We start from the raw sequence: 83,059 nt of genomic DNA, 5'->3' as shown, positions 1-83,059 counted from the left end.
CTCCTTCCCCGTCTTCTACGAGTGGATGGCTCGCTCGGTCGAGTCCATCGACGCGCTCGACGTCACCGACGAGGAGAAAGCGCTCATGAAGGGCGGCAACGCTGCTCGCATCTTTAACCTGTAAGCATAAAAGGCACTATTTTTTCTATTGATTAGAGGGGATCGGGTCTCGATACGGCGTGCCACCCTCCACTCGCCCGAGGCCCGACCGTTCGCTGCGCGACGAATATCGTGCAACTGAAAGAGGGGAAATAATGAGCAATCCCAATGCCGCGGCAAGCGCACAAGAGAAGACTCCGAGCTACGCGTGGATCGCGCTCGTCGTCTCACTGCTCGCCGCAATCTCGATCGTTTACGCATGGATGTGGCTGCCAGCCATCACCTTCCCGGTGTTCAAGGGCTGGCTCGGCGCTAACTGCGCATCCGTGCAGGCCGACCCCTCGCAGTTCGGCCTTTTGTCCAACGTCATGGGACTTGTGCCTATCGCAGCCCTCATCATGGCGTTCCCGGCCTCCTTCGTAGTCCGCAAGTTCGGCCCGAAGGTCGGCACGCTCGTCGGTCTTGGCCTGGCAGTGATTGGTTCCGCGGTGTGCGCCATCACGATCACCTCGAGCTTCACGGCGTTCCTCGTGGGCCGCTTCATCCTGGGCCTCGGTCTTGCGCAGACGATTGTCGCAGGCCCGACGTGCGTGTCTATCTGGTTCCCCAACACGACCCGTGGCCGCGCTATGGCTATCTGGTCGATTTGGGCACCGGTCGGCATCTTCACGGTGAACGTGTTCGGTGACGGCATCTACCATGCCGTCGGCCAGAACCTCGTCACCCTGCTGTGGGTGTGGACCATCGTCATCGTGATCATCGGCATCCTGTTCGCCGTCGTGTTCCGCAAGCCCCGTGCCGATGAGGCCTCCGAGGTTTCCGCTGAGACGAAGTCCTTCCGCGAGGTGCTCCCGTTCTTCAAGAAGCGTCAGCTTTGGTGCCTCATCTTCATGTTCGCGATCTTCAACTACATGAACTACGCCTTCAGCCAGTACCTTAAGACCTGGTTGCAGCTCGACCCCACTGCCGGCGGCCTTGGCTGGGATCCCGCGATGGCAGGCCTTATCGGTGGCGCGCTGACCGCATGCGGCATCCTCGCCCCCATCGGCGGCTTCATCTTGGACAAGCTGCCGCGCAACCTGAAGTACATCGCGGTCGTCTCCGGCATCACCGGCCTGACCGTGTGCTCCGCACTTGCCTTCCAGAACAACATGGTCGTGTTCGTCTTCTACGCCATCTTCTTCTGCATCGGCAACATGTTCCTGAACGGCTGCTGCCGTCCGATGATTCCGACCTACGTGTTCAAGGGCGGCGCAACCGCAGTTGCTCTGGGACTTTCGTTCCTCACGTTCGGCCAGTACCTCGGCCAGACGATCACTTCCTACGCGCTTGAGCCGTTCAACGCGTCCATGTCCGCAGGCGCTTGCGACCCGATGCTCGCCTTCTGGGCATTGGTGCCGATCGGCGTCGTGGGCATCATCGCCTCGCTGCTTATGAAGCCCTCCAAGCAGGACCTCGCAGGCGGCAAGCCGCAGGGGAAGCCGGCTGAAAACACGCAAGCTAAGTAAGCGCACATCAGGCTCGGTTTCCGCATCATTCGGCACCCGTGTCGCCAAAAAAGGCGCGCGGGTGCCTTTCGTTATCCAGGGACACACCATGAAAGACGGCATCGTTACGCTCACGTACGGCAAAATCGCCCACCTCGACGCCACAACCGGGCCGACGGATTGGGCGGGCCGCTCGATAGCGCTCGAAAGGAAGATGGGAATGGAAGGCCACGCCCCCGCACCGCCAAGCGAATCGAGACGCCCCGGACAGATTGAGGCGAGATGCGGGATAGACGCGACGACGAGCGCTACCGTGGACGCTACGACAGGCGCGACCCCCTCGATCAATCGCGACAGCATTCGGGAAAGCGCCGCAGAAGCCCACGATGATACGCTCAAGGAAGAAGATCGCGAAGCGGAAACTGTCGACGCGACGACAGGCGCAACACCTGGCGTATCCGCCGCATGCAAGGAGCTCGGAATGGCGAGCCTGTCCGACGTAATCGCCGATATGGGGATCAAACCGCCAGGACAAGCCTAGGGCGCAAGCTCCCGTCAGTGACGAGCTTGGAAGCACTCCTGCCGTGTTTCCAGAGAAGCAAAATCATGTATCGGAGGGGAAAAGCTTTATACTGAACACTAGGGATTTTGGGGCGCACCGTGCGAAATACCGCTTTGCGTCGTGGTCAGTTTCTCTTGTGTATCGGTATCTTATTCAAGGGGGAAAGATGGCGAAAGAGAAGCAGCGCAGCGGCGCTGACGGTGCAATGGAATTGTTAGGGGTTGGCGGCTTCGCCCTTTTTTTCGGGTGGATGCTCATCACCTTCTACTGGCTGTTTGCGATTTTCTTGCAGGGTCTTCCCACCGGCGAGCGCGACATGATCCAGCTGTTCATCTTCGTCGGCATCGCGCTTGGGGAGCTAATTTGCCACTTCCTCGGCAAACGAGCGTCCTACACACCGTTTAAGACACCAGTCCTTGTGGCCGAGGCGTTATTTGCCGCAATCGTACCCCTCATCAGTTTCGGCCTGCTTGCACACGCCCCGATACCCGCCCCCCTGCTCTGCACCGCCAACCTCCTCGCCGGCATTGGAGGCGGCTTCCTTACTGTGAGCTGGCTCGATGTGTGCGGCAGGTCCAAATCGCGTGCCTATGCCCGATTCTGCTCTGAAGCGCTTTTAGGCGGAGGCGCCCTCTTCGCGCTTGCAGCGCTTATGCCGACCGAGTTCCAGCCCGTCTTCTGTCTCGTTTATCTCGCGTTGTCGGTGGGATTGCTGAAGTACACGAGCGAGAATTCAGACAATTCACAGGCCGCGCCGGTAAACGCCATCGACCACAAGCCGTGGAAATTCGCGCGTGAAGTCGAGCCATCCTTTGTTGCCTTCGGCATCGTTTTCGGAATGACTTTTGTCTTCCTGTTCAACTACGGTTCTCATTATGTCTTCATCGGCCTTCTTGCAACGATTCCCGGTGCTCTTGTCTTAGTTGCGCTCTCCCTGAAGAAGATCTTCCTGAACATCACCGTTCTGCAGAGAATCCTGCTGTTCATGACGGTGCTCGCTTGCATCTGCATCCCCTTCTCAACTGGGTACGTCCAGATTGTCTGCGCGTTTCTTGTCATCGCATCGTGGGCGCTGTTCCTGCCAACGACCTATGCACATCTCGTGCGTAAGAGCGTCGAGCTCGGGGAAGCGGCGGTATTTCGTCAGGTTCCTCGTCGCCTTTTAGCAAGTGCGCTGGGATTTCTCATCGGATGGGCCGTCGCAAGCGCGACGACCGTCGTCTTCGGTGCCCACTCCGACGCTTTCACGGTCATTCGCCTGTGCACCGCATGTCTCGTCGTCCTCGCTGTCACCGTGTTCTTCCCGCAATCGGAGCATCATGATGAAAACGCCGATCGCGCGCCTGCCCCAAGTGAGGCTGTTGCAACCCCCGCACAGTCGGCGCCTGCTGGCATGAGCGAGCATGAGGTGTTCGAAGCGCGCTGCAACGCCGTTGCCGAGATGTATCAGCTCTCCCCTCGCGAGACCGATGTGTTGCGCTACCTCGCCAAGGGCCGCAACGCCGCCTATATCCAAAACAAGCTGACCATCTCTCCGCACACCGTTAAAAGCCATATCTACAGCATTTACCGCAAGACGGATATCCACTCCCAGCAATCGCTCATGGACTTCGTTGAGGATTATCCCGTTTCCGTTCCGCAACAATCTCCGAAAAAGAAATAGGCTTCCCTTTTGATTGCGTGACGAGGCTCTCCTGTCTTGTCATTTAGCAAATTCGCAGCTCACCGCCTCATACCATCATACCAATTTACGTTATTACATACCTATCACACGATAGGGTCAGCATCGCTTCGTGGTGAGCTGTTGCCATCGTACAAGGGGAATGCACGCCCAGGGGAAATTGAATGCACGGGCGCATAACGTGGAGCTATGAAAATCGCCCTGGGAGAGCTTGCCACACTCGTATGAAACGCCGCTCAAGAGCCGAAGTCGGCAGAACTAAAGAGGGACATTATGAAAACCAAGGGGCTCGGGTTCATGCAGCTCACCATTGTCGTGGGATTCTGCCTGTATTACGGCTACTACCTGATCGCCTTCTTCGGGGCCTTCGCAGAGCTCCCGCCCAGCATAGATTTTACCAAAGCCCATCTGGGACAATTCGTGTTCTTCATCGGAAGCATCATCGGCACGGAGGGCTTGCTGCTCTGGTTCAGGCACCGCGACAGCGTAGCACTTTGCCACAAGAAGCTCTTCTTCCTCGCAAGCCTTCTGCCCGGATCGCTCTCCCCCCTGATTATGGCGCTCGACGCTCTCGGGGCAACGCCTCCGCTCCCCCTCATGTACACATGCCTCCTATTCGCAGGTTTCTCAATCGCCATGGGATTCATGCTATGGGACGATTTCATGGTCCATGGCGGTCTGTGCCACAACCAATTCGCCCATGCGGCGGTCTTCTGCACCGGCGGGCTGCTCTTCCTTTTCTGCACCGCGCTGCTTCCCAAGCTTGCTCTCGGCGTCGTCTGCTGGCTCATGCTGCTCGCAAGTATGCTGCTCGTCATGTTCATAAACCCCCGCCGCCGCCCCCAACCCGACAGGTCCGTCAAGCCCGTTGCGGAGTTCTTCAAGGGAACCCGCCATCTCGACATCGTGAGCGCCACTCTCAACGTGGCCTTCGGCTATGCCTTCATCTTGCTTTTCCGCACCGGAACCGCAAACGTGCTGATCGCAGGCGCGGGGGCAATCCTCGTTGACGCCATCATCTCCTCGGCGATGGGAAACCGTCGCTCGATGCTCTACTCGGGCGCGCTTCGCCTCTTCTGTGCCATCGTTTCGTGCGCGCTGCTTCTCTATCTCGCGCCCGGCGGCGCGCTCGCCATCGTAGCCCTCGGTGTGATGGTGGTATGTTGGTTTCTCTTCCGCACCGTTCACTGTGGCTGCCTGGCGGTTCTGGCCGCAACGAAAGAATTCCCCGTCCTCTACACCTCCACCCGTGGAAAGCTTGCCGCAAACTGCGGATTCGCCGCAGGCCTGCTCATCGGCACGCTCACCGTGGCAAGCGAGGCGCACGACGCATGCCTTGTCGTCACCTTGGCCATCGTCGCGTCCTTCATCTTGGCATCCCTGTTCTTTTTGCCCTTCGACGAGGAATCCTCCTCCCCTGGCTATCGCACCATCACCTTTGTCGACATGCCAATGACAGCCGCGCAGGACAGCTCGCTTGAAAAGCGCTGTGCGCGCCTAGTAAAGCGTTGCAAGCTTTCCCCACGCGAAGCGGAAGTCCTCACATGGGCCGCACAAGGGCGCAACGCGAAGGCCATCGCCGAGAAGCTCTTCATTTCCGAGAGCACCACCAAAACCCATATGTCGAACATCTATCGCAAGGCGGGCGTCCACTCGCAACAAGAACTCATCGCGCTTCTGGACCAAGAGCGATAACGATACCGGTCCAAACGAGCGCACCCTCTGGACCGAAATTTTGAAGAAAACGAATTTCTCCAGCTCAACACCTCATACGCAACGTACCGTCCCTCATCAAGCGAGTTCCGATCTCGCTTTTGGAACTCCTGCGGTCAAGCCATCCTCGATTTTGCGCTCTAACGTGTGGGCCACCGAAAAGGTAGAAGCGGAGGGCGTTTAAGAAGGAGGACTTACCACTCTCGACTTCTATCACGGCGAGTGAGCCATTAGTGGAAAGCTCTAGGAGAGGGAGAGTGACTCAAATGACAATGAGAATCGACATTCCCCACGACAGCGACGAGTCGAAGGGGATGCGCCCCACGTTCTTCAACGAACCGCCTGTCATGTACACCGGCGGAGACGTGCCTTGGCAGTGGGAAGAGGACGGCATGATCTGCACCAGGTCGGCCGCCTGGTCTGCGCCGGGCTGCCATGACGGCTGCGGCGTCATCGTCTACACCGACAAGGAGACCGGCAAGTTCATCAAAGTCGAAGGCGACGAGGAGAACCCGTACTACCAGGGGCGTCTCTGCATGCGCTGCCTTGACGTGGCCGAGGCGATCTACCATCCCGACCGACTGCTCCACCCGATGAAGCGCGACCCGAAGTTCCGCGGCAAGGCGGACAAGTGGGAGCGGATCACGTGGGAAGAAGCCTACGACATGATCGACGAGAAGTTCACCAAGATCCGCGACGAGTACGGCGGAAAGGCGATCATCTTCGCGTCCGGCACCGGCCGCGTCACGCCGCCGATCAACGCGCGCTTGGGCTATGCGCTCGGCTCGATCCAGTACTCGTACTTCCATTCTGGCAACGCGTGCTACGTTCCCCGCGTGGCAGCCGCGAACACCATCCAGGGCTGCTACACCTGCCCCGACTTCTCGATGCAGTTCCCCGACCGCTACGACAATCCCGAATGGGTCGCCCCGAAGAACATCTTCGTCTGGGGCAACAACCCGCTTATCGCCAATGCCGACGGCAACCTCGGACACTGGGTCGTCGACTGCATGAAGCGCGGTTCGAAACTCATCGTCGTTGACCCGCGTTTGACCTGGCTCGCGGCGAAGGCCGACCTCTGGTTGCAGATCCGCCCGGGCACCGACTCCATGCTCGCCTTGTCCATGGGCAAATACCTCATGGAAAACGACCTCTACGATCACGAGTTCGTCGAGAAATGGTGCTACGGCTTCGAGGAGTACGAGAAGGCTTGCGAGCCCTACAATCTCGACTGGGCCTCTGAGGTCACCTGGCTTGACAAGGAAGACATCATCGCGGCTGCGAAATATATGTCCGAGAAGCCGACGGCCGTGCAGTGGGGCCTGGCCATCGACATGAACCTGCAGTGCGTCACCGCTTCCCAAGCGCTGTGCAACCTGTGGTGCATCACCGGCCAGATCGATATCCCTGGCGGCATGATCACCGTGCACGACCCGTACAACACCGAGGTTTGGCTGCCGCCCGATCCCCGCGAGGTCTTCACCCCCGAGCAGGAGAAGGAACGCATCGGCTCCAACTACGAGATGATCACCAACTCCGGCATGGTCCAGTGCCAGGCGGACTCCATGATCGACCAGCTGGTCACCGGCCGCCCGTTCAAGATCCGCGCGGCGTGGATCCAGTCGACCAACCCTCTCGCCTGCTGCGCACAGGACCCCGAGCCCCGCGTTGAGAAGGGTCTTAAGAACTGCGAGTTCGTCGTGGGCGTCGACTGCTTCATGACGCCGACCCTCATGGCAAACTGCGACGTCGTGCTGCCGCTGTGCTTCTACCCTGAGCGCGAGGGCCTGCGCTCGGTGTGGTACTACATCCAGAACACCAACAAGGCCTGCGAGCCGATGGGCGAGTCGAAAGACGACTTCCAGATCAACTGGGAGCTCGGCCGTCGCTGGAACAAGGACCTCTGGCCAGGTGAAACGCTTGAGGAGTACTTCTCCTACCTCATCAAGGAGGCGGGAATCACCTACGACAAGTCCCGCAAGCTCAACTGGATCTACCCCGAGTTCCACTACCGCAAATTCGAGAAGGGCGAGCAGCGCCCCGACGGCAAGGTGGGATTCAACACGCCGACCGGTCGCATCGAGCTGTGGTCGACGCTGCTGGCATCCTGGGGGCAGAAGCCGCTGCCCTACTTCGAGGAGCCGCCGATGAGCCCCTACAGCCAGCCGGAGCTCTACAAGGAGTACCCGCTGGTGCTCACCACCGGCGCACGCCACTACGAGTCCTTCCACTCCGAGCATAGGCAGATGAGTCGCCTGCGCTCGAGACTCCCCCAGCCGCTGTTCGAGATCCATCCCGACAAGGCGGCGGAGCTCGGCATCGAAGACGGAGACTGGTGCTGGATCGAAAGCCCCATCGGCCGCTGCCGCGAGGTGGCGAAGGTGACCACTATCGTCGACCCGCGCGTGGTGCAGGCCGATCACGGCTGGTGGTTCCCTGAAGCCGACCCGGAGGACCAGGGTGAAGGCTGCTTCGCAACCTACGCCCGCAACATCAACGTGTGCCTGCCGTCGGAATGCGGCGACACCGGGTTCGGCAACCAGAGCAAGTGCTACCTGTGCAAGGTCTACAAGTGCACGCCGGAGGAAATCCCCCTGCCCGAACCGGCACAGCCCAAGGACCGCTTCGCCGAGGGCAGTTTCCGCAACTCCACCCTCGAAGCAGAAATGGAGGACTAGCCATGGCTGAGAAGGCATACGGACTGCTCATCAACTACGAGTTCTGCACCGGCTGCGGCACCTGCGAGATGGCCTGTTCCGTCGAGCACGACATCCCCATCGGACGTTACGGGATCCAGATGGCCACCATCGGCCCCTGGCAGATCGACAAGAAGAACTGGCAGCTCGACACGGTGCCCATTCCCACCGACGAGTGCGACCTGTGCGCCAAGCGCGTTGAGAAGGGCAAGAAGCCAACGTGCGTGAAGCACTGCCAGTCGCTGTGCATGGAATATGGGCCTGTCGACGAGCTGGCGGCGAAGCTGGCTAGCGCCACGACGAAGCACGTGCTCTTCGTACCCAAGGCGGGCACGACAGCAAAGCAGTAGGCGTTTAACCCCCGGCGCTGAGTAGGTAATTCGGAAGATTCCGTGAATAGACCGCTCAGCGCCGGGCCAAAGTGCGAAGAGGAAAGGGGCGGGGCCTGTGTGCGGTGGATACACGCGCGTATGCGTACGTTGCGGCTTATGCGGCAAGGTCGACCCACGCCCGCTCAACACTGCAGGCACCTGTCCGATGTGCGGGCAGGTCGCCGAGCCGGGAGCGCAGCATTGCAGCGCCTGCGGCGCCAGAATCCCCCGGGCGCCCGGCGAAGAGGCACACCTAAGCGATGCTCGACCCGGCACAATGGGAATCAACGGTAAACAGGCCGAAGAGGCCGGAAGGGAGAAGCGATGATCGCAATGGAAGACGTCAAGCCGGTTGAAGTGGAAGCATCGATCCCGGCCGAGCAGGCGACGGCCCCAAGCAACTCCCTCAAACGCAAGAGGCCAAAAGGCGAAGGCGCAGTCGAGATCTACTGCACCAAGTGCGGCGAGTCGGCGACCGACGGACGCTTCAGCCCCTATGGCCCGAGCATGGAGTGGTGGTACACCATCACCGGAACCCTCGACGAGATCCAGTGGGTCTATCAGACGGACAAGAACTACTGGGCGAAGGTGGTCGAGCCGACCGTTCGATGCGGATGCGGCAGCGGGCGCGAGTGCAACCCTATGCTGTGGTCCGTGCGGCAGATTCCCGCAAGCTAGGCGCAGGGCGCTTCGTTAAGATGCCGGCGGCTTATGCCTGCACGCCGCTGGCAACCGAGCGCCTTCGGCCTGCAAACCATCCCGTCCTTTGCGAGGACGGCGCTCCTCTGCACGCTGTATCTGGATTCGAATCTAGAGAAGGTGAGAACAATGGAGAAAGACAGCGCTGCTCTCAAGCAGCCAAGACCGTACGCTGAATCGGATATCAACCGCTATGAGGAAAAGACCCCGCGCTATGCCTGGGTCATTTGGATCGTCACCTTCCTCGTGAGCTTTGCGGCCCCATTAGGCCAGTTCAAGCTGGTGAACATCCCCTTGTATTTCATCTATGTCCCCAACGTCAGCCCCGCTGGCGGCTTCATGCTCGACGGAGCGGGATTCGGCATGCTCATGACCTGCGTTTCGCTCATCGGCATCGTGCTCGCGTTCCCCGCCGCCTTCATCTGCCGCAAGCTCGGCCTAAGGTGGACTATCACCATCGCCACGCTCGGCGTTATCGTAGGCGGCCTCATCCCCGCCTTGGCGGGCACCAACATCACGGCGCTCTACATCGGGCGCTTCATCGAGGGTCTGGGGATCGGGCTTGTTGGCGTGTCCGCACCGACGCTCATCACCCTGTGGTTTCCCGATAAGACCCGCGGCGTCATGCTCGGCCTGTGGTGCTGCTGGGTTCCCCTCTCCATCACGCTCGACGCGCTCGTCACGCCCAGCATCGCCGCCGCAAGCGGCTGGCAGGGCGTTTTCTGGTTCGTCATCATATTTGCCACGGTGGCGCTCATCCTGTTCAACATCTTCTACAAGGTGCCGGGTGGCGAAGGAGCAAGCTACAACGTCGAGAGCAACTTCAAGGAGTGCGTCGTGCTCCTGAAGAACAAGGATATCTGGCTGCTCTTCATCGTCTTCGCCGTGTTCATCGCAGGACAGACCGGCATCGTCAACACCTATCTGCCGACGTTTCTGCAGACGTCGGTCGAGACGGGCGGATGGGGCTTCACCGAGCAGGCAGCTGCGATGGGTCTTTCCGTCGTCACCACGATCGGCTTGGTCGCGAACCCCGCCGGCGGCGCCATCACCAACAGGCTGCCGTTAAAGCTCAAGAGGATCATGCCCGTGCTCGTTGCGGTAATCTACCTCTTCTGCTTCTACATGATGTTCCAAACCGAGAACATCACGCTCGTGTGGGTCGGCATCGTGCTGATGGGCCTGTGCGCCGGCATCGGAGGCGGCGGCTTGCGCCCGCTCGCACCGACGATCATGAACAAGTCGGCCATGGCGGCGACGATGGGCATGGCTGTCCTGCAGTTCGCGCAGTGCATCGGCAACTGTTTCAGCCCCATTTACGGCGGCATGATCGACGCGGGCTACACGTATTGGGACGCTTGTTTGTTCACCATCATCCCGCTTTCCGTCGTGATGCTCATCGCCGCGATATTCATCAACCCGAAGCCGAAGGGCAAGCCGTTAAGCAATGAGCCCGAGAACCACCGGTAACTTAGGTCCTCTCATCGCCCAGATGATGACCAATTTGCGAAATTCCAGGTAAACGTCTCATACCAACGTACTGATTTAGCAATACTGCATACCTTTCACGCGATAGTGTCAGCATCGATTCATGGTCAACTCTCAGTACCCGTTAGGGGGCGGGATTCTCGGGGCGGACACCCGTTTTCATGTCCCGCCGGGCCGACGCAGGGAAGATACCTGCACCCTTTTAGGCCCTACGAGAGGAGGATCGATGGCTGACACTATCGAGAAAGTCGAGACCAATATCGAGGGGCGCGACCGCGACGATATTGGCAACTCCAAAGAGGAGAATCAGTTCAACTTCGGTGCCGGCGTGCACCAAGAAGTTGACCCTCGCTGGAAGCATCCCGGCGAGTGGCAGTACGAGGAAGACGGCATGATCGTCACGCGTACGTCCGTCTGGTCGGCACCTGGCTGCCACGAGGGCTGCGGCGTGCTCGTGTACTCCGACAAGGAGACCGGCCGCTTCATCAAGTGCGAAGGCGACCCGGACGATCCGTACAACCGCGGCGCCCTCTGCCCGCGCTGCCTCGCTTTCAAGCAGGTCGAGTTCCATCCCGACCGCATTCTCTACCCGATGAAGCGCGCTGGCGAGCGTGGCGAGAACAAGTGGGAGCGCATCTCGTGGGACGAAGCGCTTGAAACCTGCTACAAGGAGTTCCGCCGCATCTCGATGACCTACGGTGGCGACTCCATCCACTGCCTGCGCGGCACCGCTCGCGACAACCAGTGGCAGGTCGGCCGTATGGCGAACACGTTCGGAAGCCCGAACGAGTACGGCTTCCTTTCCGGCACCGCGTGCTACCTCCCCCGCCTGTCGCTCATGATCATGACCTACGGCGGCATGCTCATCGCCGACTTCTCGCAGTTCTCCGCACTGCGTTACGACGATCCCGAGTGGACGTGCCCTGAGTGCACCATCGTCTGGGGCTGCAACCCCACCATCTCCAACCCCGACTTCTTCATGGGCCATTGGGTGACCGACGCCATGAAGCTCGGCTGCAAGCTCATCTCCGTCGAGCCGCGCGTCACCTGGCTTGCCGCGCACGCCGACATCCACCTGCAGCTGCGCCCCGGCACCGACACCGCTCTCGCCCTCGCGATGATCAAGGTCATCGTTGACGAGGACCTCTACGACCACGACTTCGTCGAGCGCTGGACCTACGGCTTCGACGAGCTGGCCGAGCGCGCCCGCGAGCTCTCCCTCGACGAGGTTGAGAAGATGACCTGGGTTCCCAAGGAGAAGATCGTCGCTGCTGCTCGCATGTTCGCGAACGCTCATCCGGCAAACGTCGTTTGGGGCCTTGCTGTCGACATGCAGTCTCAGGGCACCCCGTGCGCTGCCGCTATTGCTGCGCTGTGGACGATCACCGGCAACCTCGATATCCCCGGCGGCATGTGCTACACCGCATCCCCGATGGGCGTCGACCAGCCTTCCGCAGGCGCGTGGGGCATCTACGACCTCATCAACGAGGAGATGCAGAAGAAGCGCGTCGGCTGGAAAGAGTTCCCGATGTACCGCTACGGCCTTACCCAGGCAATGCCTGACATGTGCCTGGAGTACTGCGAGGCCGGCAAGGTGAAGGGCATCTGGATCCAGACGTCCAACGGCATCGCCTGCATGAGCTGCGAGACCGAGCGCTGGTACGAGGCCATGAAGAAGGTCGAGTTCGTCGCTGCGTGCGATATCTTCATGACGCCGACGATCCAGGGGTACGCCGACATCGTCCTCCCTGTTCAGACGTGGGCTGAGAAGCACTCTGTGCGCGCTCACTACTACTTCCTCTCCGCTATCACGGGCGGCTGCGCCACCGAGGGCGAAGCGAAGTCCGACTGCGAGATCAACCGCGAGCTCGCCCAGTACTTCGACAACGACGACGAGTTCAACCGCGTGATCGAGCGCCCCGAGGGCAAGCAGAAGACGTGGCCGTGGAAGACCGAGGACGAGGTCTACGATGAAATCGTGAAGCCTTCCGGATTCACCTTCCGCGAGCTCATGGAACATGGCCCCGCTTACCAGAAGTACGTCTACAAGAAGTACGAGAAGGGCCTCATGCGCCCCGACGGCCAGCCCGGCTTCAACACGCCGACCGGCCGCATCGAGTTCTGGTCGACGCTGTTCCAGAAGTTCGGCTACGATCCGCTGCCCTACATCGAGGAGCCGGGCATCGGTCCTGTGACCACGCCCGACCTCTACGAGGAGTACCCGATGATCATGATCACGGGCGCCCGCACCACCTCGTTCTTCCACTCCGAGCATCGCCAGATTCCTTATCTGCGCCAGCTCACGCCTGATCCGTGGGTCCAGATTCACCCGCGCGACGCCGAGCGCCTGCACATCTGCGAAGGCGACTGGGTGTGGCTTGAGAACCATCGCGGCCGCGCTCGCCAGCGCGCTCGCGTCACCTACGAGGTGCACGAGGGCACCATCGCCGCACAGCACGGCTGGTGGTTCCCCGAGCAGGATGGCGCTGAGCCGAACCTGTACGGCTTCCGCCAGTCCAACATCAACCAGCTGCTTGCCAACAAACCTGGTACGACCGGCTTCGGCGCTGACCTCAAGTGCACGCTTGCCAAGGTGTATCGCTGCAAAGAGGAGGAACTGTAATGGCTAAGAACGGAATTCTTGTCGACTACCAGTACTGCACCGGCTGCTATTCGTGCGAAGTGGCCTGCCAATCCGAGCTCGACCTGCCGCTTGGCCAGTGGGGCGTGAAGGTCATGCAGAACGGCCCGTGGCCTATCAAGGACAAAGAAGGCAACGAGACCGACCAGTACGTGTATGATTTCATTCCGGCATTCACGAAGCTGTGCGATCTGTGCGCCGAGCGCCAGGAAAAGGGCAAGCTGCCTTCCTGCGTCTTCCACTGCCAGGCAAAATGCATGGAGTACGGCCCCGTCGACGAGCTCGTGAAGAAGCTCGACGAGAAGCCTCAGCAGTATCTCTGGGTGCCGCCGTGCGCATAGGGCGCTAACAAGCTGAAGCCGTAACAACAAGTGGGGCTGCCTGCGCAAACAGTGCTGCGGGCAGCCCCTTACAACATCGAAACGCGTTTCAAGGGGAATGCGATATTTCGTATACGAGGGGATAAGACTATGACAGAACCAACTGCGAGCGACATCGCCCAACAAACCAAAGTGAGCGGCAAGGCATGGGGTATGCTTGCCGTCACGTATTTCGCCAGCATCTGTGCACCGCTTTGCCAATTCAAGATCCCACCTTTGGCGTCATGGCTTTTCCCCGCATTCCATGGGGCATTGGACTCCGTGACGTTCGGCACGCTTATGAGCGCAATCGCCCTGATCGGCGTCGTGCTCGCCTTCCCCGCCGCCTTCATCGCCCGACGCATGGGACTGAAAAACGTCATCTTGCTCTCGGTGGCCTGCTTAGGTGTCGGCAGCGCGCTTGGCGGCGTGGACGCGAATCTCACGTTGCTCCTGGTGAGCCGCCTTCTCGAAGGCGTTGGCATCGGGCTTATCGGCGTTGCGGCACCGTCGTGCGTGACCATCTGGTTCCCCGAGCGCAAGCGCGGGCTCGCACTCGGCCTTTGGGCGACATGGGTACCCGTCGGATCGGTTCTCGCGTTCAACACCGTGCCGATGATCGCAGGAGCGTTCGGGTATCAAACCGTCTTCTTCTCGCTTGCAGGCGTCTGCCTGGTGGCGTTCGTGCTGTTCTGCGCCGTGTACCGCATGCCCGAGGGCGCGACCGGCGACATGGGCATCGAGGGTACGTTCATCGAGTCGCTCAAGTACTGCAAGAATCGCCGCATCTGGATCCTCGGCGCTGTGTTCTTCCTGTTCTCGATGACGACGATCGGCATCATGAACACCTACTACAACACGTTCCTCGAAACGCAGCTCGGCTTCGATGCGCAGACGGCCTCGTCGCTTTCCTCGATCATCATGTTCATCTCGCTGTTCGTAGCTCCGCTGACCGGGCTTGTGTCCGACAAGCTGCCGCTTGGGCGCAAGTACCTCGTCGGCATCGTGATGATGGTTCTCCTCATCCCCACCGGCTTCTTTATGTTCTACGTCGGAGACGGCGCGACGGCAGTGATGTGGGCGACCATCATCCTGCAAGGCATCGGCGGCGGCATGTGCGGCGGCTCGCTTCGCCCGATGGCCCCCATGCTCATGCGCAACACCGCGATGGGAGCCACCATGGCGATGGCCATTATGCAATTCTGCCAAAACCTTGGGTCCGCAATCGGCTCTCCGCTGTTCGGAGCTGTGATGAGCACGCAAGGCTGGGAGACCGCGAGCTTCATGCTGCAGCTTCCGGCATATGTGCTCGCGCTCGTGCTGTGCTTCTTCATCCTGCCGAGAGGGAAAAACGTCACCTCGCTTGACGATGTCCCAGCCGACAAGGCATGGCCGAAGGGCTTCTAGCTCGCAATCGCTCCTCGCATTTTAGAAAGGGACCTCATGAAAGCACAAGACATGATCGCCGAGATCAAGAAAGCACCGCTGACCTCGGCACTTGAACTCGACCGGCTGCGCCTGGCGACGACGATCGGAGATGCCGTATTGCCCGAGTTCGAACAATACCTCGACGGAGCCGAAAGCTATCGCGAGTTCTTCGACGCCATTTACGCAGATGACGACAAGAAGAACACGAGCGTTTGGGCCGCCTGGGCCAAGCAGTCGAGAAAGCCCTGGATCGATCGTTTTGACGCAAAGCTCGCGCTCACTGGCCTTCGCATCAAGAGCGACGGACTGCCCCTGGAGTTCGGTACGGGCATCGTGCTCGCGCCGACGGGAAGCCGCGACCGCATCTGCAACCTGTACGTGTTCCCGTCGAACGGGTTCAACACCGAGGCAGCCGATTTCTCGACCTCTGTGGGCGGATCGTTCACGGTAGCGGGATACGACTTCAAGGGCGTCTACGGCGTCTACCGCTACCACAGCAGCGTCATCTTCGAGGAGTGGGAAGTCGAGGGCGACCCCGTTCCCCATAAAGGTTAGAGCCCTCTGCTTTCTTCAACTTACAACTTACCACATTCAGGCAATTCTCCCCGTTTCATACGCGTGACAACCTGTATCCGCATGCACTTCGCATAAGAGAAAGGTACGACGATGGATGAGAAAGATAGGTCCGTCGAGAGCAACCGAGGGCCACGACCCCTCGCTGAATCGGAAATCACGATCAAGGAAGAGAAGACGCCCCGCTACGCGTGGGTGATTTGGATCATCACGTTTCTGATAAGCTTTGCCGCGCCCATGGCGCAATTCAAGATCGTCTCGATTCCGCTTTATTTCATCTACGTGCCGGGGGTCAGTCCCGACGGCTGCTTCGGCCTCGATGCAAGCGGCTTCGGCATGCTGATGACGATGGTGTCGCTTATCGGCATCGTGCTCGCCTTCCCCGCCGCCTTCATCTGCCGCAAGCTGGGGCTGAAGCAAACGATCGCGCTTTCGGCCATCGGCGTGATTATCGGAGGGCTCGTCGAGATCATCGGCGGCGACAACATCGCGACCATGATGGTCGGGCGTTTCCTCGAGGGCACCGGCATCGGCCTTGCAGGAGTGTCGGCCCCGACGCTGATCACGCTGTGGTTCCCCGACAAGACGCGCGGGCTTGCATTGGGCCTGTGGTGCTGCTGGGTTCCCCTGTCGATCACGCTCGATTCGATCATCTGCCCGATGATTGCAAGCTCGATGGGTTGGCAGGGCGTCTTCGGCGTCGTCGTCGCTTTTGCGGTCGTCGCGCTCGTTCTGTTCTTGGTGTTCTACCGCGTTCCCGAGGGCAGCGTGGCCGGGTACAGCGCCGAAGGCAGCTTCATCGAGTGCGTAAAACTGCTGAACAACCCTCAGATTTGGCTTCTTGGCCTCGTGTTCTTCATCTTCATCATCGGGCAGACCGGCATTGTGAACACGTATCTGTCCACGTTCCTCCAAAGCGCTCCCCCGGTCGGCTGGGGCTGGAGCGAGGCGGCGGCGGGCATGGGCCTTGCCGTCGTCACGGGCATCAGCATTATCGCCAACCCGCTCGGTGGCTCGGTAACCGCGAAACTGCCCCATCGCCTGAAGCGCATCGTGCCTGTCGGCGTGGCCGTTTCCTACCTCATTTGCTTCTACCTGCTGTTCCAGAACTCAAATGAGTCGCTCATCTGGATCGGCATCGTCTTGATGGGCATCTGCGGCGGATTCGGCGGAGGCGGCCTTCGCCCGTTCGCTCCGACGATCATGAACCAGTCCGCGATGGCGGCGACGATGGGCATGGCCGTTATGCAGTTCGCGCAATGCCTCGGCAACTGCTTCAGCCCGGTGTACGGGGCGATTATCGATGGCGGTGCCACGTATTGGGAGGCATGCATGACCACGATCATCCCGCTTAGCGTGGTGATGCTCATCGCGGCCTTCTTCATTCGCCCTGGAAAAGATTCACCCGTCCGCTGCAAGTAGCGAGGACGAGCGTCCCACCACCGAACACCGCGCGCCGCTGTCGGGATGCTCCTGATGCTGCCTCCATGCTCCCGACGCTGCCCCTCGGGAGCATGGAGGCAAGTTCATGGTCAACTGGACGAGTTGTGCGACGTTTTATCGCCCGATTCTCCCCTTCATGAGGGCTTGGGGCGTCCTTCGAAAGAAAAGCCCCAGGTCAGCTTAAGGTAAGTTGGATTATTCTGAGAAATGACAGTGCACAACTCTCCCAACTGACCACGAAGTAAGGCTCCGCTCCACAGCAACCCCAAACCTCCTCCTCAGAATGAACTCGTCGTGGACAAATTGGGGCGATTTCCCAGGGCCGCTCCAGCTACTTCCTGCGGACGATAAAGCACTTGTGAATGCGCGGGTTGCGCTCGAAATCGTGCGGGATGGTTTGCGCTGTGATGTCCTCGATTTCCACGCCGTACTTCTCAAGCGATTCGAAGTCGGGCTTGAAGGTGCGCAAATTGCACGAGAAGACGGCCCGCCCGCCCTCGCGGAGAAGGCGGCTCACGCCGATGAGAAGCTCCACGTGATCGCGCTGTACATCCCACGTGCGCCGTCCCATCGACTTCGAGTTCGAGAACGTCGGCGGGTCGACGAACACCAGGTCGAACAGACGACGATCGCGCCGCGCCTCGGTGATCCACTGCATTACATCGGCGCGCTCGAAGCGGTGGGCCCGCCCCGAGAAACCGTTGTTCGCCATGTTGCGGCGCGCCCAATCAAGATACGTCGCCGACATGTCCACCGTGCACGTCGTGCGCGCACCGCACGCGGCGGCATGCACCGTCGCCGTGCCCGTGTACGCGAACAAGTTCAGGAAATCCCCGCCGGCCGCCATCTCGCCGACCATGTGACGCGTATCGCGATGGTCAAGGAAGATGCCAGTGTCCACGTACCCCGCGAGGTCGACCTCGAACAGAGAGCCATCCTCCTCGACGGTCGCCACGAACGAGCGGTCGCCCGCATCACGATACTGGCTTCCCCCGCGGTCACGACGGCGTGTCTTGGAGAACACGTGCTCGGGAGGCACGCCGAGCACAATAGGGGTAATCGCTAGAATATCGCTCATGCGATGGCGGGCTTTGACCTCGTCGATCGACGAGGGGGCGGCGTATTCTGCTACATGGACGAAGGTTTTTCCCTCGTCCTCGCCCGCGCCTGCGTACATATCGATCGCAGCCGCGTATCCAGGCAAGTCGGCATCGTAGACGCGGTAGCAGCTGACCCCCTCGCGGCGCGCCCACTTGCGACGCTCCTTGAACACCTTGCGCAAACGGGAAGCGAACTGGGAAGACGTCTCGTCGTGCACGTCGACGACATGCTCGGCCCCACCGAACATGTCGGGAACGACGATCGTCACAGGGGCAGCCGGGGGCGTATCGAAAAGGCGGACCTTGATGCTCACGCGCCCCCGTCCGAGCTCCTCACAAAGCGAAGGTTCGACACCGAAGCGTTCTGCCGCGCCCTCGCCTCCTATGCAGGCGAAAACGGAGCGAGCAGGGGTGTCGGCGGCTGCGCGCACAAAGGCTGCGTCCCCCGCCGCAGAGACCGCATTGTCGTTCGCCGGGTCGATCAACACCGCGGCAACGAGCTGCGGCGCGGAAGCATCGATGGGGCGCAGCGACTCCTGGGCACGCTCGGCACGCTCGTCGGCTTCATCGAGTAGCGTGTTCCACGTCTCCTCGTCGAAGCGCCCCCACGAGGAGAAGCCCCATCGGGAACGCGCCGCGCCGGGCGCCTCGTCTAAAACGATCGCCTTCGCCTCGCGCTCGAGCACGCTCAAGCCCCGCGACTTCTCGTCTTCGCTGCGAGACTCCGCGAGCGCGTCGACGAAGCGGAAGCCCTCCCCCGCTCGCGCGCCCCATTTCGCATACGCGAGAAGTGCCGCCGCATACGAGCACAGAAGCGGCATCGTATCCGGCGCGTTGCGACCGAAGTAGGCACGGTCGTTCAGAGGCGTGCCGGAAAGATCGACCGACACCGTCGCCTTCCCCTCGTGAATGCGCACGTCGATAGCGATATCGGGATGCGCAATGTTCACGTCGGGTCGCTCGCCGCGAACCTCGCGCAAACGATCGCAGATCGCGTCCTTCACGCGCATGCCCGTGAACTTCGTGTTGCGAAGCCCCTCGTTCGTCCCGCGGGCGCGCACAGCAATGCTCTTGCCAGAAAGCAGGATTTCCTCCCAAGGCAGCGCATATACCCCCTGGTAGAGCGCATCCGAGTTCGCAGCGCCAACACGCCCCTCGACGCAGAGCACGCGCGACGCCAGCCGCGACCAAAGACATGCGCGCAAGGCGGCCTTCGGGGCACCGAAAAACGCCACGCCGCCGCCAAGGGGGCGCGTGCGGCGGACTCCGAGCGCATGCAGCTCATCGGCGAGCAGGCCTTCCAACCCGGGAAGGCAGCTTGCGAAGAACTCGAGATCTTCGGAGGTATGGTCGGGCATGTGGGTTCCTTTCCCGTGGGCTGGGTAAGCGTTTCGACAAGAAAGCCCCTCGTCGCGCCGGCGTCGCGCAAGACTCCCGAAGCGCTCAACGCGCAGGGGGCAGCCTCAAAGCGATCGGGTCGGTGACGAGGGGCTCTCGCAGCATCGCATCAATCGACGTTTAGCCTGAGCAGCGAGGACTAATCTTCCAAGTAATCCTTCAACTTGCTCGAGCGGCTCGGGTGGCGCAGCTTCGCGAGCGTCTTGCTCTCGATCTGGCGGATGCGCTCGCGCGTGACGCCGAACTCGCGTCCGACCTCCTCAAGCGTGCGCGGATGGCCGTCTTCCAAACCGAAGCGCAGGCTGATGACCTTCCGCTCGCGCTCCGCGAGGCCGTCGAGCACCTTGCCGAGCTGCTCTTGGAGCATGCTGAAGCTCGCGGCGTCGGGAGGCACCACGGCGGCGTCGTCCTCGATGAAGTCGCCGAGCTGGGAATCCTCTTCCTCGCCGATCGGCGTCTCGAGGCTCACCGGCTCCTGTGATATCTTCTGGATCTCGCGGACGCGCTCCTCAGGCAACCCCATCACGTCGCCAATTTCCTTCGGAGTTGGTTCGCGACCGAGCTCCTGGAGAAGCTGGCGCTGGATGCGCACGAGCTTGTTGATCGTCTCGACCATGTGCACCGGAATGCGGATGGTGCGCGCCTGGTCGGCGATGGCGCGCGTGATGGCCTGGCGAATCCACCAGGTGGCATACGTGGAGAACTTGAATCCCTTGCGGTAATCGAACTTTTCGACCGCACGGATGAGGCCCAGGTTGCCCTCCTGGATAAGGTCGAGGAAGAGCATGCCGCGGCCCACGTAGCGCTTCGCGATGGACACGACGAGGCGCAGGTTTGCCTCGATGAGCTGCTGCTTCGCGTCGAAACCGACTTCTTCGATGCGGGTCAGGCGGCGAAGGTCGCGCCTTTCAAGCTCGATTTCGCCGGCGTCGGCCTTCTCGAGCTGCTCGCCCGCAGCGACGCCCGCCTCGATCTTCATGGCGAGGTCGATTTCCTCGGCAGCGGTGAGCAGCGGCACCTTGCCGATTTCCTTCAGATACATGCGAACCGGGTCGCCCGTGAGCATGGTCACGCCGCCGTCGTTTGCGCGCTTGCGGGTCGCACGGCGCTTGCTGCGGGCCGTCGTCACCTTCGGCAGCTGCACATCGGTGGTTGCTTTAAGTTCTTCTTCGGGAATGCCCTCGAGCAGGTCTTCCTCCTCGTCGATGCCAGCCTCGATCTTGTCTTCGTCGAGCGTGGTGTCGGAGGCTTCGGAAACCTCGCTTACAGGGGGCTCTCCCTCTTCGGGATCCTCATCGAGCTCGTCCTCCTCGAGGATCTCATCGGGTTTGGAAAGGTCTTTCGGTTCTTCGGCAGTCTTCTTCGATAATTTCTGGGAATCCTTTGCCACGTGATAGTCCTTTCTGGATAAGAACGCCCGGGGCTAAACCGCAACCGGGCGCAAATACACAGCGATAAAATATACCATAAATCGGGCCGAATGTGTATGAATGTCACAATAAATCGTTCGGGTCGACGTCAACGGCAACGTTCACGTCCGCCTCGGGCACACGAGCGCGAAACAGCGGGGCTATCACGCGAGAAAGATCGTCCCCGGGCGGGCACTTCACCACAACATGCCAACGGTACACGCCGCGCAGCTTCGCGAGAACGCACGGGCTCGCGGGAAGGACGGACCACCCGTCCCCGCCGAAGTCGCGGATATGCGCCTCGAGCTCGGTGAACAGCCTTTCTGCGGTCGTGCGCACGGAGGGCTCGTCCTTTCCCCAGACAAGCACGTTTGCCATGCGGACGAACGGCGGGTAGAGAAGGATGCGCCGCTTCGGAAGTTCCGCGCGAAGGAACCGCTCGCGATCGTAGGTGGCGGCTGCGCGGATGGCGACGTTGTCGGCCTCGTAGGTCTGAACGAGCACGCGCCCCGGCAAGTCGGCACGCCCGGCGCGACCCGCCACCTGTTCGATCAGGGAAAACGTGCGCTCGGCAGCCCGATAATCGGGAAGGTGGAGCTGCGTGTCGGCATTGATCACGCCCACGAGCGTCACATCCTCGAAGTCGAGCCCCTTCGCGATCATCTGCGTTCCCAAAAGCACGGCGGCATCCGCTCCGGCAAACTGCTCGAGGAGGCGCTCGTGGGCTCCTTTGCCGCTCGTGGTGTCGGCGTCCATGCGGATGATGGGCACACCGGGGCCAACGCCAGGCATCCCGTCGAGCAGTGCGCGCAGCTCGGCCTCGACGCGCTGGGTGCCCGCGCCGAACTTCTTCAAGTACGGGCTTCCACACTCGGGGCAGACGGCGGGCGCGATCTCGGTGTGCCCGCAATGGTGGCACACGAGCATGCGGCCGCGCTCGTGATAGGTGAGCGAGGTGTCGCACGAGGGGCAGGTGGGCACGAACCCGCAGTCGCGGCACAAGAGGAACTTCGCGAAGCCGCGCTGGTTCAAGAGAAGCACCGCCTTGCGCCCAAGGGAAAGCTCGCTGCGAAGCCCCTCGACGAGCTTGCGCGAGAACATCGCGCGCGATCCGCCGCGAAACTCCGCCGCCATGTCTACGACCTCGACCGTCGGCAGGGGCTTGCCGTTCGCGCGATCGGGCAGGTCGGCCTTCGTCCAGCTCCCGCCCTGCTCGCAAGCGTAGAGCGCCTCAATGGAGGGCGTGGCCGAACCCATGACGAGCACGCCGCCCGAGCGAGCGACCATCCAGCGCGCCACCTCGCGCGCATCGTAGCGCGGGGCGGAATCCTGCTTGTAGGAGCCTTCGTGCTCCTCGTCGATCACGATGAGCCCGATGTTCGAAAGCGGCGTGAACAGGGCGCTTCTCGCCCCCACCACAACGCGCGCCGCGCCGCTTTTGATGAAATCCCACTGGTCGTAGCGCTCACCCTGGCTCATGCGCGAGTGCATGACCGCGACCATGTCGCCGAAGCGACCGCGGAAGCGGCCCACCGTCTGCGGGGTGAGCGAGATCTCGGGCACGAGCACGCAGGCCGTGCGCCCCTCGGCAAGCGTCTTCTCGATGGCGCGCAGATAGAGTTCCGTTTTGCCCGATCCCGTGACGCCGTCGACGACGACAACCTCGCCGCAGGCATGCTCGCGCGCGCGGTCGATGGCCGCAAGTGCACTTTCCTGCCCCGGCGTGAGCGCGGGCTTCAGTGAGGGGGTGAAGCCATCGGACGCGATAGTGGGCGCAAGAAGGGTTGAGGTGGAAAGCGCACTACAGCAGGTTTCGGCGAGCGAGCCGCTCATCGCAGCACCAGCCAAGCCGCTGCGCACACCGTCAGGGGTCCCCCGCATGCGGCGACGTCGCACGATGCGCACGACGCCCTTCGCCTCGAGGGCGCGCAAGGTGGACGAAATTGCCCCCATCTGGGCCGAAAGCTCGGACACGCGCAGATCGCCCGTCCGCACGGCAGCCACGATCGCCTCCTGGCGAACGGCGTTTTTGCGCGGCTCGAACGTGGAGAGCTCAGGACCGGCGACAACCCAGCGATCGTCCACTTCCCCAACCTTTTGTTCCTCCAAGCGCCATCGACCATCGCGGCCATGCAACATCCGCGGAACACCCCCCGGAGGCGTGAACAGGCGAACGCAGGAGGAAAGCGGCGCGATGTAGCGGTTCGCGAGCCATTGGGCGCATGCCGCGCCCTCCTCGTCGAAGTACGGTTTAGAAAGGCCCCGAATGATTGATTTCAGCTTGCGCGCATCAAGGCCGGAAGGCCACGTTTCGTCACCAGGGAGCCCCGCCTCGAAAACATCAATGACAAAGCCCACCGCCTGGCGCCTGCCGAAGGGCACAAGCACCGCGCACCCCACTTCGACGGGATCAACGGCGCTCGAACCCACAGCGCTACCCGCGAGGGTATCATCCCCAAACAGGCTCTCCATCTGGGCCGATGTGGAAGAAAAAGCGCATACCGAGTCCTCCCCGTCCGCAGCGGGCAGAGCATAGGTATAAGGCGCATCGAGCGCTTGGGTGGGAATATCTAAGATAACGGAGGCAAGTTTCATGCCGTCAAGTATAGCGAAAGCACCGCGGGCACACGACCCGAATCGCCGCCTTCAGCAAAACGCCGCCTTCCCGATTCTGCGAAGGCGGGAAGGCGGCGTGAGGAATTGAAAGGCTGTCGCGGGAAGGCTCAGCTAGGCGAGGCCGCACGCAGCGCGAAGCGCATCAGCGCGATCGGTTTTCTCCCAGGTGAACTCGGGAAGCTCGCGGCCGAAGTGGCCATAGGCTGCCGTCTTGCGATAGATGGGGCGACGCAGGTCGAGGCTGTCGATGATCGCACCCGGACGCAGATCGAAGACCTCGTTCACCGCACGCTCGATGTCGGCCTCGGGAACGTGCGCCGTGCCGAACGTCTCGACCATGATAGAGACCGGCTTCGCCACGCCGATAGCATAGGCAACCTGGATCTCGCAGCGATCGGCCAGGTCAGCGGCAACCACGTTCTTCGCAACCCAACGTGCAGCGTACGCAGCGGAACGGTCGACCTTCGTGCAGTCCTTGCCCGAGAACGCGCCGCCGCCGTGACGGCCCATGCCGCCGTAGGTGTCGACGATGATCTTGCGCCCGGTGAGGCCGCAGTCGCCCATAGGCCCGCCAATGACAAAGCGCCCGGTCGGGTTGATATGGATCTCGGCACCCTCGGCGAGCTCGACCCCCTCGTCAGCGAGCACAGGCCTGATGACCTGCTCGGTCACGTCGCGACGCAGCGTGGCGTTGTCGATGTCCTCGGCATGCTGTGTGGACACGACGACCTTCTCCACATTCGCGGGAGCGCCGTCGACGTAGCGCACCGAAACCTGCGTCTTGCCATCGGGGCGCAGGTAGGGCAGCGTGCCGTCCTTGCGCACCTTCGCCAAACGCTCGCTCATGCGCTGTGCCAGGTAAATCGGCATCGGCATGAGAGTCTTCGTTTCCTTGCAGGCATAGCCGAACATCATGCCCTGATCACCTGCGCCCACCGTCTCGTAGACATCTTCTGCCTCGCCGTGCTGCGCCTCGAACGACTCGTCGACGCCCTGCGCGATGTCGGGCGACTGCTCGTGGATGGCGTTCAGAACGCCGCAGGTCGTGCCATCGAAGCCGTACTTCGCGCGATCGTAGCCGATCTCGCAGATAACGTTGCGCACGATCGTCGGCACATCAACATAGGCCTGCGTGCGGATCTCGCCCGCCACGACGACCATGCCCGTCGTGGTCATGGTCTCACAGGCGCAGCGCACCTTCGACACATCGGCGGGCTGGCCCGACGGGGAAATGTAGCCCTGCTTCTGAAGCTCGGTTTCCTTCTCGAGGATCGCGTCGAGAATCGCGTCGGAGATCTGATCGCAGATCTTGTCCGGGTGACCCTCCGTCACCGATTCGGACGTGAATAGATACGTAGAATACTGCTCTTCGGCCATGAAGCTCCTCCTTCATCGTTGTCGGCCGGACCACCTTGGCACAACGCCAGGTTGGTGTCGGGATCGCAGAGCCAACTCTCTCCCCCGACTCTTGATAAACGGATATTCGCGGGCGCAATCCGTGCACCCTCGTTTATGCATGCGGTACTTTACCACACCGCCGTCTATTCTAATTGAGAACAAAAAAGAAACAATTCCCAACCGCAGTCGTTTCGCGGAGTTTCTCCCCGCCACCCTTCCCAATGCGCCGCGCTCATGACGCCCGCAGCCCCATCAGCATTCCATCAGCATCCCGTCGCCTCGGAGAGCCTTTGCAATGCTACACTCATCACGACAAACCGACACCCCTCGGAAGGAGCGGGCATGCTGAGCAACAACGCCTATACGCAAGAGTATTTCGACATCATGGAGAGCTTGGGCGGCGACATCGAAAGCCGCCGCGCCGCCTACGATTACATGAAGAATTCCACCGCCATCGTCCATCATCAGGTGATTTCCACCTCCTTCGTGCCGCGTCTCTACGATCGCCGCACGCGCGAGATCATGCGCACCACAGTCGAGACGACGCACCGCATTCTGTGCAAGGTGATCGAGCACTACCTCGAAGACCCCGACTACCGCACCATCTTCGACTACGACCCGCGCTTAGCCGACCTCATCTTGGTGCCGCGCGGCTATGACGCCGTGCTCCCCTTCGCGCGCTTCGACATCTTCCTGAACGAGGAGACCGAGGAAGTCGCCTTCTGCGAGTTCAACGGCGACGGATCCTCGGGCATGAACGAGAACCGCGAGATCACCAACTCGCTCGCGAATGCGAAGACCTTCCAGGAGTTCGCGCGCCGCCACAAAGTCGAGCCTTGCGAGCTCTTCGACGCCTGGGTGGAGGACTTCATCGGCATCTACCATACCTACAAAGGACGCGTCGAGCATCCCCGCTTCGCCATCTGCGACTACCTGCAAAACGGCGTCGTAGACGAGTTCCACCTGTTCGCGAAGAAGTTCGAGGAACACGGCTATCCTTGCTGCGTGTGCGACGTGCGCGACCTCACCTTCGACGGCGAGGTGCTGCGCGATGCACAGGGCAACCCCGTGCACGCCATCTGGCGCCGCTGCGTCACCAACGATGTGCTCGAGTTCTGGGACGACTCGCAGGCGCTCATCGAGGCCGTGCGCGCGCAGAAAGTGGCGCTCATCGGCAGCTTCGCCGGGCACATCGTGCACGACAAGCAGATCTGCGAGGCGCTTTTCCACCCGAAGACGCAGGCGTTCCTCACCGACGAAGAGAACGCGTTCGTCGCACGCACGGTCCCCAAGACGCGCTACCTCGATTCGAGCGAGATCGACCTTGACGAGGTGCGCGCGAACAAGGACGCCTGGATCGTGAAGCCGACCGACGCATATGGCGCCGCCGACGTGTACGCCGGGTGCTTCCAAACGCAGGAGAAGTGGGACGAGATCATCAATCGCTTCGCGAACGGGGCCGCAGGCGCGCCGTTTCTTGTGCAGCGCTACATCACGCCGTACAAGACGCACATCTTAGAGCCCGACCACGACATCGAGGGCCTCTCCGACGAGGAAGTCGACCGCAAGGGCGCCATGTACAACAATCTGGAGGGGCTCTACTGCTACAACGGGCGCTTCCAGGGTGTGTTCAGCCGCCTGGGGCCCCTGCCCACCATCTCGAAGCCCATGCGCGGCATCACCGCGGCAACCATCTGGGTCGACGAGTAGGAAGGTGAGCGCATGGGCCTGGGAAACCGCATCGTGTCGGTAGTGTGCGCAATCTGCCTTGCGGTGAGCTTCGTTGCCGCCGGGTTCGTCGCTGTCGCCGTCCCCGATGACGCAACGGCTTCGCTCGCCGACGCCTACGCCGGGACCACCAACCCGGCGACGCCGTTTTCCCACGAGGAGCTTTGCGACATGGCGCTCGCGGGGAAGCACTACACCTTCGACAGGAACGATAGGTTCGCCCTCAACCAGGCCATTTACGATATCAACGCGCAGGCAGAAGCCGACGGGCGCGCACATCGCGGCTCGCTTGACACCGCCTTGTGGGACGAGATGGCCGCGAGGGATAAAGTGAGCGGCGCCGATGCGGCAAGCGCCGCTTCGACCTCGCTGTTCTTCGGCCTTGCGAACACGCTGGGGGGCTCCTCCGACGAAACCAGCGACCTGGCGCGCATGCACATACTGCAGCCGAGCAGCGAGAACGTGGACATGCTGCTTGCGCAGGCATCCGACACCTACGTGCTCGACCCCGAGGCGATCGAGCACCTCGACGACGTCTTCGGCGTTCTCGCGACAGCCGAGCCCGTCGTGCTAGGCGTATTCATCGCGGCCGTGCTCACCGCCGTGGGCGTCGGGTGCGCGAGCGGAAGAAGGACGTTCGGGACGGTTTTGCTCTGCGCGGGCTTGGGCACGATCGCGGTTTTCGCCATCTTGGGAATATGGGCCGCCATCGACTTCGAGGGGCTGTTCGCCGTGTTCCACAGCTTGTTCTTCGCGCAGGGAAGCTGGGCGTTCAGCGCCGACTCGCTGCTCATCACTATGTACCCCGAGCCCTTCTGGGTCGGCATGGGCGCCATCTGGCTTGCCACAGCGATCGCCGTAAGCGCCATCTCGGCGATCGCGGGCCTCGCGCTGCGCCGCGCCTGAGAACCACCAAACCTGCGAGAGAAAAAGAGGAGCCTCCTCGCGGCGCCCTCGCTACCTGCCCCGCGCCTAGCTTCTCGCTGCGCCCGACCTCGCAAAGCGAGCACGCTTTCGCCGCCTTCGCCGCCCTCCCGGCGCAGATTGTCGCAATACGGTGCAATCCCCGCCATCAGGCGCGAAAGCGAGTATCATATGCAGGTTGAAACGACTTCCAAAAGACGAAAGAGGAATCCGTGACTGACAAACCCGTACGCGTACGCTTCGCACCCTCGCCCACTGGGCGCTTGCACGTCGGCGGCGCGCGCACCGCAATCTATAACTGGGCATTCGCCCGCGCGATGGGCGGCACCTTCATCCTGCGCATCGAGGACACCGACCCCGAGCGCTCGACCGAAGAGAACGTCCAGGTCATCCTAAACGCCATGAAGTGGCTTAACCTCGACTGGGACGAGGGTCCCGAGGTTGGCGGCGACGCGGGCCCCTACTTCCAGACCCAGCGCTTCGACACCTACAAGACCGCGCTCGAGCGCCTGAAGGACCGCGGGGCGGTTTACCCCTGCTTCTGCTCGAAGGAGCTGCTCGACCAGAAGCGCGCGAAGGCGGAAGCGGAGGAAGGCGGCTACGCGGGATACGACCGCACGTGCCGCGACATCGACCCCGCCGAGGCGCAGCGCCGCATCGACGCAGGTGAACCGCATGTTTGGCGCCTGAAGGTGCCGCTTGACCACGGCCCCATCGAGTTCGACGACGCCGTGTACGGGCACGTCTCCTTCCCCGCCGACGTAATGGACGACATGATCGTCGTGCGCACCGACGGCACGCCCACCTACAACTTCGCTGTCGTATGCGACGACGCGAACATGGGGATCACACACGTCATTCGCGGCGACGACCACCTCTCGAACACCCCGCGCCAGATCCTCATCTACGAGGCGCTCGGCTACGACGTGCCCACCTTCGCGCACCTGTCGATGATCTTAGGCCCCGACGGGAAGAAGCTCTCCAAGCGTCACGGCGCAGCGAGCGTCGAGGAGTTCCGCGACCGCGGCTTCCTGCCCGACGCGATGGTGAACTTCCTGGCCCTTCTGGGTTGGTCCCTCGACGGCGAGACGACGCTCATCAGCCGCGACGTGCTGTGCAGCGAGTTCTCGCTCGACCGCATCACCAAGAAGGACGCCGTGTTCGACGAGACGAAGCTCGAGTGGATGAACGGCCAGTACATCAAGGGGATGAGCGCCGGGGATTGGATCGACGCGAGCGTTCCTTGGCTTGCGCGCGCCCGCGCGGGCGTTGCGGCCGATGCCGAAATCTCCGAGGAGGAGATCCGCGAGACTGCGGCGGACATCGCGAACCGCCCCGAGTTCTACGAGAAGCTCTACCCACTCGTTGCCGAGCGCGAGACGCGCCTTGTCGACGCTGCCGACAAGCTGGCCTACATGTTCTGGGGGCCGCGCGTCGAGGTGCTCGACGAGAAGAGCGTGAAGAAGGTGCTCTTGAAGGAAGGTGCGCGCGCCGACGAGGCGCTTGCAGCCTGCCGCGCCATCCTGGCCGATGAGAGCCGCGCATGGGAGGCGACGAGCCTCGAGGCCGCATGCCGCGAGCTCGGCGAGGAGGACGCGCTCAACATGAAGCTCAAGCTCGTGCTGCAGCCGCTGCGCGTTGCCGTCTGCGGCAACATGGTCTCCCCGCCGCTGTTCGAGTCGATCGAGCTGTTGCCGCGCGAGGACGTGCTCGCGCGCATCGACCAGGTCACCGCCGAGGTTTTCGGTGGGGACGAATAGCGACTTCGAGCAGGGCGCTCGCGACGCGCAATCCGCCGCGAGCGCCCCTTCCACCTTGCGCGTCGCCTTGGGCGCTCCGCGCAAGGTGCTCTTTCTGCGCGACTTCTGCACGCGCCCCCAAGGCTCCAGCTGCATGAAGTGCATCGAGGCGTGCCCAAAAGGGGCCATCGCCATCGCGAATGCCTCCGCCGCCGTCGATGCGCACGCCTGCACCAAATGTGGGATATGCGTTGGCGTGTGCGACGGCTTCGCAATCCCCGGCGCCTCCGTCGAGGCCGTCTTTTCACAGATGCGCAAAATTGCGCTCACGGGCGAGAAGGTCATCCTAACGTGCTCGTATCTGCTCCCTTCAGGCTTCGCCCCAGCGGACAACGTAATCGTGCTGCCATGCCTCGCAATGCTGCCGCCCGAGCTTTGGACCTGCGCGCTCGCGCTTGGCATCGATCTTGCCGTCGCCGTCATCTTCGAGGAATGCGAAGCATGCAAGCGCACCAAATCTCAAGGGCTTGAGCGTTTTTCCTGCGCAATCGAGCAGGCTGAAGACGTCACCGAGCGTACCGTGGCGTTCACCGACGACGTTCCCGAAGCGCAGGCCGCCCCGACGCTCATGCAGACGCTCGGCGACGCATCGGGCAAGGACCGCCGCGAAGCGCTTCTCAACTTGAAAGACCAAGCGGAAGACATCGCCTCGGGCGCATACCGCATGAAGCGCAACGAATCGCTGCGCGCCTTCCACGAGCAGCGCGACCACATGCTCGCCGACGAGCGCATCGGGGGCGCGGTCGGGACCCCCGAGCAAAACGAATACGCCGAGGGGGGCATGACGCGATGCTCGCTCTCTCCTCGCCAGCGGATGCTGCTCGAAGCGGCGGACGTCTCCGACGCCGTCGCCGTGCGCAAGCGCGTGATGCTCTCCGCTACCGACGCCTCTCTTTGCGACAACAGCCTCGCCTGCGCGAAATCGTGCCCCACAGGCGCTCGCAGACCAAGCCCCAAGGATGGGCAACTCGTCTTCGAAGCGCGCTTGTGCATCGGCTGCGGACTATGCACAAGCGCCTGCCCCCAAGGCGCCGCAAGCCTTCGCGAGGCATATGCCGGCGAGCTGCTCCCCCAACCTGACGACGAATAACGAAAAGAAGAAGGCAAAAATGCTCTCGGACAATCCCACACTCGAAGAAGTGGCGAACCATTTCGCGAACGACCAGTTCGCCACACGCGCGGCAGGCTGCACCGTCGTCGAGGCGAGTCGCGGGCATGCGGTCTGCGAGATGAAGCTCACCGAAATCCACCGCAACGCAACGGGTAACGTGATGGGCGGCGCCATCTTCACGCTCGCCGACTTCGCGCTCGCCATCGCCTGCAACATCGGCGAGCCCCCGAGCGTCTCGGTGAGCAACACCATCGAGTACTTCTCGGCAACGAAGGGCGAGAAGCTCATCGCCACCTGCGACGTCGATAAATCGGGCCGCCGTCTGGGGTTCTACACCGTAGAAATCACCGACGACACGGGGCGGCGCATCGCGAAGATGTGCGCTACCTGCGCGAGATAGGTTGCACCCGCCCTCCCAGCGGGAAGCACACAAGCCTTCGCGACCGTAGCGACCGTTGAGGGTCCTAAAGGGTTGCGTCCTTACTTCTCCGCGAAAAAGCGTGCGGCGTTTTCCCAGAACATCTTGCTCGCGATCTCGCTGCCGAACTCCTTTACCACGATGTCATGCAAATTCGCGACGCCCGTGCAGGGGGAAAGCCAGCGGGGCACCTCGCTGCCGTCGTAATCGCTTCCGAGCGCAAGCAGGTCTTCTCCCGCCACTTCCAGGATATGATCGATGTGGCGCAGCGCATCGTCGCGCGTGGCCTCTTCCCCACGGTCGTTCAGGAAGTCGTTGTAGTAGTTGAACCCGACGATGCCGCCGCGATCGGCGATCTCGCGCAGCTGCCAGTCAGCGAGATTGCGCTTGTGCCCGCAGACGGCGCGCGCATTGGAATGTGAGGCCGCGAAGGGCTTTTGCGCGCAGCCGCACACGTCTTTGAACCCGGCGTCGTTCAAATGCGAGACGTCCACCACAATGTCGCGCGCCTCGAGCCCGCGGACGCACGTACGGCCGAACGGCGTCAAGCCATCTTCGGTGACGTTGCCGCTGCCGAGCGCATTCCGCCCGTTCCATGTGAGCGTCACCATGCGCACCCCGTCGTCCGCGATCGTGTCGAGGCGCTCGCCCGCATGACCGTCGTCGGCGAGAAACGCCGCACCCTCCACCGTGAGCATGCCGGCGGTTTTTCCCGCGCCAAACGCGCATTCGGCCTCGCCTGAGGTGCGAACGGGTGCAAGCTGCTTTTCGAATTGCGCCGCCTGACCGCGGAAGAAATCGCGAATGCGCAGATAGAACGACCACGCGGCGTCGCCTCGCAGCTCGTCGGGAACGAACACGGCGAAGCACTGGCACCAGTTGAATTGCGCCGTGCGCTCAAGCGAGATGTGCGCGTCATTGGAAAGAAGCGAGCTCATACGCGCATGCGGGATGGAGCTATCGCCCTCCATGTACCCGAACGCAGCGCCTCCCGCCTCGCCGTGAAGCGCCAAACGGTCGAGCGTGTCGCAATGCAAATCGAAAACCCTCATGTCAGCCTTTCTTTTCCTGTCCCACATTCACACCACCCGAAAGCGGTGGGCGTGCAGAACCCGTCGCAGGCTTCACGCCCTCGCCAAACGCGGGCCTTGTGCCCTCGCAGGAAGCGGGCTCCCCATCCCCGCAGGTTGCAGCCTCCGCGTCCATGCCGCGCAAGGGCTCCTCGTCCGCAGGTTTCTTCCCGCCCGCTACGGAGACGAGCAGGATCATCGACACCATGAGCAAAAAGCCGGCCCAGTCGTAGCCGGTAAACGAGGTCCCGAGCCACAGCGCGGCGAACACCGTCGCGCTCACCGGCTCCATGGCGCCGAGCAGGCTGCCCGTCACGGGACCCACGAGCGCGACGCCGTGCAGATACAACGTAAAAGCCGCGAACGTTCCCAAAACGGCGATGGCTGCAAGGACAAGCCATCCCGTCGCATCGAGAGCAGGCACGACGACGCCACCGCCCCACACGGCAGGCGCCGCCCACGCGATTCCCGCAGCAACTCCCCCGATCGCCATGCCAACGCCTGCCGTCAGGAGGGTTCCCCACACGAACATGAGGCGCTTGGGATACATGATGTAAATCGCAACAGTGATGCTGTTCGCAAGACCCCACGCGAGCCCCGCAGCGGGAAGCGCCAAACTTGACAGGTTTCCTTGTGTCGCAATAAGGAAGGTTGCCACCAGGGCGAACACAAGCCCTAGCGCCTCTCCTGCGCGCGGAGGCTTCCTCGCGAGCGCGCACGCGGCGAGCATGACCCACACCGTGCCGAGCGATTGCAGAACTGTGGCTGTACCGGCATTGGTGCAGCCGATCGAGGCGATGTAGGAAAACTGGCAGGCGAAAAGCCCGAAGACGCCGAATATGACGAGGCTCCGCAGCGAGGCCCTATCGCGCAGCATCGCAAGAAAGCGCTCGCGACGCGTCGCAAGCAGCAGCACCAAGAACAGCGCACCCGAGCCGAGCATGCGGGCCGCGGTGATGAAGGAGGCGTCGATGTCGTAGTGCGCGAACAGGTACTGCGAGCACGCACCCGAGAAGCCCCAGAGCGCACCGCCCGCGAGCGCACACGCCACGCCAAAGAGGAAGCGCTCCCTATTCCCCTTCCCCACCGCTGAGCTCCTTTAAGAAATCGAGGACCGCACCGAAGAGCGCATCGCCCTCTTCAACCTTGAAATACCTGATGGGAAGCGTAAGCTTGCGTTTCTCCGCGAGATAGCGGCCGCCCGCTCGGCGAATCGGCACCATCTTGTCGCGCGGTACGGCGACAGGCTCGACGATGAGCTTTCCGCCCGCGACCGTCACCGTGTTCATATGATGCTCGTTCGCGAACGCCTTCACGCGCGCCTTCGCGAACAAGTTCCTTGCCGCGGCGGGCATGTCCGGCCGCTTGGCGAGCATGTCCTGCTCGATGGCCTCGACGTCCTCCATCGTCGCCGCTGACGCGATCTTTCGGTACCACAGCACGCGCTCGTCGGTATCGGGGACGTACTCTTCCGGCAGGTAGGTGTGGCCCGGCAGGTTCACGGTGATGTCGGAGAGCGCTGGCGGCAGCCCGTCGGCGGCGCCTGCATCGCCTTCGCGCGTGGCGGCAACCGCTTGCTCGAGCATTTGCGCGAACAGGTCGAAGCCGACCGCGCTCATGTTGCCCGACTGCTCGGCACCAAGCATGCTTCCCGCGCCGCGTATCTCCAGGTCGCGCATGGCGATGCGCATGCCGCTACCGAGCTCGGTGTGCTCGTCGAGCGCAGTCAGGCGCGCCTCAGCCTCCTCGGTCAGGCTCACGTTGTCGGGGAACATGAAGTACGCGTACGCCTGCACCGACGAGCGCCCGACACGCCCTTTCAGCTGGTACATCTGAGCCAAGCCGAGACGTTGGGCGTCCTCGATAACAAGCGTGTTCGTATGCGGATTGTCGATACCGCTCTCTATGATGGTCGTCGCCACGAGCACGTCGAGCTCGCCTGCGCTGAAGTCCTCCATCACACGCTCGAGCTCTTCGCGCGACATCTGCCCGTGTGCGATTCCGACGCGCGCCTCGCCCGCCGCCGCCTGCACGCGCGCCACAGCATCCTCGATCGAGTGGACGCGATTGCTCACGTAGTACACCTGGCCGCCGCGCGCAAGCTCGCGCCTGATCGCGCCGGAAACGATGTCGGGGTCCCACTCCCCCACATGGACCTCAACCGGCCTGCGATCGCCCGGCGGCGTCAAGATCAGGCTCATATCGCGCACGCCCGACAGGGACATCTGCATGGTGCGCGGAATCGGCGTCGCCGACAGCGTCAGGACATCGATCGACTCGCGCAGGTTCTTCATCTGCTCCTTGTGGCCCACGCCGAAGCGCTGCTCCTCGTCGATGATCACCAGCCCCAGGTCATAGGGGTTCACATCGCGCGAGAGAAGTCGATGCGTGCCGACGAGCACCGACACGCTGCCGTCGGCGAACCCCGCCAGCGCCCGCGATTGCTCAGCCGGCGTGCGAAAGCGCGAGAGCACCTCGACCGTCACGCCGAAGGGCGCGAAGCGGTCGTGGAAGTTCGCGAAATGCTGTTGCGCAAGAATGGTCGTCGGGCAGAGGACCATGACCTGCTTGCCATCCTGTGTCGCTTTGAAGGCCGCACGCAAGGCGACCTCCGTCTTCCCGAAACCAACGTCGCCGCAGATGAGGCGGTCCATCGGGCGCGAGCTTTGCATGTCCGCCTTCACATCGGCGATTGCCGCGAGCTGGTCGGGCGTCTCCTCGTAGGGGAACGACTCCTCCATCTCGCGCTGCGCTGCGGTGTCCGGGCCAAAGCTGAAGCCCTGCGTCGCCGCACGGCGCGCGTACACGTCGACCAGATCGAATGCGAGCTTTTTGGTCGCCTTGCGCGCCTTCGCCGTCGCGCGCGACCAATCCGATGTATTCAGCCTGGTGAGGCGCGGGCTTGCCCCTTCGGGACCCACGTAGCGCGTCACGCGGTCAAGCTGCTCGACCGGCACGAACAGCTTATCGCCTTCCGCATACTTCAAAAGCAGGTAGTCGCGCGCCATGCCATCAATCTCGCGCCACACGAGGTCTTCGAAGAAAGCGACGCCGTGAGCAGCGTGGACGACGTAGTCGCCCGGCTTATAGGGGAAGGTCACCTCCGTGATGTCGGTCCGCCTGCGCGCGCGGGCCGTCGTCTGGGTGCCCTGGGTGTCGGAGAGCGCCACGATGGCGAGCTTCGCCTTCGGGAATATCATTCCCAAGGGGACGTCGATGTCGACAACGTTAACGACCGACCTGCGAAGACGACGCTTCGCCGATCCATCGCCCGAAAGGCCGTCCAACTCTGAGAAGTTCGCGTCGAGCGCCTCCTGAAAGGCGATGCCGTTGTCGACGAGCGCAAGCTCGATGTCGTGGCGCGCGCGTGGCTCCGGCGCGCAAAGGGCCACCGTGTTGCCCCCCTCGACGAGGTTCACCAGCCGACCGAACAGCTTGTCGGGATGCCCGGCAACCTCGACGCGCTTCACGGGAAGCTCGACGTCGATCGTGCCGCCGACGCGCATAATCGACACGTACGTCGCGCGGACGCCCCCGCCGAAGTCGAGCGCGGTCGGCCCAGCATAGAGCCCCACCACGGGAATCTTCGTCCCCTTCGCGCGCGCCTCTATTTCCTCATACGCATGCGTGGCGTCGTCGAAAAGCGAGCGCGGCTCGATAAGGCACGTCATCGTATCGGGGCCCGCCCATGCGCCGAGCGTCACCGACTTGTCGTAAAGATACGGGAGCAGCGCATCGGCGCCCTCGAAGCGAAGCCCGCCATCGAGCTTCTCGAGCATGTCGCGCAAAACCGCGTTCGATTTCGCGGGTGCCGCGATCTTCCTGCGTGCGCGGGCGATCGTCTCCGCTGAACAGGAGTACTCTCGCACAGGGTATATCTCGACGCGCGAGAGCGGAGAGATGGTCTGCCCCGTCGAGGGGACGATGCGCCTGATCTCGTCCACTTCGTCTCCGAAGAAATCGATGCGCACGGGATAGGTGAGGTTGCCCGGAAACACGTCGATAGTGCCTCCATGCACGGCGAAGGTGCCCGGCCCGTCGAGCTCGCCGGTGTTCACGTAGCCGCGATCCTCAAGTGAGCGGGCCACGTCCTCGAAAGACTCGACGCAGCAGCGCTCGCGCACAGCACTCGGAAGCGCCGCCTCGCCTTCCCGCGCCGTATCGGCAAGCTCGATCCCCGCCTCGAACACGAGGGGTGCCGCCACCAGGCTTTCTTTCGGCGGCATCATCCTGATGAGCGCGCGGGCGCTTGCCACGACGACGCGCGGCCTGCCGCATGCGAGCGAGAAGGCGGCCTCCATACGGCGGGCGACCTTGCGAGCATCGGGCGTCTTCGGGGAGAAGGGGGTATCGGCACGCTCGGGGAACAGCAGCACGCGGTCTTCCCCCAAATAAGCTGCCATATTGCGAGCGAAGGCAATAGCGGCATCCTCACCTGCGACGACGACGAGCGTCGGGCGCGGCGAGCGCGAGAACTGAGCGCTCGCGAGGAAGGGACGCGCAGATGACGCGACACCGAGCGTCGCATCGGTTCCCGCGTCGAGCTTTCCCCAAAAGTCATCCAGCGCGCCCGACTTCTCGAGCACGAACGTCAGCGAATCGATGAGCATGCGCGTCCTTCCAAGCGTCTGCAAGGCGAAACAGCCCGCAGACAGCACAAAGAGCCGCATCGCGCACCTTTATGAGGGGAAACGCGAATACGGCTTCAGTTTTGATATTGTTCCCAACAGGGAATTTCCAAGCGCAAGTGTATCACAGCGAGCCTTCGCACCCCAACCGCCCATGCCCGCATCTCCCAAACCATCACGATGATTCAAAAAAGTACACGCTTCGTGCCAGAATTCGGGTTCAAGCGTGCACTCATTCCCTCGAACCCCGAAGAAGCCGCTATACTTTCAGCGGAGAGGAAAGGATGAGCCATGCCCCGTGAGACCGTCGCCGCGAAACGCGAGCGAGCCATCGAAATCGCCCGCCGAATGAATGAGCACTACCCCAAGGCGGAATGCGCTCTACATTACGATTGCGACCCGTTTCGACTGGTCATCGCCGTGTTGCTTTCCGCGCAAACGACCGACAAAGGCGTGAACAAGGTGACGCCCGCACTCTGGAAGCGCTACCCCACCCCCGCCGACCTCGCGTCGGCCAACGTCACCGACGTCGAAGAGATCATCCGCGCCATCGGCTTCTATCGCACGAAGGCCGCGAATTGCGTGAAGTGCGCGCAACTGGTGGTCTCAGAGTACGGTGGGGAGGTCCCGCGGGATATCGACGAACTGCAAAAGCTCCCCGGCGTGGGAAGGAAAACCGCAAACGTAGTGCTCAACGAGGCATTCGGGATCGTCGAAGGCATCGCTGTCGACACGCACGTCTTTCGAATCGCGCACAAGCTGAAGCTCGTCGGCCCCTCGGCCGACACGCCCGCAAAAACGGAAACCGCCTTGCTCAAGCTCTACCCACGCGACTTTTGGGGGCCGATCAACCATCAATGGGTGCTCTTCGGGCGCGAAACGTGCATCGCGCGGCGGCCCAAGTGCGAGGAGTGTTTTCTTGCCGACGTCTGCCCGAGCTGCGGGAAGAAATAGCGATTGGAGCCGCCCCGCGAGCGAAGGCTCTCCCGCAAGCACCCTACCGAACGTTGCCGTACACGAGGGCAAGCTCCTCAGGCGACGCCCCCTTCACATAGCGCGAGCGCAGGCGCGCCATGTTTGCCCACACCCGGAGGCGATTGACCTCCCCATTGGGAAAACGCCGAGCCGACGTGCGGATACGATGCTTTGTCATGCCGATGGGCTCGCCGAGGCGCTTTAGGTTCAAAGCGAATTGGAAGTCCTCCATAAGCGGCACGTCGGGAAACATCCCCGCCTTGAAAAACAGGTTCCTCTCGATGAAAAGGCCCTGGTCGCCGTAGGAGATATGGCGGACCCTCACCCGCAGGTTGGACATCACCTGGCACAGCATGAGCACCGGGGTCAGCTTGTTGAAGCGGATGCCGAACGTCCCGACGCGCGTACGCGATAAAACCTCGCCGATTTCGCGGAAGGCCCCCTCGGGAAGCATGCTGTCGCAATGGAGGAAGAAGAGCACCTCGCCCGCTGCCGCTCGCGCCCCCGTGTTGAGCGCGCCACCGCGCCCGCGTCCCTCCTGGTCGATGAGGCGATAAGGAGCACGCACGCGGTCTCGCGTACCGTCGGTGCTGCCGCCGTCGACGAAGATCACCTCGCAGCGACTTCCCGCGAAATCAATGCGATCGAATTGGTCCTGCAGCGCATCGATGGTGGACACCTCGTTGAAAACGGGCACGATGACCGAAATGCTCTTCGGACATTGACTACTCTCGACTGCCACCCGCGCGCTCATCGGATCGCCGCCTTCGCCCGGTTGAGCACCGTCGCCGAAACCGCCGGTGTTTCATTGACCTCCATCAGGGCCGACAAAGCGTGGACCACCCGCACGCTGCCGGCAAGGCTGCCCAAGCATTGGCGCCGCGCCCGCTCGAGTTTGCCCGCACACGAGGCGCAATACACGTACAGCACGGGTTCTTCCATGCCCGCACGGGCGCACTCGCGAGCAACCGACTCTAGCACGCGCTTTGCAGCGACAAACGAGGCTTCAGGCTGGGAAAGTTCGAAGGCGGCTCCGCAGCAAGCCGAGCATTCCGACACGAATACCGAAGGCTCGAGGAAATATGCCAGATCATCGAGCCATTCCCGATGCGCACGGTCAGGGCAGGGGACGAACACCGCACCGGGAGTCGCAACGCGCGCGCAGTCGATGAGCCCGCGCTCGGTAAGCTCGCGCAGGAAGGCATAAATTGTAACCTGAGAAACTGACCGACCGAGCGCCTCCGCGAACGCCGAGCCGCAATTCGGGCAGAGCGGCACCACCTCGCGCGCACCAACACGCACCAGGCGCTCCTCGACGCGCGAAAGCTCCGCACGATACGCCTCGGGGCCCTTCAACCCCTCAAGCGGCAGGCCGCAGCAATCAAGGGCGAAGCTCACACCGGAAACGGGGCGCAGCGCGTCCTTAAGGGCTGCAAGCGTCTTCGGGAAAAACGAGGGGAAGCCGCAGCCAGGGAAAACGACGCTCCCCGCGCTTGCATGGCGCCAGTTCTTGAAAACGTAGTTCGTCTTCTCGAAAACGGTCAACCTCGAAGAAAGGGAAGACAAACCCATCGTCTACTCTCCCCCTTCCCCATCGTTACTCGAAACCGCATCTTCCAGGCCGAAGCGCCTCTTCAACACCACAGCCACTCCAACCACCACCGCGCCGACGCCTAAGGCGAGCGCACAATAAGACAAGCCCGAAGCGCCCTGCGACACGCCGGCGCCGGCGAGCACGTACATCGCGGTACCGGGAATCATGAACAGGAAAGAAAACGCCGCATATGTCGCAACCTTCATATCGGTTACCCCATATGCGAAGTTTTGCAGATTGTACGGAAACAGGGGCACAAGCCGCGTGATCGCGAGCAGGACCACGGCGTTCACGCCCGTCTCCCCGAAAAGCCATCGCCTGAGATGGGCGTTGCGAAGGGCGCGCGGCCGCACCGCATCGCGCAGGAAGAATCTGCCGACGAGAAACGACAGCACCGCGCCCACTGTCGCCGCCGTGGCACACGCGATCGTCCCTAAAACGGGACCGAAGAGCGCCCCCGCCGCCAACGCGAACACCATGCCCGGCAGCACGAGCACCGTGCAGCCCACCACCGTGCACAGAAAGTACACTGCAAGGGAGAGCGCAAGGTTCTCCTGCACGAGCTTTTCCAGATTCGCCCACGGCCCGAACGCAGCAAGGCCCGCTTCCCCGCCGAAAAGGACGCTTGCGACCATGACAAGAAGGGCCAAACAGGCGAAAACCGCCGGTTTGACCCATTTCGGAAAGGACGATGGCGAACCTTGCGGGCTCCCTTGAGACGCGTCGATGCTCAGCATTTGCCCTCCCGAGCATCCTTCGCGTCGTCTGCGCACGGCACATCGAGCACGCCTGCGCCCTGCGAAACGCCCGTCGCCGCGTCTGTCCCCTTCTTGCCGCGCGATACATGCTCGCGGTAAAGCTGCCGTGCCAAAACAGCGAGCGCCGCGAGCGCAAAAAGAATGAGCAGAGCCGTGACCAGCATCTTTGCACCACCAGTGAGCATACCGCCCACATAGGAATACACAATCGTCGCCGGAAGCTGCCCGATGCCCGTCGCAATCATAAAGCCCTTGAAAGGCATCGAGGTCAAGCCTGCGAAGTAGCTCACGAAGTCGAACGAGACAAACGGGAGCAGACGCGCGATGAGCACGCTTTGGTCTCCATGCCGCTCGAAAAACCGCTCGATGGTCGCAAGTCCCGTTTTCGAACACAGCTTCTCGACCGCTTCGCGCCCAAGCGACCGAGCAATCCAAAAGCAGACCGCCGCGCCCGCCATGGCGCTCGTCCACGACAGAATCGCGCCATGCCACCAGCCGAACAGATTCGCGTTCGCGAACGTCAGGATGAAAGCAGGCAGGGGCGCCGCAACCGACTGAAAGATCATCAGGGCAAACGACACCACGGCAGCCCATACGCCATACGACGCCATGAAATCGCGCATCTCCGCGAAGTCACCGGTCGAGAAACGGCGACACAGATCGTTCACGAATGAGTTCACGCTCGGAACAGCGAAATACGCCACAGCGGCCGCCACGACGACGACCGCGATGGCGATTCGCGATACCCAAGCGTTGCGCTTGGAAGCCATAAATTCCTACCTGGGGAAACTAAGCTTCGGTTGCGCCGGTCCAAGCCTTCATGCCGCCCTCGAGGGTGAACACGTTGTCCATGTTCGCGCCGATGACGGAAAGCACGTTGGTGCCGGCCTGGGCATAGCTCTTACCGGAGTAGCAGATGAGCACAAGCTTCTTGTCCGCGCCGTTCTCGGAACCAGTAGCGTCCTTAAGGGCCGCCTTCATCGTGTCGACGCCGTTCTGGAAGTCGCCGCCCTTGCAAGCGTCCATGTCAGCCGCGATAGCGCCCTTGATGTGGCCCGCCTTGTAGTCATCGGCCTTGCGCAGGTCGATGAACACGTAATCGGAGGAATCAAGGTTAGCCTCGGCATCCGCCGATGTGATGTACTTCATGGCGACGTCGGACTCGGGAGCCTTGACCTCGTCGGTGGCCGCAGCCTTCTGCTCGGTGGCGGCAGAATCTGACTTCTTCTCGGCGTTGTCGGAATTGCCAGAGCAACCAGCGAAGACGCCGCCCGCGAGGGCGAGAGTGCATACGACAGCGAAAACCTTCTTCATCATGGTGAAGCATCTCCTTATATTCATTTGTACGAGATTGTCAGCCTTCAAGACGACGCAGAATCGCCATGACCTAAAGCCCACCCTTGATCTGGGCACCGCGCGCAAGGCAGAAAGGCGCGAATAACTTACCCGATAATACCCGTTGCAGAATGGGCATTCGGTTGGTTAGGCCGTGGAAAATGATATCATGCGGCATTCAAATAACGCAAATCCAGCCTGCGCTATTCGGAAGCAAGCGGCCTCTTTTTCAGGTAAAAGCCGCGGCGATGCAACTCGGCGACGAGCGTTTCCACCAAAAGGGGGAGCGCCGAGCGCACAGGCTCGGTCAAATCCATCGCATACTCAGAAGGAGACATGTTGGCAACCTGCATCCCCAGGCAATAGCCTTCGGCCTCGTACCCAAGAAGCGACGCGGCGTCGAAAAGGTCGACGAGCTTCAAATCGTGCAGCGAGGCCATCGCGCCTGTATGCCTGGCCATGGCGTCGGGCGAGAAGCGGTACACCGTACCCGGGGCATCGCCTGTGCCATCAACCGCATCGACCGTGATGATCACGTCGTAGCTGTCCACGTAGGGAAGCATGTCCAGGCTCATGCAGCCGACATCGAAAAGTCGCACATTACTAGGAACCTCATAATCACGCAGCACGGTATCGTATACGGCAGGCCCCACACCCTCGTCGAGCATGAGCCGGTTTCCCACGCAGAAAACGGCGGCTTTCCTCTCCCCCATGCGCTTAAGCCCCCAATCCCGGACGGATGACGAGGTTGTAGTAAGTGGCTGTAGCAATCATCACACAACCCACGATTACGGAGACGACAGCCCAGATGCGCTGGCGAGAGAGATACTTCTCGCGCGAGACACCGTGTTCTGCCGCGCGGTGGGCCGCAAACGGCTGGCTCACGATGGAGAAGGCCACTGTCGCCGCGGTCAGAAGCACGAATACGATCACCGCGAACACGATGGAGAGCGCGCTTGGGGTCGCAAAAGCCGCGTAGAAAGTGTTATCGGCGAAAAGCCAGATCGGATAAAACAAGATGGCGGCCCACATACCGTGCGCCGGCCCCCAGATAGGCGGCAAAAACAGCGCGCCGATGTTCACGCGCGGGACGCCCTTCAGGAACTTCTCTTCGCGGGCAATTTCCTCATCAGTGAGCTCACGTGCCATGACGACGCGCACCTCTCTCTACTCCGTCGGTTTCGAAACGATGGGATTGCAAGTTGCAGCATATGCCTCGATGCGCGCGCTGCAAATAGTGCGCGCATCGCCTGCAAGCTGCGAAGATAAAAGGAGCCCGCTTTTGACGGCGGGCTCCTTCACGACGCAAACGCCTAGTGCTTCTCGGACTCGCCGAGGTCGTCCTCGCCCACGATGGTGTGGGTATCGGGGTCGTACACCAGTCCGCCATGCTCTTTCCAAAGGAACATGAGCTTGGTCGGAGCAATGCCTTCGATGTTCGCCAGGTACACATGGATGAACATGAAGATGATGAAGATGTACATCATGAAGTAGTGGATGATGCGCATCGACATAAGACCGCCAACGAGGTTCGTGCCGGCAGCGAAGAACGGCAGGTTCATCGTCGGCACCCACAGGCACATGCCGGTGTAGAACATCACGATGATGAGCACCGGAATGAACAGGTAGGAAATCTTCTGAGGAACGCCAAGCTTTGCTCCCAGCGGATGGTCCTTCTTCAGGAACAGGTAGTACTTGATCCAGATAAGGCCCTGATGACGGTTATCCTTCTGCGGCAACCAGGTCTTGTAGTCGGTGACCTGCTTGCGCGTGCCGCCCGTCGGCGCCGTCTTCACGAAGAACGCGGCGATGATGCGGAACACGCAGTTCAGGAAAATCACGAATCCGAAGAACACGTGCATGCCGCGCGCCAGGCTCTCGAAATAGGGCCAGAACGGGAAATGGATGCAGAAACCGGTGACGATCAGGACGATCATCGCGATAAGGTTGATCCAGTGGGTGATGACGAAAACGAGAGGATGCGCCTCACGGTAGTGTGCAAGATGTGCCATCCTACTTCACCCCCCAAGGGCTCGTAACGGTTTCAAAATGCTTGCCCGTGGCAGGCTCGGTCACATGCACGGCGCAAGCGGTGCAGGGATCGAAGCTGTGAACGGTGCGCAGCGCGTTGATCGGCTTCTTGATGTCGCCGACCGGCACGCCGATGAGTGCCTGCTCGAGCGGGCCGTACTCGCCCTTCTCGTTGTGAGGAGCGAGGTTCCACGTGGACGGAATGATGATCTGGTAGCCCTGAATGCGGCCGTTTTCGACCTTCTCGGCATGGTAGAGTGCGCCACGAGGTGCCTCCCAGAGACCCTCGCCCTCGCCGGAGATGCGTGCGGGCTCGCGGAAGTACTCGCTATCGCCGCTCTTCACAGCCTCGATGAGCTCGTCGACCCATTCCTTCATGAGGCTTGCGATGTAGAGCGTCTCGACCTGGCGGATGCCGGTGCGGCCGAGCGTGGAGCCGAGCGCGTTCAGGTTGCCCGGCGCGCCGAGCGCCTCGAGCACCGCGTCGACGTGCTTCACGATGAAGGGCACGTTGCGCTTGTAGGCAACGAGGATACGGGAAAGCGAGCCCGCCTCCATCGGCTTGCCGTCGTAACCCGGGCACTTGACCCAGGAGTAGCGGTCGTTGACCGTGTCCGAACCGTCCTTGTAGTACTCGGTGTACTCGGGCTCGGTGGTGTAGTCGGGAGACTGACGGGTTGCATCGCCCTTGTACCAGGAATGGCCCACGTACTCGGCGATCTTCGAGGTGTCGACGTCCTCGAGCTTGAGGCCGTCCTGCAGGACGCCTGCCGGCATATAGCGCTCGTTCAAGAGCATGCTCTTGTTCTCGAACACACCCCAAGCGATGTAGCGACCGCAGCCCTTGCCCCAGTTGAGAGCGTCGGTGTAGTACGGCGCGAGGGCGAGCACGTCAGGAAGCATGGTCGCTTCGACCCAGTTGTACACCTCGTCGACGAGATACTTCAGGTCATCGAGCTTGCTCGAGGTGGGGACAAACGCGGTGCCGCCAGGAACGATGGTCATGACGTGGGGCATCTTGCCGCCGAGCAGAGCCGCGATCTCGGAAGCCTTCGCCTGCATCTTGAGAGCCTCAAGATAGTGCGCAGTAAGGATGAGGTCGAGTTCCGCGGGAAGCTTGTATCCCGTGCCGTCCTCGGCATCGAACCAGTTGCCCGAGAAGATGGACAGCTGACCGTTGTCGGCGAACTTGGAGAGGCGCTCCTTCAAGGCGTACATGTCGCTTGCGGTGGCGCAACCCTGGGCAGCTGCCAGGTCGTACGCGTCGCCGACGTTCGCCTTCAGAGCGTTAAGCGGGTTCACATAGTCAAGACCGGCCAGGTTGTAGAACCACAGGATGTGGCTGTGCAGGAACTGGGCGCCCTCGATCAGGTTTCGGATGATGCGCGCGTTGTTGGAAATCTCGATGCCGTAAGCCTTCTCAGCGGCGATCGAGGAGGCGTGGGCATGGGAAACCGGGCAAACGCCGCAGATGCGCTCGACGATCTGAGCCGCATCCTCGGGGGTGCGGTCCTTCACGACGAGCTCCATGCCGCGGAAGCAGCCGCCCGAGACCCACGCATCGGAGACCTTGCCGTTCTCGACTTCCATCTCGACGCGGAGATGGCCTTCGATACGGGTAATCGGGTCAATGATAGAACGGGTCATTTACTCCTGACCTCCTTCCGTATCGTTTTTCTTCAGGTCGGGACGAACGCCGATGGTGTCGTAGAGGCGCTCTTTCTGGGTAAGGTTGCCGGAATTCTCCTTGCAAGCCTGCGCCTTTTCCTCGTCGGTAAGGTCGTAGGTGCCGATGGAGTTCTCGGGATGATCCTTATCCCACTTGCGGATGGTCTCGAAGTCCGCGCCGCCGTCCATACGTCCGGTGGCCTTCATGCCGAAGCCGTGCACGACGAGCGCTGCAGCGACGAGGCCGGTAAGCGTGAGGGCAATCGTGCCGGGCTGAATCATCCAGTCGCCGATGCGCAGGTCGCGATGACGCTTGTAGAACGGGGTGTTCACCTCGACCCAGTTGTCGCCCGGGTCGTTGGGGTTCGCCTCGCAGCAGCCGATGCAGGGAGAACCAGCCTGCACGCACCAGCTGCGGCGGTTGTTCCACATCGTGATGCCGCACGTGGACTTCGTCTGCGGACCGCGGCAGCCGAGCGGATAGAGGCAGTAACCCTTGGCCTCTTCCTCGGAGCCGAACTTGTAGACGAACTCGCCGTTCTCAAAGTGGCCGCGGCGCTCGCAGTTGTCATGAATGGTCTGGCCGAAGATGCCCTCGGGCTTGTTGTCGCTCGTGAGCTTGAGCTGCTTGCTGTCGAGCATGATCACGTCGACGAGCACGGAAACGAGCCACTCGGGGTTTGCCGGGCAGCCGGGGATGTTCACAACGGGAACCTCGATGCCGGACTTCTTCAGGAACTGCTCGACGCCGAGCGCATCGGAGGAGTTCGGGTGAGCGCCCATCCAGCCGCCGTTCACGGCGCAAGAGCCGAGCGCGACAACCGTCTTCGCGTTCTTGGCAGCCTCGATCAGATGCTCGGTGCCGGGCTTGTCGGCGACGCGAAGCGCCTGGCCGCCCCAGCCCTCGAGCACAGCGCCCTCGTACACGAGAACGTAGTTGCCGGATTCGATCGTCTGCTCCTTGGCTTCCTCCATCGACCAACCGGCCGCCGCGGAAAGCGTCTCGGAGTAGTTAAGCGACAGAAGCTCGAGCACGACCTCTGCCGGATCGGGAGTCTCAACCTGAGCGAAGGACTCCGTGCAGCCTGTGCACGACGCGCCCTCGATCCAGATGACAGGATACAGGTTTCCCTTAGTTGCACCGATAACGGAGTTTTCCAATGCAGAAGCGACGCGCGGAGCCGCGAGCTCGGAAAGTCCTGCTGCGACCGCGATCGTACCGCAAAGCTTCATAAAGCTGCGTCGCGTGACCCCCCGCGCTTCAAGCATGCTGGAGAACTCGGAAGCAGTAGCTTCGTTTACCATGTGCACACCTCCTCTTTTTTTCTCTCTCTCAAGAATCGATTACGGAGTGCCCGCGCATACCGATCCGTGCATGCGCGAACGTTCCTTGTAAAAACTTAGCCATTGTATGCACTTAATGTTACGGGATAAACACGAAGGGACGAAAAAACACGCGCTTGTACCGAAAATGTTACGCTAATTTGGCAATGTAACACCAATTGTGCCTGCTCAAGCATTGTATTGCGTATCGAATGGTTAACTAAGAATCAGCAAGCGAAATAACACGGCTCAAAGATTGAGCATCGGGAAGACGCCCCATTCAAAGACTTTTTCGGGGAATATCGCCCCCTATCAAATGCGACCGCTACAATGTTCGCGCACGTGAAAACCGCATCCAAGGAGTTACCCACCCATGAAATCGCCCGACAACACCATCGCATTCCTCGGCCCGACAGGCACGTATTCACACGAGGCGACGCTCGCCTTCGCGAAGCGCCTCGGCATCGAGAGCCCCGACTTTATCGAGTGCACCTCCTTCGACGAGGTCTTCGATTGCGTCGACCGCGGCCGCTGCGAGTTCGGTGTCGTCGCGAAGGAGAACTCCATCGAGGGGCCGGTTACCGCCACGCTCGACGGTTTCGCGCTGAAAAGCACCTCCGTTATCTTGGGGGAAGAAGTCGTCGATATCCACCACTGCCTCGTCGTGAACCCCGACGCCAAGCTCGAGGACATCACCACCGTGGCGTCCCATGCGCAGGGGCTCGCCCAATGCCGCCGCTTCATGTCGGAGAAGCTCCCCGGCCGCACGACCGTGACCACGTCATCCACTGCCGAGAGCGCGCGCCTCGCGGCAGCCGATATCCATACGGCGGGCATCGCGAACGCCTTCGCCGCGGAAACCCACGGCGCGAAGGTTTACGCCCACGACATCGAGGATCACTTCGGCAACCAGACGGTCTTTGCGCTCATCGGCCGTCAGGGCCATGCGCCCGTGTTCACGGGAACGAAATTCAAGACGTCGGTCGCGCTCTTCCTGAACATGGACCGCGCGGGCACGCTGAACATGATCCTGTCCGAGTTCGCCTATGCGGGTGTCAACCTGTCGCTCATCCAGTCGCGCCCGACCAAGCAGGCCCTCGGCGACTACATGTTCTTTATCGAGTTCGAGGGCAACGCCAACGAGCCCAACATTCAGACCGCGCTGAACTGCCTGCGCCTGAAGCTGCGCGAAGTGAAGGTGCTCGGAAGCTACCCCATCGGGTAGAGAGCACGTAACGAGCAACGCCTTTCACACAGTGTTAGGCAAGAAGGCAACAAAAAACCGCCAGTCCATCTGAAGGGGATATGGACTGGCGGTTGCGGCAGAATATTTAGTTAGTTTTCTTTGCAAATCCACCCTTTTTACCTGGTGGAGAGAACGCGATATATCCGCATTTCTCACATACTCCTTTTGTTGGGTCGATAAGCTCACCGCATCGAAGACACGGAATTCCAGGAGGCGGCGTATAATAAGGGCTGTCAGGACAGTATTTGCCACATCGCCCACAATGCGTGCAGGGGTAGCACATTGCAGGTCCTAGCGAATATCGACAAGCTCGAGGGTGTACTCGAGCGTCTTACCGGCAAAAGGATGATTGAAATCGATTTTAACCTGGTCTGACGTCGTCTCAGTTACCCAAGCTGGGGCCTTACTGTTGTCCTGGGGATTCGTCCAGTACAGGAAATCCCCCTCTTTGAGGTTGTACCCGTCTTTCAGCATGATCTTCGGGTACCATTGGGCAAGATTATCCTGATAGTCCCCATATCCGAGCTCTGCCGGAACCTCAACGGTTTTAACCTCGCCCATCTCCATACTCTCGAGCGCGAGCTCGATGCCCCGAGGCAATTTCATATCGCCAATCATGACCGTCAAAGGATCGCGGTCGTAATTGTCGTCGATGGGCTTTTCGCCCTTGATGCCGCCGCGGTAATGGACGCTGACGACCTTTCCCAAGCCTGCCTTCTCGCTCATTCAACCCACCTCCTGTAGCGGCGGGGCTCCTTGGAGGGAAAAGAAGCCCCGACCGATAATCAAACAGACAAGCTAGTAAGCCGTGCCCTCGTTCTCGTCAAGCTCGCCGACCTTGGTGTCGTGGCGATGGACGGCGTACGTCGCCTTACCCGTGCCCTCTACCTCGATATGCGCCGCCTTGTGCTTCTTCTCTCCCTTGGAGACGAACTCGGGGCGAGTCGCGATCGGGTTGTACTCGGGCACGACGAGGAACTGCTTCGGCTTCTTCTCGAGCTTCTTGGCAAGCTCCTCGACCGTGCCGTAGGTGATGATGTTCGCCAGGCAGTGATGGACGCACATCGGTTCGCGGCCCTTCGAGATGCGCTCCGCGCAGAGGTCGCACAGATCAGTCACGATAGGCCAGTTGTTAAAGTTGTAGTGCACGTCATCGGTCTTCCAAGGCCCGTCGACCATAACCTTGATGCCGGTCTTGCCGACCGGGTAGTTATGCTCTTCCTTGCAGGTGACCTGGCAGGATCCGCAGTTCGTGCAGAACTCGTAGTCAATAAGGAGTCCGTATTGGGTCATGTCTACACCAGCTTTCCGAATTTATCCCAGATGAGGTTCATGTCGGTGTCGTAGTTCTCGGCAATGGGCTCGATCTTGCAGACGAGGCACTTGTTCGGGGCACCGAAACCAAGCTTGCCGAAGTGGAAGTTCGGCAGCAGGTTGTTGATGTTGCTGCGGAAGTTGCCGTAGAGGTTCGGCTCGTTGCCGTCTTCCTCGGGGAACCACCAGGCATGCTGCGCGTGAATCGTCTTCTCGTCGACGATTTCGCTCACGCATGCCTTCTGCACGCACTCACCAAAGGGGCTCGTAAGGCGCACCCACTGGCCGTCGGTGATGCCGAGCTTCTTGGCGGTCTTCGGGTTGATCTCGGTAATCGGGTCGGGGTTGAGCTCGCGCAGGTAGGCGATCTGGCGGTGCTCAGAGTGGAAGAACGCGCTCGTGCGGGCACCCGTCGTGAGGATGTAGGGGTACTCTTTCATGAGCTCGGGGTTCGCGGGGCCGAACTCAGGCTCCTCGTAGTACGGCAGCGGGTCCTCGCCGAACTGATTGAACGCGGTCGACCACAGCTCGATGCGGCCGGTCGGGGTCGCGAACCCGGGACCGCCATCCTGGCGCATCTCGCCGCGCTCGTACTTGTAGTAATCGACAGGAATCTGGCAGACGACGTTCTTGGAGACCTCATCGAAGTAGGCGCCGTTCTCGCGCTTGCCGAGGCGCAGAGCTTCCATGAACTCCTTGGAGGAGCGGAACTTGAACTCGTTTTCCCAAAGCTCGGGGCGCAGACGACGGCCGAGCTCGTAGCACAGCTCGTAGTCGGTCAGGCAGTCGCCCACCTCGATCGCCTTGTTCATGAAACCTGCGGTAACGGTACAGGGCGCGTAGTGGGTGAACACCGTGCCCTCGCGCTCGGCAACGGTCTTGAGCGGCAGGAAGATGTCGCAGGAGGCCTCGATCGAGGGGTTCATAAACGTATCGAACCCGATGCAGAACTCCAGTGACTTCACGATGGCGTCGTGCCAACGCTTCGGCTCCATGGAGGTGCAGCTCATAAGGTTGTTGCCAGCGTAGAAGCCCATCTTGATAGGGTACGGCTCGCCGGTCTCGAGCGCCTTGAGCATGAGGTCGGCATGGGCGTTCAAGATGATCATGCAGTACGCGGGATACTCCTCGAGGCCAATCATCTTCTTCTGGAGGTCTTCACCAACGCCCTTTTCGAACCCGAAGCCGGACTCATTATGACCGGCGCCAGTACCAGGGAGAATCTGGCCGCCCGGGACGTCGAGGTTGCCGGTGATGGCCATGAGATCGACAGTGACCTGGCCCTGCTGCATGCCGTTGGTCTTCTGGTCGGCAGCGAGGCCCCACTGGATGGCGCCAGGCTTAGCGGTGGCGTACATGCGGGCTGCTCGGTAGATGTCCTCGACGGGCACCTGGCAAATTTCGGCCGCCTTCTCCGGCGTCATCTCCTGGACGCGCTCAGCGAGCTGCTCGAAGCCATAGCACCAGTACTCAACGAAGTCGTGGTCGTAGAGGTCCTCGTTGATGATGATGTTGAGCATCGCCATACCGAGCGCCGTATCAGTGCCAGCACGCAGCTGCAGGTGGATATCGGCGCGGGCAGCGAGCCAAGTGACGCGCGGGTCAATGACGATGAGGCGCGTGCCGCGACGCATCGCGTCGACAACCGCATGGCCGAAAAAGCCGTCAGGGTTGGACTCGAGCGGAGCCTTGCCCCAGACGACAAGCACCTCGGTCAGGTCGTAGCGCGGGTCGTCCCAGCGGCCCGGCAGGGCGCCGGCGTAGTCCCACTCAGGGTAAGTCGTGCCGCCGATATAGGCAATGGCGGCCAGTCGCGGTGTGTAGCACGCGTAGCCGGACTGCGAGTAGCAGAAATTAGGCGTGCCGAAGCACATGGTGCCGTAGGGGGCGAACGTGCCGCCCTCGCGGCCGGTGCCTGCGAACACGACGATCGACTCGCGACCGTACTGAGCCGTGATGCGGTCGTACTCCTTCTTGATAATGTCGAATGCCTCGTCCCAGCTTATCTGCTCCCAAGCGTCGGCGTTTCCGCGGTCCTTCGGGTCGCGTTTCATCGGATGGAGAAGGCGGGCTGGGTTGTAGATATAATCCTTGAGCGCGATGCACCTCGGGCACAGGCGGCCCTGGGTGACCGGGTTGTTCTCGTCGCCCTCAACCTTGACGAGCTTGCCCTCGTCATTCACGTAAAGTTTGAGGCCGCATCCGACGGGGTGGCATCCCGGAGGCGACCAGGGACTCGTACGGGTAACGGTTAGGCCGTCCTCCTCGTAGCGCCAAGGCTTTCCGATGTCGTTCACATCGGAAAGCGTGTCGAGCTTGACGACTTCAGCCTTCTTGTAGAACGGGTCTTCGCTCATTGTGTTTCCTCCCTCATTTCTCATCACAACACATTAGTTGCTCTATCCGAAAGCCGCTCGGCATCCGTCAGTCGACTTCCCCTTGCGGGTGCCGAGCAGCACTTCAGCAAACTTACTTGGTGAACAGCGCCCAGCGCGAGCCGCCGTCCATCTTCTTGACGAGGTCCTCGGCCTCGCCGTAGTACATGCACCACGCCTGGCAGTGCTGCACACACATGGGCATCTTGCCCGCCTCGGTGCGTTCCGCGCACATGTCGCAGGCCTTGGTCACCACCGGGAGCCACGTCCACTCCCACCTCTCCTTCGGGGAGGAGCCCTCCTTTCCGGAGTACTCGTAGGGGCCGGTCTCGGTGAGCTTGATGCCGAACTCGCCCTTGGGCAGGCCGAGCTCCTTCTTGCAGGCCACCTCGCAGCTGTGGCAGCCGGTGCAGTAGTCGTAGTTGATGAGGATTCCCTTGGTCATAGCGCCCCCTTAAGCCTCGACCGCGTCGCCGGTCTTCAAGTCGAACCGCGCGCCGGAGGCGGGATCGATGACCTGGTTCGTCATCGGGTCGTATCCCTTGCCTTCTTCCAAGGCCTCGTGATAGCGAGCGATTTCATCGGCACGCGGAGATTCGACCTTCTTGTACCAGGGGAAGTTGCCCGTCTCGGCGATCTGCTCGTAGGGCATCTTGTCGCCTTCCTTGACGGGGTAAATCTTGCAGATCATCGACTTGATCGGGGAGCCGACGCCGCCTTGCCCGGTGACGAACGCCTTCGTGCAGTTGTTGGGATTCGACTCGAACGTGCCGAACAGATAAGGTGCCGCGCCCTCGGTTTCGGGGAACCACCAGCCATGTTCCGCATGAATGGTCTTCTCGTTCACCTGCTTGGTGATCTTGGCCACCTGCTTGAAGCGGCCGTGGTCGTTTTCGATCCATACCCACTGGCCGTCTTGGATGCCGTACTTTTCGGCGGTCTTCGGGTTGATCATGCACAGAGGCTGCGGATGAAGCTCGCGCATCGTGGGCAGCTGACGGTGCTCGGAATGGAAGAACTCGAAGGAGCGCCCGCCGCAGGTAAGGATGAGCGGGTACTCTTCCATGAGCTCGGGAGTGGAAATGGGACCCTCGGGAGGCTCGGTGTGGAACGGCGTGGTCGACAGGCCCCAGTAGTTGTACAGCATCGGGGTAAGCTCGAGGCGCCCGGAAGGCGTGCCGTAGCCAATGGAGCCGTCCGCACGGAACATGCCCTTGGCGGCCTTGTTGTACGTGCTGTTGAACTCGTCGTAGGAATGGCCGAGCATCGAGGGGTCTTTGACGAGCTCTTCCCAATCGGCGGTGAAAAGCGTCTTGCCGGAGTTCTTGGCACCGCCCTGGTCGGTGGCTTCAGTGGTCGCCGAGAACGAGCCCGTGCCGTCGTGCAGATACCAGTTCAGCCAATCGATGTCGGTGTCCCACTGCCCGAATACCTCGGGGTTCAAGCGCTTGCCCAGATCAAGGATAATCTGCTCGTCGGATTTAGCCTCGTAGAAATCCGTGACCTTCACCATGGCGCGGCACGGGCTCCACCACGTGCGGGCGGAGTTGCGCTCTGCGCTCATGGCGACGGGAAGGATGATGTCGGCAAGAGCCACCGAAGTCGGGGTGATGTAGGGATCGGCGTTCACGATGAAGGGGATTTTCTTCATTGCCGCCATGACGCGGGGAGAGTCCTGGCTTGGGCAAGAAAGAGTGTTGGAAGACTGGATCCACATCATCTTAATGGGATAGGGGAACCCGTCTTCGATGGCTTGAAGGAGGCCGTCCGACGAGGCGTGCGCGACGAAGTCGCCGCCTTGAATGGAAAGCGCGTAGTTGTTGTTGAGTTTCTTCGCGCGCCATTCGGGCGGCGTGAGGTTCTCGCCCGAGGCATAGCCGGCGTTGATTTCAAAGGCGTTGTGAACGAGGATGTTTCCGCCCGGAACGTCGACGTTGCCGCAGATGGCCATAAGGTCGCAGCCCGCAAGGCAGAGTGCCATGGCAGAAAGCTGCTGGTCGAAGGCGAGGCCCCACTGAATGGCGCCCGGCTTGGCGGCTGCATACAGGCGCGCAGAGCCGATGATGTCCTCAACCGAAAGGCCGGTGATCTCGGCCGCCCACTCGGGCGTCTTGTCCTTGACCGACTCGGCAAGCTCGTCGAATCCGGCGCACCAGTAGTCGATGTACTCCTGGTCGTAGAGCTTTTCGGAAATGATGACGTTGAGCCATGCGCAGGCAAGAGCGGCGTCGGTACCCGGACGAATCTGCAGCCAGTATTCTGCGCGAGCGCCCCACCAGGTCAGACGCGGGTCGATGGAGATAATCTTCGTGCCCATCTGCACGCATTGGACAAGCCAGTGGCCAACGTAGCCGTCGGCGTTCGAAGCGAGAGGCTCGTTGCCCCAAACGACGAGCACCTCGGGCGGAACCCATTCCTCGTTGTTGTAGCGGTCGGCATGGGTTTCGGACGCATCGACGATGGGGAAATCGCCGAACGGGGCGATAGAACCGCAGATGCGCGGCATATAGCAGGCGAAGCCGGTGAAGCCGAAGGTCGAGATGTTCGGGGTCTTCAGAGCCGCTTGACCGAAGAAGGGCACCTGCCAGTTGATGTTTCTGCCCGTGCCATGCACGCAGATGATCGCGTTGCCGCCGTCGGTTTCCCAGATGTCTTTGACCTTGGCCTCGATTTCGTCGTAGGCCTCATCCCACGAGATGCGCTCCCACTTGTTCTCGCCGCGTTCGCCGGCGCGCCGCATGGGGTATTTAAGGCGATCGGGGTGGTTTAAGGACTCGGTCATTGTCAGACACTTGATGCAGAGCTTGCCGTTCGTGCACGGGTCGAGGGGATCGCCCTCGATGCGCACGACCTTGCCGTCTTTAACGTAGAGAAGAATGCCGCAAGAAGTGTGGCAACCCGGCGGGGAATAGTGGTAGGTACGCGTTACCGTGCACCCATCCTCTTCCCATTGCCACTCCCCCTCGTGGTACGCCTTGCGGTCGATGCCGTCAAGGAACTCCTGATAGTCTGCCATGTTATTCCTTCCTGTTAATGCTTTGCGGTCGCTTGCTTTTGCAAGAACCGATATCTCACCGGTCTGAGCTCAACCTGCCCTCACTCGCCTCGAGCCCAGCCCGGCGAATGCCTGTTACTCCCAAAGGGCATGGATCTTCCTTTTCTGGGAGAGCGCGATGCCGACAAGGATGGCGCACGCGGCGAGGATGCCGACGCCCGCGAAAAACGAGCCGACGTAGCTTCCCGTCACGTCGTAGCACGCGCCGATGGCCGCAGCGCCGAAGCAGCCGATGATGCCGGACATGCGCGAGTACGGCAGAATCTCGGCGAAGTGCTTCTTGCCGAAAATCTCGGAAATCAGCGTCGGCACGGAGATGGTGATGATGACCGAGTTCATGCCGAAGACGAATGCCGAGATAATGAGCGGGATTTCGTCTTGGAAGAAAGAGAAGCCGAGCAGGGACAACGCGGTGATGCCGAGCGTGATGTAGGTGGACGCGGCAACGCCGATCTTGTCGGTAACCCAGCCCATGACGAGCGTCGCAACCGTGTAGCCAAGCTGAGCCAAGGACAGGATGCTCGCGCCGAATGCGGCAGAATACCCGATCGACTCGGCGAAGCCGGGCAGATGGTTGTTGTAGCCGCTGAAGAGCGCCTCGATGCCCGCGTACAAGAAGATGCAGATGAACGCCAGGGTGAAGATCGCCTTCTTGGCGGGCACGCCCTTCTCGTTCGCAGCAGCCTCCTCAAGCTCCTTCGCCTTGTCCGCTCCGTAAGGCTCAAGGCCAAGCTCGGACGGATGGAGCCTGAACACGAAGATAGTCCACGGAAGGACGAGAACGCATATGATCACGGCGATAGCCGGATAGGCCATGCGCCAACCAATAGTCTCGATTAGGAAGTTGCCGAGAATCGGGAAGATGACGCCGCCGATGCCGGAACCGCACATCGCGATGCCGAGCGCCGTGCCGCGTTTCTCAACGAACCAGTTCTCGATAAGCACCGTCGATGCGACAACGAAGACGAGCGCGCCGGCGATACCTAGAACAACGCCACCTACGTACCACTGCCAAAGCTCCGTGAAGAAGCCCATTGCCGCTTCGGTTGCGGCAAGGATGAGAAAACACCCCGTTAAGAATTTTCTGAAATCCCATCTTGGCAAAAACTTCGCAACGAGCGGGTAGGTGAACGTCGTCGCGATGAAGTAGAACGTGAGATAGAGTGCAATCGCGCCTCTATCGAACCCCAAGTCCTCGCAAATCGGGACAAAGAAGATGCCGCCCGAATTCATGATGGCACCCAATGCACCGGCTTGGAGGAAACAGCATCCGATCATGATTTTCCATGCGTAATGGATGCCCTGCTTCTTCTCTTCCACTGAAAGCCCCTCCTCAGTTTTCAGCTGGCAGGCAATCTTTGAGCATCATGCCTGGCCAACAAGGTAATTTGCTAGTTCGGCATGAACCACATGCGCCCAGGCAGGTGCAACCCGGTCTTAAAGGGAAACCCGCCCAAAGACAAAGGTCTATCCAGGCTCATATCGAGCTCCTTAAAAAACGGTTATCGAAGTCGTTTCGCCCGAACGGGCGGGCCGCAGCCGCTATGTCGCGGCCCGCCCCGAATCGAGCAGTGGAGAACCCTCAGGCGAACTGAGTCTTAGGCGCTAGACCTCTTCCCAGTGAGCCTTCTTGGTCTTGTTCGCAGCAGCGCAGGAAACAAGGATGAGGGCAAGGGTGATGACCATGACCACGGCGCCGACGGTGAAGGCACCGGAGTAGCTGCCGGTCGTGGTGTAGAAGCTGGCGATGATCGGAGCGCCGAACGCACCGCCCAGGCCGACGCCCATCATGGCGTAGGACAGAATCTTGTCGAAGTGCTTTTCGCCGAAGTTGTTGCGGACGAGCATCGGCACGCAGATGGTGACGATAGCGTTGTTCATGCCGAAGAAGAAGGCGGTGAGAGCCATCGTGACCTCAGATTTCGCAACGAACGCCCAGCAGAGGAACATAAGCGCGGTAAGGGCGAACAGGCCGATGGTAACCGGCTTGAAGCCGAATTTGTCGCAGAGCCAGCCACCGGCGAACGATGCGATGATGTAGCCGATTTGCAGGAACGTCATGAGCGTTGCAGAGAAGGTCGCGGCATCGGCGCCGAGAACCTCAAGGCAGTTCGCCTGGATGTAGGAGTTGAAGCCGCCCGGGAAGGAGCAGCCGACGCAGGCGATGATCATGAGGATGAAGGCAACCGAGCCGAGGCAGTACTTCAGCGGCACGCCCGCCTTGGAGCCTGCAGCCTGCTCGCCGAGCATCGGACCGTAAGGTTCAAGGCCGCTCTTGGAGGGATCGGTCGAGAAGACGGTCAGCGAGAAGATGAGGATGAGAAGGATGAGCACCGCGTTGACGTAGTACACGCCCTGCCAGCTCATAACCTGGAACAGCTGAGTGAAGACCAGGGGGAAGATGGCGCCGCCGATGCCGGAGAAAAGGTTGGCGATGCCGAGATAGCGGCCGGCGACAGCGGAGCCGAACCAAGAGTTCACGAGCAGCGGGCATGCGTAGATGAAGAACTGGCCGCCGAAGAGGCCCATCACGATGCCGAGCGCGGAGAACTGCCATGTCCATTCAGGCGTTGCGAACGTGAAGCCGACGAGCGCCACCGCAACGACGACGACGTCGATGGAAAGGAAGAGCTTGGTGTTCTTGGGGAGCAGGATGCCGCCCAGGAACGTGCCGACGAGAGCGGCGATGCCGTACATGGAAATCCACATGACATAGGACATCATGTCGACGCCCGCGAGAACGGGAACGAACGCGAAGTAAGCAGACGAAGAGTTCAAGACGGTGCCGAGGCCGACCATCTGCATAAGGCAGCAGCCGACGAGCACGAGCATTGCCCTTTTCTTGCTCTTCTGTTGAATTTCAGACATTTTCCCTCCTAAAGAAAATGATCCCCTCTTTTATATTGAGACAAATTTTGCGAATACGCCCCTACACCTCCTTGGCGTAACGCGATTAGTATTTGGTTGCAGTCTTCGAGATGCTCGCCTGCACATTTCTTCCGCAGGCGAGCCTAGAACGAACGCGATGTGTTGATTAAACGGTTTACTTGGTGAACAGCGCCCAGCGCGAGCCGCCGTCCATCTTCTTGACGAGGTCCTCGGCCTCGCCGTAGTACATGCACCACGCCTGGCAGTGCTGCACACACATGGGCATCTTGCCCGCCTCGGTGCGTTCCGCGCACATGTCGCAGGCCTTGGTCACCACCGGGAGCCACGTCCACTCCCACCTCTCCTTCGGGGAGGAGCCCTCCTTTCCGGAGTACTCGTAGGGGCCGGTCTCGGTGAGCTTGATGCCGAACTCGCCCTTGGGCAGGCCGAGCTCCTTCTTGCAGGCCACCTCGCAGCTGTGGCAGCCGGTGCAGTAGTCGTAGTTGATGAGGATTCCCTTGGTCATGATGTCTTCTCCCCTTCCCTTAAGCCTTCATCGGCTCGTAGTCGTCTCGCCATCCGCCGCGGTTCACGATCTGCTCGCCGGGCATGACATCGCCTTCCTGCACCTTGTAGATGCGGCAACGCGTGCATTTGATGGGCGACCCGATACCGCCGGGTCCAGCCTGGAAGTTGCGCGTAAGGTTGTTGACGTTGTAGTCGAAGCAGTGGTGCAGGTTCGGAGCGGCGCCTTCGGTCTCGGGTTTCCACCAGCCGTGCTCTGCGGAGATGCAGTCGTCGGGAATGCCCTCGAAGATCTTGACCATCTGCATGCAGCGACCTTCGTTGTTCTCCATCCAAATCCAGTCGCCGTCGTGGAGGTTGTAGTCTTTGGCGGCCTTGGGGCTGATCTTGACAAGCGGCTCGGGATGGAACTCACGCATCGTAGGCGCCTGCCTGTGCTCGGTATGGAAGAACTCATAGGAACGAGCACCGTTGATCATGTAGAACGGCAGCTCTTCCATCACCTCGGGTGTGGTCTCCCACGTCTCCGGTGCCGGCGTGTAAACGGGAAGCGGTGGAATTCCCCAGGCGTTGAAGATGGTGGGCACCAGCTCGATTCTGCCAGAAGGCGTATTGAACCCAACCTTGCCGTCGGGACGCAGCAAGCCCTTCTCGTGCTTGTTGTACGTGGCGTTCCACTCGTCGTACGCATGTCCGCCGGCTTCGACCAGCTGATCAAAGGTGTAGGGGCACTTCGTGACAATAGAGGGACCGCCTTCTTCCGACACGGAGGTGTGGCCCCAATTGTCGTCTGTCGCGGCGGAGAAGTTTGCCTTCTGCACCTTCCCGTCGGGGCCGACAACCGCAAGGTCGGTGAGCAGGTAGTCGTTGATGAAGTCCTCTGCGGTATCCCAGCGCTCGAAGAGCTCCGGGTTCAGACGCTTGCCGAGCCAAAGGGCGATTTCCTCATCGGACTTAGCCTCGTAGAAGCTCGTGACCTTCTTCATGGCGCGAAGCGGCGTCCACCAGGTGCGCGCGGAGTCACGCTCGACGGACATGGAGACAGGCAAGATAAGGTCGGCAAGTGCGATCATCGTCGGCGTGATGAAGGGGTCGGCGTAGACGATGAACGGAATCTTGCTCATGTACTTGTAGGCGCGAGGCACCTGTCCCTCGTGGCCGGAAAGTGCGTTGCAGCTCTGCGCCCAGAACATCTTAATCGGATATTCCTCACCGTTGACGGGAATCTTCCCCGCCTCGAGAACACTCGCCATGGCATCGCAGTTCGACATGCCGACGAAATCCATGCCCTCGTCGCCGACCATCCATTTGCGGAACTTTCGGTCAAGCGCGCCCTTGTCAGCGTAAAGGTCTACCGAGGAATACCCAGCATTAATGTCGAAGGCATTGTGCACGAGCACGTGCGTGCCGGGCTTCTCGATGTTACCGCAGATGGCCATGAGGTCGCACACAGCTTCTGTCCAATGCATGGACGACGAAGTACCCGCGTCAAACACGAGGCCCCACTGGATAGCGCCCTTATCGGCGTTAGCGTACATGCGGGCAGAGCCGACGATGTCCTCGACCGGAACGGAGGTGATGGAGGATGCCCATTCCGGGGTGAACTGCTGCACATGCTCCTTAAGCTCGTCGTAGTACGCGCACCAGTATTCGACGAATTCGTGATCGATCAAGTCCTCGTTCATGATGACGTTCAGCCACGCGAGCGCGATGCAGCAGTCCGTGCCGGGGTGCGGGCGCAACCAGTATTCCGCACGGGCGCCCCACCAGGTAAGGACCGGGTCGATGGAAATGATCTGCGTGCCAAGCTGCACGCACATGTTCAGCCAATGGCCAAGATAGCCGTCGCCATTGCTCTTGAGCGGCTCGTTGCCCCACACGACGAGAACGTCCGGACGAACCCACTCTTCGTTGGCGTAACGATCGGGCAGGGTCTCAGAAGCGTCGACGATCGGGTAGTCGCCGAGAGGTCCAGCAGCACCGCATACGCGCGGCATATAGCACCACCAGCCGGAGAAATAGATGCCGCCAACGTTGGCAGTCCGGAAGCACGCACCCGCGATGAAGGGAACCTGCCAGTTGATGTTGCGACCGGTGCCGTGTCCTACGAGGATCGACTCGCGGCCCAAGCCCTTGTCGTCGATTTCCTCTTTGATGTACTTCTCGATGATGTCAAGCGCCTCGTCCCACGTGATGCGCTCCCACTTGTTCTCCCCGCGCTCCCCTGCACGCTTCATTGGGTACTTGAGGCGCTGCGGGTGGTTGACCATTTCCTCAAGGTCAAGGCAGCGCATGCAAAGCTTACCGTTCGCATAGGGATCGAGCGGGTCGCCTTCGACCTTTTGCAGCTTGCCATCCTTCGTGTAAAGCAACACGCCGCATGAGTCATGGCACCCAGGCGCAGAGTAGTTATACGTGCGCGTGACGGTCATACCGTCTTCTTCCCAAGTAACCTCTCCCTCGTGGTAGGCCTTACGGTCAATTCCGTCGAGAAACTCTCGGTAGTCGGCCATTTCCCCTCCTCTCTCGTCTTGGCGCTTTCTTAGCGCCGATGAGGCGAGAATACTGAGGCTTTCCGACAAGTGTCACCAACTATGGGTAGGTGTTTTTTCGAATACCTACTTTTTGACGATATCTGAACTGGGGAAATACAAGTTACCTGGAGCGTACTACAAAGCTAATACTGAGAGATATGCTAAATCGTATGAGTCGCTAATCCTCACCGTACAGCTTTGTCTCTTCGATTTCATCGAGAAGTTCTTGGCGAGAATGAACGCCAACCTTCCGGTAGATGTTTCGAATATGGGTTTGGGCGGTACTGAGAGAGATCGAGAGCTCTTGTTCAACATATTTAGCAGAGCGGCCTTGTGCAATAAGGATCAGAACCTCTTTCTGTCTTTCCGACAGCCCGCACGCATCCCCAAGAGCATTGCAACGTTTCATCCACATGCCTTTACTGCCAGCGCATACTGAGCCGTCGTCCTCAAACCCAGCTTCGGGAAACCGAGATTTATGGAGAGCAGAAAACACAAAAGTTATGACGAGAGCAAGAACGACGGAGACTCGCACAGACAACAGCCAATCAGACATAGCAAGTTCCATGATAAAAGCGCCGAATAAGATGCCTATTGCGGTAGCCAGGTATTGCGTCCTTCGCGCTTTCGAGAATATTCGCAGGGGCGACAAGCGGGATAATTTGACATGCCCCGCCATAGCCATCCACCCCACGCACGTTGCAAAGATGAAGAGAGCCGAGATAAGGCAGAGCGCGCCTACCCTAAGGTAATCCCCAAAAAGGAACAAAGAGCAAATCGCAGCGGCAGTCAAAGGAGGCGAATACGTCGAAAGAGAGCGCTCGGTGAGCTTTACGCCCGTTGCCCTGTCGATAAGCACCATGCTAGCAGCTACGCACCCCGCCATTAAGCACAAAGAATTGGCATCGCTTAGGACCGCGATGCCAATCACAAGACCAAATTGAAAGCTATCGGCGGAAAATTTAATCGTCGATTCAGGCTTAATTTTAGAACGACTATCTGACTCGGAGTTCCCGATATAGGGAAACAGGTTCTTAGTAGTTCCTTTTCTCTTCATAAGAACAGCGACGTAGAGCGACGAGGCGTACAGAATGCACATTATCGGTTTGCCAAAAGCTGCCCCCGAAATACTTTCTATGAGACATGTAATGCAAGCGAAGAGGCATCCAATAGCAACAAGGAAGGAAACCTTTGCGGAATCTTGTGTACACGCCCAACAAAACCATGTGCATGAAAGACATGAGGATCCCAAAGCAGCAACAGCAATGAACACGCAGCAATATGCTTCAGGGAGCCAGAAACTAGCAATGCAAAATAAGCAGGCAAAAACAAAGCCCACCGATTCGCAAATAATTAGCGGGGAGAATTTCGCCGTGGCAATTTTTTCCTGGAATACGCTGATTAAGAAAAACCCAAGAACCATGAAAACGGCAACGAATGCAGCACCCCCCCCCCGGAAAAGAGTTGCGGCCCAATGGGGAAACCGATAGAAGAGAAAGAGCTGTTGAAAAGGCACTTGCCAGGCCGAAAATACCGAGAAGGTACTCGAAAGATATTTTCTCATGCAATATTGATCCGCTATTGCTATTCCCCATTATTCTTCGCTACCTCCAAAATGAAAAACTGACAAATCGGTATCTTAGCAAAAAGCTACATTACAACCTAGAATAATCCTAGGATAAGCGAGAAGACCCCAGCAGCCAAACTGGTCCTTGAAGAAGCCTGCCATAGTGCCCATCTCGCCCCAGCTACTAGCGAGGAGAACGCTCCCCGCTGGCAGGCAATAGGCAAAAACGAAGACCGAGAGATGGCAAGGGGAGATCCCTTAGGAAGCTTCTTTCCCGATTTCCGCCTATCGTGGACAAATAATGGCGATATGTGAGTCGGTGTAGCTCCCCGAACACTTTCCCTAATTGCTTTGCCTGGGAAAGCCCAGGTCGTAAATCGACGGGTATGCAAGATGGACGACGCTTCACCTGGGCTGACTCACATATCGACCAATTATGTCCACGGCAAGCCGTTTTCAAGAAAAAGGCCATGCGGGCTGTGGCGGGGGCTACAGCGCCGAAGGCCGCGAGATACAGCACGTAGGTCGCAGCGCTCTGCCAGCAAGCTGTGGCACCAGGGTTACAGCGCTATAAATCCCAAATGTTCGAGAAGAATCTTGCAGCCGATCAAGATGAGCACAATGCCGCCCGCGATTGTCGCACCCTTCTCGTAGCGCGCGCCGAAAGCGTGTCCCACGGCGACTCCCACCACGGAGAGGACGAACGTCGTCACGCCGATGACCGCAATCGCGACCACAATGTTCACGCCCAAAAATGCGAAGGTGATACCCACGGCAAGCGCGTCGATGCTCGTCGCAATGGCCAGCATGAGCAGCTCTTTGAAGTCGAGCCTCGCATCCTTCGGCTCGCCCGCGTCCTCCTCATCGCCCTCGCGGAAGGCGTCGAGGAGCATCTTCCCGCCAATAAGCGCGAGCAGGATGAACGCAATCCAGTGATCGATCGGCGTGATGAAATCGGCGAGCTGCGTGCCGAGCGCCCAGCCGATAAGGGGCATAAGCGCCTGAAAGCCCCCGAAGAAAAGCCCTATCACGAGCGCCTGCCCCATGTTGAGGCGCTTCATCCCCAACCCCTTGCAAATGGAAACGGCAAAAGCGTCCATCGACAGCCCCACGCCGATCAAAAACAGCTCAACGAAACCCACGGCCACATTCCTCTCGTCTTAGCCCGCAAACCCGAAACCCCGTATTCGGGCATAAAAAAACCGGCTTGCGCGCCGGCATATGGAAGCGCGGTGCGACAAGCGTCACATCGCGAGTCTTGTCATTTAAGGCATGGCCAGCTCGAATGAGCAGCATGTTGACCAAGCCGCGCCTTTCGGCGTCGACTACTCCCCCACGGATTCGGCAATTCTACCACATGGCCGCAACTAGGCTCGCGCAGTGCCATCTTCAACGGCGAAAAAACCCTCTCGCGCGAGATCGGCCATGATCGATGCGAACAGCTCATCCTCAACGCCATCGCGCCCGTGGTCGCGCTCGAAGTCGTTGAGAAGCAAGTGGACTTCCTCGAGCGAAATCGCCCCCTCGGCCGCAAGCACGATGCGCACCACTTCCGCCCGCTTCTGACGACGCGACCCCTCGAACGTGCTTTGCCGCGTGTAGTGCGCACTGCGACGGGAGGCGTTGCCAAACGTAGCCTTCAAATGCGCGCCATAATCGAGCAGCGCGTAATACCATAACCGGGGGTTATCCGCAGGGCACGTCGCGCGGACAAGAGGCTCGAGCTGCTTGTCTCGAATACCTTCCTCACCAGGGAAAAGCTCGTGCAGAAACACAGTGCGGACGTTGGTCTCCAGATACATCGCGGGGCGGTTGCACGCGAACGCGACAACGCCTGCCGCCGTTGCAGGACCGATGCCTGGAAGCGCCACGAGCTCGTCGACCGTTTCGGGCAGTTTCCCCCCGAAATCTTGCGAGCAAATTTCGCATGCACGCTTGAGGGCGAGCGCACGGCGGTTGTAGCCAAGCCCCTGCCATTCGCCCACAACGTCCGACGTGCTCGCGCTCGCCAGGGCATCGGGCGTGGGGAACTTCGCCAAGAAGCGCTCCCATCGGCCGAGAACGCGCTTCACCTGCGTTTGTTGGAGCATTACCTCGGAGACCAGCACCGCATAGGCGTCATCGATATTTCGCCAGGGCAGATCGCGGTAGAGCCGCGCGCCCTCGCGGCTCACCAAAGCAACGAACGCCTCCGGGGAGGGGGCGTTCGCAGGCCACGCGCAGGAAGGCAGTTCCATGCTAGCTGGATGCCTTCCCATGGCAGGATTCAGTCAGGGCAAGGTTGATGCGGCCCGCGCAGGCGTCGCAACCGCCTTCGCAGTCGCCGAGCGCCTCGCGCACTTTCGGATGATCGCCGCCCATCTCGAAGAGGTCCTTCAGCGTGATAGACCCCAGGTAGTCGCTTAAGATGCGATCGGCACCGCGCCACACCTTGTTATAGGCGCACGTGTCGCTCTGGCCGCACGGCGCGCTCCCCGCACCACACTCGGAGACGCTCACCGGCCCCTGAACAGCCTCGACGACGTCGCGAACGGTCACGGTAGCAGGGTCGCACCCAAGGCACAGGCCGCCGCGGGCACCGCGCGTCGTGTTCACAAAGCCGCACTTCGTGAGGTCATGCTGGATGCTGCGCGCAAACGCATAGGGAATTCCCTCGCGCTCGGCGAGCTCCGCAACGGACATGCGCTCATCGCCATTACGGTATGCGGCGCGCAGGATTCTGCACGCATAGTCGCAGCGTCGTGTGATATCCATCGATGAGCCCTCCCCCTATTGGCCCGAAAGCAGGTCTTCGATGTTCTCCAAATCGGAGCGGAAATCGCGAACCACCTGATCTTCCAGCTCGCGGTACTCCTTGGAGTCGAGCGGCTGGTAGGCAGCAAGCTTATCGAAGAGATTGTCACGCGTGACCGGAACATAGCGGCGAGCGAAGAGGCTTTCCTTATAGGCCTCCTCGATAGCCTCGCGCGCTGCCATGTAGATGTCGAAACGGGGCATGTTTACCGAATAACGCACCAGGTCGGCAACGCGAATGCTGCGAATCGAAGGGTGGTCGCGGGCGATTTCCATCCAGATTTCGACACGCTCCTCGGCCGTCGGGCATTCGATGTCGATAAGCGACAGCGGCTCGAGAAGTTCGAGGAAGAACGGGTCTATTTCGGCGTTCTTCGAAGCCGAGGCCAAAACGTAGACGTCGGGGTTGTCCACCGCCGAGCGGATGAGCTCGATTGCCTCGCGCGCACCACGCGAAAGCGAGGCATACACGAAACCCTCGAAATCGTCGCCCCCATCCGCCTGGGGAGCGCTCCACAAATCGATGTCCTCAAGCACGAGAACGCCGCGCCCCGAGAAGACGCTGTCCGCACGCACCGGCCGCGTCGCGTTACCCGAAGGCCCCATCACGCAGAGGATCGGCATGCCCGAGAGGTTCTCCTCCATGCGCATGCGCATCGCCGGGAGCTTGAGCTCCCCGATCGTCGCCTGCACAAAGCGGCCGGCATCCTCGCGCGCCGGCGAGCGGAACACGAAGGTGTCGGTCACCGGAAGGCGGTCCAGTCCATGGCGCGCGTTCAGCATGGTGACGAGCGACTTGAAGTCGGGGTCGTCCTGCATGCCGATGCCGAAATCGCGCATCGTGGCAACTGCCGCGTCGTATCCCGCAAGGTCGTCGTAGGTGAGCTTCTCCTTTTGATCGCCCGGGGACTTGACGCCGGCGTCGACCGCAAGCTTCGAAAGCACAGACATGCCATCGCGCTCCGCACGATCGGATGCGCGGGAGGCGTCGCCGTCAGAAGAGGGTTCCCCTTCCGCTTCGGCCTTGCCCTTCCCTGCCAAAAGGGAAGACAAGTCCCCCGACGAGAAATCGCCAAGAGGCTCCACTTTGAACAGCTTGGCGTCGAACCCGAGGAGATCTCTCGAGATCGCCTCAGCCACGTCTTGAAGGTCGCCTCTGGAAAGCCCGAACTCCTCGAGCTTGTCGAGGGCGAGCTGCTGAAGCCGCTCCGAGCACTCCGAGGACTCCCCCGCGCTCAGGAACGGGTCGAGTTTGCCGAAAATGTACTCAGCGAGAGAGCGCTCCTTAAGATCGCACGCCAAATCCCACGCCTTCTTCAGCGCATCAATCGCCTCTGGGCTCGGATCGCCGGCAGTTCCCGCTGCCTTTTCGAAGGCGGTCAAATACAGATGCATGCCGAGCACGGCGTCGCCTTGTGCGCACGCGTCTTTGGCGCGAAGCAGATAATCGACATCGCTCCCGTCAGCACCTTCACCACAGCTTTGCTTGTCAGCGTTCTCCAGCATGGACCCACCTCCATTCGTAAAAGCAGATGCGCACGCGCATCGCAATTTCTATGTTTAACCTCTTATATTAGACTACGGGAGGCAAATCTGGCCCCAAGTGACGGTATTCCCACGATTCTTTACACGGACGAAAGAAAACGAGAAGAAAGCTCCGCGGCATGCCGGGGAAGCTACCACTCCGCGATGCGCCAACCTTCGCTTTTCGCCGTTCTCGCAAGAGGGCGATCGGGGGTCACGGCGACGGGATTTCTCGCAGCCCCGAGAAGCGTGCGGTCCGAATGGTGATCGCCGTAGGCGGCATCGAGAACCCAGCGGCCCGCACCGAAGCGCTCATCGGCGAACTTGCGCAGGCGCACGATCTTCTGGTCGCCTTCCACGGGAAGCCCCTCGACCTCGCAGGTGTAGGTGCCGTCCTTCGCCGCACGCATGCGCGTCGATATCTGGAAGTCGATCGGATGGAATTCCATCGCGCGAGAGACGATGGGTTCGAAGGTCGCCGACACGAGTACGACAACGCGGCCCTGCTCCTTTTGGCTTAGCAGTTCTGCCATGGCCTGCTCGCGGAACAGCGACGCCACGTCCGAGTCGTAGAAATCGCGCAGGAACGCATCGACGCTCGCGACCGGCTTGCCAGCAAATGCGCGGAAGACGAGCCCGCGTACCCAGCTCTCGTTCTGGGGAAGACGCAGCTTATAGGCGATCCCCCACAGCAAGATGCGCGCAAGGACGCTTTTTTCCAGCATGCCGAGCTTCATGAGCCGACGAACTAAAAGCACCGGCGAGTTGCCCGAGATGCAGGTCCCATCGAAATCGAATGCGGCGATATGAACCAGCCCGTCTTCCTGCACGAAGGGCAACGGGGCATCAGATGAGTCGGCAGGCGATGCGACCGCACCGTCGGCCTCCGACAAAACTTGAGAATTATCAGCGCTTTCTTCCACGAACACTCCACTGAGAATCTAGTAGCGAGCAAACAAGGGCGCCCCCAGGAGGCGCCCTTGCAAAGCATACCTACTCTTCGCCCTCGTCGAACTGCGAATTGTACAGTTCCGCATAAAAGCCACCGCGAGCGAGCAGCTCGTCATGAGTGCCCTGCTCGACGATGTCGCCGTGCTGCATGACCAAAATCAAATCCGCCGAACGAATCGTCGAGAGACGATGCGCGATGACGAACGACGTACGGCCCTCCATGAGGTTGTCCATGGCTCGCTGGATGCGCTCCTCGGTGCGCGTGTCGACCGAACTCGTCGCCTCATCGAGAATGAGCATGCGCCGGTTCGCCAAGATCGCGCGCGCAATCGTGAGAAGCTGGCGCTGGCCTTGGCTTATGTTGGTCGCGTCCTCGTTGATCACGAAATCGTAGCCGCCGGGCAGGGTGGTGATGAAGTGGTGCACGCAGCCCGCGCGCGCCGCAGCCTCCACCTCCTCGTCGGTCGCGTCGAGCTTGCCATAGCGGATGTTCTCGCGAATCGTGCCGCTGAACAGCCACGTGTCCTGCAGCACCATGCCGAACATCGAGCGGACGTCGGAGCGCGAGAAGTCGCGCGCATCGACGCCGCCAATGCGGATAGCGCCTCCGTCGACGTCGTAGAAGCGCATGAGCAGCTTCACCATGGTCGTCTTGCCAGCGCCCGTCGGACCCACGATGGCGACCGTCTGGCCCTCGGAGACCTTCGCCGAGAAGTCGTTGATGACAGGCTTGTCGGGCAAGTAGCCGAAGCGCACATGGTCGAACTCCACGTTGCACGGAACCTGCGAGGTTTGCGCCTTTGGCTCCTCGGGTGCGACCTCCTCTTCTTCCAAGAAGGCGAAGATGCGCTCGGCCGCGGCTGCCATCTGCTGGAGCACGTTGCTCACCTGGGTCAACTGAGTAATCGGCTGCGTGAAGTTCTTCACGTACTGGATGAACGCCTGGATATCGCCCACCGTGATGGCGCCCTGCACCGCGAACACGCTGCCCGCGAGCGCCACCGCGACGTAGCCGAGGTTGCCGACGAAGTTCATGACCGGCTGCATGAGGCCCGAGAGGAACTGCGATTTCCACGCGCTCTCGTAGAGCTTGTCGTTCGTCTCCCCGAAGCGCTCCTCGCACGCCTGTTCCTGATTGAACGCGCGCACGATCGCATGGCCGGAGAACGTCTCCTCGACCTGCCCGTTGATTTCCCCGAGCTTCTCCTGCTGAGCACGGAAGTGCTTCTGCGAGAGCTTCACCACGACCATGATGAGCACGAGTGAGACCGGGAGCATGACAAGCGTGATCCCCGTCATCGCCAGGTTGATCGAGAGCATCATCGCGACGACGCCGATGAGCGTGGTGATCGACGTGATCATTTGCGTGACGCCCTGGTTCAAGCTCTGCCCGAGGGTATCGACGTCGTTGGTGATGCGCGAGAGCGTGTCGCCGATCGAATTGCGCTCGAAGTAACCGACGGGAACGCGGTCGATCTTCTCGGCAATGGCGCGGCGAAGCCCATAGCAGGTGCGCTGCGACACGTTCGACATCATCCATCCCTGCAGGAAGCTGCAAGCCGCGCTGACAAGGTAGAGCGCAAGCGTCGCGCCGATGATGCCGGCGATGGCGTCGAAGTTGATGCCGCCCGTGCCGCCGATCTTCGCGACGATGCCGTTGAACAGCTCGGTCGTCGCCTGCGAGAGCACCTTCGGACCCACGATGCTGAAGGCCGCCGAGCAGATGGCAAACACGATGGCGACGGCAAGCGAGACCTTGAACTGGCCCATGAAGCGCACGAGCTTCGCGATGGTTCCCTTGAAGTCCTTCGCCTTCTCGCCGGGCATCATCCGCGCGCCCGGTCCATGCGGATGACGACGGCGCTGCGTCACCTTCTTCAAGTCCTGAGTGTTCTCGCTCATCGCGCACCACCTCCCGCAAGCTCCTCTTCCGATAACTGGGACATGGCAATCTCGCGATACTCCTCGCAGCTCTCCATCAGCTCCGCGTGCGTGCCCTTGCCGACGACGCGGCCCTCGTCGAGCACAACGATCTGGTCGGCAGAAAGGACGGTCGAGATGCGCTGGGCAACGATAATCACGGTCTTGCCGCCCAGTCGAGCGCCGAGCTCATGGCGAAGCGCGGCGTCAGTCTTGTAGTCGAGCGCGCTGAAACTGTCGTCGAAGAGGAAGACGCGCGCGTCGGTCGCAAGCGCACGTGCGATAGCGAGGCGCTGCCGTTGACCGCCGGAGACGTTCGTGCCTCCCTGAGCGATGGGGGTTTCGAGTCCTTCGGGCTTCTCGCCGATGAACTCGCTCGCCTGGGCGATGTCGGCCGCGCGGCGAATCCGCTCATCGCTGGCGCCTTCCGCCCCGTAGGCGATGTTGCTCGAAATCGTGCCACTGAACAAAAACGCCTTCTGGGGAACGTAGCCGAGCTGCCCGCGCAGCGCGTGCTGACTCACATCGCGCACGTCGACGCCGTCGATGGTAACGCTTCCCTGGCTGACGTCGTAAAACCGAAGCGCCAGCTTCACGATGGTCGACTTCCCGCTGCCCGTGCTGCCAATGATGGCTGTGGTCTTTCCGGGCTTGCACGTGAAATCGACGTGGTCGAGGACATTCTCGGCGGAATCGGAGTAGCGGAAGCACACGTCGTGGAACGCTACCTCGGCACCGGGATTGCAAGAGGCCGAAAGCTCAGCATCCTTGGAGACTGCGGGGTCGGGATCGCAGATCGAGGGCTCGCATTCGAGCACTTCCTCGATGCGCTGGGCCGCGACATCGGCGCGCGGGAGCATGATCGAGAGCATACCAATCATGAGGAAGCCCATGATGATGACCATCGAGTAGGTGATGAACGCGATGAGGTCGCCTGTCTGGAGCGTGCCCGCGTCGATGGCATGGCCGCCGAACCACACGATGCCGACCGACACGAGGTTCATGATGAGCATCATGAGCGGCATCATGAACGTCATGACGCGATTCGTGAACAGCTGCGTTTTCATCAGGCGCGTGCTCGCCTCATCGAAGCGTTCCTCCTCATGCTGCTCGCGGTTGAACGCCCTCACGACCGAAAGGCCCATGAGCATCTCGCGCGACACAAGGTTCACGCGGTCGATGAGCTTCTGCATGATCTTGAACTTCGGCATGGCGACCTTGATGAGCACCACGAGGATGAGCGCAATTGCGAGCACGGCGACGATGACGATCCAGCCCATCGAGAGGTTGGTGCGCGCGATCATGATGACGCCGCCGATTGCGAGAATAGGCGCGTAGAGAACCATGCGCAGCAGCATCACGGTGACCATCTGGACCTGCTGGACATCGTTGGTCCCACGCGTAATCAGCGACGCCGCGCTAAACGATTGAATCTCGGCGTCGGAGAAGGTGACGACTTTGTCGAAGAGCCGTCCGCGCAGCGATCGGCCCACCTTCGCAGCGGTTCGCGACGCGAGGAAGCCGAGCACGATCGCAACGACCATGCCGAGCGCGGAGAGCATGAGCATCTTGGCGCCCGTGGAGAAAAGATAGTCCATCTGCATGGCGTCCATGTCGACACCGAGCTGCTCGTATTCTGCCCGCGCCGCGGCGATGCCCTGCTGCGCGATAAGCGTGTCCGCCATATCGCCCAGCGATTCGCGCGACTCATCGAGCATGGAGGTCACGTCGTCTTTGCTCGCAAGCCCGGCATCGAACGCCGCTTTCACCTGGTCGAGGTCGAGGTCGGGAATCTGGTCGGCATAGTGGACGACGGAGAGCGGAAGCGCCATTGCCTCGTCGAGGTCCTCTCGCTGCTCATGCCCCGCCTCCGTGAGGGCATAGTCCCCGTTTGCGGTCTCGTCGTACGCATCGGAGAAAAGCTGCTCGTCGGATTCGGGCAGCATCATCTCCACGAGGTCGTGGGTGCGCGCAGACAGCTGCGTAGCAGACGCATGCTCCACGCCCGATTGTTGGATTCCCACATCGACGATATCGGAGGTGTACCGCGGAAGCGACAGGTCGCAGAAAGCCTGCACGGCCAGAAGTGCAACGATGAGCAGCACCGCGATTTTATGGTGGGCAAGGTTTTTGGCTATTCGCATTGCTCGCCGCCTTCCCCTGAATCGATGCCTGCGAAAGACTCTCTCGAGGACGCCTTCCGCGCAGAATCGCCCGCGGACTCGCAAGGTCTCTCAATATATGCGGTCCAAGGATGGGTACTCTCGAAATCGGAGACACGCTCGGTGATGCGGGCGAACTCGCGCGCATCGTCTTCCCCGAGATACTCGAGGAGCTCCTCGAGGCGACAATCGTGCATGCGCCGGTTCATCTGCTCGTATTTCCAACCGAGCTCCGTCAACTGCACCGTGACGCCACGGCTGTCCCCCTCGTCGCGATGTCTCGTGATAAAGCCCTTCTCCTCAAGCGACTTCAACGCCTGCGACGTCGCACTTGGAGTGCTGTGTCCGCGCTTGGCGATATCGCCCGATCGGACGCGCTTACCGTCGGACATAAGTTGGGAAATCGACATCAAAACGAAGCCCTCTGTCGGCGTGATGCCCTCAGGCAAAGGCGGGTGCGACCGGCTTTTGTGCATGCGCCTCGTGGCCGCAAAGAGCCGCTGCTTCAATTCCTCGATGGATTGGTCCACGCAGCAAACCCCTTTCTTCCTCATCTTTTTCACCCTAAATATTTTAGCTTCGAAAATATATCACAGCTAAAACACTCTGCAAGGAATACGTGGTTCGCTGCATCTTTTCATCAAACATGTGCTACCCTTCCGAATCGACCATCAAGGAGAGAGCCATGTCGAAGCAAAAGGAAACGAAAACGAACGCCATGAGGGAAATCGAGGCCGCAGGCGTGCCCTTCGAAAGCCATCTTTTCCCATGTGAAAAGGCGCTTTCAGGCGTAGAGGTGGCGAATCTCCTCGGCCAGGATCCAGACCAAACCTTCAAGACACTTGTCACCGTCGCGAAATCGGGTGAGCATTACGTGTTCATGGTGCCCGTCGCCGAAGAGCTCGACCTGAAGAAGGCGGCAACGGCTGTCGGCGAGAAGGCAGTGAGCATGTTGAAATCGAAGGAGCTCTTGCCGCTGACCGGCTACGTGCACGGAGGATGCTCCCCCGTCGGGATGAAGAAGCTGTTCACAACCACCATCGACGAAACGGCACAGCTCTTCGACACGATCATGTTCTCGGGCGGGCGCATTGGGTGCCAGGTCGAGCTTGCCCCGAGCGACCTCGAGAAGGTCATCCCGCTTCGCTACGCCGACATCACGGTAAGCTAGCCGCATCGCGCTGGCAAAACCCACAACAAGCGAAAAGAGCCTGCCCGCGCATCGACCGAACTGCGCAGGCAGGCTCTCTTTTTCTTACCAGTGCGACACCACGACATCGCCCACAGAGCAAAGCCCGTGCAACTCGGCAGCTTTGCTCGTCGGAAGGTTCACACACCCATGCGACCCCGCGCCATCCCGATATCGCGTTCCGCCGAACGCGTATTGCCAGCTGGCATCATGCAAGCCGATCAAGTTCCCGACGAACGGCATCCAGTAAGTGACGGGCGTCTTGTACTTCGATCCGTCATCGTTGGTGCCCTCGAGCGTCGATCCGCCCGAATTCGAGTTGATGACGTACACGCCCGTGGGAGTAAGACTTCCCGAACCGCCGCGCGGCTTGCCGCTCACGATGTCGGATTCCCAGATGACCTCGCCGTTCTCATCGAAGAGGCGCGCATGTTGCGCCGACAGGTCGATATCGATGTAGCGAGCGCCCCAATCGCGACCGCCGACCCCGTTCCATGCGTTCGCGGTCTGGCTGCACGGCAAGTCAGCCTCGCCCGTCTGGTCTGCCTCGATCGCCGCCTTCGCCCAATCGAAGAGCGCGTCGCGGTCGACCTTCCAGCCATACGAACCGCCCGATACGCTGAACTGCGCGCCGTCCGCGCGCGTATAGGAGCGCGTGGAACCGACCGTCGTGTAAGCCGAGGCGACCTCGTCCGCCCAGGCGCCGAGTGCATCCTCGTTCAACGACACCGAGCAATCCTCCCCAATCGAGATGCAGGGACCGATAACCGACGCGTCGAACACGAGGGCGCTCTTCCCCGCCATCATGAGCTGCACGTTGGCGAGGATCATGCTGTTCGCCTGCGACGCCGCATCGATCACGCGCTGGTCGTCCGAGAAGATCGTCGGCTGCGAAAGCGCACGCTCATCAAGCACGACCTCGCTTTCGAGCGTGGCAACGGCTCGCTCCACGTCCTGCATCACCACATCGGTGTTAATCTGCGTGCCGTACTTCTCTTTCACGATCTTGAACATCTTCGCGTCCTCGTCGAACGCCACGGTGGCGTTCACGGGAGCTTCGGTGTTCTCGTTCACCGCTTCGATCGCCTGATGGAGCTTGTCGGCAACGCCGGACTCATCGAGAGTGGCGACAAGGCTTTCCGTCTCGTTGTGCTCGCGAAATACCTCGACCGGCCAAGCCCATTCATTCGCCTGGGCGAACATCTCGCTCACGATATGCTCTGCATTGAATCGCACGCCCGCTTCATCAGCGGAAAGCGTCACGTCCAAGCCGTCGCCATGAACGCGAAGCGAGTACTTCTCGATTCCCTGCTCGAGAACCGAAGCGACCTCGTCGGGTGTTTGGAAGGAGATGTCGGAAGAGCCGATCGTCGCCTTCGGCCAGAAATGGCCCGAGAAGACGGCAACTCCCACAAGGTAGACGACGAGCAGGACTCCGAAGACGACGCCGAGAACGATTCCCGCGATGCGGCCGGCGCGATGCTTGCCAGAAGGGGCCGGCACATCGACCGTTTCGGGAGCAAACTCGTTCGCGCCATGCGCACTCGGAGCATCAGAGGCCCTCATGCCCGCAGGAACCACAGGGGGAACCACCTGCGTCTTCCCGTGCGAGGGCGCGACGCGAGGCGGCTCGCTAGGGGTCTTCTTAGTGTGAGCTGCATGTTTTCCGTGGGAAGGAGCGGGTTGCTCGTTACGTTTGGTCATTCCTGATTCATCCGGTTCAGCTTGCTTCTTATATCCGGCTCATTGTAGCAAGAGAACCCGCCTTGGCAGGACACGTTCTGGCACGTTGCACGAATACTTGACGCACGGCTCAAAAGTGAGCGGAAAGCCAGGCTTGTCGTCCTAATCAAAGCCGCGGAAACAAAACAGGCAGACCCTTGTTCGGGCCTGCCTGGCATGTTGTGGTGGAGGCGCGGAGAATCGAACTCCGGTCCATACTATATTCTCGCTGAGGCTCTACAAGCTTATTTCGCGTTCGGATTCAAGGCCGTCTCGGTCCGCGAACTAACGTTGCCGACCCGGATCGGTTCAATCTTTACCAAAGCCATACCGATTACGTGCTTTGATGCAGTCCCCTAAAATGACGTCGCGCCCGAGTCGGGGACAACCCGGGGTTGACGTGCCAGGTGCTGATTAAGCAGCCATGGCGAGCGCAGGAGCGCTCTGATAGTTCTTCTTGCCAATTAACTTGACGTTACCCCTGTTTTACGTGGCGAGGAGACCACGACCTGCTCCTCAGTTCAAACATACCATGTCGAAACCAGTCGCCCCCGAATTCATCGGCGTCAATTGCCGGCAGACGGGAACTCGTGCGTTCCACCTTGTCAAAGTGCGCAAGACGTGCTCTTGCAGAAGAATTATTGTAGCCGAGCAGCCCGCCCTGTCAAGGCGGCGCGGAGAGGTTATTTCTTCTTCGTCGGAAGGATGTCCGAGAAATCGAACGCCTCCTTGATTTCAGAGAGCGCGTCTTTCAAATCGACCGCGATCGCGACGCCATCGCGATAGATGTCGTTCATGTCGCTTGTCGCTTCGGCAACGCCTTCCCGAGTAATGCCTAAATCATAGGGATTGTCCTCGCCAGGCTCGCCCGCATCGGCTTCCTCATCGTCATCGTAGTAGTACTCGACCTCGTTGCCATCCTCGTCAAGCAGGATAAATCCGATCTCGTTGTCGTCCTCATCGACGATGTAAGCCTCGATGTCGTCCTCGGAATACTCAATCTCGACGGTTTCGTACTCTTCGGCCTCTTCTTCTACCACGTTTTCCGAATCAGCAAGCTCGTCTTCACCCGCGGCTTCCTCGGCGTGCTCGGAATCGGCAGGGTCCCCCGCCTCCTCGGACAACACCTCGCAAGCTTCTTCCTGCGTCTCCTCCGCTGGCGAATCAACCTCGTCGTTTGCGGTTGCGGTTCGATCCTCGCTCATGGCAGTGACCCTTTCTAACGAGAGCGCGCCTTCAGCGCTCGATCGATTTCCCGTTTGGTGTCGCGCTCCTTCATGCTCGCGCGCTTGTCGTAGAGCTTCTTGCCGCGGCAAATCGCAAGCTCGACTTTGACCAGCCCGTTTTCCTTGAAGTACATCTTCAAGGGAACGAGCGCCATGCCCTTTTCGCGCGTCGCCTCCGAAAGGTAGCGGATCTGCTTTTTGTGGAGCAGGAGCTTTCGCTTGCGATCGGGGTCGGGATTGTTGATGTTGCCATGGGAAAACGGCGTGATGTGCACATTGTGCATCCAAACTTCCCCGTTGCGCACAAGTGCGAAACAGTCGGTCAACTGGCAGTTGTTCTCGCGCAGCGACCGCACTTCCGTTCCCGAAAGCTCGACTCCCGCCTCGAACGTCTCCACGACCTCATAGTCGTGGAACGCGCGGCGATTCTTCGCGATTGTCTTCTCTTCACGTTTCATGGGGCGATGTTACCTCACGTTCAAGCGCCTCGACGCTTTATGCTCAATCGCCGAGGCGCTTCATTCATTCCTTCACAGCCTGCGCGGCCGTGGCCAAAACTTCCATATCATCAGCGCATATACACCTTGCTTCATGCGCCCATGATACACCATGCACCCTGGTTATGCGCGAACCTTCACGACGACCTTCTTCACGTGGACAGGCGCGTCCTCCGCGATGCAGCCCGGCTTGTGCGCGTCCTCAGGAGGAAGCACCGCAATCTCGCCCGCATGAAGCACAACCGATGTTGCCGGCACCGGGGACTCGAACAGCGCGTAGTCGTCGGCTTCATCATATTCCTTCGCGCAGGCAAGCCCTTCGACGGGAGCCACTTCGACGCGCTCGATTCCGCTGGCCACGCACTGCACATCGTAGTAGAGCTTGTGGGCCTCGAGCTTCTTCGCCTCCGCGGGGACGGTGTCGTACTCCATGACGTTCGCGAACACGTCTTCCCCATCGATGTCATGGCGTCCGCAGGAAAGTGCGCCAAGGTCGTTTTCGCGCAGGAAGGCATATGCCTTCTTCAGGCGTTCGGACAGGTAATCGCGCGCTTCGGCGTTTTCAATAGAAGCTACGAGCATGGTATCAAGTCCCTTCGATGCAATTCGTTTGAACGTCACGAAATTGTAGCAGAGCGGCACACAGCAACAGGGCGCGTATTCGCATCGACCCATCTTGTCCATTGCAGTAACTGGTTTATACTGAATTCAGGTGAAAATATCAGCATGCAATCAAAGGAGTTCTGCTATGGAGCACACGCCGGAACCTTCGACAATCGCCTTCCCCGGCACCGACGACCCAGCCTCACCTTGGCGGCTCTACAACCACCTCATCGCGGGCGTCCCCGAGGACATCTTCGTGCGCGATTACTGTCTCGGGCTCAACTGGTCCTACGTTGAGGCAGATTGCGGATGCGGCGTCGCCTTTACCGCACGCAACGGCGGTAAGCGCATGTACAAGGGCGATCTGCGCGGGAAGTCGCTGCGCGAGGTGGCCGAGCTGTCGAAATCATGGTGCTTCGAGGAGGCTACGCTCGGCATCGCGGCCCTGAACGCCTGGTACGCTCGCCGCGAGCTGCTCGATCCTCTGGGCGCAACCTACGACGCCGACGAGGAGAACGACAAGGGAAAGCGCGGCGGCACGTCGTCGAAAGACGCCTTCGAGACGTATCGCCCTCGCATCGAGCAAGCGGGCGGCGACGCACACGTCGTCGTTGTCGGTCACTTCCCCCACGTCGAGAATATTGCGGAGTATGCCAAGCTCACCGTGCTCGAGCGCTCCTGCCGCGATGAGTGGGATACCCCCGATCCGGCCTGCGAGTACGTTATGCCGACCGCAGATTACGCCTTCATCACCGGCGTCACCCTCATCAATAAGACCGCGCCGCGCCTTCTGACCCTCGCCAAGGACGCCACCGTCTGCATGGTGGGTCCCAGCGTGATCATGACGCCGTACCTATTCGAGTGGGGCGTCGAATCGCTTTCGGGCAGCGTCGTGGCCGATCCGGAAGCCGTGAAGTTCGCCTGCAAGAACGCTGCGGGCAAGCTGTTCGGCAAAGCGCTTCAGATGACCACCATCAACGCGCAATAAAGACAAGCAACTAGTCGTGTACGAAATCGACGATAAGTTGTGAAGGCTTTGTGAAGACCGAATTCAATGTTGAATAATCCCCAATTTGCTTAAGTTTGGGGATTATTTTTTTGCAAAATGCCTGATAATCCGCTCATTTGACGAGTTCTTCATAACTTATCGTCATTCTTGTACAGTTTGGGTCCTAACCAGTAATCGCCCTGCCCGCGAAAGCGAGACCTACACGCTATCCTCCACGTCCATCAGCATAAGGTTCGTGTTGTCGCGCATCCGTTTCGCCTCGGCGCGAGTCAGCTCGCCTTCTTCGTAACGCGACTGGATCTGTTCAAGCTCGAGCAAGTAGCCAAGTCGCTTCACGTCCTCCGCCTTGTCGGACGCACGCATGATGACCGTCGCCGAAGGGGCCGCAAGCTCGGCGGCAAGCATGGCAACCGTGCGCTGATATTCGATGAGGAGCTCGCTCACATACTCGCTCGGGACGTTGCAGTCGGAATCGGCGAGCATGTCGTTCAGACGCCCAATCACGCACTCGCCCGCCTTCTGCTGGATCTTGCGCATCTCCGCCGCCTGGTCGGCAGCCGTTATCGGGGAAGATGCCATATGCGCGACGTAGCGCAGGACGACGCCCTTCACGCGCCTTAAGAACGTGCGCAGCACCAGGTAGATGTTCTGGATGGACCAACGCCCCGAACTGTGCTTCCTTAACTCCTCGATATGCTTCAAACGCTTGAGGTACTTGAGCGCGATCTCGCTGTCGATGTCGTCTCGCTCGGCGAGCTTCTTGACGCATTCCCGCTCCCACCCGATAGCGCGAATGCGCAGGTCGGAGCAGGCCTCGTCTTCGTCCTCGTCGAAACCATGCTGCTCTTTGATGCGCTCGATGCGATCGTTATAGGAGCTGACCACGCTCCTCGTCGCGCGACGGGTGTCCAGCGTCTGCCTTGCGGTGAGCTCCTCGACGACGCTTCTGAGGATGTCGATCTTCAGCTCCGCCTCGCGTTCGCGTGCCACCTCCTCGCTTTCGCTCATCTTCTTCGGCGAAACGAGCGGAACGATAAACGTCGCCACGAGCAAGGTACACACGATAACGCCGCATCCGAGGAAGATGATAAGGTCGCGCTGCGGGAATCGGGCACCGTCCATGAAATACGGGATGGTGAACAAGATCGAAAGCGTGATGGTGCCCTTCGCGCCTGCAAGCGTCGTGATGAGGCTCTTGCGAAGGTCGAGCCTGAACTTCTCACTGTGCTTCTTGCTACGTCGGCGCGTGTAGAGCCAGTCGCTCGCGCAGACCCACGCGAAACGAACCACGTACAAAAGCAGCGTGAGCGCGACAACATAGCCGATAAGCGCGAAGTTGCTGAAGGTGACATCGTCCCACGTATGAACCATCGCCTGCGGCAACTGCGTGCCCAAAAGCACGAACACGAAGCCGTTCAGGGCAAACGTGAGCACGCGCCATACGCTCGAGGACACGATGTTCATGCGCGAGATGGAAGGGCCGATTGCATGCGGGGAGATAACGTTGATAAGGCCCGCAACGACCACGGCGATAATGCCACTCACGTGAACGGCATCGGCGATCGAGTACACCAGAAGCGGGATGAGGATTTCGAAGAGCACATGGAACGTCGTGTTCTCAACGCCAAGCGAGCGCGCCTTGTTGACAAGGAACTTGCCTATGTAGGCAAGAAGCGCACCGACCGCGATTCCCCCAAGAAACTCGACGAAAAAATTTGCCGTCGCATTGAGAAGGGAGAACGACCCCGTCACCGCGGCTGCGATAGCGAACTGGAACGACACGATGCCGCTCGCGTCGTTTAAGAGCAGCTCGCCTTTGAGGATGCTCCCCTGCCTCTCGGGGATGTTGACCTGCTTCGAAAGCGAGGTGACGGCAACCGCGTCGGTCGGGCCGAGCGCGGCGCCAAGAGCGAACGCCGCCGCAAGCCCGATTGACGGGATGACGGCATGTACGGCAAACCCGATTGCAAGCGTCGTCGCGACAACCAAGCCGATCGCAAGGGAAAGCACAGGGCGCTTATGGTGCCAAAGCGCCGCCTTGTCGGCGGACTTCGCCTCTTCGTAGAGCAGCGGCGCAATGAACAGCACAAGGAACAGTTCAGGGTCGAGTGTAACTCGAATTTGAGAGGAGGCGAACAATGCGATGAGAAGGCCCAGGCCAATCTGTATGAGCGGTGATGACACCCTCGGAACGACCTGATCGATGATCGAGGATGCGAGAATCGCCGCAAAAATCAGCATGACGAGCGTAAGGGTCTCCACCTAGCAATGACCTCCTCTAATAAAAAACTTGCATGACTACATCTTTTCGGGTGCGCTAACCCCCAGAAGACTCAGCGTTAGGGCGAGCACGATGCGCGAGGCGTCACAGAGCGCCAAGCGGGCACGGCGGGTCGCCTCGTCGTCGGCAAGCACGTGGCAGTTCGTATAGAACTGATGGAACAGCGCTGCGAGATCCTGCGCGTAATGCGTCAGGCGGAACGGCGCGCGATCGGCTGCCGCCTGGGCAACCATGTCAGCGAAATCCCCCATCTTGCGCATGAGGGCAAGCTCCGATTCCTCGCCCAAAGGCGAAAGGTCCACGTCGGCGCCAACCGTACGCTCGGCAAGCTCGTTAAACGTGATATCGCCCGCTTCTGCTGATGCAAGATCGCCTTCGCAGGCTGCCTTGCGCAAAATCGAGCAGATGCGCGCATGGGCGTACTGCACGTAATACACCGGGTTAGTGGCGTCTTTCTTCTTAGCAACCTCGATATCGAAGTCGATCGGCTGGTCGGAGGAGCGCGAAAGCATGAGGTAGCGCGTCGCGTCGACGCCCACTTCCTCGATAAGCTCCTCGAACGTGACCATCTCGCCCGTGCGCTTCGACATGCGAACCGCACTGCCGTCACGGAAGAGATTCACGAGCTGGCCGAGAACCACCTCAAGCGCACCCTCGTAACCCCACGCGGCGAGCATTGCCTGACAGCGCTTCACGTACCCGTGGTGATCTGCTCCCCAGATGTCGATCAGGTGGGTGAAGCCCCTCTGGATCTTGTTGTAGTGGTACGCCACGTCAGAGAGGAAGTACGTGAACTCGCCGTTTTCCTTGATGAGAACGCGATCCTTCTCGTCACCGAAAGCGGTCGATTTGAACCAGGTCGCGCCATCTTTCTGGAAGACATAACCCTTCGCGTCCATCGCCTCGAGGGCGCGGTCGACAGCGGACTTCCCGTCCTCGTCGGGAACATAGAGCGTGCGCTCGGAGAACCAGGTGTCAAACGTAGTACCGAAATCGGAAAGCACCGCCTTGTTGTGCTCGAGCATCTCGACATACGAGCGCTCACGAAACGCGACGACGCGCTCTTCCTCTGAAACATCGAGCCACTTCTCGCCATCGGCATCGAGAATCTCGCGCGCGATATCGACCACATAGGCTCCGCCGTAGCAGTTCTCGGGCATCGGAACATCGCGGCCGCAAAGCTGCTCGTAGCGAACCGACACCGAGCGACCGAAATTATCCATCTGCGTGCCATGGTCGTTGATGTAGAACTCCTCGGATACGTCGAAGCCCGCATGGCGCAAGACGCGTGCCATCGAGTCGCCGAGCGCCGCCCAGCGCCCATGGCCGACATGCATGGGGCCCGTCGGGTTCGCAGAAACATACTCAAGGTTGATACGCCCTGCATTCGCAGGAGCCTCACCACGCCCGAAATCCATACCCTCGCGGCGCGCCTCGGCGATAACGCTCGCCAACGCAGCGTTCGCGAGGCGAATGTTAACGAACCCAGGGCCCGCAATCTCAGTCGAGGCGATAAGGTCGTTCTCCGGCAGATGCGCCACAACCGCGTCCGCGACATCCCGAGGTTTCATATGCGCAGCCTTGGCAGCACGCAGGGCAACCGTCGACGCCCAATCACCGTTAGCCGCGTCGCGCGGACGCTCGAGCGCAGCAGCGGGGACCTCCTCCAAGGGGAGCGATCCATCTGCAACAGCGGCGCTCAATGCCGCATCGACAACTTCTTCAACTTGCTCACGTAAAGTCATTGCACTATCTTTCAATCAGTCTGTATGCCGCTCGAAAAAAACGAGGGGCCGCGAATTTCACAGTCCCTCATGATAACATCACCCGTCGAGAAAACGGAGCTACTTCAAGGTTGCATAGATAATCGCCTTGATAGAATGCATCCGGTTCTCAGCTTCGTCGAACACCCGGGAGCGCGAGCCGCGGAAGACCTCATCGGTCACTTCCATCTCGGTTATGCCGAACCGTTCAGCGATCTCGGCCCCGATGGTCGTCTCGGTATCATGGAACGCAGGCAGACAGTGCATGAAAATGCCCGTCGGAGCCATGAGGTCGATCACGCGACTGTTCACCTGGTAAGGGGAAAGCAACTTGATGCGCTCTTCCCACAACTCCGCAGGCTCGCCCATGGAAACCCAAATATCGGTGTAAACGACATCGGCGCCCGTGCAGGCTTCCTCAACGCTCGAGGTCAGCGTCACTGAACCCCCAGACTCGCGTGCCAAATCCCTGCAGGTTGAGACGAGCTCTGCATTCGGCATGCGCTCCTCAGGGCCGCAGGCAACGAAATGCAAGCCAAGCTTCGCGCAAACAACCATGAGGGAGTTCGCAACATTGTTCTCAGCATCGCCCATGAACACCAGCTTCTTGCCCCTGATGCCCTCGGGGAAGTTCTCCTCAAGCGTAAGCATATCGGCGATCATCTGCGTCGGATGGAACTCATTGGTCAAACCGTTCCAAACCGGGACGCCTGCATGCGCGGCGAGGTTCTCGACAATTTCCTGGCCGTATCCGCGATACTCGATGCCGTCGAACATACGACCGAGCACGCGTGCGGTGTCCTCGATCGATTCCTTCTTGCCCATTTGAGAGCTACCAGGGTCGAGGTAAGTGACACCAAGCCCCAAATCATGTCCTGCCACCTCGAAAGAACAACGAGTGCGGGTCGAAGTCTTCTCGAACAGCAGCACGATGTTTTTGCCTTCAAGATATTTGTGCGGCGTTCCTGCCAGCTTCAAAGCCTTGAACTGTTTTGCAAGAGAGATGAGGTAGCGAATTTCTTCGGGAGTGAAATCGAGAAGCTTCAGATAGTTACGACCGCTCAAACTAATCGGCATGAGAATTCCTTTCGCTGGAAATAGGGTTCAAGAATACCCTTCTTCGAATTCATTGAACAGAAGAAGAGCGGGTAAATCCGCAAAAGGAAATTAAAAGCAGAAGGTAACAGAGAATAAGAAAGCGAATGGCTGGCGGTAAGAACTAGCCAGCATCAAGAAAGAGCCGACGGCAAGGAACCGCCGCCCTCCTGAACGCGGGGAAGGGACCCCGAGCGCAAAGGAAAGGGGGCCCCGGGCGTGTCCCGGGCCGCGGCCCCCGCGCAAAAGAAAAAGCGCCGCCCATGAGCGGAACGCCCTATCCTCCCACGGACTTCCTCCGCAGTACTTTCGGCGAG

The 83,059-nt window shown here is 60.6% G+C and carries 64 protein-coding genes, 1 other RNA gene and 1 riboswitch; of the genes, 22 read left to right on the top strand and 43 right to left on the bottom strand.

All coding sequences use genetic code 11. From position 1 onward, the window contains the following. Positions 1-254: 254 nt before the first annotated feature. From Q0I65_RS06040 to Q0I65_RS05980, 13 genes are all read left to right on the top strand, one after another. On the top strand, positions 255-1,607 hold the full coding sequence (locus tag Q0I65_RS06040) for an MFS transporter (protein WP_296061161.1): 1,353 nt from the start codon (positions 255-257) through the stop codon (positions 1,605-1,607). 61 nt (positions 1,608-1,668) lie between these two features. Beyond that, positions 1,669-2,127 (top strand): hypothetical protein, encoded by a 459-nt coding sequence (locus Q0I65_RS06035; RefSeq protein ID WP_296061158.1) that lies wholly within the window; start codon positions 1,669-1,671, stop codon positions 2,125-2,127. 187 nt (positions 2,128-2,314) lie between these two features. Continuing rightward, positions 2,315-3,811, top strand: coding sequence for a helix-turn-helix transcriptional regulator (locus Q0I65_RS06030; protein WP_296061156.1), 1,497 nt, complete (start codon positions 2,315-2,317; stop codon positions 3,809-3,811). A gap of 291 nt (positions 3,812-4,102) precedes the next feature. Then, entirely contained in the window at positions 4,103-5,524 is a 1,422-nt protein-coding gene (locus Q0I65_RS06025; RefSeq protein ID WP_296061155.1) for a helix-turn-helix transcriptional regulator, read from the top strand. Between the two features lie 284 nt (positions 5,525-5,808). Beyond that, positions 5,809-8,220: a molybdopterin-dependent oxidoreductase gene (locus tag Q0I65_RS06020; RefSeq protein ID WP_296061153.1), complete on the top strand. Its 2,412-nt coding sequence runs from the start codon at positions 5,809-5,811 to the stop codon at positions 8,218-8,220. 2 nt (positions 8,221-8,222) lie between these two features. Continuing rightward, positions 8,223-8,588: a 4Fe-4S dicluster domain-containing protein gene (locus Q0I65_RS06015; protein WP_296061151.1), complete on the top strand. Its 366-nt coding sequence runs from the start codon at positions 8,223-8,225 to the stop codon at positions 8,586-8,588. 345 nt (positions 8,589-8,933) lie between these two features. Then, complete coding sequence (locus Q0I65_RS06010; protein ID WP_296061150.1) at positions 8,934-9,287, top strand: hypothetical protein; 354 nt, start codon at positions 8,934-8,936, stop codon at positions 9,285-9,287. 150 nt (positions 9,288-9,437) lie between these two features. Then, positions 9,438-10,778, top strand: a complete 1,341-nt coding sequence (locus tag Q0I65_RS06005; protein WP_296061148.1) for an MFS transporter — start codon at positions 9,438-9,440, stop codon at positions 10,776-10,778. 244 nt (positions 10,779-11,022) lie between these two features. Further along, complete coding sequence (locus tag Q0I65_RS06000) at positions 11,023-13,419, top strand: molybdopterin-dependent oxidoreductase (RefSeq protein WP_296061146.1); 2,397 nt, start codon at positions 11,023-11,025, stop codon at positions 13,417-13,419. Continuing rightward, positions 13,419-13,778, top strand: a complete 360-nt coding sequence (locus Q0I65_RS05995; protein WP_158048438.1) for an oxidoreductase — start codon at positions 13,419-13,421, stop codon at positions 13,776-13,778. The genes Q0I65_RS06000 and Q0I65_RS05995 overlap by 1 nt, the downstream gene beginning before the upstream one ends. Positions 13,779-13,907: 129 nt before the next feature. Further along, on the top strand, positions 13,908-15,203 hold the full coding sequence (locus Q0I65_RS05990; RefSeq protein ID WP_296061143.1) for an MFS transporter: 1,296 nt from the start codon (positions 13,908-13,910) through the stop codon (positions 15,201-15,203). 36 nt (positions 15,204-15,239) lie between these two features. Beyond that, positions 15,240-15,779, top strand: a complete 540-nt coding sequence (locus tag Q0I65_RS05985; RefSeq protein ID WP_296061140.1) for a hypothetical protein — start codon at positions 15,240-15,242, stop codon at positions 15,777-15,779. 111 nt (positions 15,780-15,890) lie between these two features. Beyond that, a complete protein-coding gene (locus Q0I65_RS05980) occupies positions 15,891-17,219 on the top strand; it encodes an MFS transporter (RefSeq protein ID WP_296061138.1) in 1,329 nt (442 codons plus the stop codon). A 352-nt stretch (positions 17,220-17,571) separates the two neighbouring features. On the opposite strand, the gene Q0I65_RS05975 is transcribed toward Q0I65_RS05980, so the two are convergent. The 4 genes from Q0I65_RS05975 to metK form a co-directional block, all read right to left on the bottom strand. Beyond that, positions 17,572-19,698 (bottom strand): class I SAM-dependent methyltransferase, encoded by a 2,127-nt coding sequence (locus Q0I65_RS05975; protein ID WP_296061135.1) that lies wholly within the window; start codon positions 19,696-19,698, stop codon positions 17,572-17,574. Between the two features lie 179 nt (positions 19,699-19,877). Beyond that, positions 19,878-21,128: an RNA polymerase sigma factor RpoD gene (rpoD, locus tag Q0I65_RS05970; RefSeq protein ID WP_296061132.1), complete on the bottom strand. Its 1,251-nt coding sequence runs from the start codon at positions 21,126-21,128 to the stop codon at positions 19,878-19,880. 103 nt (positions 21,129-21,231) lie between these two features. Then, on the bottom strand, positions 21,232-23,742 hold the full coding sequence (priA, locus tag Q0I65_RS05965) for a primosomal protein N' (RefSeq protein ID WP_296061131.1): 2,511 nt from the start codon (positions 23,740-23,742) through the stop codon (positions 21,232-21,234). A gap of 132 nt (positions 23,743-23,874) precedes the next feature. Next, positions 23,875-25,140, bottom strand: coding sequence for a methionine adenosyltransferase (gene metK / locus Q0I65_RS05960; RefSeq protein ID WP_296061128.1), 1,266 nt, complete (start codon positions 25,138-25,140; stop codon positions 23,875-23,877). A gap of 9 nt (positions 25,141-25,149) precedes the next feature. Further along, positions 25,150-25,241, bottom strand: a riboswitch (SAM riboswitch). A gap of 262 nt (positions 25,242-25,503) precedes the next feature. On the opposite strand from metK, the gene Q0I65_RS05955 reads away from it, so the two are divergent. The 5 genes from Q0I65_RS05955 (at position 25,504) to Q0I65_RS05935 (ending at position 31,123) form a co-directional block, all read left to right on the top strand. Then, positions 25,504-26,871 (top strand): circularly permuted type 2 ATP-grasp protein, encoded by a 1,368-nt coding sequence (locus tag Q0I65_RS05955; RefSeq protein WP_296061127.1) that lies wholly within the window; start codon positions 25,504-25,506, stop codon positions 26,869-26,871. Between the two features lie 12 nt (positions 26,872-26,883). Continuing rightward, the gene (locus Q0I65_RS05950; RefSeq protein ID WP_296061124.1) at positions 26,884-27,795 is read left to right on the top strand and encodes a DUF1461 domain-containing protein; all 912 of its coding nucleotides are present in this window, start codon (positions 26,884-26,886) and stop codon (positions 27,793-27,795) included. 230 nt (positions 27,796-28,025) lie between these two features. After that, positions 28,026-29,573 (top strand): glutamate--tRNA ligase, encoded by a 1,548-nt coding sequence (gene gltX / locus Q0I65_RS05945; protein ID WP_296061122.1) that lies wholly within the window; start codon positions 28,026-28,028, stop codon positions 29,571-29,573. After that, positions 29,560-30,702: a 4Fe-4S binding protein gene (locus Q0I65_RS05940; protein ID WP_296061121.1), complete on the top strand. Its 1,143-nt coding sequence runs from the start codon at positions 29,560-29,562 to the stop codon at positions 30,700-30,702. The genes gltX and Q0I65_RS05940 overlap by 14 nt, the downstream gene beginning before the upstream one ends. Before the next feature lie 19 nt (positions 30,703-30,721). Continuing rightward, positions 30,722-31,123 (top strand): PaaI family thioesterase, encoded by a 402-nt coding sequence (locus Q0I65_RS05935; RefSeq protein WP_296061119.1) that lies wholly within the window; start codon positions 30,722-30,724, stop codon positions 31,121-31,123. Between the two features lie 80 nt (positions 31,124-31,203). Here Q0I65_RS05935 and Q0I65_RS05930 read toward each other — a convergent pair whose 3' ends face one another. The 3 genes from Q0I65_RS05930 to mfd are packed head-to-tail and all read right to left on the bottom strand — an operon-like array spanning position 31,204 to position 36,821. Continuing rightward, entirely contained in the window at positions 31,204-32,193 is a 990-nt protein-coding gene (locus Q0I65_RS05930) for a membrane dipeptidase (RefSeq protein ID WP_296061116.1), read from the bottom strand. Position 32,194: 1 nt separating this feature from the next. Next, on the bottom strand, positions 32,195-33,298 hold the full coding sequence (locus Q0I65_RS05925) for a DMT family transporter (RefSeq protein ID WP_296061114.1): 1,104 nt from the start codon (positions 33,296-33,298) through the stop codon (positions 32,195-32,197). Further along, entirely contained in the window at positions 33,282-36,821 is a 3,540-nt protein-coding gene (mfd, locus tag Q0I65_RS05920; protein ID WP_296061111.1) for a transcription-repair coupling factor, read from the bottom strand. The genes Q0I65_RS05925 and mfd overlap by 17 nt, the downstream gene beginning before the upstream one ends. A 309-nt stretch (positions 36,822-37,130) precedes the next feature. Here mfd and nth point away from each other — a divergent pair, with 309 nt between their 5' ends. After that, entirely contained in the window at positions 37,131-37,793 is a 663-nt protein-coding gene (gene nth, locus Q0I65_RS05915; RefSeq protein ID WP_296061109.1) for an endonuclease III, read from the top strand. Positions 37,794-37,836: 43 nt separating this feature from the next. Here the strand turns inward: nth and Q0I65_RS05910 are convergent, their stop codons facing one another. From Q0I65_RS05910 to Q0I65_RS05865, 10 genes are all read right to left on the bottom strand, one after another. Then, a complete protein-coding gene (locus Q0I65_RS05910) occupies positions 37,837-38,568 on the bottom strand; it encodes a TIGR04283 family arsenosugar biosynthesis glycosyltransferase (RefSeq protein ID WP_296061107.1) in 732 nt (243 codons plus the stop codon). Further along, a complete protein-coding gene (locus tag Q0I65_RS05905) occupies positions 38,565-39,386 on the bottom strand; it encodes a hypothetical protein (RefSeq protein ID WP_296061104.1) in 822 nt (273 codons plus the stop codon). Before Q0I65_RS05905 ends, Q0I65_RS05910 begins: the two co-directional genes overlap by 4 nt. Positions 39,387-39,389: 3 nt before the next feature. After that, entirely contained in the window at positions 39,390-40,058 is a 669-nt protein-coding gene (locus Q0I65_RS05900; protein ID WP_296061102.1) for a TVP38/TMEM64 family protein, read from the bottom strand. Between the two features lie 80 nt (positions 40,059-40,138). Beyond that, positions 40,139-40,936, bottom strand: a complete 798-nt coding sequence (locus Q0I65_RS05895) for a TVP38/TMEM64 family protein (RefSeq protein ID WP_296061099.1) — start codon at positions 40,934-40,936, stop codon at positions 40,139-40,141. A 19-nt stretch (positions 40,937-40,955) separates the two neighbouring features. After that, the gene (locus tag Q0I65_RS05890) at positions 40,956-41,483 is read right to left on the bottom strand and encodes a rhodanese-like domain-containing protein (RefSeq protein WP_296061096.1); all 528 of its coding nucleotides are present in this window, start codon (positions 41,481-41,483) and stop codon (positions 40,956-40,958) included. A 221-nt stretch (positions 41,484-41,704) separates the two neighbouring features. After that, entirely contained in the window at positions 41,705-42,214 is a 510-nt protein-coding gene (locus Q0I65_RS05885; protein WP_296061094.1) for a hydrogenase maturation protease, read from the bottom strand. Positions 42,215-42,218: 4 nt separating this feature from the next. After that, positions 42,219-42,650 carry a viscotoxin-A3 gene (locus Q0I65_RS05880; protein ID WP_296061093.1) on the bottom strand — a complete coding sequence of 144 codons (432 nt, stop codon included), beginning with the start codon at positions 42,648-42,650 and terminating at the stop codon, positions 42,219-42,221. A gap of 164 nt (positions 42,651-42,814) precedes the next feature. Further along, positions 42,815-43,513 carry a cytochrome b/b6 domain-containing protein gene (locus Q0I65_RS05875; protein WP_296061091.1) on the bottom strand — a complete coding sequence of 233 codons (699 nt, stop codon included), beginning with the start codon at positions 43,511-43,513 and terminating at the stop codon, positions 42,815-42,817. A 1-nt stretch (position 43,514) separates the two neighbouring features. Beyond that, positions 43,515-45,179 (bottom strand): nickel-dependent hydrogenase large subunit, encoded by a 1,665-nt coding sequence (locus Q0I65_RS05870; RefSeq protein ID WP_296061089.1) that lies wholly within the window; start codon positions 45,177-45,179, stop codon positions 43,515-43,517. Beyond that, positions 45,180-46,505 (bottom strand): hydrogenase small subunit, encoded by a 1,326-nt coding sequence (locus Q0I65_RS05865; protein WP_296061087.1) that lies wholly within the window; start codon positions 46,503-46,505, stop codon positions 45,180-45,182. Between the two features lie 391 nt (positions 46,506-46,896). Here Q0I65_RS05865 and pheA point away from each other — a divergent pair, with 391 nt between their 5' ends. Then, positions 46,897-47,748 carry a prephenate dehydratase gene (gene pheA / locus Q0I65_RS05860; RefSeq protein ID WP_296061084.1) on the top strand — a complete coding sequence of 284 codons (852 nt, stop codon included), beginning with the start codon at positions 46,897-46,899 and terminating at the stop codon, positions 47,746-47,748. 312 nt (positions 47,749-48,060) lie between these two features. On the opposite strand, the gene Q0I65_RS05855 is transcribed toward pheA, so the two are convergent. The 18 genes from Q0I65_RS05855 to Q0I65_RS05770 all read right to left on the bottom strand — a co-directional run bounded on the left by Q0I65_RS05855 (position 48,061) and on the right by Q0I65_RS05770 (position 71,887). Next, positions 48,061-48,495: an FKBP-type peptidyl-prolyl cis-trans isomerase gene (locus tag Q0I65_RS05855; RefSeq protein ID WP_296061082.1), complete on the bottom strand. Its 435-nt coding sequence runs from the start codon at positions 48,493-48,495 to the stop codon at positions 48,061-48,063. 72 nt (positions 48,496-48,567) lie between these two features. Further along, positions 48,568-49,062, bottom strand: a complete 495-nt coding sequence (locus Q0I65_RS05850) for an oxidoreductase (protein ID WP_296061080.1) — start codon at positions 49,060-49,062, stop codon at positions 48,568-48,570. 2 nt (positions 49,063-49,064) lie between these two features. Beyond that, complete coding sequence (locus Q0I65_RS05845; protein ID WP_296061078.1) at positions 49,065-51,440, bottom strand: molybdopterin-dependent oxidoreductase; 2,376 nt, start codon at positions 51,438-51,440, stop codon at positions 49,065-49,067. A 112-nt stretch (positions 51,441-51,552) separates the two neighbouring features. Further along, positions 51,553-51,903 (bottom strand): 4Fe-4S dicluster domain-containing protein, encoded by a 351-nt coding sequence (locus Q0I65_RS05840; protein WP_296061069.1) that lies wholly within the window; start codon positions 51,901-51,903, stop codon positions 51,553-51,555. A 9-nt stretch (positions 51,904-51,912) separates the two neighbouring features. Continuing rightward, positions 51,913-54,474 carry a molybdopterin-dependent oxidoreductase gene (locus tag Q0I65_RS05835; RefSeq protein WP_296061076.1) on the bottom strand — a complete coding sequence of 854 codons (2,562 nt, stop codon included), beginning with the start codon at positions 54,472-54,474 and terminating at the stop codon, positions 51,913-51,915. A 114-nt stretch (positions 54,475-54,588) separates the two neighbouring features. Further along, positions 54,589-55,833 (bottom strand): MFS transporter, encoded by a 1,245-nt coding sequence (locus Q0I65_RS05830; RefSeq protein ID WP_296061074.1) that lies wholly within the window; start codon positions 55,831-55,833, stop codon positions 54,589-54,591. 285 nt (positions 55,834-56,118) lie between these two features. Then, complete coding sequence (locus Q0I65_RS05825; protein WP_296061071.1) at positions 56,119-57,381, bottom strand: MFS transporter; 1,263 nt, start codon at positions 57,379-57,381, stop codon at positions 56,119-56,121. Between the two features lie 175 nt (positions 57,382-57,556). Continuing rightward, the gene (locus tag Q0I65_RS05820) at positions 57,557-57,907 is read right to left on the bottom strand and encodes a 4Fe-4S dicluster domain-containing protein (protein WP_296061069.1); all 351 of its coding nucleotides are present in this window, start codon (positions 57,905-57,907) and stop codon (positions 57,557-57,559) included. Positions 57,908-57,926: 19 nt separating this feature from the next. Further along, on the bottom strand, positions 57,927-60,419 hold the full coding sequence (locus tag Q0I65_RS05815) for a molybdopterin-dependent oxidoreductase (protein ID WP_296061066.1): 2,493 nt from the start codon (positions 60,417-60,419) through the stop codon (positions 57,927-57,929). A gap of 199 nt (positions 60,420-60,618) precedes the next feature. Next, the gene (locus tag Q0I65_RS05810) at positions 60,619-62,004 is read right to left on the bottom strand and encodes a helix-turn-helix transcriptional regulator (protein WP_296061063.1); all 1,386 of its coding nucleotides are present in this window, start codon (positions 62,002-62,004) and stop codon (positions 60,619-60,621) included. 563 nt (positions 62,005-62,567) lie between these two features. Then, a complete protein-coding gene (locus Q0I65_RS05805) occupies positions 62,568-63,149 on the bottom strand; it encodes a manganese efflux pump MntP family protein (RefSeq protein ID WP_296061061.1) in 582 nt (193 codons plus the stop codon). 225 nt (positions 63,150-63,374) lie between these two features. Next, the gene (locus tag Q0I65_RS05800) at positions 63,375-64,244 is read right to left on the bottom strand and encodes an adenine glycosylase (protein WP_296061058.1); all 870 of its coding nucleotides are present in this window, start codon (positions 64,242-64,244) and stop codon (positions 63,375-63,377) included. A 1-nt stretch (position 64,245) separates the two neighbouring features. Then, on the bottom strand, positions 64,246-64,761 hold the full coding sequence (locus Q0I65_RS05795; RefSeq protein WP_296061055.1) for an Rrf2 family transcriptional regulator: 516 nt from the start codon (positions 64,759-64,761) through the stop codon (positions 64,246-64,248). A 15-nt stretch (positions 64,762-64,776) separates the two neighbouring features. After that, positions 64,777-66,306 (bottom strand): ribonucleotide reductase subunit alpha, encoded by a 1,530-nt coding sequence (locus Q0I65_RS05790; protein WP_296061052.1) that lies wholly within the window; start codon positions 66,304-66,306, stop codon positions 64,777-64,779. Positions 66,307-66,476: 170 nt separating this feature from the next. Further along, positions 66,477-67,247, bottom strand: coding sequence for an HAD-IB family hydrolase (locus Q0I65_RS05785; RefSeq protein ID WP_296061049.1), 771 nt, complete (start codon positions 67,245-67,247; stop codon positions 66,477-66,479). A 70-nt stretch (positions 67,248-67,317) separates the two neighbouring features. After that, entirely contained in the window at positions 67,318-69,177 is a 1,860-nt protein-coding gene (locus Q0I65_RS05780) for an ABC transporter ATP-binding protein (protein WP_296061047.1), read from the bottom strand. After that, positions 69,174-71,339 (bottom strand): ABC transporter ATP-binding protein, encoded by a 2,166-nt coding sequence (locus Q0I65_RS05775; protein ID WP_296061044.1) that lies wholly within the window; start codon positions 71,337-71,339, stop codon positions 69,174-69,176. The genes Q0I65_RS05780 and Q0I65_RS05775 overlap by 4 nt, the downstream gene beginning before the upstream one ends. Beyond that, entirely contained in the window at positions 71,330-71,887 is a 558-nt protein-coding gene (locus tag Q0I65_RS05770; protein WP_296061041.1) for a MarR family transcriptional regulator, read from the bottom strand. Before Q0I65_RS05770 ends, Q0I65_RS05775 begins: the two co-directional genes overlap by 10 nt. Positions 71,888-72,042: 155 nt before the next feature. Here Q0I65_RS05770 and ybaK point away from each other — a divergent pair, with 155 nt between their 5' ends. Continuing rightward, positions 72,043-72,528 carry a Cys-tRNA(Pro) deacylase gene (gene ybaK, locus Q0I65_RS05765; protein ID WP_296061038.1) on the top strand — a complete coding sequence of 162 codons (486 nt, stop codon included), beginning with the start codon at positions 72,043-72,045 and terminating at the stop codon, positions 72,526-72,528. An 84-nt stretch (positions 72,529-72,612) separates the two neighbouring features. Here the strand turns inward: ybaK and Q0I65_RS05760 are convergent, their stop codons facing one another. From Q0I65_RS05760 to Q0I65_RS05740, 5 genes are all read right to left on the bottom strand, one after another. After that, on the bottom strand, positions 72,613-74,250 hold the full coding sequence (locus tag Q0I65_RS05760) for a L,D-transpeptidase family protein (protein ID WP_296061036.1): 1,638 nt from the start codon (positions 74,248-74,250) through the stop codon (positions 72,613-72,615). A gap of 201 nt (positions 74,251-74,451) precedes the next feature. Continuing rightward, positions 74,452-74,821, bottom strand: a transfer-messenger RNA (tmRNA) gene (gene ssrA / locus Q0I65_RS05755). Positions 74,822-74,951: 130 nt separating this feature from the next. Next, positions 74,952-75,473, bottom strand: coding sequence for a hypothetical protein (locus Q0I65_RS05750; RefSeq protein ID WP_296061034.1), 522 nt, complete (start codon positions 75,471-75,473; stop codon positions 74,952-74,954). A gap of 14 nt (positions 75,474-75,487) precedes the next feature. Continuing rightward, positions 75,488-75,952 (bottom strand): SsrA-binding protein SmpB, encoded by a 465-nt coding sequence (smpB, locus tag Q0I65_RS05745; protein WP_296061031.1) that lies wholly within the window; start codon positions 75,950-75,952, stop codon positions 75,488-75,490. 162 nt (positions 75,953-76,114) lie between these two features. Next, on the bottom strand, positions 76,115-76,573 hold the full coding sequence (locus Q0I65_RS05740) for a YhcH/YjgK/YiaL family protein (protein ID WP_296061028.1): 459 nt from the start codon (positions 76,571-76,573) through the stop codon (positions 76,115-76,117). A 166-nt stretch (positions 76,574-76,739) separates the two neighbouring features. Here Q0I65_RS05740 and Q0I65_RS05735 point away from each other — a divergent pair, with 166 nt between their 5' ends. Further along, on the top strand, positions 76,740-77,582 hold the full coding sequence (locus Q0I65_RS05735) for a DUF364 domain-containing protein (protein WP_296061025.1): 843 nt from the start codon (positions 76,740-76,742) through the stop codon (positions 77,580-77,582). 219 nt (positions 77,583-77,801) lie between these two features. Here Q0I65_RS05735 and Q0I65_RS05730 read toward each other — a convergent pair whose 3' ends face one another. From Q0I65_RS05730 to argF, 3 genes are all read right to left on the bottom strand, one after another. Continuing rightward, positions 77,802-79,865 (bottom strand): Na+/H+ antiporter, encoded by a 2,064-nt coding sequence (locus Q0I65_RS05730; RefSeq protein ID WP_366513232.1) that lies wholly within the window; start codon positions 79,863-79,865, stop codon positions 77,802-77,804. A 36-nt stretch (positions 79,866-79,901) separates the two neighbouring features. Beyond that, on the bottom strand, positions 79,902-81,629 hold the full coding sequence (argS, locus tag Q0I65_RS05725; protein WP_296061023.1) for an arginine--tRNA ligase: 1,728 nt from the start codon (positions 81,627-81,629) through the stop codon (positions 79,902-79,904). A gap of 99 nt (positions 81,630-81,728) precedes the next feature. Beyond that, entirely contained in the window at positions 81,729-82,724 is a 996-nt protein-coding gene (argF, locus tag Q0I65_RS05720) for an ornithine carbamoyltransferase (protein ID WP_296061020.1), read from the bottom strand. Positions 82,725-83,059 lie beyond the last annotated feature (335 nt).

The organism is uncultured Ellagibacter sp. (genome assembly GCF_934643285.1).
GTDB lineage: Bacteria > Actinomycetota > Coriobacteriia > Coriobacteriales > Eggerthellaceae > Ellagibacter.
Note: the sequence above shows the minus strand (reverse complement) of the source record. Positions and strands in the feature narration are given on the sequence as shown.

What these genes read in the sequence shown, in the direction of transcription:
- Q0I65_RS06000 (WP_296061146.1), top strand. Translation starts at nt 11,023, where the DNA reads ATGGCTGACACTATCGAGAAAGTCGAGACCAATATCGAGGGGCGCGAC.
- Q0I65_RS05870 (WP_296061089.1), bottom strand. Translation starts at nt 45,179, where the DNA reads ATGACCCGTTCTATCATTGACCCGATTACCCGTATCGAAGGCCATCTC.
- Q0I65_RS06040 (WP_296061161.1), top strand. Translation starts at nt 255, where the DNA reads ATGAGCAATCCCAATGCCGCGGCAAGCGCACAAGAGAAGACTCCGAGC.
- Q0I65_RS05935 (WP_296061119.1), top strand. Translation starts at nt 30,722, where the DNA reads ATGCTCTCGGACAATCCCACACTCGAAGAAGTGGCGAACCATTTCGCG.
- Q0I65_RS05800 (WP_296061058.1), bottom strand. Translation starts at nt 64,244, where the DNA reads ATGGAACTGCCTTCCTGCGCGTGGCCTGCGAACGCCCCCTCCCCGGAG.
- Q0I65_RS06025 (WP_296061155.1), top strand. Translation starts at nt 4,103, where the DNA reads ATGAAAACCAAGGGGCTCGGGTTCATGCAGCTCACCATTGTCGTGGGA.
- Q0I65_RS05955 (WP_296061127.1), top strand. Translation starts at nt 25,504, where the DNA reads ATGCTGAGCAACAACGCCTATACGCAAGAGTATTTCGACATCATGGAG.
- metK (WP_296061128.1), bottom strand. Translation starts at nt 25,140, where the DNA reads ATGGCCGAAGAGCAGTATTCTACGTATCTATTCACGTCCGAATCGGTG.
- Q0I65_RS05810 (WP_296061063.1), bottom strand. Translation starts at nt 62,004, where the DNA reads ATGAGAAAATATCTTTCGAGTACCTTCTCGGTATTTTCGGCCTGGCAA.
- Q0I65_RS05750 (WP_296061034.1), bottom strand. Translation starts at nt 75,473, where the DNA reads ATGAGCGAGGATCGAACCGCAACCGCAAACGACGAGGTTGATTCGCCA.
- Q0I65_RS05875 (WP_296061091.1), bottom strand. Translation starts at nt 43,513, where the DNA reads ATGGCACATCTTGCACACTACCGTGAGGCGCATCCTCTCGTTTTCGTC.
- Q0I65_RS06005 (WP_296061148.1), top strand. Translation starts at nt 9,438, where the DNA reads ATGGAGAAAGACAGCGCTGCTCTCAAGCAGCCAAGACCGTACGCTGAA.
- Q0I65_RS06015 (WP_296061151.1), top strand. Translation starts at nt 8,223, where the DNA reads ATGGCTGAGAAGGCATACGGACTGCTCATCAACTACGAGTTCTGCACC.
- mfd (WP_296061111.1), bottom strand. Translation starts at nt 36,821, where the DNA reads ATGCTCATCGATTCGCTGACGTTCGTGCTCGAGAAGTCGGGCGCGCTG.
- Q0I65_RS06010 (WP_296061150.1), top strand. Translation starts at nt 8,934, where the DNA reads ATGATCGCAATGGAAGACGTCAAGCCGGTTGAAGTGGAAGCATCGATC.
- Q0I65_RS05795 (WP_296061055.1), bottom strand. Translation starts at nt 64,761, where the DNA reads ATGGATATCACACGACGCTGCGACTATGCGTGCAGAATCCTGCGCGCC.
- Q0I65_RS05815 (WP_296061066.1), bottom strand. Translation starts at nt 60,419, where the DNA reads ATGGCCGACTACCGAGAGTTTCTCGACGGAATTGACCGTAAGGCCTAC.
- pheA (WP_296061084.1), top strand. Translation starts at nt 46,897, where the DNA reads ATGAAATCGCCCGACAACACCATCGCATTCCTCGGCCCGACAGGCACG.
- smpB (WP_296061031.1), bottom strand. Translation starts at nt 75,952, where the DNA reads ATGAAACGTGAAGAGAAGACAATCGCGAAGAATCGCCGCGCGTTCCAC.
- Q0I65_RS05735 (WP_296061025.1), top strand. Translation starts at nt 76,740, where the DNA reads ATGGAGCACACGCCGGAACCTTCGACAATCGCCTTCCCCGGCACCGAC.
- Q0I65_RS05790 (WP_296061052.1), bottom strand. Translation starts at nt 66,306, where the DNA reads ATGCTGGAGAACGCTGACAAGCAAAGCTGTGGTGAAGGTGCTGACGGG.
- Q0I65_RS05835 (WP_296061076.1), bottom strand. Translation starts at nt 54,474, where the DNA reads ATGGCAGACTATCAGGAGTTCCTTGACGGCATCGACCGCAAGGCGTAC.
- Q0I65_RS05990 (WP_296061143.1), top strand. Translation starts at nt 13,908, where the DNA reads ATGACAGAACCAACTGCGAGCGACATCGCCCAACAAACCAAAGTGAGC.
- Q0I65_RS05840 (WP_296061069.1), bottom strand. Translation starts at nt 51,903, where the DNA reads ATGACCAAGGGAATCCTCATCAACTACGACTACTGCACCGGCTGCCAC.
- nth (WP_296061109.1), top strand. Translation starts at nt 37,131, where the DNA reads ATGCCCCGTGAGACCGTCGCCGCGAAACGCGAGCGAGCCATCGAAATC.
- Q0I65_RS05825 (WP_296061071.1), bottom strand. Translation starts at nt 57,381, where the DNA reads ATGTCTGAAATTCAACAGAAGAGCAAGAAAAGGGCAATGCTCGTGCTC.
- Q0I65_RS05880 (WP_296061093.1), bottom strand. Translation starts at nt 42,650, where the DNA reads ATGGCACGTGAGCTCACTGATGAGGAAATTGCCCGCGAAGAGAAGTTC.
- Q0I65_RS05905 (WP_296061104.1), bottom strand. Translation starts at nt 39,386, where the DNA reads ATGGGTTTGTCTTCCCTTTCTTCGAGGTTGACCGTTTTCGAGAAGACG.
- argF (WP_296061020.1), bottom strand. Translation starts at nt 82,724, where the DNA reads ATGCCGATTAGTTTGAGCGGTCGTAACTATCTGAAGCTTCTCGATTTC.
- Q0I65_RS05985 (WP_296061140.1), top strand. Translation starts at nt 15,240, where the DNA reads ATGAAAGCACAAGACATGATCGCCGAGATCAAGAAAGCACCGCTGACC.
- Q0I65_RS05850 (WP_296061080.1), bottom strand. Translation starts at nt 49,062, where the DNA reads ATGACCCAATACGGACTCCTTATTGACTACGAGTTCTGCACGAACTGC.
- Q0I65_RS05895 (WP_296061099.1), bottom strand. Translation starts at nt 40,936, where the DNA reads ATGGCTTCCAAGCGCAACGCTTGGGTATCGCGAATCGCCATCGCGGTC.
- ybaK (WP_296061038.1), top strand. Translation starts at nt 72,043, where the DNA reads ATGTCGAAGCAAAAGGAAACGAAAACGAACGCCATGAGGGAAATCGAG.
- Q0I65_RS05950 (WP_296061124.1), top strand. Translation starts at nt 26,884, where the DNA reads ATGGGCCTGGGAAACCGCATCGTGTCGGTAGTGTGCGCAATCTGCCTT.
- Q0I65_RS05775 (WP_296061044.1), bottom strand. Translation starts at nt 71,339, where the DNA reads ATGCGAATAGCCAAAAACCTTGCCCACCATAAAATCGCGGTGCTGCTC.
- Q0I65_RS05930 (WP_296061116.1), bottom strand. Translation starts at nt 32,193, where the DNA reads ATGAGGGTTTTCGATTTGCATTGCGACACGCTCGACCGTTTGGCGCTT.
- Q0I65_RS05890 (WP_296061096.1), bottom strand. Translation starts at nt 41,483, where the DNA reads ATGATGAAGAAGGTTTTCGCTGTCGTATGCACTCTCGCCCTCGCGGGC.
- Q0I65_RS05820 (WP_296061069.1), bottom strand. Translation starts at nt 57,907, where the DNA reads ATGACCAAGGGAATCCTCATCAACTACGACTACTGCACCGGCTGCCAC.
- Q0I65_RS05980 (WP_296061138.1), top strand. Translation starts at nt 15,891, where the DNA reads ATGGATGAGAAAGATAGGTCCGTCGAGAGCAACCGAGGGCCACGACCC.
- Q0I65_RS05740 (WP_296061028.1), bottom strand. Translation starts at nt 76,573, where the DNA reads ATGCTCGTAGCTTCTATTGAAAACGCCGAAGCGCGCGATTACCTGTCC.
- argS (WP_296061023.1), bottom strand. Translation starts at nt 81,629, where the DNA reads ATGACTTTACGTGAGCAAGTTGAAGAAGTTGTCGATGCGGCATTGAGC.
- Q0I65_RS05780 (WP_296061047.1), bottom strand. Translation starts at nt 69,177, where the DNA reads ATGAGCGAGAACACTCAGGACTTGAAGAAGGTGACGCAGCGCCGTCGT.
- Q0I65_RS05995 (WP_158048438.1), top strand. Translation starts at nt 13,419, where the DNA reads ATGGCTAAGAACGGAATTCTTGTCGACTACCAGTACTGCACCGGCTGC.
- Q0I65_RS05865 (WP_296061087.1), bottom strand. Translation starts at nt 46,505, where the DNA reads ATGGTAAACGAAGCTACTGCTTCCGAGTTCTCCAGCATGCTTGAAGCG.
- Q0I65_RS05885 (WP_296061094.1), bottom strand. Translation starts at nt 42,214, where the DNA reads ATGGGGGAGAGGAAAGCCGCCGTTTTCTGCGTGGGAAACCGGCTCATG.
- Q0I65_RS06020 (WP_296061153.1), top strand. Translation starts at nt 5,809, where the DNA reads ATGACAATGAGAATCGACATTCCCCACGACAGCGACGAGTCGAAGGGG.
- priA (WP_296061131.1), bottom strand. Translation starts at nt 23,742, where the DNA reads ATGAAACTTGCCTCCGTTATCTTAGATATTCCCACCCAAGCGCTCGAT.
- Q0I65_RS06030 (WP_296061156.1), top strand. Translation starts at nt 2,315, where the DNA reads ATGGCGAAAGAGAAGCAGCGCAGCGGCGCTGACGGTGCAATGGAATTG.
- Q0I65_RS05760 (WP_296061036.1), bottom strand. Translation starts at nt 74,250, where the DNA reads ATGACCAAACGTAACGAGCAACCCGCTCCTTCCCACGGAAAACATGCA.
- Q0I65_RS05855 (WP_296061082.1), bottom strand. Translation starts at nt 48,495, where the DNA reads ATGAGCGAGAAGGCAGGCTTGGGAAAGGTCGTCAGCGTCCATTACCGC.
- Q0I65_RS05910 (WP_296061107.1), bottom strand. Translation starts at nt 38,568, where the DNA reads ATGAGCGCGCGGGTGGCAGTCGAGAGTAGTCAATGTCCGAAGAGCATT.
- Q0I65_RS05975 (WP_296061135.1), bottom strand. Translation starts at nt 19,698, where the DNA reads ATGCCCGACCATACCTCCGAAGATCTCGAGTTCTTCGCAAGCTGCCTT.
- Q0I65_RS05845 (WP_296061078.1), bottom strand. Translation starts at nt 51,440, where the DNA reads ATGAGCGAAGACCCGTTCTACAAGAAGGCTGAAGTCGTCAAGCTCGAC.